This is a genomic window from Synechococcus sp. L2F (assembly GCF_024345695.1).
Taxonomy (GTDB): domain Bacteria; phylum Cyanobacteriota; class Cyanobacteriia; order PCC-6307; family Cyanobiaceae; genus MW101C3.
Genome location: NZ_JAGQBP010000001.1, coordinates 332,552 through 444,864, shown reverse-complemented (window position 1 = coordinate 444,864; position 112,313 = coordinate 332,552). Strand labels below are relative to the sequence as shown.

At 60.3% G+C, this 112,313-nt stretch carries 104 protein-coding genes, 1 tRNA gene, 3 pseudogenes and 1 riboswitch (2 of these 109 running past the window's edge); of the genes and pseudogenes, 53 read left to right on the top strand and 55 right to left on the bottom strand.

Features of this window, described 5'->3' with window-relative positions; all coding sequences use genetic code 11:
- The 3 genes from KBZ19_RS02200 to KBZ19_RS02190 form a co-directional block, all read right to left on the bottom strand.
- Window positions 1-339: the 5' portion of a pentapeptide repeat-containing protein gene (locus KBZ19_RS02200; protein ID WP_094511072.1), read on the bottom strand. Its footprint begins 366 nt before the window's first position; the window shows 339 of its 705 coding nt (coding positions 1-339); its start codon is at window positions 337-339; its stop codon lies beyond the left edge, outside the window.
- Window positions 340-419: 80 nt separating this feature from the next.
- The gene (locus tag KBZ19_RS02195) at window positions 420-1,343 is read right to left on the bottom strand and encodes a formylglycine-generating enzyme family protein (protein WP_255099597.1); all 924 of its coding nucleotides are present in this window, start codon (window positions 1,341-1,343) and stop codon (window positions 420-422) included.
- Between the two features lie 86 nt (window positions 1,344-1,429).
- Window positions 1,430-2,935, bottom strand: a complete 1,506-nt coding sequence (locus KBZ19_RS02190) for an arylsulfatase (RefSeq protein ID WP_255099596.1) — start codon at window positions 2,933-2,935, stop codon at window positions 1,430-1,432.
- Window positions 2,936-3,001: 66 nt separating this feature from the next.
- Here KBZ19_RS02190 and KBZ19_RS15075 point away from each other — a divergent pair.
- Window positions 3,002-3,946: pseudogene (locus KBZ19_RS15075) on the top strand (helix-turn-helix domain-containing protein); the annotation flags it as partial.
- On the opposite strand, the gene KBZ19_RS02180 reads toward KBZ19_RS15075, so the two are convergent.
- The 3 genes from KBZ19_RS02180 to KBZ19_RS02170 all read right to left on the bottom strand — a co-directional run bounded on the left by KBZ19_RS02180 (window position 3,914) and on the right by KBZ19_RS02170 (window position 6,050).
- Window positions 3,914-5,101, bottom strand: coding sequence for an HAD family phosphatase (locus KBZ19_RS02180; RefSeq protein ID WP_255099595.1), 1,188 nt, complete (start codon window positions 5,099-5,101; stop codon window positions 3,914-3,916). The pseudogene KBZ19_RS15075 and the gene KBZ19_RS02180 sit on opposite strands and share 33 nt — an antisense overlap.
- Window positions 5,101-5,238 carry a hypothetical protein gene (locus tag KBZ19_RS02175; protein WP_255099594.1) on the bottom strand — a complete coding sequence of 46 codons (138 nt, stop codon included), beginning with the start codon at window positions 5,236-5,238 and terminating at the stop codon, window positions 5,101-5,103. Before KBZ19_RS02175 ends, KBZ19_RS02180 begins: the two co-directional genes overlap by 1 nt.
- 200 nt (window positions 5,239-5,438) lie before the next feature.
- Window positions 5,439-6,050, bottom strand: a complete 612-nt coding sequence (locus KBZ19_RS02170) for a TetR/AcrR family transcriptional regulator (protein WP_255099593.1) — start codon at window positions 6,048-6,050, stop codon at window positions 5,439-5,441.
- Window positions 6,051-6,217: 167 nt separating this feature from the next.
- Between KBZ19_RS02170 and KBZ19_RS02165 the strand changes: the two genes are divergently transcribed.
- The gene (locus tag KBZ19_RS02165; protein ID WP_255099592.1) at window positions 6,218-6,835 is read left to right on the top strand and encodes a glutathione S-transferase family protein; all 618 of its coding nucleotides are present in this window, start codon (window positions 6,218-6,220) and stop codon (window positions 6,833-6,835) included.
- Window positions 6,836-6,837: 2 nt separating this feature from the next.
- Entirely contained in the window at window positions 6,838-7,491 is a 654-nt protein-coding gene (locus KBZ19_RS02160; protein WP_255099591.1) for a pyridoxamine 5'-phosphate oxidase family protein, read from the top strand.
- A gap of 267 nt (window positions 7,492-7,758) precedes the next feature.
- Here KBZ19_RS02160 and KBZ19_RS02155 read toward each other — a convergent pair whose 3' ends face one another.
- Window positions 7,759-8,529 (bottom strand): sulfite exporter TauE/SafE family protein, encoded by a 771-nt coding sequence (locus tag KBZ19_RS02155; protein ID WP_094510939.1) that lies wholly within the window; start codon window positions 8,527-8,529, stop codon window positions 7,759-7,761.
- Window positions 8,530-8,924: 395 nt separating this feature from the next.
- Here KBZ19_RS02155 and KBZ19_RS02150 point away from each other — a divergent pair, with 395 nt between their 5' ends.
- Window positions 8,925-10,244 carry a hypothetical protein gene (locus KBZ19_RS02150; protein WP_255099590.1) on the top strand — a complete coding sequence of 440 codons (1,320 nt, stop codon included), beginning with the start codon at window positions 8,925-8,927 and terminating at the stop codon, window positions 10,242-10,244.
- 967 nt (window positions 10,245-11,211) lie between these two features.
- Here KBZ19_RS02150 and KBZ19_RS02145 read toward each other — a convergent pair.
- The gene (locus tag KBZ19_RS02145; protein WP_255099589.1) at window positions 11,212-11,574 is read right to left on the bottom strand and encodes a hypothetical protein; all 363 of its coding nucleotides are present in this window, start codon (window positions 11,572-11,574) and stop codon (window positions 11,212-11,214) included.
- Between the two features lie 456 nt (window positions 11,575-12,030).
- Here KBZ19_RS02145 and KBZ19_RS02140 point away from each other — a divergent pair.
- Window positions 12,031-12,330, top strand: a pseudogene (locus KBZ19_RS02140) (DUF4079 domain-containing protein); the annotation flags it as partial.
- Window positions 12,331-12,477: 147 nt separating this feature from the next.
- Here KBZ19_RS02140 and KBZ19_RS02135 read toward each other — a convergent pair.
- Complete coding sequence (locus KBZ19_RS02135; RefSeq protein ID WP_255099588.1) at window positions 12,478-12,804, bottom strand: AbrB family transcriptional regulator; 327 nt, start codon at window positions 12,802-12,804, stop codon at window positions 12,478-12,480.
- A gap of 223 nt (window positions 12,805-13,027) precedes the next feature.
- On the opposite strand from KBZ19_RS02135, the gene KBZ19_RS02130 reads away from it, so the two are divergent.
- Window positions 13,028-13,357, top strand: a complete 330-nt coding sequence (locus KBZ19_RS02130) for a hypothetical protein (protein WP_255099587.1) — start codon at window positions 13,028-13,030, stop codon at window positions 13,355-13,357.
- On the opposite strand, the gene KBZ19_RS02125 is transcribed toward KBZ19_RS02130, so the two are convergent.
- Entirely contained in the window at window positions 13,290-14,942 is a 1,653-nt protein-coding gene (locus tag KBZ19_RS02125) for a mechanosensitive ion channel family protein (protein ID WP_255099586.1), read from the bottom strand. The two genes, KBZ19_RS02130 and KBZ19_RS02125, sit on opposite strands and share 68 nt — an antisense overlap.
- Window positions 14,943-15,212: 270 nt before the next feature.
- Between KBZ19_RS02125 and KBZ19_RS02120 the strand changes: the two are divergent.
- Window positions 15,213-15,452, top strand: a pseudogene (locus KBZ19_RS02120) (IS5/IS1182 family transposase); the annotation flags it as partial.
- A gap of 796 nt (window positions 15,453-16,248) precedes the next feature.
- Here the strand turns inward: KBZ19_RS02120 and KBZ19_RS02115 are convergent.
- A tRNA-Leu gene (locus KBZ19_RS02115) sits at window positions 16,249-16,332 on the bottom strand.
- Between the two features lie 41 nt (window positions 16,333-16,373).
- Here KBZ19_RS02115 and ndhL point away from each other — a divergent pair.
- The 4 genes from ndhL to KBZ19_RS02095 all read left to right on the top strand — a co-directional run bounded on the left by ndhL (window position 16,374) and on the right by KBZ19_RS02095 (window position 18,552).
- Entirely contained in the window at window positions 16,374-16,622 is a 249-nt protein-coding gene (gene ndhL / locus KBZ19_RS02110) for an NAD(P)H-quinone oxidoreductase subunit L (RefSeq protein ID WP_158217430.1), read from the top strand.
- Window positions 16,619-16,954: a DUF3007 family protein gene (locus KBZ19_RS02105; protein WP_094510934.1), complete on the top strand. Its 336-nt coding sequence runs from the start codon at window positions 16,619-16,621 to the stop codon at window positions 16,952-16,954. The genes ndhL and KBZ19_RS02105 overlap by 4 nt, the downstream gene beginning before the upstream one ends.
- Window positions 16,955-17,050: 96 nt before the next feature.
- The gene (trpA, locus tag KBZ19_RS02100) at window positions 17,051-17,893 is read left to right on the top strand and encodes a tryptophan synthase subunit alpha (protein WP_255099584.1); all 843 of its coding nucleotides are present in this window, start codon (window positions 17,051-17,053) and stop codon (window positions 17,891-17,893) included.
- Window positions 17,894-17,904: 11 nt separating this feature from the next.
- Window positions 17,905-18,552, top strand: a complete 648-nt coding sequence (locus KBZ19_RS02095; RefSeq protein ID WP_255099583.1) for a DUF938 domain-containing protein — start codon at window positions 17,905-17,907, stop codon at window positions 18,550-18,552.
- 16 nt (window positions 18,553-18,568) lie between these two features.
- Here the strand turns inward: KBZ19_RS02095 and KBZ19_RS02090 are convergent, their stop codons facing one another.
- Window positions 18,569-19,570: an NAD(P)-dependent alcohol dehydrogenase gene (locus tag KBZ19_RS02090; protein WP_255099582.1), complete on the bottom strand. Its 1,002-nt coding sequence runs from the start codon at window positions 19,568-19,570 to the stop codon at window positions 18,569-18,571.
- Window positions 19,571-19,816: 246 nt separating this feature from the next.
- On the opposite strand from KBZ19_RS02090, the gene feoB reads away from it, so the two are divergent.
- On the top strand, window positions 19,817-21,667 hold the full coding sequence (feoB, locus tag KBZ19_RS02085; RefSeq protein WP_255099581.1) for a ferrous iron transport protein B: 1,851 nt from the start codon (window positions 19,817-19,819) through the stop codon (window positions 21,665-21,667).
- A gap of 5 nt (window positions 21,668-21,672) precedes the next feature.
- Here feoB and KBZ19_RS02080 read toward each other — a convergent pair whose 3' ends face one another.
- Window positions 21,673-21,903, bottom strand: coding sequence for a FeoA family protein (locus tag KBZ19_RS02080; protein ID WP_094510929.1), 231 nt, complete (start codon window positions 21,901-21,903; stop codon window positions 21,673-21,675).
- A 39-nt stretch (window positions 21,904-21,942) separates the two neighbouring features.
- Here KBZ19_RS02080 and KBZ19_RS02075 point away from each other — a divergent pair, with 39 nt between their 5' ends.
- A complete protein-coding gene (locus tag KBZ19_RS02075; RefSeq protein WP_094510928.1) occupies window positions 21,943-22,128 on the top strand; it encodes a DUF2256 domain-containing protein in 186 nt (61 codons plus the stop codon).
- An 8-nt stretch (window positions 22,129-22,136) separates the two neighbouring features.
- Window positions 22,137-22,409, top strand: a complete 273-nt coding sequence (locus KBZ19_RS02070) for a YciI family protein (protein WP_094510927.1) — start codon at window positions 22,137-22,139, stop codon at window positions 22,407-22,409.
- A gap of 56 nt (window positions 22,410-22,465) precedes the next feature.
- Here KBZ19_RS02070 and KBZ19_RS02065 read toward each other — a convergent pair whose 3' ends face one another.
- Together KBZ19_RS02065 and KBZ19_RS02060 are read right to left on the bottom strand one after the other, a co-directional pair.
- Complete coding sequence (locus tag KBZ19_RS02065; RefSeq protein ID WP_255099580.1) at window positions 22,466-22,879, bottom strand: c-type cytochrome; 414 nt, start codon at window positions 22,877-22,879, stop codon at window positions 22,466-22,468.
- Between the two features lie 26 nt (window positions 22,880-22,905).
- On the bottom strand, window positions 22,906-23,274 hold the full coding sequence (locus KBZ19_RS02060) for an AbrB family transcriptional regulator (RefSeq protein WP_094510925.1): 369 nt from the start codon (window positions 23,272-23,274) through the stop codon (window positions 22,906-22,908).
- Window positions 23,275-23,664: 390 nt separating this feature from the next.
- On the opposite strand from KBZ19_RS02060, the gene KBZ19_RS02055 reads away from it, so the two are divergent.
- Together KBZ19_RS02055 and KBZ19_RS02050 are read left to right on the top strand one after the other, a co-directional pair.
- Entirely contained in the window at window positions 23,665-24,165 is a 501-nt protein-coding gene (locus tag KBZ19_RS02055) for a GNAT family N-acetyltransferase (RefSeq protein WP_255099579.1), read from the top strand.
- A gap of 24 nt (window positions 24,166-24,189) precedes the next feature.
- Window positions 24,190-24,717 carry a Nif11 domain/cupin domain-containing protein gene (locus tag KBZ19_RS02050; protein WP_255099578.1) on the top strand — a complete coding sequence of 176 codons (528 nt, stop codon included), beginning with the start codon at window positions 24,190-24,192 and terminating at the stop codon, window positions 24,715-24,717.
- On the opposite strand, the gene KBZ19_RS02045 is transcribed toward KBZ19_RS02050, so the two are convergent.
- The 5 genes from KBZ19_RS02045 to KBZ19_RS02025 all read right to left on the bottom strand — a co-directional run bounded on the left by KBZ19_RS02045 (window position 24,659) and on the right by KBZ19_RS02025 (window position 27,220).
- Window positions 24,659-25,150 (bottom strand): phosphate-starvation-inducible PsiE family protein, encoded by a 492-nt coding sequence (locus tag KBZ19_RS02045; protein WP_255099577.1) that lies wholly within the window; start codon window positions 25,148-25,150, stop codon window positions 24,659-24,661. The genes KBZ19_RS02050 and KBZ19_RS02045 overlap by 59 nt on opposite strands.
- Window positions 25,150-25,398, bottom strand: coding sequence for a hypothetical protein (locus KBZ19_RS02040; protein ID WP_315855829.1), 249 nt, complete (start codon window positions 25,396-25,398; stop codon window positions 25,150-25,152). Before KBZ19_RS02040 ends, KBZ19_RS02045 begins: the two co-directional genes overlap by 1 nt.
- 73 nt (window positions 25,399-25,471) lie before the next feature.
- The gene (locus tag KBZ19_RS02035) at window positions 25,472-25,777 is read right to left on the bottom strand and encodes a hypothetical protein (protein ID WP_094510920.1); all 306 of its coding nucleotides are present in this window, start codon (window positions 25,775-25,777) and stop codon (window positions 25,472-25,474) included.
- Window positions 25,777-26,202: a YkvA family protein gene (locus KBZ19_RS02030; protein ID WP_233132810.1), complete on the bottom strand. Its 426-nt coding sequence runs from the start codon at window positions 26,200-26,202 to the stop codon at window positions 25,777-25,779. Before KBZ19_RS02030 ends, KBZ19_RS02035 begins: the two co-directional genes overlap by 1 nt.
- 94 nt (window positions 26,203-26,296) lie before the next feature.
- A complete protein-coding gene (locus tag KBZ19_RS02025; protein WP_255099575.1) occupies window positions 26,297-27,220 on the bottom strand; it encodes an RNA polymerase sigma factor RpoD/SigA in 924 nt (307 codons plus the stop codon).
- A gap of 272 nt (window positions 27,221-27,492) precedes the next feature.
- Between KBZ19_RS02025 and KBZ19_RS02020 the strand changes: the two genes are divergently transcribed.
- The gene (locus KBZ19_RS02020; RefSeq protein ID WP_094511067.1) at window positions 27,493-28,020 is read left to right on the top strand and encodes a DUF2214 family protein; all 528 of its coding nucleotides are present in this window, start codon (window positions 27,493-27,495) and stop codon (window positions 28,018-28,020) included.
- Between the two features lie 352 nt (window positions 28,021-28,372).
- The gene (locus tag KBZ19_RS02015) at window positions 28,373-28,972 is read left to right on the top strand and encodes a peptidase (protein ID WP_255099574.1); all 600 of its coding nucleotides are present in this window, start codon (window positions 28,373-28,375) and stop codon (window positions 28,970-28,972) included.
- Here the strand turns inward: KBZ19_RS02015 and hisIE are convergent.
- Window positions 28,963-29,709: a bifunctional phosphoribosyl-AMP cyclohydrolase/phosphoribosyl-ATP diphosphatase HisIE gene (gene hisIE, locus KBZ19_RS02010; RefSeq protein ID WP_255099573.1), complete on the bottom strand. Its 747-nt coding sequence runs from the start codon at window positions 29,707-29,709 to the stop codon at window positions 28,963-28,965. The two genes, KBZ19_RS02015 and hisIE, sit on opposite strands and share 10 nt — an antisense overlap.
- An 89-nt stretch (window positions 29,710-29,798) precedes the next feature.
- On the opposite strand from hisIE, the gene KBZ19_RS02005 reads away from it, so the two are divergent.
- From KBZ19_RS02005 to KBZ19_RS01990, 4 genes are read left to right on the top strand one after another with little or no spacing between them, the layout of a single operon-like run.
- On the top strand, window positions 29,799-30,266 hold the full coding sequence (locus tag KBZ19_RS02005) for a 6-carboxytetrahydropterin synthase (RefSeq protein WP_094510917.1): 468 nt from the start codon (window positions 29,799-29,801) through the stop codon (window positions 30,264-30,266).
- Window positions 30,263-31,240: a permease gene (locus KBZ19_RS02000; protein WP_255099572.1), complete on the top strand. Its 978-nt coding sequence runs from the start codon at window positions 30,263-30,265 to the stop codon at window positions 31,238-31,240. Before KBZ19_RS02005 ends, KBZ19_RS02000 begins: the two co-directional genes overlap by 4 nt.
- Entirely contained in the window at window positions 31,237-31,932 is a 696-nt protein-coding gene (locus KBZ19_RS01995; protein ID WP_255099571.1) for a TIGR03943 family putative permease subunit, read from the top strand. Before KBZ19_RS02000 ends, KBZ19_RS01995 begins: the two co-directional genes overlap by 4 nt.
- Complete coding sequence (locus KBZ19_RS01990; RefSeq protein ID WP_255099570.1) at window positions 31,929-33,293, top strand: hypothetical protein; 1,365 nt, start codon at window positions 31,929-31,931, stop codon at window positions 33,291-33,293. The genes KBZ19_RS01995 and KBZ19_RS01990 overlap by 4 nt, the downstream gene beginning before the upstream one ends.
- A 17-nt stretch (window positions 33,294-33,310) precedes the next feature.
- Here the strand turns inward: KBZ19_RS01990 and KBZ19_RS01985 are convergent, their stop codons facing one another.
- From KBZ19_RS01985 to KBZ19_RS01975, 3 genes are all read right to left on the bottom strand, one after another.
- The gene (locus KBZ19_RS01985) at window positions 33,311-34,138 is read right to left on the bottom strand and encodes a metal ABC transporter permease (protein WP_255099569.1); all 828 of its coding nucleotides are present in this window, start codon (window positions 34,136-34,138) and stop codon (window positions 33,311-33,313) included.
- Window positions 34,135-34,902, bottom strand: a complete 768-nt coding sequence (locus KBZ19_RS01980) for a metal ABC transporter ATP-binding protein (RefSeq protein ID WP_255099568.1) — start codon at window positions 34,900-34,902, stop codon at window positions 34,135-34,137. Before KBZ19_RS01980 ends, KBZ19_RS01985 begins: the two co-directional genes overlap by 4 nt.
- A gap of 111 nt (window positions 34,903-35,013) precedes the next feature.
- Window positions 35,014-36,054 (bottom strand): metal ABC transporter solute-binding protein, Zn/Mn family, encoded by a 1,041-nt coding sequence (locus KBZ19_RS01975; RefSeq protein ID WP_255099567.1) that lies wholly within the window; start codon window positions 36,052-36,054, stop codon window positions 35,014-35,016.
- Between the two features lie 175 nt (window positions 36,055-36,229).
- Between KBZ19_RS01975 and KBZ19_RS01970 the strand changes: the two genes are divergently transcribed.
- A complete protein-coding gene (locus KBZ19_RS01970; protein WP_094510910.1) occupies window positions 36,230-36,673 on the top strand; it encodes a Fur family transcriptional regulator in 444 nt (147 codons plus the stop codon).
- A gap of 75 nt (window positions 36,674-36,748) precedes the next feature.
- Here KBZ19_RS01970 and KBZ19_RS01965 read toward each other — a convergent pair whose 3' ends face one another.
- Both KBZ19_RS01965 and KBZ19_RS01960 read right to left on the bottom strand, forming a co-directional pair.
- Window positions 36,749-38,047, bottom strand: coding sequence for a di-heme oxidoredictase family protein (locus tag KBZ19_RS01965; RefSeq protein ID WP_255099566.1), 1,299 nt, complete (start codon window positions 38,045-38,047; stop codon window positions 36,749-36,751).
- A gap of 53 nt (window positions 38,048-38,100) precedes the next feature.
- Window positions 38,101-39,153 (bottom strand): imelysin family protein, encoded by a 1,053-nt coding sequence (locus KBZ19_RS01960; protein WP_255099565.1) that lies wholly within the window; start codon window positions 39,151-39,153, stop codon window positions 38,101-38,103.
- A 247-nt stretch (window positions 39,154-39,400) separates the two neighbouring features.
- Here KBZ19_RS01960 and KBZ19_RS01955 point away from each other — a divergent pair, with 247 nt between their 5' ends.
- Together KBZ19_RS01955 and KBZ19_RS01950 are read left to right on the top strand one after the other, a co-directional pair.
- Window positions 39,401-39,610, top strand: a complete 210-nt coding sequence (locus tag KBZ19_RS01955) for a hypothetical protein (RefSeq protein WP_255099564.1) — start codon at window positions 39,401-39,403, stop codon at window positions 39,608-39,610.
- Between the two features lie 157 nt (window positions 39,611-39,767).
- Window positions 39,768-41,363: an iron uptake porin gene (locus KBZ19_RS01950; protein ID WP_255099563.1), complete on the top strand. Its 1,596-nt coding sequence runs from the start codon at window positions 39,768-39,770 to the stop codon at window positions 41,361-41,363.
- 105 nt (window positions 41,364-41,468) lie between these two features.
- Here the strand turns inward: KBZ19_RS01950 and KBZ19_RS01945 are convergent, their stop codons facing one another.
- Entirely contained in the window at window positions 41,469-41,777 is a 309-nt protein-coding gene (locus KBZ19_RS01945; RefSeq protein WP_094510905.1) for a chaperone modulator CbpM, read from the bottom strand.
- The gene (locus KBZ19_RS01940; protein ID WP_255099562.1) at window positions 41,770-42,768 is read right to left on the bottom strand and encodes a DnaJ C-terminal domain-containing protein; all 999 of its coding nucleotides are present in this window, start codon (window positions 42,766-42,768) and stop codon (window positions 41,770-41,772) included. Before KBZ19_RS01940 ends, KBZ19_RS01945 begins: the two co-directional genes overlap by 8 nt.
- 317 nt (window positions 42,769-43,085) lie before the next feature.
- Here KBZ19_RS01940 and KBZ19_RS01935 point away from each other — a divergent pair, with 317 nt between their 5' ends.
- From KBZ19_RS01935 to KBZ19_RS01915, 5 genes are all read left to right on the top strand, one after another.
- A complete protein-coding gene (locus tag KBZ19_RS01935; RefSeq protein WP_255100030.1) occupies window positions 43,086-44,315 on the top strand; it encodes a GTP-binding protein in 1,230 nt (409 codons plus the stop codon).
- Between the two features lie 80 nt (window positions 44,316-44,395).
- A riboswitch (cobalamin riboswitch) is annotated at window positions 44,396-44,578 on the top strand.
- A 26-nt stretch (window positions 44,579-44,604) separates the two neighbouring features.
- Window positions 44,605-45,228 carry a HupE/UreJ family protein gene (locus tag KBZ19_RS01930; RefSeq protein WP_255099561.1) on the top strand — a complete coding sequence of 208 codons (624 nt, stop codon included), beginning with the start codon at window positions 44,605-44,607 and terminating at the stop codon, window positions 45,226-45,228.
- A 77-nt stretch (window positions 45,229-45,305) separates the two neighbouring features.
- Window positions 45,306-45,449 (top strand): hypothetical protein, encoded by a 144-nt coding sequence (locus tag KBZ19_RS01925; protein ID WP_198948234.1) that lies wholly within the window; start codon window positions 45,306-45,308, stop codon window positions 45,447-45,449.
- A gap of 315 nt (window positions 45,450-45,764) precedes the next feature.
- Window positions 45,765-46,817 (top strand): extracellular solute-binding protein, encoded by a 1,053-nt coding sequence (locus KBZ19_RS01920; RefSeq protein ID WP_255099560.1) that lies wholly within the window; start codon window positions 45,765-45,767, stop codon window positions 46,815-46,817.
- Window positions 46,818-46,879: 62 nt separating this feature from the next.
- Window positions 46,880-48,397, top strand: coding sequence for an iron ABC transporter permease (locus KBZ19_RS01915; RefSeq protein ID WP_255099559.1), 1,518 nt, complete (start codon window positions 46,880-46,882; stop codon window positions 48,395-48,397).
- Window positions 48,398-48,437: 40 nt separating this feature from the next.
- On the opposite strand, the gene KBZ19_RS01910 is transcribed toward KBZ19_RS01915, so the two are convergent.
- A complete protein-coding gene (locus KBZ19_RS01910; RefSeq protein WP_255099558.1) occupies window positions 48,438-49,511 on the bottom strand; it encodes an esterase-like activity of phytase family protein in 1,074 nt (357 codons plus the stop codon).
- A 597-nt stretch (window positions 49,512-50,108) separates the two neighbouring features.
- Between KBZ19_RS01910 and KBZ19_RS01905 the strand changes: the two genes are divergently transcribed.
- Complete coding sequence (locus KBZ19_RS01905) at window positions 50,109-50,381, top strand: hypothetical protein (protein ID WP_255099557.1); 273 nt, start codon at window positions 50,109-50,111, stop codon at window positions 50,379-50,381.
- Window positions 50,382-50,415: 34 nt separating this feature from the next.
- Here the strand turns inward: KBZ19_RS01905 and fldA are convergent, their stop codons facing one another.
- The gene (fldA, locus tag KBZ19_RS01900; protein ID WP_255099556.1) at window positions 50,416-50,940 is read right to left on the bottom strand and encodes a flavodoxin FldA; all 525 of its coding nucleotides are present in this window, start codon (window positions 50,938-50,940) and stop codon (window positions 50,416-50,418) included.
- Window positions 50,941-51,097: 157 nt separating this feature from the next.
- Here fldA and KBZ19_RS01895 point away from each other — a divergent pair, with 157 nt between their 5' ends.
- Complete coding sequence (locus tag KBZ19_RS01895) at window positions 51,098-51,406, top strand: hypothetical protein (RefSeq protein ID WP_255099554.1); 309 nt, start codon at window positions 51,098-51,100, stop codon at window positions 51,404-51,406.
- 178 nt (window positions 51,407-51,584) lie between these two features.
- On the opposite strand, the gene KBZ19_RS01890 is transcribed toward KBZ19_RS01895, so the two are convergent.
- The 3 genes from KBZ19_RS01890 to KBZ19_RS01880 form a co-directional block, all read right to left on the bottom strand.
- Window positions 51,585-52,610 carry a chlorophyll a/b binding light-harvesting protein gene (locus KBZ19_RS01890; protein ID WP_255099553.1) on the bottom strand — a complete coding sequence of 342 codons (1,026 nt, stop codon included), beginning with the start codon at window positions 52,608-52,610 and terminating at the stop codon, window positions 51,585-51,587.
- Window positions 52,611-52,872: 262 nt separating this feature from the next.
- Window positions 52,873-53,157 carry a ferritin-like domain-containing protein gene (locus KBZ19_RS01885; RefSeq protein WP_255100028.1) on the bottom strand — a complete coding sequence of 95 codons (285 nt, stop codon included), beginning with the start codon at window positions 53,155-53,157 and terminating at the stop codon, window positions 52,873-52,875.
- A complete protein-coding gene (locus KBZ19_RS01880) occupies window positions 53,148-53,417 on the bottom strand; it encodes a ferritin-like domain-containing protein (RefSeq protein ID WP_255099551.1) in 270 nt (89 codons plus the stop codon). Before KBZ19_RS01880 ends, KBZ19_RS01885 begins: the two co-directional genes overlap by 10 nt.
- 437 nt (window positions 53,418-53,854) lie before the next feature.
- On the opposite strand from KBZ19_RS01880, the gene KBZ19_RS01875 reads away from it, so the two are divergent.
- The gene (locus KBZ19_RS01875; protein WP_255099550.1) at window positions 53,855-54,091 is read left to right on the top strand and encodes a hypothetical protein; all 237 of its coding nucleotides are present in this window, start codon (window positions 53,855-53,857) and stop codon (window positions 54,089-54,091) included.
- A 145-nt stretch (window positions 54,092-54,236) separates the two neighbouring features.
- On the opposite strand, the gene KBZ19_RS01870 is transcribed toward KBZ19_RS01875, so the two are convergent.
- Window positions 54,237-55,397, bottom strand: a complete 1,161-nt coding sequence (locus KBZ19_RS01870) for an ABC transporter ATP-binding protein (RefSeq protein WP_255099549.1) — start codon at window positions 55,395-55,397, stop codon at window positions 54,237-54,239.
- A 478-nt stretch (window positions 55,398-55,875) separates the two neighbouring features.
- On the opposite strand from KBZ19_RS01870, the gene KBZ19_RS01865 reads away from it, so the two are divergent.
- Entirely contained in the window at window positions 55,876-56,451 is a 576-nt protein-coding gene (locus KBZ19_RS01865) for a ferritin (RefSeq protein ID WP_255099547.1), read from the top strand.
- Window positions 56,452-56,611: 160 nt separating this feature from the next.
- On the opposite strand, the gene KBZ19_RS01860 is transcribed toward KBZ19_RS01865, so the two are convergent.
- Together KBZ19_RS01860 and KBZ19_RS01855 are read right to left on the bottom strand one after the other, a co-directional pair.
- Window positions 56,612-56,878: a hypothetical protein gene (locus KBZ19_RS01860; RefSeq protein ID WP_255099545.1), complete on the bottom strand. Its 267-nt coding sequence runs from the start codon at window positions 56,876-56,878 to the stop codon at window positions 56,612-56,614.
- A 73-nt stretch (window positions 56,879-56,951) separates the two neighbouring features.
- Window positions 56,952-57,548, bottom strand: coding sequence for a Crp/Fnr family transcriptional regulator (locus KBZ19_RS01855; RefSeq protein WP_094510892.1), 597 nt, complete (start codon window positions 57,546-57,548; stop codon window positions 56,952-56,954).
- 290 nt (window positions 57,549-57,838) lie between these two features.
- Here KBZ19_RS01855 and KBZ19_RS01850 point away from each other — a divergent pair, with 290 nt between their 5' ends.
- Complete coding sequence (locus tag KBZ19_RS01850; RefSeq protein WP_255099544.1) at window positions 57,839-58,051, top strand: hypothetical protein; 213 nt, start codon at window positions 57,839-57,841, stop codon at window positions 58,049-58,051.
- Here KBZ19_RS01850 and KBZ19_RS01845 read toward each other — a convergent pair.
- The 5 genes from KBZ19_RS01845 to KBZ19_RS01825 all read right to left on the bottom strand — a co-directional run bounded on the left by KBZ19_RS01845 (window position 58,002) and on the right by KBZ19_RS01825 (window position 62,313).
- On the bottom strand, window positions 58,002-58,484 hold the full coding sequence (locus tag KBZ19_RS01845; RefSeq protein WP_255099543.1) for a Fur family transcriptional regulator: 483 nt from the start codon (window positions 58,482-58,484) through the stop codon (window positions 58,002-58,004). The genes KBZ19_RS01850 and KBZ19_RS01845 overlap by 50 nt on opposite strands.
- A 101-nt stretch (window positions 58,485-58,585) precedes the next feature.
- Window positions 58,586-59,578 (bottom strand): lysylphosphatidylglycerol synthase domain-containing protein, encoded by a 993-nt coding sequence (locus tag KBZ19_RS01840; protein ID WP_255099541.1) that lies wholly within the window; start codon window positions 59,576-59,578, stop codon window positions 58,586-58,588.
- Entirely contained in the window at window positions 59,578-60,819 is a 1,242-nt protein-coding gene (gene larC / locus KBZ19_RS01835) for a nickel pincer cofactor biosynthesis protein LarC (RefSeq protein ID WP_255099539.1), read from the bottom strand. The genes KBZ19_RS01840 and larC overlap by 1 nt, the downstream gene beginning before the upstream one ends.
- A 5-nt stretch (window positions 60,820-60,824) precedes the next feature.
- Entirely contained in the window at window positions 60,825-61,523 is a 699-nt protein-coding gene (locus KBZ19_RS01830; RefSeq protein ID WP_094510889.1) for a hypothetical protein, read from the bottom strand.
- Window positions 61,524-61,527: 4 nt separating this feature from the next.
- Window positions 61,528-62,313 (bottom strand): hypothetical protein, encoded by a 786-nt coding sequence (locus KBZ19_RS01825; protein WP_255099537.1) that lies wholly within the window; start codon window positions 62,311-62,313, stop codon window positions 61,528-61,530.
- Between the two features lie 166 nt (window positions 62,314-62,479).
- Between KBZ19_RS01825 and KBZ19_RS01820 the strand changes: the two genes are divergently transcribed.
- Complete coding sequence (locus KBZ19_RS01820; RefSeq protein ID WP_255099536.1) at window positions 62,480-63,430, top strand: M48 family metallopeptidase; 951 nt, start codon at window positions 62,480-62,482, stop codon at window positions 63,428-63,430.
- On the opposite strand, the gene KBZ19_RS01815 is transcribed toward KBZ19_RS01820, so the two are convergent.
- Window positions 63,375-63,671 carry a hypothetical protein gene (locus KBZ19_RS01815; RefSeq protein WP_255099535.1) on the bottom strand — a complete coding sequence of 99 codons (297 nt, stop codon included), beginning with the start codon at window positions 63,669-63,671 and terminating at the stop codon, window positions 63,375-63,377. The genes KBZ19_RS01820 and KBZ19_RS01815 overlap by 56 nt on opposite strands.
- A 65-nt stretch (window positions 63,672-63,736) precedes the next feature.
- Between KBZ19_RS01815 and xth the strand changes: the two genes are divergently transcribed.
- Together xth and KBZ19_RS01805 are read left to right on the top strand one after the other, a co-directional pair.
- On the top strand, window positions 63,737-64,582 hold the full coding sequence (xth, locus tag KBZ19_RS01810) for an exodeoxyribonuclease III (protein ID WP_094510887.1): 846 nt from the start codon (window positions 63,737-63,739) through the stop codon (window positions 64,580-64,582).
- Window positions 64,583-64,749: 167 nt separating this feature from the next.
- Window positions 64,750-65,223 (top strand): hypothetical protein, encoded by a 474-nt coding sequence (locus KBZ19_RS01805; protein ID WP_094510886.1) that lies wholly within the window; start codon window positions 64,750-64,752, stop codon window positions 65,221-65,223.
- A 78-nt stretch (window positions 65,224-65,301) separates the two neighbouring features.
- Here the strand turns inward: KBZ19_RS01805 and KBZ19_RS01800 are convergent, their stop codons facing one another.
- The 3 genes from KBZ19_RS01800 to KBZ19_RS01790 form a co-directional block, all read right to left on the bottom strand.
- Entirely contained in the window at window positions 65,302-66,093 is a 792-nt protein-coding gene (locus KBZ19_RS01800) for a DUF305 domain-containing protein (RefSeq protein WP_255099534.1), read from the bottom strand.
- 121 nt (window positions 66,094-66,214) lie between these two features.
- On the bottom strand, window positions 66,215-66,934 hold the full coding sequence (locus KBZ19_RS01795) for a glutaredoxin (RefSeq protein ID WP_255099532.1): 720 nt from the start codon (window positions 66,932-66,934) through the stop codon (window positions 66,215-66,217).
- A 221-nt stretch (window positions 66,935-67,155) separates the two neighbouring features.
- On the bottom strand, window positions 67,156-67,809 hold the full coding sequence (locus tag KBZ19_RS01790; RefSeq protein WP_255099531.1) for a TMEM165/GDT1 family protein: 654 nt from the start codon (window positions 67,807-67,809) through the stop codon (window positions 67,156-67,158).
- A 1,064-nt stretch (window positions 67,810-68,873) separates the two neighbouring features.
- Between KBZ19_RS01790 and KBZ19_RS01785 the strand changes: the two genes are divergently transcribed.
- The 3 genes from KBZ19_RS01785 (at window position 68,874) to KBZ19_RS01775 (ending at window position 74,895) form a co-directional block, all read left to right on the top strand.
- Entirely contained in the window at window positions 68,874-70,010 is a 1,137-nt protein-coding gene (locus KBZ19_RS01785) for an alpha/beta hydrolase (RefSeq protein WP_255099530.1), read from the top strand.
- Between the two features lie 778 nt (window positions 70,011-70,788).
- Window positions 70,789-74,106: a beta-ketoacyl synthase N-terminal-like domain-containing protein gene (locus KBZ19_RS01780; protein WP_315856311.1), complete on the top strand. Its 3,318-nt coding sequence runs from the start codon at window positions 70,789-70,791 to the stop codon at window positions 74,104-74,106.
- A 177-nt stretch (window positions 74,107-74,283) separates the two neighbouring features.
- Window positions 74,284-74,895: a hypothetical protein gene (locus tag KBZ19_RS01775; RefSeq protein ID WP_255099528.1), complete on the top strand. Its 612-nt coding sequence runs from the start codon at window positions 74,284-74,286 to the stop codon at window positions 74,893-74,895.
- A gap of 2,061 nt (window positions 74,896-76,956) precedes the next feature.
- Here the strand turns inward: KBZ19_RS01775 and KBZ19_RS01770 are convergent.
- Genes KBZ19_RS01770 through KBZ19_RS01760 form a run of 3 tightly spaced genes read right to left on the bottom strand, consistent with a single transcriptional unit; the run spans window position 76,957 to window position 79,242 of the window.
- Complete coding sequence (locus tag KBZ19_RS01770; protein ID WP_255099527.1) at window positions 76,957-77,940, bottom strand: sulfotransferase; 984 nt, start codon at window positions 77,938-77,940, stop codon at window positions 76,957-76,959.
- The gene (locus tag KBZ19_RS01765) at window positions 77,927-78,454 is read right to left on the bottom strand and encodes a hypothetical protein (RefSeq protein ID WP_255099526.1); all 528 of its coding nucleotides are present in this window, start codon (window positions 78,452-78,454) and stop codon (window positions 77,927-77,929) included. Before KBZ19_RS01765 ends, KBZ19_RS01770 begins: the two co-directional genes overlap by 14 nt.
- Window positions 78,451-79,242, bottom strand: a complete 792-nt coding sequence (locus KBZ19_RS01760; RefSeq protein WP_255099525.1) for a hypothetical protein — start codon at window positions 79,240-79,242, stop codon at window positions 78,451-78,453. Before KBZ19_RS01760 ends, KBZ19_RS01765 begins: the two co-directional genes overlap by 4 nt.
- 1,119 nt (window positions 79,243-80,361) lie before the next feature.
- On the opposite strand from KBZ19_RS01760, the gene KBZ19_RS01755 reads away from it, so the two are divergent.
- Window positions 80,362-81,366, top strand: a complete 1,005-nt coding sequence (locus KBZ19_RS01755) for a lipopolysaccharide assembly protein LapB (RefSeq protein ID WP_255099523.1) — start codon at window positions 80,362-80,364, stop codon at window positions 81,364-81,366.
- A 92-nt stretch (window positions 81,367-81,458) separates the two neighbouring features.
- The gene (locus KBZ19_RS01750) at window positions 81,459-84,002 is read left to right on the top strand and encodes an HlyD family secretion protein (protein WP_255099522.1); all 2,544 of its coding nucleotides are present in this window, start codon (window positions 81,459-81,461) and stop codon (window positions 84,000-84,002) included.
- Window positions 84,003-86,142: 2,140 nt separating this feature from the next.
- On the opposite strand, the gene KBZ19_RS01745 is transcribed toward KBZ19_RS01750, so the two are convergent.
- Entirely contained in the window at window positions 86,143-86,964 is an 822-nt protein-coding gene (locus tag KBZ19_RS01745) for a hypothetical protein (RefSeq protein WP_255099521.1), read from the bottom strand.
- Window positions 86,965-87,770: 806 nt separating this feature from the next.
- Here KBZ19_RS01745 and KBZ19_RS01740 point away from each other — a divergent pair.
- On the top strand, window positions 87,771-88,040 hold the full coding sequence (locus KBZ19_RS01740; RefSeq protein WP_255099520.1) for a hypothetical protein: 270 nt from the start codon (window positions 87,771-87,773) through the stop codon (window positions 88,038-88,040).
- Between the two features lie 136 nt (window positions 88,041-88,176).
- Here the strand turns inward: KBZ19_RS01740 and KBZ19_RS01735 are convergent, their stop codons facing one another.
- Together KBZ19_RS01735 and KBZ19_RS01730 are read right to left on the bottom strand one after the other, a co-directional pair.
- The gene (locus KBZ19_RS01735; protein WP_255099519.1) at window positions 88,177-89,634 is read right to left on the bottom strand and encodes a hypothetical protein; all 1,458 of its coding nucleotides are present in this window, start codon (window positions 89,632-89,634) and stop codon (window positions 88,177-88,179) included.
- Window positions 89,631-90,998: a sulfotransferase gene (locus KBZ19_RS01730; protein WP_255100026.1), complete on the bottom strand. Its 1,368-nt coding sequence runs from the start codon at window positions 90,996-90,998 to the stop codon at window positions 89,631-89,633. Before KBZ19_RS01730 ends, KBZ19_RS01735 begins: the two co-directional genes overlap by 4 nt.
- A gap of 1,765 nt (window positions 90,999-92,763) precedes the next feature.
- Here KBZ19_RS01730 and KBZ19_RS01725 point away from each other — a divergent pair.
- From KBZ19_RS01725 to KBZ19_RS01715, 3 genes are all read left to right on the top strand, one after another.
- Entirely contained in the window at window positions 92,764-98,571 is a 5,808-nt protein-coding gene (locus tag KBZ19_RS01725; RefSeq protein WP_255099518.1) for a type I polyketide synthase, read from the top strand.
- Between the two features lie 299 nt (window positions 98,572-98,870).
- The gene (locus KBZ19_RS01720; RefSeq protein WP_255099517.1) at window positions 98,871-101,123 is read left to right on the top strand and encodes an SDR family NAD(P)-dependent oxidoreductase; all 2,253 of its coding nucleotides are present in this window, start codon (window positions 98,871-98,873) and stop codon (window positions 101,121-101,123) included.
- 2,034 nt (window positions 101,124-103,157) lie between these two features.
- Window positions 103,158-103,364, top strand: a complete 207-nt coding sequence (locus tag KBZ19_RS01715) for a hypothetical protein (protein WP_255099516.1) — start codon at window positions 103,158-103,160, stop codon at window positions 103,362-103,364.
- A gap of 127 nt (window positions 103,365-103,491) precedes the next feature.
- Here KBZ19_RS01715 and KBZ19_RS01710 read toward each other — a convergent pair whose 3' ends face one another.
- Window positions 103,492-104,172, bottom strand: a complete 681-nt coding sequence (locus KBZ19_RS01710) for a metallophosphoesterase family protein (protein WP_255099515.1) — start codon at window positions 104,170-104,172, stop codon at window positions 103,492-103,494.
- Window positions 104,159-104,395: a hypothetical protein gene (locus tag KBZ19_RS01705; RefSeq protein WP_255099514.1), complete on the bottom strand. Its 237-nt coding sequence runs from the start codon at window positions 104,393-104,395 to the stop codon at window positions 104,159-104,161. The genes KBZ19_RS01710 and KBZ19_RS01705 overlap by 14 nt, the downstream gene beginning before the upstream one ends.
- Window positions 104,396-104,713: 318 nt before the next feature.
- Here KBZ19_RS01705 and KBZ19_RS15175 point away from each other — a divergent pair, with 318 nt between their 5' ends.
- From KBZ19_RS15175 to KBZ19_RS01680, 6 genes are all read left to right on the top strand, one after another.
- Window positions 104,714-105,202, top strand: coding sequence for a hypothetical protein (locus tag KBZ19_RS15175; RefSeq protein WP_399220092.1), 489 nt, complete (start codon window positions 104,714-104,716; stop codon window positions 105,200-105,202).
- Window positions 105,203-105,784: 582 nt separating this feature from the next.
- Window positions 105,785-105,976: a Thivi_2564 family membrane protein gene (locus tag KBZ19_RS01700; protein WP_255099513.1), complete on the top strand. Its 192-nt coding sequence runs from the start codon at window positions 105,785-105,787 to the stop codon at window positions 105,974-105,976.
- Between the two features lie 90 nt (window positions 105,977-106,066).
- Window positions 106,067-106,774 carry a cupin domain-containing protein gene (locus KBZ19_RS01695; protein WP_255099512.1) on the top strand — a complete coding sequence of 236 codons (708 nt, stop codon included), beginning with the start codon at window positions 106,067-106,069 and terminating at the stop codon, window positions 106,772-106,774.
- Between the two features lie 82 nt (window positions 106,775-106,856).
- Window positions 106,857-107,246 carry a hypothetical protein gene (locus KBZ19_RS01690; RefSeq protein ID WP_094510868.1) on the top strand — a complete coding sequence of 130 codons (390 nt, stop codon included), beginning with the start codon at window positions 106,857-106,859 and terminating at the stop codon, window positions 107,244-107,246.
- A gap of 554 nt (window positions 107,247-107,800) precedes the next feature.
- Entirely contained in the window at window positions 107,801-109,132 is a 1,332-nt protein-coding gene (locus tag KBZ19_RS01685; RefSeq protein WP_255099511.1) for a hemolysin family protein, read from the top strand.
- A gap of 241 nt (window positions 109,133-109,373) precedes the next feature.
- Entirely contained in the window at window positions 109,374-109,496 is a 123-nt protein-coding gene (locus tag KBZ19_RS01680; protein ID WP_255099510.1) for a hypothetical protein, read from the top strand.
- Between the two features lie 334 nt (window positions 109,497-109,830).
- Here the strand turns inward: KBZ19_RS01680 and KBZ19_RS01675 are convergent, their stop codons facing one another.
- Both KBZ19_RS01675 and KBZ19_RS01670 read right to left on the bottom strand, forming a co-directional pair.
- A complete protein-coding gene (locus KBZ19_RS01675) occupies window positions 109,831-110,502 on the bottom strand; it encodes a DedA family protein (RefSeq protein WP_255099509.1) in 672 nt (223 codons plus the stop codon).
- 10 nt (window positions 110,503-110,512) lie between these two features.
- Window positions 110,513-112,313, bottom strand: partial view of a cation-translocating P-type ATPase gene (locus tag KBZ19_RS01670; protein WP_399220073.1) — the 3' portion only. It continues 1,001 nt past the right edge of the window; the window shows 1,801 of its 2,802 coding nt (coding positions 1,002-2,802); its start codon lies beyond the right edge, outside the window — the gene reads right to left on this strand; the stop codon is at window positions 110,513-110,515.

The following is a 112,313-nucleotide window of genomic DNA, read 5'->3' as shown; positions in this document are numbered from 1 at the left end:
AGCCTCTTGCTGCGCCAACAACAGCGAGAGTTGCTCGTGATGTTCTCTCTCCTTGCGACGACCCGCCTCCAGGATGTAAACAAGACCCGCTGTGACGATGCTGAACGACTCCACATTGTCAATGCTGATGACGTCCAGGAAATTGCTGGTCAGGCAGTTCTCGCTGGGTTCGGCTCCATGGCAGTTGTCGAAACGATTGACGACGGACAGCAACACAAAGGATAGGGTTGCTGCCATCAACAGCCTGAATCTGAAGGAGCGATCCAGCAGCAGGAAGAACGGTGACTCGCGGCGGAGCTGCTGACGGGTCAGCCAGGTGGATCGTTTGGGCAGTGTCATCGGAGGAGTGATCACCTTGCGGCAGGCGTCAGCCAAGGGGTGGAAATCAGCTGACAGAAAGGGATGGCGGCGCCATGGCTTCAGGGCCGCACGATGCAGCGAAAGCCCATGTGGCCGGTGGAGGTGTCGATGCCCTGGGCCATGCGCGCCGCCGGCCGGTAGCGACGGCAATAGCTGGGGGCGCACAGAAACGAGCCGCCCTTCACCACCTTGCGGGGCATCGTTCCGTGCTGGCTGGCGGGGTCGATGCTGGCCTCCCGGGCGGCAGCCGCTTCGGCGCAGCAGCCGCTGCTGGCCTCAGCCGGTAACGCCCCATCGGCTTGGTGCGGGTGGGGGCCGTACCAGCTATCGGTCCACTCCCACACGTTGCCGATGCAATCGAGCAGCCCGAAGCCGTTGGCAGGAAAGGCGCCCACCGGCGAGGTGCCGGCATAGCCGTCGAGCAGGCTGTTGTGGTGGGGGAAGTCGCCCTGGAAGGTGTTGGCCACCGGGCGGCCCTCCGGGTGCAGCGCATCCCCCCAGGCGAACTCGCAGCCTTCACGGCCGCCCCAGGCGGCCCGCTCCCATTCCGCTTCGCTCGGCAGCTGCTTGCCGCACCAGGCGGCATAGGCGGCCGCATCCTCATGGGCCACATGCACCACCGGATGCTGCGGGCGGTTCCTGATTGAGCTGCCGGGGCCCTCCGGGTGGCGCCAGTCGGCGCCGGGGATGTACTGCCACCAGCGGTAGGGATCGCCTGTTCCCACCGGGCCCGGCGGGGGCACGAACACGATCGAGGCGGGCGCCAGCCGCTCTGGTGGTGCCTCGGGGTAGAGGGCCGGATCGGCCGGCCGCTCGGCCAGGGTGCGGTGGCCCGTGGCCTTCACGAACTTGAGGAACTGGGCGTTGGTGACCGGGGCACGGTCGATCCAGAAGCCCTCCAGCGCCACCCGGTGGGCCGGAGCCTCCTCCGGGTAGTGGTGGTTGGAGCCCATCAGGAACGTGCCCGCGGGGATCCAGGCCATGTCTCGCGCCGGCGGTCGCCCCGGCCGGAGAGCCGGGGCAAGGGAACGGTTCGAGGCCATGGCGACTCCGCGGAACGCTGCGTTGGTCAGTGGCCGCCGCTCGCTGCGGAGGTCATCTTCGCGATCACCTCCTCCAGTGAGAAGCTCGCCGCCTTCTGGCGGGGCGGATAGGCCTGGAAGGTGGCCAGGAACCGCCCGACGATCACCTGGGCGGGCACCAGCGCAAAGGCATGGTCCAGCATCCAGTCCCAGTAGGTGTTGGAGGTGATGTCGGCCCGCTCATAGGGATCGGTGAGCAGGTTGAAGATCTTCGGCAGGCGCAGGACAACGAACGGCTCTGCCCAGATCTGGCAGGTGCCAGGCTGGCGTTGCTCCATGAACACAAACTTCCAGTTGTCGTAGCGCAAGCCTGTGAGGTCGCCGTCGTCGGAGAAGTAGAAGAACTCAACCCGGGGGCTCACGTCGGTCTGGCCCGTCCAGTAGTCGAGCATGTTGTAGCCGTCCAGGTGGATCTTGAAGGTTTTCGATCCCACCTGATGGCCTGCGAGCAGCTTCTGCTTGATCTCCGGTTCCCCTGCCGCTGCTACCAGAGTGGGTAGCCAGTCGAGGTGGCTGACGATGCCGGTGAACAGGGTGCCGGGGGCGATTTTGCCGGGCCAGCGCACCAAGGCGGGCACCCGGTACGCACCCTCCCAGTTGGAGTTCTTCTCGTTGCGGAACGGGGTCATGCCGGCGTCAGGCCAGCTGTTCATGTGCGGCCCGTTGTCGGTGCTGTACATCACGATCGTGTCATCGGCGATGCCCAGCTCATCGAGCAGGTCGAGCATCTCGCCGATGCAGTTGTCGTGATAGATCATCACGTCGTGGTATTCCGATTGCCATCGCCCCGACTGACCGATGTCCTGGGGACGGGCATGGGTGCGGAAGTGCATGTGGGTGGTGTTGAACCACACGAAGAAAGGCTCGCCGGAGGCCACTGCCTCACGGATGAAACGCTTGGCTTCGGCGAGGAACTCCTCATCGCAGTTCTCCATCCGCTTCTTGGTGAGCGGCCCGGTGTTCTCGATCCGCTGGGTGCCATCACCGTTGGCCCAGCAGTGCAGCACGCCGCGGGGTCCGAAGTTCTTCTGGAAATCGGGGAAGTCTTCCGGCTTGGGATAATCGCGCAGCTCCGGTTCCTCCTCAGCATTGAGGTGGTAAAGGTTGCCGAAGAACTCATCGAAGCCGTGCATGGTCGGCAGATGCTCATCCCGGTCGCCGAAGTGGTTCTTGCCGAACTGGCCGGTGCGGTAGCCCAGGGGCTGGAGCAGTTCGGCGATGGTGGGGTCCTCGGCGCGATAGCCCTGTTCGGCGCCCGGCAGGCCCACCTTGCTCAGGCCGGTGCGGAACACGCTCTGGCCGGAGATGAAGGCGGCCCGCCCTGCGGTGCAGCTCTGCTCGGCGTAGTAGTGGATGAAGCGCCCGCCCTCCTTGGCGACACGGTCGATGTTGGGGGTCTGATAACCCATCAGCCCATCGCTGTAGCAACTGAGGTTGCTCTGGCCGATGTCATCGCCCCAGAGGATCAGGATGTTGGGTTGTCCGTTGGGCATGGGAGGTGGAGGCTGGGGGTGAGGGGGCGGGCAGGGGCTGGAGAAGGATGCAGCCCCGGCACGCTGATGAACTCAGCTACAACCTGCTGCCCATGGCAGGGTGGGGCCACTCAAAAAGTGCAGGCTTCGATGGCTCCGCTCCACAGGTTCGAGGCTGTTGAAGAGCTCGAAACCCAGCTGCGAGCGGCGGGCCTGGATCTGCGCCTGCTTCAGCTCTCCAACGGCAACCTCAGCGGCCGCCTGGTCACCCGCCAGCTCGGGCCGCTGCGGTTGCTGCGGCTTCAGGTCAACCGTTGTCTGCACGTGGCTGGCGGCAAGCCACGCGACCAACGGCTGATGGCGCTGAACCTGGTGTCCGACCGCAACGCGCCACCCCTGCGGGCCCACGGCACCGCCGTCGGTGCCGATGCGTTGTTCGGACTTGATCCCCAGGCGGATGTCCATCTCTCCACGCCTGAGCGGATGGATCTGGCCGTGGTGATGGTCAACCCCGGCATGCTGACGCGCTGGAGCAGCGGCAAGGGGAGCCTCGATCTGGGATCGGCGCCCTTCCGCTTCAATGTGCTGCCCATTGACGCCGCCAGCCGCACGCCGCTCCAGCGCTGGTTGCTCAATCTGCTGCCCCTCCATTCGAAGACACCCTCTGTTCCAGCGCCGTCAGAACCTGAAGGAAGTGCAGAGGGTCTCCTCCCACTGCTCGTTGACGCTCTGGAGCAGGGCCTCCGGCAACAGGGCTGGCCCGACCGACCGCCGGCGCGGATCGAACTTGTCAAGCAGGTGCAGCGCTGGACGGAGGAGCATCCGCTCGAGCCGATCAGCCTGGAGGCGCTCTGCCGTGAGATGTATGTGGGGCGACGCACCCTGATCCAGGGGTTCCGGGAGCACCTGGGCATGGGCCCGATGGCTTACTTCAAGCTGCAGCGGCTGCATGGTGTGCGCCGCGGGCTGCTGGAGGCCCAGCCGGGCAGCGCAACGATCTCAGGGCTGGCGGCCTCCTGGGGCTTCCTCAATGCGGGGCATTTCGCCCGGGATTACCGCCGGCTGTTCGGAGAGCTTCCCAGTGCCACGCTCTCCAGCCGGCGCGGGTTGGCTCGCGGGGGGCACGGCACAGCGCTCGACCACTCCCCCTCCTGATCCGCTTGCCGCTGGTGGGGCCGCGAACACGCTGGCCCAGTCGTTGCGCATGCTCACCACCGTCCAGCCCCGCCGGGGCGCCTCGCTCAAGGCCCGATCGAGACGGCCGAAGGCCGACTCCCGGTCGTAGGCCACCTCCCGCTCGGCGTCGTCGTGGTGAACGATCACTCCCAGCCGTTGCCCCGGCTGGCTGGTGACCCACTCGAGCATCTCCAGATCGCCGTCGGAGTTGCCGAAAGCGGCGACCGGCCTGCGGCCAATCAGTTGCTCGATCAGGACCGGCTTCATGGCCCGATCAGCGATGGTCTGCATCTTGCTCTGGCGCTGGATCACCGGCAAACCGCCCTCGCGGGCATAGGTGGTGACGACGCTGGAGCCGATCACCTGCTCCGGAGGGATGCCGTAGACCTGCTCGGCGAACACCCGCATGAACTCCACGCCGCCGGCCGACACGATGTAGGTGCGGAATCCATTGGCACGCAGGTGCTGCAGCAGCTCCTGCATCGGCTGGTAGGTGAGGTCGGTGTAAGGCCGCTGCAGGGTCGGGTGGCAGGCGCTGTCCAGCCACGCGCGCACCTGATGGCGGAACGCCTCCGTGCTCATGCCGGCATGGGTGATCCCCACGAGTTCCAGCAGGCCCTTGATGCCCATGGGGAGCACGGCCTCCCCGTTGCCGGTAGCGGTTGCGGCGGCGATGACCGGGTTGGTGGCGAGCCCGGGCTGTTGGGCCACCAGGGCGCGGGCCCGCTCGATCGCGAAGGCCAGCTGCACGTACATCGGCTGCTCAGGCCAAAGCGTGCCGTCGTTGTCGAAGACGGCGATGCGCTCCTCGGGTGGCAGATAGCTCTCTCCCCCCGGCTGGCTGACGCTGGCGACGAAGGCCAGGATCCGCGATCGGGTGGCACCGTCCCGCCAGGACGGGAGCGGCTGCGTCGACCCCGCGGGGCTGGCCTGGTTCGCCATGGCGGGCGCCAAAGGGGCCATCATCGCCACAGCGAGCAGGCTTGCCGCTGCCGTGGTCAGGACGCTCATCAGCACACTGTTCCCTCCCCAGCCGAGCCAGCGAACAGCCGCTGCAGGGGCGGCAGCAGGGCCTCCAGGGCACGCCGCGATGGCCCAGGCGCCGCATGGGCCCGGGCCGACATCTGGGCGATGTTCAGCCCTGTCACCAGCACCAGGAACCCCGGGCTGTGGCCGAATCCCCTCTGCCCGGGCCACCGCCAAGCTCCGCAGGTTCAGGACTTCTTTTGCCACCAGCATCGCTCCCCGAAACTCCTTCCCTGCCAGCCACTCTGGGGTGTTGCTGGGGGCGTACGGGCTGGTCGGATCCACCACCCCGGTGTTCCAGGCTTGAAGGGCAGGCTTGCTCTCAGGCGGCGTTGAGGAGAACCGCGGCAGCTTCCCGGGCGTGGATGGCAGCTCTGGAATCGCGCTCCAGGAAGCACAGCACCAGGGCACCCTCCAGTAAGAGGTGAAGGTGTGAGGCGAGGCGCTCTGGATCAGCGACGCCCAGGTCGCGGCACTGCCCTGTCAGCAGCTCCCGGCAGCTGGCCTTGAAGGCTTCCGCGGCCTGGCGTGGACGATCACCTGCGTCGGGGTATTCGCTGGCCGCTTTGATGAACAGGCAGCCGTGGAAGGTGGGGGAACGCACCCAATCGGCCAGCCAGTCGAACACCGCCAGGACCCGGCCATGGCTTCCTCCCTTTGCCTGCGCGAGGCGGGTGGTGAGGCTGCTGGTGATCTGGCCGGCCAGGCGCTCGAGCACGGCGGCGATCAGCTCTTCCTTTGAGCCGAACTGCTTGTACAGGGTCATCTTGGCCACGCCAGCTTCAGCGAGCAGCGTGTCGATCCCCACGGCCCGGTAGCCCTGGCGGGCAAACAGCTCCTGTGCCGCGTTCAACAAGTCTTCGCGCTTGGCCGAGGCCCTGGCCGTACGGGTTCTGTCTGGTGCTGGCTTGGTGCTGGTGGCCTTCTCAGCCATGGCGGTAACGATCTGGACCAACCCTAGGCGATAGACAGAACAGTCTGCTAACTTTCTGGTGTTCAGACAGGTCGGTCTACTTCCGGCGGGCCGGGTTTCGGTTCTGTTTCGGGGCCTTGCCTCTCCCCTGCTTCTGCGCGCGCCTCCACCCCACTGCTCGCTTCACCATGCTTCGTCTCCACGGCCATGAACTCTCCGGCAACAGCGCCAAGGTGCGCCTCCTGCTCGACCTTCTTGGCGTGCCCTACGAGTGGGTGCGTGTCGATCTGATGAAGGGAGAACACAAGCAACCCCCCTTCCTGGCGCTCAACCCCTTCGGCCAGGTACCCGTTCTGGAAGAGGGGGCCAGCACCCTTTCCGACGCCCAGGCGATCCTTTACTACCTGGCAGCCCGACAAGGGGATGGTCAGTGGCTTCCCGTCGACCCTTACGAGCAGGCCAAGGTGGTGCGCTGGCTCTCCACGGCCGCCGGTGAGGTACGGCAAGGCCCCGAAAACGCCCGGCTGTTTCACCGCTTCGGGGTGAAAAGCCTTTCGATCGAGCACGCCCAGGAGAAGTCCAGCTTCATCCTCGGACAACTCGACCGGCACCTGAGCGATCGCCAGTGGCTGGAGCTGGAACGGCCGACGATCGCGGACATCGCCGTGTTCCCCTACATCGCTTTGGCAGGAGAGGGGGGGATCGATCTCACGCCCTATCCCAATGTCCTGGCCTGGATCCGGCGGATTCAGGCGCTGCCGGGCTATGCCCCGATCGCTGGCCTTGATGCGGAGCTGAGCCTGTAGCCATGACCGAGCACTACCTGCATCGCCATCTCACTCCAGCGGTGGCAGCGGCGCAGCTTCAGGCCTACGGGCAGAGCCAGGCTGGCCCGATGGCACCGCAACCAGATCGGCTGGGGGCACGGGAGGTCGCCTTCATCCGTGCCCGCGACAGTTTCTATCTCGCCAGCCTCACCGAATCGGGTGCTCCCTACATCCAGCACCGAGGTGGGCCGGTGGGCTTCCTGCGGGTGATTGATGAGCGCACCCTGGGATTTGCCGATTACGCCGGCAACAGGCAACTGCTCTCCACCGGTCATGTGCGAGCCGATCCGCGAGTGGCCCTGTTCCTGATGGATTACGGCGCCAGGCGACGGCTCAAAATCGATGCTGAGGCTGAAGTGGTTCCACTTCACGTGCATCCAGCGCCAAACCAGGCGACGTGGTTGCGGGCGCAGGATGCTGAGGCCGGTGCAGTGGAGCGCCTGTTTCGCCTCAAGGTGGTGGCCTTCGACTGGAACTGCCCCCAATTCATCACGCCCCGCTTCACGGCAACAGACGTGGAGGAGCGGGAACGGGCTCTGCGCGAGCACATCGCCACCCTTGAGCAGCAACTGCTTGAACGTCAACGCCCCGCAAGGGATCAAGGCCAACAAGGAGAGGAACTCCGGGATGGCTGATGGCGCCACGATGACTGCCGGCAACATGGCCGTCCAGCCACTGGCCCATCGGTGAGCGGTGCTTCTCGCTCACTCAACAACGTCACGGACAATGGCCTCTGCAGTGCCACTTCACCTCAATCGTCCTTGTGTTGTGCCGGTTGCTCAGAAGCCAAACACCCACCTGGACCAGCCCAGCATGGCTTGCCCCTTGAGCTGCTCGATACCAACCCGCGCCACGGGCGGGAGCATCAACCTGGGCGCGCTGCAGAGCTAGACGACCAGGCTTCAGGCAGGGCGGTGCAGGAAGTGCTGGCTGATCTGGATCAGTTCCCCTGCGATCACCACCACCAACAGGCGAAACACCCAGACCCGGGCGGCCGGCAACAGGGCGAGGCGAGCAGCCAGCATGCCGCCGCCGATGCTGCCGAATGCCATGGCGCCGCCGGGCAGCCAGGCCACATGGCCATCGCGGGCAAACACCAGCAGAGACACCAGGGTGGTTGGAATCAGTACCAGGTTCTTGACGGCGTTGGCCGCCGTGAGGGGGAGGCGCACCACAAGCACGAGAGCCAGGAGAAGGTAAGTGGCGCCGTCGAGCACGATGAACCCCACCCAGGTGCCGATGCCGAAGAAGATCAGCGCTTCCTTGAGACTGAACCGGGCCGATTCCTGGGGCGGCTGGTTCAGGGCGGCCTTCAGTTTGGTGAACAGGAGGATCAGGGCCACCAGTACGGCAGCCGTGATCGCCAGCCCCAGATTCCGCGCCGGTATCGCATCGGCCAGCAAGGCACCAGCCACACTGCCGAGCGTCGCCGGGCCGGCCACCCGCAGGGCCATCCGCCAGGGCAGGGCACCGGCTTGCGCGAAGGTGGCAACGGCCGTGGTGCAGCCCACGATCACCGGCAGGCGGTTGGTGGCGTTGGCCATCTCCGGATCCATGCCCAGGGAGATCAGCATCGGCAGGCTCACCGCAGACCCGCTGGAGGCCAGGGTGTTCAGAAAGGCACAGACGGCCCCGGCCAGGCTGACGAGGCTGTAGTCCATCCAACCAGTCATTCGCCGAGGTCAGCAATCGCTGCCTGGAGTCTGGCTCCTGTGGGCTGGGAGGCTTTCGCATCCCGTGGCCGGGTCCGTCAAGGGAGCCGCTTGTCCATGCAAAACCCTTGGCGGACCTGGCTGCAGATCCAGAGGTGCAGCCAACGAACACCCTGCCTACCGCGTGACGGCCTGCGATATCGGGCGCAGCGGCCATGGAACCGCAGCTGTAACCAACGCGTTGGCTTGATCCTCAGTTGAGCTCGTAGGAGTCAAAGCCCGGCAGTTCCTCGACTTGCTCCAGCAAGAATCAAGGGAACGTGTAGCTGAGAGTACAGAATCAATAATCTGCTAAAATGAGAAAGTATTAAAAAGGAGAAGATTTGGAACTGAGGAAGTCCGTTGTTCTCCTCGCCATGGCGCTCGGCCTGCTTCATGCAACCGCCAAGGCCGAACCGATCACCTTCTTCGTCGGTGCGGATCCACAGTACAGTTTTGGTGATGATGCCCTAGCCACTGAAACAGGCTTGCGCGCAGCCCGTATGTTGAATCATTGCACGGACTGTAGCAAGGTCCTCGTTGTTGCTGGTGATCTGTCCCACGACAAACCCGACAAAGCCCGAAAATACGGCGAAGTATTCCATCTCCCAATCGAGAAACTCGGCATCAAGGTATTTGATGGCCTTGGCAATCATGATAACGATAACTTCGCTGATGACTGGGTGAGTTTCGACAGTCCACGAGGTTTGTACCATATGGGCTCCCTTGCTTCCGACGACCGGGCCAAGCCAATGAGCTTGCCGGAGATTGAGGGGCATAACTTTGTTGCCCCTAGATTTTTAGGCTGGCGTGTCTACGATCTATTCCTTAGTCAGATTGACAATGAAGAAAAACCTTCTCAGGATGACATTATCTGGAGAGCCGCTACTTCCCTTAAGGATGGCAGGTATAACAATATGCTGACGAGTTGCGGCTCCTTCGGATACGGTGATGCTTGGTACTGCATGAATGAGGATGCCTATTACTACGCGATTGAGCTCAATAAGCCAACATATAACTTCTCATTCAACTTGAATTTCTGGAGTACACCAAATCCGAAACCGGGTGTTCTCTTGGTCCAGCTGCACAACGAGCTTTACTCGACGACCTCTACGAGGTACCTCAAAAGAATTCGAGATAAGCTATCCAGTGAAGGACGCCTAGACCTACCGGTAATCCTCTTTTCCCACAGGTTAGATGGCACAATGTCACCAGAGTTTGAGCAAGTTGCAGCAGACATGAACATCGCTGCTGTTATCCATGGACACTACGGATGTGACAACCGCAGCTCACCCGAGAAGCTCAACGGCCACTGTGACGCCAGTAACACATGGGATGACCTTAGAAACTGGAAACAGGAGATCTACAATCGCAACAGAGTTAATGTACCCATCATTGATGTCAATGCGCTGCTGTACGGCATCTTTTGGGCAGTCCAGATTGATCCCAGCAAGGGAACGATTGCCTTTGTCCGATTTAACTCGAAAGAAATGATGGGGAAAAGCAGACGTGGCGGGAAGAGCTTCATTTCGTTGAAAACTGGTGCGTTCGCGGATCTCATGACTCAGGTATTTCGAAACAATCCTAGTGCAATCAACATCCCGCGAAGGAAGAACGCCATCATGAAATGTGACTATGAAGCAGGTAGGGCGAATGCCAGCAATAATAAATATTCAGTTGCCAATTGCAGTTACTAATCATCTTTCCACGTTAATTCTGTCACCGTCTCTCTATTGGTCAGGCTCATTTTGGCAATGGGCATGTAAGCTCTCGAGAATTGTTATTGTCAAGCCAAGATTGGCGCTACAAGACTGGCGCTAGTGGGCCCCGCAGGCGCGGGTCTCCAGCAGGCCCCTCATCAAGGGGTTCCGCCAGAGGTCGCTAGGGCAGCTTCCAGTTGCCTTCGCAGCGGCGCAGTTCCAGCTCGATGGCGAGCCGGCGAGGAAAGGATTGCGGGTCCAGGTCAATGCCACCAACCAGCGCAGGTGACGCGTGTGGCGGTAGAGCCACCCCCAGCAGGTGATCTTGAACGAGCGGTTTTTCATGCCTGAGGCGCCAAAGAACACCGCTCCCGCCACCCTGGTCCGGGTTTGACAAAGGGGCGCAGACCCTCGCGTCAGCCCTTGAAAGACCCGGCCGCAGACCGAAAGGCGCAGCCAACGAACACCCTGCCCACCGCGTGACGGCCTGCGGTATCTGGCGCAGCGGGCATGAAACTGCCGCCTCAGGGCTCCTCAAAGGGATAGAAGCCCGGCTGCTCCTCCACCTGCTGGCGGACCAGATAGGGGTTGGAGGACCAGCTATCCCAGGCCGAACCCACCAGGCCCTGGTCGGTGGCAGGAAGCGGGGTTCAGCCTGGAGGCACTCCGGCTCAGGCTCTTACCAGCCTTGGGCACAGGCAACTTGCCAGGCCTCGATCGTGGCGGCCAGTTGAGCGTCGGTGGATGCAGGTTGGCGTGGAGACGTCGGCTCCATGGCAGCAACGACGTAGAACACCATCCCCACCCAGCGGCTGCTGCAAGTCAGGCAGGAGGACCCTCGGGTCCTCGCGTCAGCCCTTGCCGGTTGCTGCACCCATCCCCGAGCTCAGTGAAGGTTGATGGGGTGCCGGTGGATCATCGGGGTGGGGTTTGGCGGGCCTGTAGGAGCCAGATAATCGCGCCCTCAGGGCATAACAGCAGCGGCTACCCGAGGTTTCTTGAGGTAAAGGTAGAACCCGGGAATAACTTCCAAGTCGGGGCCAAAGGCCAACTTTTTCAGCGAACCTTTTGCGCTTTGTACAGGCACCCACTCCAATGCCTCACCCATCACATCAAGCAAAGCGATGTACTGCTTGACTCCAGATTGCTTCGTTCCAGCATTCAAGTGACAGAGTTCGCCTGACCGGGATACAACCCAGAGCCAAGCCGTACCTCCGTATTTGGTGTCACCGATTCGATCCTCTTTCTCTGTTAGCCAATGTCTAAGCTTTTCATCAAAGTGTAAGCGGTTCATTGGCGTTTTCGCTGACATCTTGGCTAGGCTCATTGCACTGGTTTTAAGTCTTTGCAATCCTAATATAGTTCGCAGTCTCCGATCGTGCGAACACGTCCAAGAGTGCCGGCATATTGATGCCCAGATTTGCAATGCCCTTGCAATCAGCGCGTTTTCATCAGTCATGCGTGCACCGAAGCAGCTCTGAAGGCGTCGCCAAAGTCCAAAGAAGTCTCTTGGCCAACGTGCTTCGCTTTTACGAAAGCCACACTATTCACGACTGGAATGGAATGCAAGAGTCCACAATCAAGAAAGGATTTCATTGGCCACTGTGGAAGCTGCTGGAACTGGATAGGAAGCGCGCTTCAGGCCAAGACGTTTCACTCGTAACGCTGGTCGTCATCAGCAGCCCCTAGCCATGCTGAAGTGGTCAGGGTCCTCACTGAGCACCCGGATCAGATCTTCGCGCTCCCTCAGCAGGCGGTGGGGTCGGGCAGTGGCAAACGCGGTCTCAGCGACAATCCGTTCGGCCTGGCCTTCTGGCAGTCGCACTTCTGGGGCGGCATCGGGCTCACGGGCCTGATGCTGGTCTCTGTGGCCTGCCGTCCTGAGATCCACAAGCACCTGCGTTGGCGCCGGTTGCATGTCAGTGCCAACGTGCTGGCCACGCTGATCTTTCTGGCCCAAGGGATCAGTGGACCCCGGGATCTGTTGGAGATCCCGCTCAGCTGGCAAAAGCCGACGATCTACGCCTGTGACTACCAGGCGAGAACCTGTTCGCCACCTGCTTCGGGGGTGTCACCTTCCTGAGGGATCGTTGCAGATTCCTTGTGGCCGGCATCCTCAGGAAGGGAAACCAGGAGAAGCATGAGCGCAAGGGGTCAGCAGAGCGATCGAGCTGAGAGACACGGCCAGGGGATGGACCCTGCATCCATGCAACCAACGGGTTCAACGCGTTCACTCCTCGTCGTCAGACCCACCGACAGGCACCAGGCGGATCTGCTTGCGACCCAGCTTGATCTCGAATTCATTGCCGGGCTGGAGTTCGAGCATGGCGGTGTAGGCCTTGCCGATCAGCAGGTTGCCGTTGCCCTGCACAGTGGCCACATAGCTCAAGGAGCGGCCGGCCTTGCCTTTGCTGGTGCCAGTCCCCTCCCCGAGACTGACCCCCTTTGCCTCCAGCAGCGCCGCATAAAAGGCCGTGAAGTTCAGCCGTTCATTGCCGTCCTTCTTGGTGCTCACATAACCGGCGGCTCGCACCAGATCCGACTTTGAGGTTCGCAAGCCTCGCCATCACCATCACCATCACCGTCGAGGTAGGTGTGGCCGTCCCGCAGAAGTTGCTGGCCGCGCTTCCACGAACCAACCTCCGCATACCTCAAACGACGTCCTGACCATGAGGGAGCTCCTGACCACGGGTCAGGGTTAATGATCGTCAGGCTCGCGGGTCGTCGCTGTGATGCTCCGGTGCTTTTGGTGCCTCCCCTCAGAGCAGCTCGCCAATCCCATGGTCGCTGAATTCCACCAGGTGCTTTCCAGTCTCCAAGGCGGGAAGGTCTGCTGGCTTCTCTCGATCCAGATAGGCCGCAGCATCACAGCCTTCGAGGTACTCGCGATACACAAAGGCCTGGCCCTGCTGTCCGCCTCCACCTACGGCGCCGGGATGGCCGGTCTGAAGCTCGGCGTTCTGGCCTACCTGCTGGTCGTCGTGCTGCTTTTGATTCCCTTCCTCCGCTGGCGCAGAGGCCAGCTGCAGCTGGCTCGAGCCGTCAACCGGCGGCAGGCGGAGTGCGGGTCGGTGTGCCGAAGCTCCCAGGCGGCCAGGGGGGCACAGTGAGGCCGTTGCCATCGCGCATGGCGTGGTACCCCGGCGAAAGGATCTCGACCCCGGCCTCGGCGAACTGATCCTGGACGGCCCCCAGCAGATCCGAAAGGGTGCTGCGGTACGTGTCCACATCTTCTACGTAGGCGTTGAGTTCATAGCTGATGTGGAAGTCGTTCAGTGAGGTCTGGAGCACGAATGGGGGCATCTCCCGGCTGATGCCTGAGGTGGCGCTGGCCGCCTCCAGCATCAGCCGGTGAACCTGGCGCCAGGGCACGTCGTAGCCAATGGTGACGGTGGTGGCGATCACCACCGGCTCAGCGATCTCCCGGCGGGCCAGGCTGTAATTGACGATCGAGGCCCCCAGCACAGTGGCGTTGGGGATGCTCACCACCTCATTGTGGGGCGTGCGCAGGCGGGTCACCAACAGGGCGGAGTCGTGAACGATGCCGACGGTGCCGTTGATGTTGACCCGGTCGCCTTCCTGGTAGGCCCGGGTGTAGGTGAGCATCAGCCCGCCGATCAGGTTGGCGGCCACGGCACTCGAGCCCAGGGCTGCCAGCACCCCCACGAACAGGCCAGCCCCCTGGAAGGCCTTGCTGTTGGCTCCTGGGATGTAGGGGTAGGCCAGCACCACACCGAGCAGCAGGATGCCGATCCCCACCAGCCGGGCTGTGGGCCGGGCCCATTCGGGATAGAACCAGCGCAGACGCAGCTTGCCCAGCTCCACCGCCCGGAACCAGGCATTGCTGGCCCGCATCAGCAGCACCGAGAGGCCGAGGATCACCATCACGGAGATCAGGTCGGGGATGGCCTTGGTCACGGCCTGTGCACCGCCCACCACCAGGCCAGTGATCTGGCCCCGCAGGGTTTCGGAGATGGCCTGGGTGGGGGGGAACAGCCCGAGAAACAGGGGGATGGAGAGATAACTGACCAGCAGCAGAACGGCCCCGTGCACGATCCGGCGCAAGGGATCGAGGAGGCTGCGCTCCTGATCAGCGGTGAGCCACTGGTTGCCGCCCACCTGCAGTCCCCGGATCCGGTGGTTGGCGGGGTCGTTGATCCAGCGCCCCAGGCGGCGGTTCAAGGCCATCTGGCCCCTCAGCCAGAGGATGTAAAGGCCAAGGGCGAGCAGGGCCAGAGCGGTGCCCCGCAGCCAGTCTGAGCGCCGGTGGGTTTGGCGGTAGCGCACGATCGCCGCGCGAATCTGCTCCAGGTAGCGCTGGGCCAGCTGCTGACGACTGAGCTGAAAGCGGGCCGCGTTGCGGTCATCCACCGAGATCCTGGGCTCAAACACGCCGCCCTTCATCAGACCGATGGTGGTGTAAGGCGGGTCCTCCTGTACGACGATCTGGGTGGGCTCGATCGAGTAGTTGGCGGCCAGCTCGGCCAGCCGTTGGCTGCCACGCCGCGCCATCTGCGCAGGGCTCTGGGCGCCGACACCGGCCCGGATCTCCAGCACCCGGCGGCCATCCAGTTCGATGTAGGCCGGTGGGGGAGTGGCCTTCTGGGCGGAAGCGGAGGCAGGAGTCGGGGCGTCACCCGCGCGGGCCAGGGGGGCCGCCACCAGCAGCTGCGTCGCCAGCAGAGCGGCCAGCAAATGCAGAAGACAACGGAACCAGCGGGAGCGAAGGACCCAGGGCTCTGACTGTCCCACGATGCTTCGTCCAGAACGTCAACGGACCTTATCAACCCCTTCCTGATTAGGTTCCCATCGCTTGAAGCCCCGCCCTGGCAAGTCTGGGCCGGTGTCCTGGTTTCGCAGCTGCGCAGCAGGCTCTCTCCCCGCAGGCCTATCCCCGCTGCCGCACGAGGAGGCTGCTGAAAATCCCATCCAGCCGCGGGAGAATGGCCCAACGGCACTGAGCGGATGCGCGGCCACCAGGAGAGAACCGGCCCTCTGTTCTCCTATGTCTCCACGGAGGAGCGGATCCCCAACGCCCATCATCTGCGGCAGGTGCGGCGACTGGGGGATCAGGCGCTGGATCGCCTCAATCCCACCTTCAGCAAGCTCTATCCCGAGGCAGGGCCCCCCTCAATTCCGCCGGAGCAACTCCTGCTGGCCTTGTTGCTGCAGGCCATCTATGTCCACTCGCGTCGAATCGTTCTAGCGGCGAGTGAAGTGATGTTTGGTCGCTCGAAATCACCAGATTGAGTAACTCTAGTGCGCATGTCCTCCATAATCGTTTTTGCGCTTCGCCTCTCTGGATCGAGACGAGCCAATTCTTCCTTGTAAAGTTGCTCAAGCTGGTAATAGGCTGAGACTTGGTCGCAGAGCTTGGCGATGTTGCGCTCTGCGCGTGCCCATCGCTGCTCAGCCCTGGTGGTTGCATAGCTGATTAATCCTCCGAGAAGAGCCCCAGCAAGAGCAAATCCACCGGCGACTACTTCTGAGCTGATCGGGTTTCCCATGACTGTCTGCATAAAAGCAGTGGGTTTCTGTGATTATGCCATACTGCGTGTGTGTTTCCCGGTTCAGTCCCAAAGCCTTCGGTTGGTTTATCGTGCTCAATCGGAATATGCCTTGATGTCGGTTCTCTACTCACGATTGTCTCTAGTGGTATGACTTGGCAAAAGCTTACTTGTCGCGAGGGCGTTCCATTGCATGCCGCAACCTTGTCACCTGATTTTGCTGCTTCAGGGCGAACTCAGCAGTTGCACGCGCTTCGAGATCCCAATCAAGTGGTTCTAGCGCCTATCGCATTCCATCCCCTAAAACAACCGGCTAATCTTTTGTATTGAGCCACTTGCTCCAGTTGTCAGAGCCGCTGGGAGTTTGCTCAACGCTGATTGAAGCCGTTTCAGCACATCTCAATGCCTAGCGAAGTGACACCCATGACAGCCCTTGCCAAAATCCAGAGGCCGGTGTTCCACCGGAAACCTTCCCTTCGGGCCTCTCTCACCGATGGGGGCAGGGGGACTTGAACCCCCACAGCCTTGCGGCCTGCGGATTTTAAGTCCGCTGCGTCTACCGGTTCCGCCATGCCCCCGCGGACTGATCCTAGATTTGCCGCACCCTGCTTCCTGTTCCGTGCCGTTGCCCGGGTTTCTCAGCACCCTGCCGCTTGACACCCTGCTGGTGCTCGGTGCCTACCTGCTGCTTGGCGGCGCCTACCTGGTGGTGGTGCCGCTGGTCCTCTTCTTCTGGATGAACAAGCGCTGGATGGTGATGGGCAAGATCGAGCGCACGGCCGTCTACGGCCTGGTGTTCCTGTTCTTCCCGGGCATGATCGTGTTTTCACCCTTCCTCAACTTCAGGCTTGCCGGCCAGGGCGAATGACGCGCGGCCAGGCACTGCTGCTGGGCCTTGGCGTGTTCGGGCTCGGTGGCCTCGGCTACTGGGGCTTCAAGGCGGCCGGCTTCGAGGGCTTTTCGGCCGGCATCGCCGCTGAGGCGGTCTTGATTCTGATCGTGCTCGGCTGGACGGGCAGCTACCTGCTGCGGGTGGTCACCGGCAAGATGACCTTCATGGAGCAGCGCCGCCAGTACCGCGCCGGTTACGACGCCATCACTGCTGAGCAGCTGCAGAAGGAGTTCGACGCGCTCAGCCCTGCCGAGCAGGAACGCCTGCTGCGTGAGATCGGCCAGCTCAAGGACGACGCCAGCCTTTGAGCCACCGCGGCTGAGGCATTGGGCCCAGGGCTTGCTGGGCCGTCCTGCCAGCGACCCCATAGGCTCACGGCCAGAGCGTGCAGGATTCGGCTCCGAATGAGCGCCACCCCGTCCAGCAATGTCGCCGCCAGCGGCACCACGGCCATCCAGGCACGGTTCAGCCAGCTGCAGGCGCAGGGCCGTTGCGCCTTGATGCCGTTCCTGATGGCTGGTGATCCGGATCTGGCCACCACCGCCGCCACTCTGCTCGCCCTGCAGAAGGCCGGCGCCGACCTGATCGAGCTGGGCATCCCCTACAGCGATCCGCTGGCCGATGGCCCGGTGATCCAGGCGGCCGCCAGCCGCGCCCTTTCCGCCGGCACCACGCCGGGCAAGGTGCTCGACATGCTCACCGGCCTGCGCGGTCAGCTCACCACCCCCCTGGTGCTGTTCACCTACAGCAACCCGCTGCTCAACCGCGGCATGGAAACCTTCTGCCGTGAGGCCGCCGCTGCCGGCGCCGCCGGCCTGGTGGTGCCGGATCTGCCGTTGGAGGAAGCGGAGCGGCTCTCGCCGATCGCCGCGGCGGAGGGGCTTGATCTGGTGCTGCTGGTGGCCCCCACCACCCCATCCGAGCGCATGGGGCGCATCGCCGCCGCCAGCCGGGGCTTCACCTATCTGGTCAGCGTCACCGGGGTCACCGGTGTGCGTGCGGCGATGGAAATGCGCGTGGGCGGCCTGGTGCAGCAACTCAAGGCCATGGGGCCCACGCCGGTGGCCGTGGGCTTCGGCATCTCCGGGCCGGAGCAGGCCCGCCAGGTGCGCGATTGGGGCGCCGATGGCGCGATCGTGGGCAGCGCGCTGGTGAAGGTGATGGCGGCGGCGGCGTCCGCTGCGGAGTCGGTGCCGGCGGCGGCAGGTGCCTATCTGACCGGCCTGCGTCAGGCCCTCGACAGCTGAGCGCCCTGCCCATGCCCCCCCAGCCGCTCGATCTGCCCTTCTCCGAAGCCTGCGAGCGCAACAAGCAGCCGTTGCTGGAGGCGCTGCGCACGTGGCTGCCCCAGCCCCCCGACCGGCGTGCACAGCTGCTGGAGGTGGGCTCGGGCACCGGCCAGCACGGCGTGCATTTCAGCCAGCACCTGCCCGTGCGCTGGCAACTCAGTGACCGGCCTGAGCACCTGCCGGGGCTGCGGCGGCGCCAGGCGCACGCCAGCGCCGACGGCGCGCCAGCCGTCGGCCAGCTGCTGCCGCCGCTGCAGCTGGATGTGACCCAGCCTGACTGGCCGGCCGGTCCGTTCGATGCGGTGTTCAGCGCCAACACCGCCCACATCATGCCGGCGACGGCCGTGCCCGCTCTGTTCGCCGGCAGTGCCCGGGTGCTAGCTGCGGGTGGGCTGTTTCTGCTTTACGGCCCCTTCAACGACGGCGGTGTGCACACCAGCGCCAGCAATGCCGCCTTTGACGCCCACCTGCGCGCGATCGATCCCGCCATGGGGGTGCGCGACAGCTTGGAGCTGCTCGCCTGCGCCAGGGCGGTGGGTCTGCTGGCGGCCGCAGATCTGCGGCTTCCTGCCAATAACCGCCTGCTGGTGTTCCGCCGTGCTCCCGACGGCGCCTGAGGCGCTGGCGTCCGGCTCAGGCCGGTCCGTCGAGCACGAAGCGGTAGCGCACGTCGCCGCTGCGCAGCCGGGCGATGGCGGTGTTGATCTCGTGCATGGGCAGGCTTTCCACCTGGGGTTGGATGCCGTGCCGCGCGCAGAACTCCATCATCTTCAGCAGGCTGGCGGGTGAGGAGGTGGGGCTGCCGGTGAACTGGCGCCGTCCGGCGATGAACGGGAACACATTGAAGGGGATGGGCTCCAGCGTCACACCGAGCTGGTGCAGCCGGCCCTTCGGTGCCAGGGCGTTCACCACCGCGTCCCAATCCAGCGGTTGGTTGGTGGTGTTGATGATCAGGTCGTAGCGGTTCGGCGTGGCGGCCAGATCGCCCAGCAGCTGGATCTCATGGGCCCCGAAGCCGCGCGCCTCCTCCGCCTTGGCGGGGTTGGTGGTGATGGCGGTCACCTGGCAGCCCCAGGCTCGGGCGAACTGCAGCGCCATGTGGCCCAACCCGCCGATGCCGATCACGCCCACATGGGCGGTGGGGGAGACGGCCTCGTCGATCAGGGGCGCGAACACGGTGATGCCGCCGCAGAACAGCGGGCCCGCCAGGGCTGGATCGAGGCTGTCGGGGATGGGGATCAGCCAGTCCTGCTGGGCCTTCACATGGCTGGCGAAGCCGCCGCTGCGGCCCACCACGCTCGCCTCCAGGTCGGCGCAGAGGTTCTGATCCCCCCCGAGGCACAGGGCGCAGTGGCTGCAGCTTCCGGCGATCCAGCCCAGGCCGCGCAGCTGGCCGATCAGCGTTTCCGGCACCCCTTCGCCCACCGCCACCACCCGGCCCACCGCCTCATGGCCGGCCACCAGCGGATAGCTGCTGATCCCCCAGTGGTTGTCGAGCATCGACAGATCGCTGTGGCACAGGCCGCAGTGCAGCACCTCCAGCAGCGCTTCGCCGGGGCCTGGAGGCAACAGCTCGGCGCTGCTGCGCTGCAGCGGGGCTCCGGCAGCTTCTGCCTGCCAGGTGGTGATCTGCATGGAGCGTCCGTTGGCGTTGTTGACCCCAGCATGGCGATCTGCGCGGGCCTGGGAGCGGCCGTGGCCGGATCGCCATCAGGTTCGCCTCTTGGCGTGCTGATCGCTGGCCGCCTGGATCGCTGGTGGATGGGCCGTGCGGGTCGTCCGGGTTGCTTTTGGATCGCCAGCTGAGGCGCGATGGTCTGGTTGGCGCCTACCTCCGCGCGCTGAGGGCTGCGCCTTGTTTTCTGCTCCTAACGTGAGGGGATGCCTGCGATCACCCAGGGTTGCCATACGCCCGGCTCGGCGGCGGCGCTGCCGGGCGGGGTGCGCCAGGTGGCCTTGATCGGCATGCCCAACACCGGCAAATCCACCCTCTACAACAAGCTCACCGGCGGCCGCGCCCATGTGGCCAACTGGCCGGGCCTCACCGTGGATCTGCTGCGCGGTGAACTGCCCAGCGATGCCTTCGGCAACGATTACCAACTGGTGGATCTGCCCGGCATCCATGACCTCAAGGGCAGCAGCGAAGACGAGGCGATCGTGCGCCGCTATCTGGCCACAGCCCCGCCGGATCTGATCGTGCTGGTGATCAACACCAGCCGCGCCGCCACCCAGCTGCGCCTCGCCCTGGAGCTGCGCGCCATCGGACTGCCGTTCATCGTGGCGCTCAACATGAGCGACGAAGCCGCGCGCTTCGGCGTGAAGGTGAACGCGGTCCGCCTCAGTGAAGACCTGCAGGTGCCGGTGGTGCCGATCAGTGCCCGCAGCGGTCGCGGGGTGCCGGATCTCCTTTATCAGATTCATCGCCTGGAGGCGACCACCTTCCCGCCCCCGGCCCGGCTCGAGCCCGATGCACTCGACGCGCGCCTGCAGGCGTTGTCAGCAGCCTGCGTGCAGGCACCGCATGGCCTGATCGACCGGCTCAGCCACCGGATCGACCGCTTCCTGCTGCATCCGGCGGTGGGGGTGCTGGCGTTCCTGGTCGTGATGCTGGCCATGTTCCAGGCGATCTACGCGATCGGCACGCCACTGCAGGAGCTGCTCGGCACTGCCGCCGATGCACTGGAAACCCGGCTGCTGCTGCCGCTGCTGCAGTCGCTGAGGCTCTCGACCTTCCTCGTGCACCTGGCCACCGATGGGCTCTGGCTCGGGCTCACCACGGTGGTGAGCTTCATGCCGATCATCTTCCTCTTCTATCTGATGATCTCCCTGATCGAAGACTCGGGCTATCTGGCCCGCTCCGCCTTCCTGATGGACGGCTTCATGCACTGGCTCGGCATGGATGGCCGCAGCTTCGTGCTGCAGATCATGGGCTTCGGCTGCAATGTGCCGGCGATCATGGGCACCCGGGTGATCCGCGACCGCCCCCGGCGGCTGCTGTCGATGCTGGTGATCCCGTTCTCGCTCTGCCAGGCGCGGCTGGCGGTGTTCGTGTTCATGGCCGGCGCCTTTTTTGTGCGCCCCTGGTGGGCGGCGGGGCTGGTGGTGTTCGGCTTCTACGTGATGAGCTTTGTGGCGGCGGTGCTCACGGCACTGCTGTTCAAGCACGTGTACCGCGGCCGCGAAGGGTTCGTGCTCGAGCTGCCCCCATACCGCACCCCCAGCCTCGACACCATGCTGCAGCGCGCCTGGCAGCAGATGGTGAATTTCTTCTTCACCACCCGCCAGTTCATCGTGATCGGCGTGATCGCCGTGTGGCTGCTCAACAACCTGCCGCCGGGCGTGGATCCGCTCTCCGGCCTGTCACTGTCGGGAATGATCGGACGCATCTTCCAGCCGCTGCTCGGGCCGATCGGCATGAACCCCGCCCTCACGGTGTCGCTGATCTTCGGTTTCGTGGCCAAGGAAATCCTGCTGGGGGCGATGGCGGTGATCTATGCCACCAGCCAGGCGGGCCTGGGCGGAGCGTTGGTGCAGGCGATCACGCCGCTGCAGGCCGTCAGTTTCATGATGTTCACGCTGCTCTACACCCCGTGCCTGTCCACGGTGGCGGTGCAGTGGCAGGAATCGCGCAGCCGCGTGTTCGTGTTGGTGTCGCTGGCCTGGTCGTTCACGCTGGCCTGGGTGATGGCCCTGCTCACCTATCAGGGCGGCCTGCTGCTTGGTCTGGGCTGAGCGGATCAAGCAGCCAGCGGTCGGATCGCCATCTCCGCAGCATCACTGCGCCGCAGCATGAATTCCACCTGCCCGCAACGCACATGCAGCAGACCGCCGGGGAAGCCACGGCGCAGCACCTGCACTTCGGAGCCCGGCCGCAATCCCATCGCCCGCAGGCGGTCGTGGAGGGAGGGGAGCTGGGGCAGCGTGACCAGCACGACGACCTGACCGATCGGCGCGGTTGCCAGCGTCATGGTGGTGGACTGGAAGCGTTGTTCAACGTAGGAGCTGGGATGGCAGCACAACAGCCTGCCAACCGGCCGTCGCGGCGTGGTGACCGCCCCACCAAGATCTGCCCGGTGTGCGGCAGGCCGTTCCAATGGCGCCGCCGCTGGAGCGCCGTGTGGGAGGAGGTGCGGTATTGCTCCGAGCGTTGCCGGCGGCGGCGGGGCGGCACAGTGGAGCCTGCAACCCGCTGACCACGGCGATGGCGAAATTCGTGCTCTGGGGCACCTACTGCGAGGACGCCCTCACGCGGCGCACCCCCTTTCGGCAGGAACACCTTGACGGCCTGCACCGCCAACATGCGGAGGGTGTGCTGCTCACGCTCGGACCCACCGAAGGCAGCACCCATGTGTTCGGCCTCTATGAGGCGGACGCCCTGGAGCAGGTGGAAGCGCTGGTGCACGCCGATGTGTATGCCCGCGAGGGCATCTGGACCGAGGTGCAGGTGTACCCGTGGATCCAGGCGATCGGATGACGTTGCGACCGTGAAGCGAGGAGGGGTTGCGTTCGCCGCTTGAGCGCGCTGTTCCTTCAGCCCACGGGAGGGGCCGGTTTCCAGTCGCGCAGGGCCTGCTCCCACACCCAGGCCGCCACCAGCTGGTCGCCGCCGTCGCCGAGCACCTTGGCGTAGCCGCTCATCTGGCCCTGGCCGGTGGCGGCGATCCTGGCGATGGCGTCGGGGCCGTCGATGCCCTGGCGCTGCAGCGCGGCCAGCTTCAGGGTTTTGCCGCGCCGCAGGATGTTGCCGCCGTTGATGTGACACCCCACGCAGTGGTTCTCGAACAGCTGGGCGCCGCTGGCCTGCAGGGTGGGGGTGTCTCCCCAGGCCGGACGGGGCCACCAGGCCAGCAGGATCACGGCGAAAACCACAAGCCAGGCCACCAGCCGGAGCCGCCTGAGGGCGGCGGGGCCGGGGTCAGAGGGGTGGGCGCAGGGAAGTGGCATGGGTGGCGGCGCCAGGGACGGATGGATCAGTCGTCGGCCTCGACATCTTCGCTGCCGGCGGGGATCAGCCGGATCTGCTTGCGGCCCAGCTTGATCTCGAATTCGTCGCCGGGTTTGAGATCCAGCATCGCGGTGTAGGCCTTGCCGATCAGCAGGTTCCCATTGCCTTGCACAGTGGCGATGTAGCTGAGCTTGCGGCCACCTTTGCCCATCTTGCTGGTGGCACCCAGATCCACACCCTTGGCCTCCAGCAGCGCCTCATAGAAGGCTGTGAAGTTGAGGCGGTCGGAGCCATCCTTCTTGGTGGAAACATAGCCACAGGCGCGAACGATTTCGGATTTCCCGACGTCGCCCATCTCCTTGACCTTGGCCAGCAAATCTGCTCCTTTGATCATGAGATCTTCTCCGTTGTACGTGCCTTGCGCTCTACAACTTACACGATGGATCGATCGCATGCGATCACCATCGCCTCACTCTGCGATTTCACGCTGGCCAGATCGTGCTTAAAGATCAGCGCCTCGAAACGCCTCGGGAGTACGCCCCGGTCCGTCAACAGTGGCCATGTGATGCCGATGGAGGCCCGCCACTTTGTGCTGAGGTGTCCATCGGCCGGCTGCGGATCCGGCACCAACCCACAGCTTCAGCATGGCAGCTTCGTCCTCTTCTCCTCGTCAACACTCAGGCATGGGTGAATAACTGGGAAGATAACGAAACCCATGGCTGCAGCGAATGTACACTTCGTTCCCCCTCGCTTTAAGGCACGGCGCTTTTGCCAGGCTGCAGCCGTGCTGATCCGTCGTCTCACTCCCGACGATCACACCGCCGCCATCGAGGTGTATCGCGATGCCGTGCACACCCAGGCCCCTGCGCTTTACAGCCCGCAACAAGTGGCGGCCTGGGCAGGTCTGCCGCTCAACCGCCCGGACTTCAGGCTCACTCTGGAGCGGGGATTCGGCTTGGTGAGTGAGGGTGAACCCTCCGGCACCGATCCCGTGCCGCCCATCGAGGCGTTCGCCGTGCTGGAGCCGCTGGATCGCGTTTCGCTGTTGTACTGCCGCGGCCGTTCCTGCCGCCAGGGCCGGGCCGGCGCCCTGCTGCAGGCCCTCGAAGCCCTGGCCCGCACCGCTGGGGTGGCCTCCCTGCGCACGGAGGCCAGCTTCATCTCCCGTCCGCTGTTTGAGCGCCAGGGCTGGCAGGTGATGGCGATGGAGGATCTGGAACTGGGAGGGGTGTCGTTCCGGCGCTCGCTGATGCACAAAACCCTCGATTCCGCCCCGCCGGGATGATGGACAGGTTCAGCATCAGGGTCCATGGCCGAAAGCGATCTGCAGCAGTTCCGCGCCAAGGTGAGCCAATTGGTGGCCTTCGTGGCCCTCAGCGACGCCGACCCCGACGTGGAGCAGGCCCTGCGCGATTGCAGCAGCCATCACGAGGTGGTGGCACTGGCCCGCCGCCGCGGCTTTGAGATCGGCCGCCGCTGGGGCGAACACCTGGCGCCTGCCGCTCCGGGTGCCGACAATCTGCTGGTCAGCACCTGTCCGCTTCTGGGTGAAGAGCGGCTGGATCTGCTGATAGACACCCCCGATCTACGGCTGGAGCGGATCCATTCCTGCGCCTGGTCCACCCCTGCCGGGCAATGGCAGAGCCAGGCGCTGGAGGAGTGGGTGCTGGTGTTGCGCGGTGGTGCCCGCCTGGCCTTCGCCGATGAACCCACCTGCCGGGAGCTGGTGGCTGGCGACACGCTGCGGATCGCCCCCGGACGGCTGCACCGGGTGGAGGCTACGGATCCTGCTCCGGGAACGCTCTGGCTGGCGTTGCACTGGCGTTCAGGGTTGTGATATCTGCGCGGCGCACCAGCCAGTAACCCCCCGACAGCGACAGCACGGCCAGGCCGAGACCCACCAGCAGCATCGGCTTGTCTTCCGAGCCCGGAGGCAGCACGATCACCTTTCGCGCCACGGCCGTGAGCGCCGTGATCAGCACCAGCTCGATCTGCACCACGTGATGGCGCAGGTAGGCGGTGACGTTCTGCAGCACCTCGAGGGCGATCAGCAGCGTGAGCAGATCGCCGAGCAGACGGATCAGGTCGTCGCCCAGCCAGCCTGTGTTGGGATCAATGAATTGTTGGATCACCGCACCGACGAACTGGACGGCGGCCGCCAGCAGCACGATGCAGAGAATCAACGAGAGCACCTTGGCAAGTTGGCGCTCGAATCGGTCAACGAGATGGAGGAAGGCCTCGTCTCCCGCTTTGCCACGGCTCCAGCGCATCAGTTACCGAAGGGGGTGAACTGGGGTTTGGCGCGCGTGTCGCCAGGAGGGTTCTCGATCTTGGTGTCACAGGTGACCGAGCCATCGGCCGCCGTGACGCAGTTGGTGGGCACGATGCGGGTGGCGGGACCCACGTTGCTGCCCGGACCCAGCAGGTAGCCCTCGCGCTGGGCGAAGGCCGGGACAGCGCCAAGGCTGCCGAAGCTGATCAGGGAGCCGCTGACGAGCAACATCAGCGATCGGCCCATGGCTGGGCCGGTTGGTGGACGACGGGGGGGCAGCATCGGAGGGAGGTGAATGCTCCCACTCTGCCTGCGGGGATCAGTTCTCGCCGTCCTGCAGGATTTCCTGCAGCAACAGATCCAGCTGTCCATCGAGCTGCTCATCCGGACGGCCCTCCAGCTGCTCACCCAGCCACTGCTCCTCAATGGCGCAGAGCTGGGCGGCGAGCCGGGCCAAGCCCTCCTCCTGCTCCAGCCGCTGCAGTTCTTCGAGCAGCACGGGCATGCGGATGGAACCGGCCCGCAACGCCCGGCGCAGATCCGACTGGGTGCGGCCATGGTGACGCATCCATTCCTTCAGGAAGGTCTGCAGATCCTCCAGTTGCGGGGAGGTGAAGGAGGCCATCAACGGGTGGGCGGGAACCAGCGATCCAGTTTGCGGCGTGCCCGTGACCGGATATCCGGGGTGAGGTGGCTACCGGTGAGCCCCAGCAGGGCGGTGAGCGCCACCAGATCATCGCTGAAGCCGGCCACTGGCACGAAGTCAGGGATGAGATCGAGGGGCAGCAGCAGGTAGGTGAGTGCCGCCAGCATCGTGAGGCGCACCTGCGGCGGGGTCTGGCCATCGAGCAGCAATTCCAGACATTCCAGTGCGGGCAGAGCGATCGCTCGGCCGGCGCGCCGCAGAAGCCGCTGCAGCAGCCCCTCATCCACCACGCTGCTTTCCAGCACCTGTGCATCCACGGTGCGGTCGGCATCGCCGGAACCATCGGCATTGAAGCCGGAAGATTCAAAACCAGCGTCGCCTGGGGTGGCTTCTCCTGGCGTCATCACTCACTCCCAAGCACCGAATCTGTTCATCATCGCGGCCACGCTTCCAGAGTTCCAGGGCGGACTTCTTGCTGGAGAGGACGGTGATCACGGCCTAGGCCACGCCCGCCAAGCCTGCTTGTGTGCCGGCCTTGCGCAGTTTGCGCAGGGCGCGTTGCACCACCTGGCGGCAGTATTCGCGGCTGCAGCCCAGTTGGCGTGCCACTTCGGCAAGGGTGCGCCACTCGTGCTGTGCGTCCAGGCCGAAGCGCAGGATCACCACCGTGCGCTCCCGTTCTGTCAGCTGGGCCACTTCGAGCAGGTTCCAGGCGATGGCGGCCCGCTCCTCCTGCTCGGCCCGCTCCATCGGTGGCACTTCATTGCTGGGCAGCACATCCACCAGCTCGGAGGGATCCGCCTTTGATTTCACAATGCCCTGCAGGCTCACGGTGACACTGCGCAGTTCGCAGCCCAGCAGCTCTTCCACATCGGCAACGGGAATGTCCATGCAGGCGGCCAGCTCGCGCGATGTGGGCGTCAGGCCATTGAGCTGCAGCAGCTGCGCCTTGGCGGCCCGCAGCCGTGTGAGTTTCTCGTTGACATTCACCGGAATCCGGATCATGCGGCTCTGGGTGGAGAGGGCCCGGTTCAGGCCCTGACGAATCCACCAATAGGCATAAGTGCTGAAGCGGTGGCCGCGGGTGGGGTCGTACTTCTCCACCGCCCGCGCCAGGCCGATCGTGCCCTCCTGGATCAGGTCGAGCAGGTCAAGGCCCTTGCCCTGGTAGCGCTTGGCCAGGTTCACCACCAGGCGCAGGTTGGCGACGATCATCTGCTCCTTGGCGCGCATTCCATAGCGGACCGTGCGTGTTTCGATGCTCGTGAGCGGGGTGGGTTCGCCGTTGCGTCGGCTTGCGCCGCAACGTTCTTCGATCTCCACCATGGCCTGAACCTTGCGGCCCAGCATGAGTTCCTGCGCGGGGCTGAGCAGTTGATGTCTGCCGATCTCGCCAAGAAAGGCACTGAGTGAGCTAGCCATATGTTCCTGATATCTGTTTCGACCCTACGGTGCTTTTGAAGATAAAAGAGGAGCTATAGAAAGACTTCCAGTTTCTCAGGTTCCAGTGGCAATTATGGGGCTGTTCCGTTCCGTTATCCCTACCTGAATCTGCCTCTAAATGATGGCGAAGTACAGCAAGGTGCGGCGGATCTGCTGCGTCTTGAGTTGTCGTTGCGTCCGCTTGCCCTGGCGTTGCGGGCGATCGGCGGCGTCAGGCCGCTACCGTCCCCGCAGATTTGAACCCACTGGCGATGCTCGCCTTCGCACCGCTCCTCTCTGCGCACCTCGCCCCGCTGCCCGCCTTCGTGTTTCCCACCGGCGTGCTGCCCAGTGCCGGTGTGGCCTATCTGCACTACATCAGCGTGATGCTGTGCTTCGGCGCACTGGTGCTGGAGCGGCGCCTGATCCGGGCGAACCCCAGCAAGGAGGTGGCCACCACCCTGGTGATCACCGACATCGTGTACGGCATTGCGGCGCTCACCCTGCTGCTCAGCGGCATCCTGCGGGTGCTGCATTACGGCCAGGGGGCCGATTTCTACACCGAAAACCCGGTGTTCTGGTGGAAGGTGGGTCTTTACCTCGCGGTGGGTGGCCTTTCCCTGTACCCCACCATCACCTACATCCTCTGGGCCCTGCCGCTGCGCAAGGGGGAGTTGCCCGAGGTGAGTGAGGCCCTGGCAGGCCGTCTGCGTTGGATCCTCAATATCGAGCTGGTGGGCTTCGCGCTGATTCCACTGCTGGCCACCCTCATGGCCCGCGGCGTGGGCCTGGCGGCCTGAGCCGGGGCGTCCCGTGCGGCTTCGGCCCTGCCGGCTGCGGCGCTTCCTGGTCCAGGCGCTCGCTGCTTGCCTGGTCTGGCCAGCCGGCCAGGTCACCGCTCTTCCCCTCCCGGATTCGGGGTCGTGGCGGGCAGCCCGGGTGGATCTCCCTCCAGTTCAAGTGGGCGAGGTTTCAGGCCGGGGCCCGGCGCCTGCTGCCCTGGATCCCAGCACCGATTGCCCACCGGCGCTAGCCGCACGGCCATGGCGGACTGGCCCAGCCGCCACTGGCGGTACGGACACAGCCGCCGGCCTGCAGGCCGTTCCGCCCCCACCTGATCCAGCAGCTTCCTCCCTCTCCGCGCAGCCCCCAGTGGGCTACAGCCACCGGCTGACGCCCACGCCCGCCGGTTGGGCGCGCCTGGCGCGCTGGTGCGTCTGGGTGGAGCCTGCCGCTGCCTCTGGAGCCATTGCCCCCGCTGCGGCGGCGTCCCTGGAGAGTCGCTGGCAGCAGGCGGTGAACGCGGCGCTGGCCAGCTGGGCGGAGGAGCTGGTGATTGTGCGGGTGACGGATCCGGCGCAGGCGCAGGTGCTGGTGAGGCGTCAGCGGCCGCCGCTGCGGGAGCTGGGCGGGCGCCTGCGTGCCAGCCACGGGCGCGCCTCGCTGCAGGTGCTGGAGGTGCAGCGGGCCGGTCGCTGGCGGCTGGAGCCGCGGGTGGAGGTGCTGATCAGCCCGGGGCAGCGTCAGCTGGCCATTCAGGCCACCGCCCTGCACGAGCTGGGCCATGCCTTCGGCCTCTGGGGTCACAGCGACGATCCGGCCGATGCCCTGGCGGCGGTGCCCGGCCGCCAGCCAGTGGTGGCGCTCACGGCCCGGGATCGGGCCACCCTGCGCTGGCTGCAGGCCCAGCCCAGCCGTTTCGGCCAGCCGCTGCCTGCACCGGCTGCCGCGCCGGTCCCCGTTCAGCCGTGACGCCGGGGCGCCCCCCGGCGTTCGGCCAGCACCTCCAGCACCCGGCGCCATTCGACCCTGTGATGGGCCAGCGCCACCTGCAGGTGAAAGATCAGGTCGGCGGCCTCGCCGGCGATGCCGGCGGCATCGTCGTCCTTGCAGGCCATCACGAATTCAGCGCTTTCCTCGCCGATCTTCTTGAGGATGCGGTTATCGCCCCCCTCCAGCAGCTTGTTGGTGTAGCTGCCCGCTTCCGGCTGCTCGCGCCGCGCCACGATCACCCGTGCCAGCTCGGTGCAGGCATCGGCCGGCGGCGGCAGCGCCACAGCCGGCGCCGCCGCCTGCGCGTGCGGCTCGCCGTCGGCAAAGAAGCAGCTGCGCGCCCCGGTGTGGCACGCCAGCCCGCCCTTCTGCTCGATCGTCAGCAGCAGCACGTCGGCGTCGCAGTCGTAGCGGAGGCCGCGCAGCGTCTGGAAGTGGCCGCTGGTGGCTCCCTTGTGCCACAGCTCCTGGCGGGAACGGCTCCAGTAGTGCACCTCGCCGCTGGCCAGGCTGCGCGTGATCGCTTCCCGGTTCATCCAGGCCACCATCAGCACCGCCCCATCCAGCCAGTCCTGGGCCACGGCCGGAATCAGGCCGGCGGCATCGAAACGAAGCTGATCGATCCAGGCCGGCTCCACCAGGGGCGCTTCGATCTGAGTGGCTGGCCCGCCACCGGCCGCTGTGGGCGGCGCAGCGGCAGCATGGCGTTCCTCCATGGTGGTGTCCGCGCTAGACCTCGCGGCGGGGCGAAAGGATCCCCCAAGACTGACACCCCCCGAGAGGCGGCGATCCACGCTCCCCTGCCATGACCGCGGCCCACACCTGCTCCAAACGGTTCAGCGGCTACCCCTGCTGCCATCGCCAGTGGCGCCATCCCGGCCACTGCCGTTTCGTGCACGGCTACAGCCGCAGCTTCACCGTGTGGTTCCGGGCCACCCAGCTGGATGCCAACGGTTTCGTGGTGGATTTCTCCTCCCTGCAGCCGCTTGAGGCGAGGCTGGCCGTTCAGTTCGATCACACCTTCCTGGTGAATGCCGACGACCCGCTGCTGCCCCAGTGGCAGGCGCTGCACAGCCAGGGCGCCCTCGACCTGCGTGTGATGGACAACGTGGGCATGGAAAGCAGCGCCGAGCTGGTGTGGGGGTGGGCGAACGAGCTGCTGCTGGCGCGCGATGGCGGCCGCGCCTGTTGCTGGAAGGTGGAGGCCCGGGAGAACGAAAAGAACGCCGCCTGCTATGAGGCCGTTCCCACCTGGTTTCAGCCGGTCCTGTGAGCCCCGAACGTCTGGCCACGGCCTGGGCCCTGTTTCAGGCCCTGCTGATCGAGGCGATGCCGTTTCTGTTGATCGGGGTCACCATCTCCACCCTGGCCCGCTGGCTCAGCCCGGGCGGGCAGTGGGTGCGGCGCCTGCCAGCCCATCCATTGCTGGGGCCGCTCACCGGTGCCGCGCTCGGCTTTGCCCTGCCTGCCTGTGAATGCGGCAATGTGCCGGTGGCGCGTCAGCTGCTGGCCACCGGGGCGCCGCTGGCCACGGCGCTCGGTTTCCTGTTCGCGGCACCGGTGCTCAACCCGATCGTGGTGGCCAGCACCTGGGCCGCCTTCCCCAACCAGCCCTGGCTGCTGGTGGCCCGGCCCGTGGGGGCGGTGCTGATCGCGCTCGTGCTCGCCACCCTGCTGGCCCGCCTGCCGGAGGCGGCGCTGCTGCAGCCGGCGCTGCTGGAGGAACGGCGGCTGGTCCTGCCGCTCAGCCAGGTCAGCCTGCTGGAGCGCCGCAGCGGGGTGATCGGTGCTGACCCGCTGGCGGCCCAGGCCCTGGCGGCTGCTCCACGCCGCACGCCCCGCGCTCCGCTGGCGGAAATCCTGGGCCATGGCAGCCGGGAGTTCATCGAGCTGGCGGCCCTGCTGGTGTTCGGCTGCGTGATCGCCGCCCTCGTGCAGACGCTGGTGCCGCGGCCCTGGCTGCTCGCGGTGGGTGGGGCCCCCACCCTCTCGATCCTGGCCCTGATGCTGCTGAGCCTGGTGGTGTCGGTGTGCTCCAGCGTGGATGCCTTCCTGGCCCTGGGCTTCGCGGCCCAGGTCACCCCGGGTGCCCTGCTGGCCTTCCTGTTGCTTGGGCCCGTGATCGATATCAAGCTGGTGGGGCTGTTCGGCGTGTTGCTGCGTCCGCGCGCCATCCTGCTCACGGCCGTCAGCGCCGTGCTGGTCGTGCTGCTGATCGGTCAGTGGGTGAACCTGTGGCTGCTGTGACACTCCCCCGACGTCTGCGCGGCGGCCGCTGGTTGCGGCCCCTCGGCCTGGGGCTGTGGGGGGCCGTGCTGCTCCAGAGCGACATCAGCGGCCGGCTGGATCTGCTGCTGAGGGCCGTGTTCCATCCGTTGGTGTGGATCAGCGGCGTGGTGCTGGTGGTCGTGGCGCTGCTGGAGCTGGTGGGAGGGGGTGGCGCAGCCCCCACGCCGCGGCAACGCACCGTGCTGCTGGTGGGCGTGGTGGTGGCGATTGCGGTCCTGCTGGTGCCACCGCGGCCCTCGTTCGCCGATCTCGCCGCCAACCGCGACCGCGAACTGCTCGATGAGCCGGGCCTGAATTTCGTGGTGCCGCCGGGCCAGCGCAGCCTCACCGAGTGGGTGCGCCTGCTGCGCAGCCAGCCCGACCCGAAGCTGCATGCGGGCGATCCGGTGCGCATCAGCGGCTTCGTGCTGCCCGTGCCCGGGGACCGTCCCCAGCTGGCTCGCCTGCTGGTGCGCTGCTGCCTGGTGGATGCCACGCCGGTGGGGCTGCCGGTGCTGTGGCCCCCGGGCCGGCCGCTGCCAAAGGCCGATCAGTGGCTGGAGCTGCGCGGCGTGATGGACACCGAACGCTTTGACGGCCAGACCCGCAGCGTGATCCGCGCGGAGTCGGTGCGACCGATCCCCCGGCCGGCGCGGCCGCTCGAACCATGAGGGCCCTGCGCCTGGCCCTGCTGGCTGGTGTGCTGCTGGCCGTCGCCCAGCAGCAGGTGCTGCTCCATCGGCCGCCGCGGCTGCTGGCGCTGGAGCAGGCGGCGGCCAGCTCCGGCCCGGCGGCCCTGAACCTGCGCTTCAGCCGGCCGATGAATCCCGGCAGCGTGGCGGCCCGCACCCGCCTGGAGCCGCCGCTGCGCTTCGATCTGCAGGGCGGCGGCAACCCGTTGCTGCTGCTGCCGGGCCAGGGGCAGCGGCTGGTCACCCCGTTGCGGCTGCAGCTGCAGGGCGACGACCGTCGTGGCCTGCCGATGCGTCCGGCCCTCTGGCAATGGGATCCGCGCGCCCATCTGCTGGCGGTGGTGCCGGTGGGCAGCGGTGAGCAGGTGCAGGTGCGGCAGCACGATGGTGGTTGGACGGCACTGTCTCCGGTGTGGAGCTCGATTACCGAGATCGAGCCGCTGGGCGATGGCTCCGGCTTGGGGATCGTGAGCCGGGACGACCAGGGGCGTCACCAGGTGTGGCGCCTCAACCTGCAGGAGCGCAACCTGGCGCGGGTGGCCGCCATGGACGCACCGCTGCGGCCCGATCTGGGCCGGGTGCGACAGACGGGCATCGATCGCTTCACGCGCGAGGCGCTGCAGTACGCCCAGCTGAGCAGCAACCGGCAGGGCGATCTGCTGGTGCAATCCACGGCCATGACCCAGGGGCCGGAAGATCTGGTGCAGTGGTTCCGCGGCGGCGGCAGGCGACGTCTCGAGATCGAGGCCAGTGGACCGGTGGCGCTGCTGCCCGGCGGCGGTGAGCTGATCGTGCCGGAGCGGGAGGGGCTGTCGCTGCGCACCCTGCCGCCGCGGGAACCACGCCGCCAGATCCTGCCCGGCAGCCGCGACCTCAGCAGCTTCTGCCCGGTGGCGGGGCGGGCGCTGCTGGTGCGGCACTGGCCCGATTTCCGGCGCTCGCTGGAGCTGGTGGAGCCGGGGCAGGCACCGCGGCCGCTCTGGATCGGCAGCGCCGGGCTCGTGGCCAGCGCCTGCTCCCGTGGCGGCGAACGGGTGTGGGCGCTGCTGATCGAGGGCATCGCTGAGCCGCGGCTCATCCTGCTGGCCCTCGATCGCAACGGCGCGGTGCTGCAACGCCGAGAGCTGAGCGGCTGGGAGCTGGAGCCGGGCACCGGCCTCCACTACGACCCCACCGGCGAACGGTTGCTGCTCACCCTGCGCCGCCTGGAGCTCGACACCCCTGCCGGCGGCCCGCTCCAGCGCCGTGAGGCCCAGCCCGCCCTGATCGATCCGTTCAGCCTCGAGCTCACCTTGATGGACAAGCCGGTGCGCCAGGCCCAGTGGCTGCCAGCCGGCTGAGGGGCGCCCGCTCCCGCTCAGGCCAGCCGTTGCCGTGGGGCCAGCGCCAGGGCCAGCAGGAAGCCCACCAGCTGCATCAGCACCACGCAGGGACCTGACGGCAGGTTCAGGCTGCCGGAGAGCAGCAGGCCGAGCACGGCGCAGATGGCGCCAAGGCCAGCGGCCAGCGCCACGTAGACATTGAACTGAACACTCACCAGCCGGGAGGCACAGGCGGGGATCACCACGAAGGCGCTGATCAGCAGCACCCCCACCGCCTTGATCGAGATCGCCACCACCACCGCCAGCAGCACAATGAAAAGGAGCCGGTGCAGCGGTACTGCCACCCCACGCGAGAGCGCCAGTGGCTCATCGAGCGTGAGCAGGATCTGGTCGCGGCGGGTGAGGCCCAGGTAGCCCACGGCAGTCAGCAGCAGGGCCACGATCAGCCCCAGGTCGAGCCAGGAGATGCCGAGAATATCGCCGAAGAGCAGCTGATGGATGCCGCCCTTGTAGCTGCGCACGAAGCTGAGCGCCACCACGGCGATCGCCAGCGACGAGGAATAAACGATGTTGAGCAGGGCATCGGTGGGCAGCTGGCTGCGTTCCACCAGGCGGCTCACCACCAGGGCGAACAGCACCGCGAAGGGAATCAGCACCAAGGTGGGGTTGAGGCCCAGCAGGATGCCGAGGGTGATGCCGAGCAGGGCCGAATGGCCGAGCGCATCACTGAAGAAGGAGAGCTGACGCAGCACCGCGAAACTGCCCAGCAGGCCGCCCAAGGCGCCGGTGAGCAGGCCGCCGATCAGGGCACGCTGCATGAAGGGCAGGGCCAGCAGCTCGGCCAGGGCCACGCCGTCGTTCATCGGTGGTGATGGTGGTAGGGCACATAGCCCCGGCCGTAGACCCGCTCCAGCTGGGCGGGACTGAGGGCGTGATCGGGGGGGCCGGAGCAGCGCAGGCTGCGGTTCAGGCACAGCACGCCATCGCAGGTGCGCCGCACCATCTCAAGGTCGTGCGACACCTGCAGGATCGTCCAGCCTTCGCTGCGGCGCAGGTCGAACAGCAGGCCGTAGAACTGCTCCGCCGCCTGGCTGTCGAGGCCGGCCTGGGCCTCATCAAGCACCAGCAGGCGCCGGGGCCGCACCACGCAGAAGGCCAGCAGCACGCGCTTGGTCTGGCCGCCGGAGAGCTCGCTGATCAGCCGGTCGGCCAGGTCGCCGCAGCCGGTTTTGGCCAGGGCCTGGCGCACCGCCTGCCGCCGCCGCTCACTGCCGCGCCAGGGCAACTGCAGCCCGGGCGGATCCCAGCCGAGGCCCACGAAGTCGGCCACGCTGAGGGGGCAGCGGTAGCGGACGGTGAAGGACTGGGGCAGATAAGCCACCTGGGCCCGCACCGAAGCGGGCAGCTGGCCCTGGGGGCCCATCGGCCGACCCAATAGCCGCACCTGGCCGCTCTGGCGCGGCAGGATGCCCAGCAGAGCCTGCACCAGGGTGCTCTTGCCGGCCCCGTTGGGGCCCACCAGCGCCGTGTCGGTTTCCGCCGCCAGGGTGAAGCTCACCCCCTCCACGGCTGTCGTGCCCTCGCGCCGCACCGTGAGGTCGCTGACTTCGAGAACCATTTCCGCCATGGCTTCAGCCTACCGGCCGTGCGGGGGGATCCACCGCCCGGGAGATCGCTGCAGGTGGAAGCGCCGCCAGGTGGTGGGCTGCTGCCACCAGTGCAGCTGGTCCGGGCCGGCTCACTTGCCGAAGGCCTTGACCAGATCCGACACGTTGCGGCGCATCTGCACGGTGTAGTAGCCGGGGTTTTCGCCCTCGGCCGGACCGGTTTCGAGCGGATCGAACACGCTCACCCGCACACCGAGGTCGCCGGCGAGGGCGTTGAACGAGCGGCTGCCTTCCTGCGGCTCGGAGAGCAGGGCCTTGAGATCGGACTGCTTCACCTGCTCGGCCACCCGTTGCAGATCGGCCGGGGTGGGGTTCTGCTCGGGCGCCTCTACCACGAAGGCGGTCTTGAGCTCGTAGCGCTCGGCGAAGTAGGGGGCGAAGTCGTGGAAGGCCACGAAGGTCTTGCCGGCGAAGGGCTTGAGCTGGGCGGCGAGCTCGGCATTCAGTGCCTGCAGCTCGGCGGTGAAGCTGGCGGCGTTGGCGCTGAACTGCTCCTTGCAGGCGGGCTTGGCGGCGATCAGGCCATCCCGGATCGTTTCCACCTGCTGGACGGCCCGCAGCGGATCGAGCCAGATGTGGGGGTTGATCGGGCCGTGCTCGTGGCCGTGATCATGCCCCTGGTCGTGCTCTTTGGCCGCCTCCTGGCTTTCCGCCTCCTCGCCAGCGGGATCACTTCCATGGTCGTGGCCATGGTCATGCCCGTGCTCACCACCGCCTTTCTCCGCGGCCTTCTCGTCCGCATTGGCCAGGGTCGCCACGCCGCTGCTGGTGTCGATCACGCGCAGCGTGGGGTTGTCGGCGCTGGCGATCAGCTTGTCGAGGAACGACTCCAGACCCAGGCCGTTCTTCACCAGCACGTCGGCCTTCTGCAGTTTCACCAGATCCGATGGGGTGGCCTGGAAGTCGTGGGGTCCAACATTGGTGGGAACCAGTGCCTGCACCGTGGCGCAGTCGCCCGCCACCGCCTTGGTGAATCCGGTGATCGGCAGGAAGGTGGTGACCACCTGCAGGTCGGTGCCGTTGCTGGCCGCCGGATTCTGGGCGGTCTGGCCGCAGGCGACCAGCAGGGCCGCAGAAGCCAGTACCGCCGCACGGCGCAGAAGGAGACGCATGGCAGGCAGAGGAGAGCGGGGATCCCGGCACCGAAACGGCGAGGGGTCGAATTGAGAATCATACTCATTTAGGCATGGCCTGCGCCCGTGCCTCGGCCTCTGCATCGCCGCCGCGCAGGCGCCGCCCTCTCACGGCGCTCCATAGGATCGGCGTTGACCCGCTGTCGTCCTGGCCATGGCTTCCGAGGCAGCCGTTCCTGTTTCGCAGAACGAGAGCCCGCTGAAGCAGAGCCCGCTCAACGCCAAACAGAGCCATCTGCTCGATCAGCTGCAGGCCGCCGGCCACGAGCTTTCCGGCCAGGACCTGCATGCCCGGCTGCGCGGCACGCCCCATGGCATGGGCCTGGCCACGGTGTACCGGCACCTGCGCCAGCTGCAGCAGCGCGGGCTGGTTCGTTGCCGCCATCTGCCCAGTGGCGAAGCCCTCTACGCCCCCACCGAACGGGACGAGCACCATCTCACCTGCGTCGATTGCGGCCGCACCCTGCCGCTGCGGGCCTGCCCCATGCACGACGTCCACCTGCAACCCCAGCAGCTGGACGGCTTCCGGCTGCTGTTCCACACCCTGGAGTTCTTCGGCATCTGCCCCAGCTGCCAGGCCCGCCACGACGCTTCCTGATCACCGCGCGGAAGGCCCCGGCATGAAAGGCGGCTCTGCCACACCGTCACAGCGCCGCCTTGCCAAACCCAGGGTTCACAACTGCGCCAACCAGGCCAGCAGTTCTCGGCGACCCTGCACGGACAGCTGTTCGTAGCGCAACCGCGACGTTTCTGCTTCCCCTCCATGCCACAGGATCGCTTCTTCAAGCGTGCGGGCGCGACCGTCGTGAAGGAAACCGGCTGAGGCGTTCACCCGCTGGGTCAGGCCTACGCCCCAGAGCGGCGCGGTGCGCCATTCGCTCCCTGCCGCCCCCTGCTCCGCGACCCCGTCATCGAGGCCGGGACCCAGGTCGTGGAGCAGTAGATCGGTGTAGGGCCAGATCGTCTGGCCTTGCAGCGCCTGCGCCACCGCCTGCGGCGAGCGGCCGGTGATCAGCTGGGGCACATGGCAGCTGGCGCACTGGAGCGAGTCGAACAGCTCCTGGCCCCGTCTCACCGCTCGGCTGGAGGCCGGCAGGGCGGTGCGCGGCGCTCCCAGGGTCTGGCTGTAGAAGGTCACCAGAGCCAGCTCTTCGTCGCTGATATCAGCCGCTTGCCCACCGGCAGCAAGGCCGGAACCGGGCACTGCCTCTGTGGTCAGGGCCTCTGTGGTCAGGCCCATGTCATTGAGAAAGGCGGCGGTGGTCTGCTCGCGCACGGAAGCTGCCAGGGCCTTCCAGCCGAAGCGTCCCAGCCGCCGCTGACCGGAGTCAGCCACCAACCAGTGGGGACGGCCGGAAATGCCGTCGCCATCGTGGTCGTCGGCATCGGCGCGGCCCAGGATCACCGTCTCCGGCACTGCCTCCAGCAGACCCATGCCGATCAGCGGCGGCGCCACACGTAAGGAGCGGGCCACGCTGGCGGCCGCCAGATCAACGCCTTCCGGCCCTTTGAGGTGCACCAACGGCCGCCGCAGGCCCCCCTGCGCTTGCCATTCCACCTGTACAGCCGCATCGGGCCGCCAGCCCAACACCGCCCGGTCCCTCACCTGATGACCGAGGCCCGGCACGGGCCGGCCATCCGGAAGGGCCACCCGCACCAACGCTTCTCCCATCAGCGGTCGGCCGCGGCCGTTGCGCACATGGCAGGCGATGCAGGAGGCGGCATTGAACCGGGGGCCCAGGCCAGCACCGGGGGATCCGGCCAGAGGCACATGGGTGCGATCGAACAGCACATCGGAGATCAGATGGCGGTCGAGTTCGGCGGGGCTGAGGCCGGCGGCCGGTTGCTCAAAGGAAGCCGATGTGCGGTTGGCCACCGTCATCACTCCGGCGGCCCGCTGCGGATCAGTCGCCGCCACCTTGGGTTGCAGCCGGATGGCCAGCACCACCAGCAAGGCCAGCAGGCCCAGCATCATTGGCAGCACCAACCGCCACATCGGCGGCCTCTTGCAACAGTGGCGAGCCATCAGGACAGTAGGTGTGCCGACCGTTCCAGCAGTTTTGCGGTGCTGTGCAGCTGGGTGATCAGCTGCTGCATCGCCTGACGGGAGGAGGGATCAGCGAGGGCGTCGTTGAGCGGCTGGGGCAGGGCCTTGGCCATCGCCACCGCGGCGGCGCTCTGGGCGTCGATCTGGCTGGCCAGCTCCAGATCGCGGCCGCGGATCAGGCCAAGCAGCCCTGTAGCCAGTAGCACCCGCCGGGCTCCTTCCACGTTGGCCACCAGATCCGCTCGGGTGTTGCCACTGGCGGCACTTTCCAGGGTGTGGGGATCGCGTGTGTTGAGTGGTTGGCCAAGCTTTTCATCGCCCTCCTCCTGGAGCAGGCCGATCACTCCCTGCAGCATCTCCTGCACCGCTGCGCCGGCTTCGCCAGGACTGCTGATCCGTGCCCCGAAGCCCTGCGGCCCCGACCAGCTGGCCAGCAGTCCTTCCGCCTGGTTGTGAAGATCAGCGGCCGCCAGACCCAGGTAGACGAGTTCGTTGGCGCTCAGTTGCTCTGCACTGGGAGGGCTGCCGGTTCGCCCGCCGTAGATCACCCATTCGATGCCGTGGAACCCCTTGGCGGTTTCACTGAGCGTGGCGAAGGTTTCGGGGCTGAAGCGTCCACTGCTCAGAGCAGTCGCGAGGTCCTTGCGGTTCACCGGCCAGTCGTCCATGGCCCCGTCGAAACCCTCCGTGGCGGCGGGGCCGAATGCCCAGCTCTCGCTGGTTTCCCAGGTCTGGCGGGCCGCCAGCCAGGCCTGGCGGGTCGACTGGAGATGGGCCTCGGTGGGTTTGTCCGTGAGGAGCCGGATGGCGTCCTGCAGAGCAGCTGTCTGCTTCACGAGCTGCGCATAGTTGGGCGTGACCACCGTCTCCACGAAGGACGTCACCACTGCCTGTTCTGTCGGAACCGCCTGATCCGTCGGCACAGCTGTGACGGAGTTGGTGCTGGGAATGCTGCAGGCACTCAGGGTGAGGCCCAGCCAAAGCGGCAGGCTCAGAGCGAGGCGGCGACACCGGAGCTGGATGTGCGTCATGGTCTGCGGCTGACAGCTGTCGGCACTGTCCCCCGGCTGCCTTGCAGCGCAGGGCCCATTGGCCACCCACCGGTGTGATGGTTGGCACCGGGTTCCGCATCCAGCACAAAGGGCCAGTGGCCGCAGGCCTGCCGGTCTTGGCACTGACGCCAGCGGAGCCTGTCACCAAAGACACCCGGCTCTGTGCCCGGGGGATGCCATCCGCTCCTCAGCCCGCACAATCTGTCTCCATTGGCCCTGATGCCCCATGCCCGGATCCCGCCTCAGCCTTTCATTCATCGCCGGGGTGCTAATCGCTGCGACCACGGGTTGTGGATTCATCCCTGGCTTTCTGGTGCCTCAGAACCCGGGCCGCGACGACGCCAGCGAAGAGCGAGACAGCCGCGATGACAGCGACGACGACCGTGATGGGGGCGAGAAACGCAAAGGAAACGATGACGACGATGGCGATGACTGAGACAGCAGTCGCTGATTCGCACAGTGGTTGCCGGGACGGAATCAGCAGCGGATACCCCAAGGCTGGACTGGTCGGCAGGGCAACCGGCCACGATCAGTCCTAAGAGCTTTGATAACGATTATCTTTTTCGCATCATTCACCTTGCCCCCAGCCCTCCATGACCCAGCCTCTGCTTCGCCTGATCGTTCCTGCCGCCCTCGGTCTGCTGGCGCCGCTGGCACCCGTTGGCGCCAGCGCGGCGGAGCTCAACCTGGAGGGCATCCAGCGCTATGCCGCTGGCCAGGCCGCCGATGGCCTCAGCGCCGATCAGGTCACCAGCATCAATCAGTTTTCTGATGTTCAGCCCACCGAGTGGGCCTATCAGGCGCTCTCCAACCTGATCGAGCGCTACGGCTGCGTCGCCGGCTACCCCGACGGCACCTTTCGCGGCAAGCAGGCCCTCAGCCGCTGGGAAGCCGCTGCTCTGCTCAACGCCTGCCTCGACCGCATCACCGAGGTCACCGACGAGCTGCGCCGCCTGCTCAAGGAATTCGAAGCTGAACTGGCCGTGCTCAAGGGCCGGGTGGATGGCCTCGAAGCCAAAGTCGGCGAGCTGGAAGCCAGCCAGTTCTCCACCACCACCAAGCTGAGCGGCCAGGCCACCTTCGTGCTCGGGGCGAATGCCTTCGGCGGCAGTGCTCCAACAGGGGCGGTCCGCCAGGAGGTGGGCGCCACCACCTTCAGCTACGACCTCCAGCTCAGCTTCGACACCAGCTTCAGCGGCAAGGATCTGCTGCGCACGATCCTGCGGGCCGGCAATTTCGCCGACAGCGCCTTCGGCGGCGCCGGCCCCACCGGCGGCCTCTCCACCCTGGAAGTGGCGTTCCAGGAGGATTGCGGCGACAACGCCGACTGCGGCGATGTGGTGGCGATCGACAAGCTCTTCTATCAATTCCCGCTCGGCAGCGGCTTCACCGCCACCCTCGGTGGCCGCGTCGGTCAGGAAGACATGCTCGCCCTGTGGCCGAGCGTGTACCCCAGCGACACGATCCTGAACGCGCTCACCCTCAACGGTGCACCGGCGGCTTACAACAAGAACCTCGGCCCCGGCGCCGGCCTCTGGTGGCAGAACGGTGGCTTCAGTGTGAGCGCCAACTACGTGGCCGCCAACGGCAACGGCGGCAATCCGAGCGAGGGCGGCATCGGTACCAGCGCCAGCGCCGGTACCGGCACCGTGCAGATCGGTTATGCGCAGGAGCAATGGGCCGTGGCTGCGATCTACAGCTACATCCAGTCAGGGGTGGGGGTGCCCGGCACCACGCCCATCACCGCCCTCGCCTTCGAGAACCCCAGCAGCAGCACCAATGCCATCGGCCTCAGTGGCTACTGGCAGCCGTCCAGCTCCGGCTGGGCGCCATCGATCAGTGCCGGCTGGGGCATCAACTCCACGTCGTACGACGGCCAGGAGGTGGATGGCGATGTGCGCACCAGTCAGTCGTGGATGGTGGGGCTGGAGTGGAGCGATGTGTTCGTGAAGGGGAATGCCCTCGGCATGGCCGTGGGCCAGCCGGTCTTCGCCACGGCCCTTGAAGGCAGCGACTCCCCCAACGACGGCAATGTCGTGTGGGAGTGGTGGTACAAGTTCCAGGTGAGCGACAACATCTCCGTGACGCCCGCCCTCTTCTATCTCAGCCGGCCCCTGGGCCAGGACACTCCCTCCGGCGAGACCTTCAACCAACTGGGTGGCCTGGTGAAAACCACCTTCCGGTTCTGATCCGGGGGTTTGGAGGCTGTGGGCTGACTCTGTGTTCAGGATGGCCGTCCTGGTCTGATGCACTGGCTAGCGAGGGGGCCATGGAGTGGCTGCAGCGGCCCCATCTCAGCGCGGCAGCTGGCACTCCAGTTCCCGCAGCCGCGCTTCCAGTGCCTCGATGCGTTCGAGGTAGGTGAGGGCCAGGGCCATGCCGGGCACGTTGAGGCCGAAGTCGTCGCGCAGGCGGGCGGCGCGGCGGGCCAGCGTGAGGGTGCGGGCATGGAAGCACCAGGAGGTGCCCGTGCCGGTGAGCTGGAACACACCGAACTGGACCAGTTCGCTCACCTCTTCATGGGCCAGGCCGGAGGCCGCCAGCAACTCCTCGAGTGCCACCGGGCTGTCGTCGTCGGCGGGAATCAGCGGATCGTCAGCCATGGGTGGCGGCTCCTTCGAACGATGGACGGGGGTTGAATGCGGAGGCTTCGGCCAGCTCGCGGTAGAGCTCCCGTTCGCGATCGCCGATCTGCTCCGGCATCACGATCTGGATCACACCGTAAAGATCGCCGGCGCCCTCCTTGCGCCGTGGCAGACCCTTGCCCGCCAGCCGCAGCTTCTGGCCGTTGCGCATGCCCGGCCGCACGGTCACCCGCGCTGTGCCAGCGAGCGTGGGCAGCTCGATCTCAGCGCCCAGTGCTGCCTCCCAGGGGGCGATCGGCAGCTCCAGGTAGAGGTCGTGGCCCACGGGGCGAAACCGGGGGTGTGGCTTGAGCCGGATCTCCAGGAACAGATCACCGGCCGGGCCGCCGCCGAGGCCGGGGCCCCCACGGCCCGGCACCCGCAGCCGCTCGCCATCGGCCACACCGCGCGGCACCCGGATCGCGCCGGAGCGGGGTTCCCGCGCCATGCCGCCGTCGGCGCGGCGGCTGGGAACGCTGAGCGTGAACGCCACCTCGGTGCCCTGGGCCGCCTGCTCCAGCGTCAGTTCCGTGGTCACCTCCAGGTCCTGGCCGCGGACCGGGAAGCCGCCAGCCTGTTGGCCGAAACCGCCGGAGCTACCGAAACCGCCACCAAACCCACCGGCGCCGCCAGAAACGCCAAAGCCCATCTGCTCGAACAGATCGGCCAGATCCACGTCCTGACCGGCCGGCTGGCCGCCCTCCCGCCGGAAGCGGCTCTCCCAGTCGGGCGGTGGGCTGAAGTCTTCCCCGCTGCCATGGCGGCCCAGGTCGTCGTAGGCCTGGCGCTTCTCGGGATCGGAAAGTGTCTGGTAGGCCTCGCTGATCTCCTTGAAGCGCTCCTCGGCACCGGGCTCCTTGGCCACGTCCGGGTGGGTGCGGCGGGCCAGCCTCCGGTAGGCCTTCTTGATCGCGTCGCCATCGGCGTCGCGCTCCAGCTCCAGGGCGGCGTAGTAGTCCTTGAACTTCATCGTCGCCGGGCCTCCGAACAGAGCTGCGCCTGGAGGGTGGCCGCCTGTGGGGGCGGCCCGCACGGGGCTCCTCCCAACCCTGCCACGCCCAGTCGTGATCGCGCCGCGTCAGGCGTAGAAGCGGCAGCTTCCTGGCCGCGCCCTGGCCGCTTGCCAGCCTGCAACCGGCCGCATCAGCGAGCCAGCTCGCAGAGGCCAGGCGCCAGACTGGTGGGATCAGCTCCGCCCTGGCCGCCATCGCCATGACCAGCACCGCCAGTGATCTCCACGCCACCAATCTCCGCGCCGACGGCCCTGCGACGGTGCCCATCCCCGCCATGGCGGAGGCCGGCATCACCAGCCTGCCGGTGACGATCCTCACCGGCTTTCTCGGCGCCGGCAAAACCACCCTGCTGAATCACATCCTCAGCAACCAGGACGGCATCAAGACCGCCGTCCTGGTGAATGAGTTCGGTGAGATCGGCATCGACAACGACCTGATCATCGCCACCGGCGACGACATGGTGGAGCTGAGCAACGGTTGCATCTGCTGCTCGATCAACGGCGAACTGCTGGAGGCGGTGGAGCGCATCCTCGATCGCCCCGATCCGGTCGACTACCTGGTGGTGGAAACCACCGGCCTCGCCGATCCGCTGCCGGTGGCGATGACCTTCCTCGGCAGCGAGCTGCGCGACACCACCCGGCTCGATTCGATCATCACCTTGATCGATGCGGAGAACTTTGACGACTCCACCATGGCGAGCGAGGTGGGGCGCGCCCAGGTGATTTATGGCGACATCCTGCTGCTCAACAAGACCGATCTGGTGGCGGAGGAGCGGCTGGTGGAGGTGGAATCACGCCTGCGCGAGCTGAAGAAGGACGCGCGCATCCTGCGCTCGGTCAGCGGGCAGGTGCCGCTGCCGTTGCTGCTGAGCGTGGGGCTGTTCGAGTCCGATCGGGTGGTGGCGGACCAGGCCGGCGAGGCCAAGGCGCACAGCCACGACCACGGCCATGACCACGATCACGATCACGAACACGGCCACAGCCATGCCCACAGCGCCGGCGCGGCCGAGGGTGCCGCCGCAACCCACGCCACTGCCGCTGACCACACCGCTGACCACAGCGCCTGCGACCACGACCATGGCCAGTGCGTCCACGACCACGACCACGTCCACGACCACAGCAGCCATGGCCATGACCACAGCCACGATCACGATCACGCCCATGGCGACGGTGTCCATGCCGCCGACCATCTGGCGATCGAAGGCTTCACCTCGCTCTCCTTCGCTGCCGAGGGGCCTTTCTCGTTGCGCAAGTTCCAGAACTTCCTCGACAACCAGATGCCGGCCGGGGTGTTTCGGGCCAAGGGAATCCTCTGGTTCAGCGAAAGCGAGCGGCGCCATGTGTTCCACCTGGCGGGCAAGCGCTTCTCGATCGACGACACCGACTGGAAAGGACCGCGCAAGAACCAGCTGGTGCTGATCGGCAAGGAGCTCGATCACGACAAGCTGCGCCGTCAGCTGCGGGCCTGCGTCGCCAGCGGTGCGGCCGGCAAGGGCTTTTCCTGACGCTCTTCGCCAGACAGCCCTTCAACCTGAGGCCCCGCATCCAAAGGTTGCCGTTGAACTCCCGGGCGGCGGGACTGGCTTCATACTGACCCCGCAGTGGTTTGCCGGTGCGCACCCCGGTGAGGCAACGAGGAAAGTCCGGTGCCAGCATCACCCTTGTCCGAAGGCGTGGTGGTCACTCCGGCGCTGTCCCGCAGCTGTGATGGGCCCCATCAACAGGTGGGCCCTCAGCCAGAACGCTCGCCCCTGCTCCTCCCCCTTCAATCCCCGGCGCGGACCGGAGTTCACCATGCCCTTCGCTTCCCTCAAGTCCTCGTCAGGCCGAGATCTGGTGCTGGCCGGCTGCGCCGGTCTTGGCCTCAGCCTGCTGGGCACCCTGCCCGCCTCCGCCCACGGCCTGGCCGGAGCCGGCCTGGCGGGTGGCTTCAGCCATCCCCTCACCGGCCTCGACCACCTCTTCCTGCTGGTGGGCGTGGGTGCGGCCTCGTCGTTCGTGAGTGCCCAGCTCCTGCTGTTCGCCCTGGCCGGTGCCGTGATCGGGGCGTTCTTCGGTGTCAGCGGCGGCGGCCTGCCCGTGGCTGAGCTGCTGGCGGCACTGGCGGTTTCGGGTCTGGGTGTGCTGATCCTGATGAGCCGCCGCTCTGGCCACCCTCCTTCCATTCCTGCGGCCGGCACCGTGGTGATGGTGGCGGTGGCGATCCACGCCATGCTGCACGGCCATGAAGCCAGCGGTGCCAGCAGCTGGTGGGCTGGAGCCCTGCTGGCCTCCGGCCTCACCGTGGGGGTCACGTTCCTGTTGCTGCGCCGGCTTGGCACCGCCTGGACCGTGCGTCTTGCCGTTCTGCTCACCGTGGTGGGTGCGCTGCTGGCCCTGGGGCCGATCGGTCTGCTCGCCGGCGCCGGCGCCCCCTGAGCTGAGCACCAATCGCAGTCATCGACACAGTCAGCCCTCAGGTTCTGGCTAACGTTGCTGGATACCGGTTGGGTGCCATGGTCGAACTTCTGCTTTTCACCGGCGTCATCGCCCTGTTCGGCCTGGCCTTCTGGCTCACCACCGACTCCGATGACGACAATTCCGGCGGCGGTCTGATGCAGCCGGCTCTCGTTCCAGTCCGGGTCCGCCCCAGCCGCTGAACGCTTCCCTCTATCTCGCCATCAGCGATCGTCAGCCCTGCTGATGGTCGCTTTTTCTTTGGGTTGCCTTGCCTGCGGGGAATCTTTCTGGCTTGCCATTCCACAGGGCAGAGCCCGCTTCTCATGCCCCAGCCACGACAGACAAGCGGCCTGAGCGGTTCTCGTTCCTGGTTGTTTCCCCCATCCACTGATCCAACCGTCTTTCTTCGGGTCACATTTGTTACTTCCGGTCGCACCCTTTCGACGTGGGTAGCTAAACCCTGATTCCTACGCTCCAGATGTTGCATTCGCGCCATCGGGCGCTCCATCTCCTGGATGAAACGGATCTCTTCCGCCACCGTGAGGCTGGCTGCTGCCGGTCTCACGGTTGTTTCGATCGCCACCGCCGTTGGTGCCGGCCTGGCGCAACAGGCGCCCAACCGCAAACCCGTTGAAATCGGGGTGTACTCGGGCCGCCACTACAACACGGACAAAGAGCTCTACCGCCAGTTCACCGCCCGCACAGGCATCAAGGTGAACGTGCTGGAAGCCAAGGACGACGCCATCATCGAGCGCCTCAAGAGTGAAGGTCGCAACAGCCCGGCCGATGTGCTCGTGCTGGTGGATGCCGCCCGCCTCGACACCGCCACCGACCAGGGCCTGTTCCAGCCCAGCCGCTCCGCAGCCCTGCAGCGCGATGTGCCCGCCAACCTGCGCGACTCCCAGGGGCGCTGGTACGGCCTCACCCGCCGGGTGCGCGCGGTGGTGGTCAACCCGAAGCTGGTGAATCCCAACACGATTCGCACCTACGCCGATCTGGCCAAGCCGGCCCTCAAGGGCAAGCTCTGCCTGCGCGACCGCAAGAGCCCCTACAACCAGTCGTTGGTGGCCAGCCAGATGATCCTGCGCGGCGACGCGACCGCAGGCAACTGGGTGCGCGGCATGGTGGCCAACGTGAAGCAGCCGTTTTTCACCTCGGACACCCCCCTGGCCCGTGCCGTCGCCCGGGGTGAGTGCGCGGTTGGCGTCGTCAACTCGTACTACGTGGCCCGCATGCTTTCGGGCGAAGGTGGCGCCGAGGATAAGCGCCTGGCTGAGCAGCTCCGGGTGGTCTACGTGAATCCCTCCCACGTCAACATCAGTGGTGCCGGCGTCACGCGCCATGCCAAGAATCCCCAGGCTGCGCTCAGGCTGATCGAGTTTCTGGCCTCCCCCACCGGTGGCCGCGGCTACGCCGAAGCCAACAACGAGTACCCGCTCAAGGGCGTGGGTGACAATCCCATCCTCAAGCGCTTCGGTACCTTCAGGGCGGATGGCGTCTCGGTCGAGCAGATCGGAGCACGGAGCAGGGCCGCTACCCGGATGATGGAAACCAACGGCTGGAAGTAGGACACCGAATGGCGGCACTGGCAACAGCCGAACGCGCACCAGCTGTCAAGGGCGCACCGCCGATGCGGCGCGCCTCCCTCACGGCAGCGGTTGTGCTGGTCTCAGCCCTGGCCCTGTTGCCGGTGCTGGTGCTGGTGGGCTATGCCCTGCTGGCCCCCGGCTCCAGCACCCTCCAGCTGGGTGCCGAGGGCGTTGAGCAGGTGGTCAACACTGTGGGGCTTGTGATCGGTGTCGGCATGATCGGCGCCCTGGTGGGCACGGCCAACGGCTGGCTCACGGCCTGTTGCCTCTTCCCCGGCCGGCGCTGGCTGCGCCTGGCGCAGGTGCTTCCTCTGGCGGCCCCTGCGTTTGTGCTGGCTGCCGTGCTCGTCGATCTCGGCAGCCGCTGGGGCTTCCGCTTTCACGGCATCGGCTGGGCGGTGCTGCTGCTCAGCCTCACCACTTACACCTATGTGTTCCTGCTCTCCACCGAGAGCTTCTCGATGAGCGGCCACCGCCAGCTGGAGGCCTGCCGCAGCCTGGGAGTTGGTCCGTGGGGCAGCTTTCGGCGGGTGGCGCTGCCACTGGCCCTGCCCTCGATCGGTGCCGGCGTTGCCCTCAGCGGCATGGAGGTGGTGAATGAACTGGGCGCGGTCGAACTGCTCGGCGTGCCCACCCTGTCGCGCGGGATCCTGCAGCGCTGGCAGGGTGAAGGGGATCTGCAGGGAGCCGTGGGGCTGGCCCTGATCGCCCTGGTGATGGTGAGTCTGCTGGTGGGAGCCGAACGCTGGTTACGCCAGCGCAGCCGCCGCTGGAACATGGGCCATGACGGCACCAGCTCACTGCAGTGGCACCTGAGCGGTTGGCGGTCCTGTGCGGCCCAGTTGCTCACCCTGGTCCCGCCGCTGATCAGCCTGGCGATTCCGCTCACCTGGCTGGTGATGAGCCGCGACCACCTGCAGAGCGATTCACCCGAGGAGCTGGTGGCGCTCACATTGCGCAGCCTTGGCCTGGCCCTTGCCGCTGCCCTGGTGACGGTGGTGGCGGCGGTGGTGCTGGCGATCGCCCGCCGCTGGATCCCCCAGCCCTTCCTGCGTCAGCTCACCTTCACGGCGGGCATGGGCTACGCGATCCCCGGCACGGTGCTGGCCCTGGCCCTGATGCTGATCGGCGGCCCGCTCGGCCTCAGCCCGCTGCTTCTGTTGCTCTGGGGCTACAGCGATCGTTTTCTGGCCGTCTCCAAGGGGGGCCTTGATGCCGCTCTGGAGCGGATTCCGCCCAGCGTGGATGAGGCGGCCACCGGCCTCGGCTGCAGCTGGACCCAGGTGCTGCGGCGTGTGCATCTGCCCCTGCTGAAGGGGCCGCTGCTGGTTGGTGCGCTGCTGGTTTTCGTCGATACGGTCAAGGAGCTGCCGCTCACCTTCTCCCTGCGCCCCTTCGATTTCGACACCCTGGCAGTGCGCGTTTATCAGTACGCCGGTGATGAACGGGTGTCGTCCGCGCTGGTGCCGGCGCTGCTGATCGTGGCTCTGGGCCTGGTGGCGGCGGTGGCGCTCATGCCCAGCCTCGAACGGCTCGGTTCCGGGCAGGACCGGAGCTGAAACGCCACGCCAGAGCTGGGCTCGCGCTGCGGGCCCTGGTTCAGGGACGCGCCGGACAGCGGGGGGCGATCCGGGCGATCCGGTTCGCCTGCAGCACGTTGAAGTTGTCGTCGCTGGCCAGCAGCAGCGTGGGGCGTCCATCGGCCAGGGCCGGGCCCACGGCGAGGGCCTCCCAGTTGTCGGGGCTGAGCCCGGCCGCCAGCAGATCCCACTGCCGCACCGGTGCAAGTGGTGGGGCGTGCTCACCTGCGGGCCGGCTTGCCGGCAGGGGGAACTCCACCAGCCGCGCCCACCAGCGGTTCGGCGCGGCATAGCCCCGCACCAGCCCCAGCAGCAGCCCGGAGCTCGGCGGGGCCAGCAGCTCGGTGAGGCCCCACTGGGGACCCTCCAGCGCCACCGCCAGACGCCCAGCCGGCAGAAAGGCAGGCTGCGGGGCTGCGGTCTCAGGGGTGGTTGGGGAGGCGTTGCCGGCCAGGCTCCTGGCCAGCGGGCCGAAACGCAGCAGGCGCAGCGAACCCTCCGGGTCCTGCAGCAGGGGCCGCTCGGCCGCCAGCAGTAGAGAAGGGGGCAGGCCTGAACCGCCCGGCGCCGCTGGCGACACCGGCAGCAAGGTCAGCGCTTCTGGCCCTTGGTTCGACCCCAGGCCCCGCCCCGGCGCCGCCTGCCAGTCCGCCGGCAGGTCAAACGCCTCCTGCAGGCGCCCCGTGGCCCGCTGAAAGCGCAGCAACCGCGGCGGCTGCTCCAGCGTGCGGCGCCCCTCGCTCACGATCCAGAACGATCCGCCCTTGATCACCAGCCCTTCACCGTCGAGGGTGTGGGCAAACGGCTGGCCGTTGGCATCGGTGAGCCTCAGCCGCCGGCCGACCACCGGCGGTATGCCCCCGCTCTCCCCGAGACGCGCGACGCCATGCAGCGGCACCAGGAAGGGTGCGGGGGCGTCGCTGAGCAGCCACAGGCTGCGGCCCTCCGGGTCCATGGCAGTGGCTGAGAAGCCACCGAGCGGTTGGCCGTCGGTGCCCTCCCGGGGCAGCTTCACCTCGGCCAGCAGCTGCCAGCTCACCTCTCCCGGACAGGGCAGCACCCAGGCTGGCTCCGCGGGAGGCTGCAGCGTCACGGTCAGGGGTGCTACGGGAATCACAGCGATCAGAGACGGCTCCAAGGCCCACGATGGCGCTGCTCCAGCTGCAGTGGTGCCTCACGAAGGCCTGGTCGTCCGCAACTGGCTCCGTGGTCAATCTGCGGAAGAGGAATGACAGTGCAGATCAGGACTTGTGGCCCAACGAAGACGTGCCCTAGATGCGTCGACGATGGATCAGGCAAGGATCCTGTGACAACGACTGTTGATCGCCCTTGATGCGCGGCATGCCGCTGGAGCGCACGGGTTGGGGGGACCTTGAATCCTGAACGCACCGCGCTTGATGAACATCCTGCAGAGGCAGTCAAGCCACAGGCCTTGGATCAAGGACTGATTGCACAGTTGATCCAGGCTGTGTGCTGATCCAGGATCAGCCTGAGCATGATCAGCCAAACCTGGATCAACTAAGCCCGGATCAGTCAAGTCCGGATCAGTCTGCTCAAGATCGACGAGTCATGATCCCCTTCGTCATGATCAACCTTCTCGGGAGGACATGGAGAATGATGAGCCAGTACGTCGTTGGTTTATTTGCTACGCCCGTGCGTCGCATTTTCAAGGCAAGGCACAGCACACCCCATGAAGATGATCTCATCGCACTGCCATGGCGTGATCGTGATGGACGAGTCTCAGATGCACTCAAGCGAAGAGAACGAGATCCTCAATCGCATCCTGCAGCTCACCAGCCTCAGGGATTGGTGCATGGAACGCCTTTCACTGCTGTCGTTGCGATCCGATCTGGAAGATGCCCGCTGCCTGACCAGTGAGCATCTTGAGATGCTGGTGGAAACCAATGCCTGGAACATCCTCTGGCTTCCCTCCTGTTGGAGAGCCCGTAATGACGAAGGCTGACGCAATCGCTACCCAGAGGATTGGCTTCAGAGTGTCAGAACATCCCGGGAGCTTCTGATTGCAGCTGCTTTACCCACAGCGCAAGTCGTTCATCAGTGACATCGGGTTCACTGTCTTCATCGAGAGGCAGGCCGCAGAACAGCCCATTCACCACACTCTTTGATTCTGAAAAGTCGTAGCTAGCGGGTGATACCCTGCCGACCATTCTGGCCCCAGACTGGATGAATGCCGTGTAGAGCTCTTCCATGGCATCGCAGAAGTAATCGGAGTAGGAGGAAGAATCTCCCAGGCCCACAATCGCCACCGTTCGACCGCTCATCTGCAGGTCAGGGATGCTTTCCACGTGGCTGTCCCAGGCGGTTCCGGAGCGCATCGAATCTGCTCCGGTGTTCCAGGTGGGCACGCAACAGATCAGGTCGCCCGAAGCTTCCAACTCCTCGGTGGCGTCGAGATCACCCACATCCTGCACGCTGGCAGAGGGTCCGATCAGCTCAGCGAGGCGGGTGGCAACGTCCTCCGTTTTTCCGGTGGTGGTGGCAAACAAGATGCGAACGGGCATTGTGCTGAATCAGAACGTTGATGTTCTAATCACCAGCAGTCCTTGTGGAGCTGTGTGGAACGACATCGACAGGTGACATTGCCGACATAAGCTCAGCATCAATGGATTCAGGCGATCAAGTCATCAACGTTACGTTGATCCTGTTGCCTTGTATTCCATGCCCAACACGCTCAGTTTCACAGCCATCTCCTCCTGGCCCTCCTGTGCCTTTACACCCCACCACAGCAACACGCCAGCCGTCCATGGGCCGGCTTTGCTGGGCAAGATCCGCCAGCATCAGCCCATCCAGAAGCTCAGCCTGGAGTATCCGCGTCTCACCCAGGAGCAGCTTGCCCTGGTGCAGGGCATCCAGGTGCAGGAACAGACATTGGCTCAGCTTTATCAGGAGTTGCAGGCGGTTGAGGTGATCAAGGCTGAGCTTGAACGGGAGCTGATTGATTCTCTCAGTCCTGTGTCGCTACTCTGACTTTCAGCGTGCAGCCGCCCGCAGCAGAAAGCCCTGGCCGGAAGGCCAGGGCAAGTTGTGAATCTCACAGTCGCGGTTCTGACAGCTGGGCTTCCCCTGGTTGCGGTAAACGCGGACGAGTTTCCACAGTGTTTCACCTGTGGAGGTTCAACAGCGGTGTTCACTCAACGTTGGAGTTTCAGGCAGTCTCCATCATTTCAAGTGCCTTGCCTACCCGGCGGAAATCAAAGCCGAGAGCCCGCAGAGCGTGCCAGAGATGGCCCTGCAGGAAGAAGAAGGCCAGAAAGAAGTGGGCATTCGCCAGCCAGGCACGAGCGGTGTGAACCCCCAACGGCAGATCCACGCTGTCGGCGAAGTAGGGAGAGAAGGAAAATTTCAGCGTGAGCGCAGGCCCAAAGAATTCCACCGGATACACGGTGGTGTTCGAGGCACACCAGAGGCTGGCCACAAATCCCATCAAGGCCATCGATCCAATGGAGTAAGACAGAATCGATTCGGCCGATTGAAGAACCAGCTTGCGTGCGAAGGGCAACGGTGGCACCAGGATGTGCCATACCCCTCCCACGGTGAGCATGAAGGCGATCACCACATGGCCACCGATCACATCTTCCAGGCTGGAGATCGAGAGGAAGCTGGTCTGATAGCCCCAGATTGTGGCCAGATCCACGTGCGGTTGCACGGTTCGAACCGCTTGAAGGGCAGGGTCGTAGATGCCCACCCGTTTGGCCAGTTCAACAAACGCAATGGCTCCCAGGCCCAGGAAGATCAGGTGATGGCCCAGGATCACCCCCAGCTTGGCAGGGTCTTCCCAGTCGAAGTTGAAGCGCTTGGCGCCGCCCTGCGTGGTGCCAAGGTCGGTGGGGGCACGGAAGAGGTGCCACATCCCTCCGGCGGCCAGTACGGCGGCGCTCACCAGGTGGAAGGCGGCGATGGCGATGATCGGCTCCGCATGGGCGATCACACCACCTTCCCCAACGCCAAGACCAAGGCGCGCCAGGTTTGGCAGAAGAATCAGGCCTTGCTCACCCATCGGCTGAGCAGGGTCGTAACGGCTGAGCTCGTAGATGGTGAACGAGCCCGCCCAGAACATGATCAAGCCGGCATGAGCAGCATGCGCTGAAATGAATGTGCCGGCTTCATTGGTCACCAGTGAATTGCCTGCCCACCAGTCAAAATTGACCTTTGGGTTTCCGTACGATTGCATCAAGCTTGCGCGAGGCAGCGTCAATGTAAGTTGAAGCTCAAGCGACTGATGCGTATGAAATGACTATCTGGCAGCTGATTGCGTACGGGATTGTGTATCAATGAAGCGTTCGTGTCGTGCCTTTGCGGACAATCACCGAGGCCATGCGCTTGGTTTGGAGTTGGCGGGGCAGTGGCTGAAACCTCACCAGAACGGCTTCCTTCAGGAACAGGCCACTCGTCACAACGCCCCAGAAGCCCCTCACCACGGGCAATGGCGACTCTCAGGCGGCGCCACCACCACCGCCACCCCGATAGCGGCTGGCCGCACGCTTCACGCTGGCGAGAGCGGTGCCATCAAGGAACTGCTGATCCAGGAGCAACAAGGCGGCGGAGTTGTCCCCTGCCAAGCGCAGACGCTGCAGCACAAAGCGGGCTTCCGCCTCTTCCTGGATCTGTTCTTCGACAAACCAATCCAACATGGCGGAAGCGCTTCGCTCCCCATCTGCTTCCGCCAAGGTGTACAGACGGTTGATGGAGGCTGTGACGGCTTTCTCCATCACCAGCACCTGATCGAACAACGCCTGGGTGGAGTCCCAGGAGCGTTGCGGCGACTGAATGGTGGGCAGAACACCTGTTCGTCACAGTCGAGCAGATAATCGATCATGCGGGAGGCATGACCTCGCTCCTCATTGCTTTTGTTGAGCATGTATTCGGCGAAGCCGGCAAGATCCTTCTCCCGCAGCCAGATCGACATCGACAGGTAGCTATGGCTGGCGTGAAACTCAGCCTCCAGGTGGGTGTTGATCGCTTGCGTCAACTCTTTCATGTGGTTCGTTCAGTGATGTCTCTCTTGATCTAGCAACCTGAGTGCTCCCCGTGAGCCAGAGTTCACAGGTTGTCGTGTCTGCCCGGAGAGGGTATGAGCGATTGCACACGACTGCCCTTCGAACCATCGATCACCACCGCTCGTGACTTTCATCGCGTTGATCGGCTGCTGCTTCAGAGAGAATCTGCCGACAACAACCTGCAATCTCTGAACCTCCTGATGCCATCAGCTGTGGTTGCGACTTGCGCCATGCGTTGTGGTTGCGATCTGTAGTCCACGATTTGTATCACGATCACCAAGCCTTTCCGTCCATGTGTGACAGAACCAGGCTCTTCCATCCATGACCGACCCGGAGACGTTCTGAAACCCATGATCTGCTGGTTGTCATCCCTTCCCGACTCCACTGAGTTCTCCCTGACCCCCAAACGGATCCGCCCATGCCCAATGATTTTCCCGGTGAACTTCCCAGCCTGCCCGTGGAGCAGCGCACCAGGAAGCGCACCGATGAGCTCTGTGCCATTCAGCAATGGTGCCTGGAGCGTATGGCCCAGCTGGAGAGGCAAGGCAACAGTGCCGCTGCTCGCTGCCTTAAGTCTGAGCATCTCGAAGTGCTCAGGCAACCAGACAGCCATCGCACGTTATGGATGCGCATTGAATATGACCCTGAGGGCTGATCCGGCGCTGAGTGGCATTCCTGTTCGCTGGAGGTGCCATTGGCCACAGAATGAGGCGCTGAAGATGACAGCACCTCTGACTGATTGCACCCACACTGATGGCGGAGACGGACTCCCTCACCAGGTGGGCTGAGGGAGTCTTTCCTCAGCTCGGAACAAATGTGGGTTGAGGGCTGGACGTGGCTGGAAAGGTTTTCACCACGGCAGCAGGCCGCAGACGCAAGGCGCAGTGCTGGCCGATCTGCAGCGGCATGTCCATGGGTCTGCGTACACGCAGGCGCACATCCCCCTGCTCCACCTGATAGAGCCAGCTGCGGCCCAGAAACTCGCGGCCCATCACTTTGCCGGCGCCGGAATCGTCCGCCTCCAGCTCAATGTCGTCGGGGCTCACCAGCACCTCCACGGCTGCTTCCTGAACACTCAGGCGCGGGAGGGAGGGACCGCTGAGCGGCTGCACCGGCCCCAGCAGTGTGTGCAGATCCGAGCCCTGCCACCAGGCCGGCAGCACATTGCCTTGCAGCACGAAACGCCCCACGAAGGAGGTGGCGGGTTGGTGGACCAGTTGCTGAGGGCTGGCGCATTGGTGCAGACGACCGTCATGAAGCACCGCCACCCGATCACAGATCGCAAGCGCCTCTTCGGGGTCGTGGGTGACGATCAGTCCGCTCGTGCCGCACTGCGCCAGCACGGTGGGCAATTCGCTGCGCAGCCGCAGCCGCACTTCCACATCCAGGTTGGAAAAGGGCTCATCGAGAAGCACCACCGCCGGTTCCGGCGCCAGAGCGCGCGCCAGGGCGAGCCGCTGACGCTGGCCACCGGAGAGCTCGTGCGGGTAGCGCTCCGCCAGTTCACTCAGACCCAGCAGGTTGAGCAGCCAGGCGGCACGGCCCTTGTTCTGCCGTTGTCTGAGACCGAAACAGACATTGCCCCAGGCCGTGAGGTGGGGGAACAGGGCGTAATCCTGAAAGACCATGCCCACGCCCCGGCGCTCGGGAGCAAGGCAGCAGTTCGGACCGGACACCTCACGGCCCGCCAGGCGGATCACGCCCCGCTGCGGCCATTCGAAGCCGGCGATCAGGCGCAGCAAGGTGGTTTTGCCACAGCCGGATGGGCCCAGCAAGCCCACCAGTTCGCCCCGCTCAAGACGCAGATCAATGCCTTGCAGGGTCCATTCCGAACCGCCGCAGCCACCGGGAAACCGGTGCCACAGACCTTGCAGTTCGATCGCGTGGAGAGAAGCAGGATAGGGCGCGTGGAGAACAGTGGAATCGGGAGATGGGCGGTCAGATTGATGCGACTGCAGCATGAATCAGGCCTCCCCTGTGCTGACGACGGCCTGAAGGGTGATCCCCATCAGATGCTGGCGGCACCGGAAACGAGGTCTCCAAGGTGCCGGCAGCTGGCGGCCCAGAGTGGCGACTACGAACCGCAAATCGGATTGCCATTGATGCTGCTGCGTGATCAACGTCCGCAGCGGCAGCAGCCGCCTTTCCAGTTCGAACACTTTGAACGCTTGCACCCTTTCTTCTTGGCGATTCGGATGCGATCGCGACGTTGCCGTGTGGCTGTGGGTTGGGTGGCAGTGAGTTGTTCAGAGTGAGAGGCCGCTCCGGCCATGGCATTCAGACAGACTCCATTAACTCTAGGTGGTTGAGCTGGCGACTTTCCCATTGTGATCACCTCAGGGTGTGACAAATCGAACATGCCGCTGTGCTGGATCGAGCCGCTGAACTGTTCGCCCTTCCGCCTCTCTAAGCTGAGTCGGCATCAAGCGGATTGCACCCATGGTTCTTGGCACTCAGCACGCCACTGGCACCCTCCTGAGCGGCGGGCGGCCGGTGGCCCAGCCCATGCAGGAGGTGCTGCTTGAGGCGCTTCAGCAGCATCTGGCGATGGAATTGAACGCCAGCTCCGCCTATTGGGCCCTGGCCGTCTGGTTCGCCGAGCGCGATCTGCGTGGCTTCTCCCGCACGTTCAAGGCGGAATCGGATCAGGAACGCAATCACGCCGGCCTGTTCGCCGATTACCTGATCGCCCGGGGCCAGCCTGTGGTTCTGGGCGGTATCCATGCGCCCAAGCAGGTGTGGAACGACATCGAGGACGTGCTTCTGTCTGTTTTTCAGATGGAAGTGGATGTCACCACCTCTTTGCATCAGTTGTATGCATTGGCAGAGCAATCCGGCGATGTGCGCACCACTGTGTTTCTGGATCCCTTGATTGATCAGCAGACGGCCTCTGAAGATGAGGCGGCCCACCGGCTCGGTCGTTGGCGCCTGGCTGGTGGCGAATCTGCGGCGCTGCTGATCCTTGATGCCGAGCTCGAGGGTGGCAAAGCAACACCGTCCAAACTGGCGGCATGATTCCGGCCTGAAGGTGCCTGGAGATCGGCGGTGTCTGTTTGGTCTTGAGCATCATTTCCACCGCTTGTTCAGCCTGAGGCCTATCCGCTGTGACCAGGCCATGGCTCTGGTTGTTTGCTTCAGGCCCGCTTGCTCTTTGAACGGCTTCGTACACGGTTCATCAGGCCAGGCTGTGGCGGCGGCTGAGTTCCACCAGAAAGGCCACACTGAAGGGATCCAGTCCTGGGGCACGGCGTAGTGCCAGACCGACAGCGTGCACCTCGGCCTGTCGCAGCGCCATGCGCTGCAATTCACCCTGCAGTCTGCGGATCAGGCCGGCATCACGGCAGCGCGTCAATTGCGTGGCGATCTGGCGCCGCCGGCTGAGCAGCTTGCCCATTTCACGGCACAGGCTGCCCAGCAGGCTGTCGGCGGGGCCGTCGTTCAACGGGGATAAGGGCGATGGGGCCTCTCTGCAGGGGGGCAGGAGTGAGGAAGAGCACACCACGATCTGCGCTCCCTCAAGCCGCTGCCAGCGGGGCGGACTCCACCAGGGAAGGGGCCACGCGCATGCCCGTCTGGCCGCTGGGCGCTTCCATCAGTTCTGCCTGCCGGATCCGCGAGATCAGCCGGGTGGTGGTGACGCGGGTGGTGCCGATCAGTTCACCGATGCGTTCGTGGGTGAGGCGGAAGGGAAGGTCGCACCAGGGACCGCAGCGGCGCCCCAGACGGCGCACCAGCAGACCGAACAGGGCATGGAGCCGTTGCTCGGCACTGCCGAGGTGGCGGATGCGCAGCAGTTGCAGCGTCCATTCATTGACGGGGTCAAAGCCATCACCCGTGCCCGCTTCGCCGTCACTGCGGAAACACAGGGGCGTGAGCGCCTCCACGCAGACCCCTTCACTGCAGAGACGGTCGGTGCGCAGTTGATCGCCGGGTTGGAGAAAGGCGAGGGTCATGCCCTCGGTTTCCTCGCAGGGGCAGTACACCCGGGCGATGCCTTCCAGCACCTCGATGCAACTGCCACTGGGACGGTGCAGGGGATCGAGGAGCACCGTCTGGCCGGTGGGCATGCGTACAGCAGCCGCGGGCTGATCGGGCAGAAAGCGGAAACTCACGGATGGGGCTTATTGAGAATGACTCGCACTCTAAACAGCTGTGCCGCCTTTTTGCAAGTGGTTCTCAATAGCAACTGGTAGTTGCAAGCCCTGGACGCCGGCGGGGGGTTCCTGGCGTCGGATCGCCTGTGGACGATCGGCCACCTGGTACTTGCAGGTAAGGACTGGGGCTCTGGTGGCCTGGGCTTTGGCAACGGCGTCTGGTGCTATTTGGGCGCTTCGCATGTGGTGACGGTGCTGGCCTTTGTGCGGCGTCGACGCAACCTGATCCCATTCCCACTTCCTTCCCCATGCTTCGCATCCGCGGTGATCGTGCTTCCCTGCTGGCCGCGCTGGCCACCAACTGGGCCCATCAACAGCTCGGCCTCACGGCTCCGGAGCTGGGCTTCCCTGGAGCCGCCCTGGTCACGGCTGTGGACCAGGGCCAGAGGGGGGCGGCTGCAGTGGCGCCGCTCAGCGTGGGGCCGCAGCGGCACAGCGGGGACACAGCGCCCGCACGGTGAGCACACACTCCAGCAGGCGGAAGCCGTGGGTCTGGGCGGCCGTTTCTCCTGCTGCCATCACCTGCGCGCTGTCGAACTCCTCGGTGCGGCCGCAGCTCACGCATACGAGGTGGTGGTGATCGCGGTGGCTGTCGCTGGCCAGCTCAAAGCGCCGTCCGCCTTCCGGCAGCTCCAGTTCCCGCAGCAGCTCCAGGGCACTGAGCAGGCGCAACGTGCGGTACACAGTGGCCAGTGACACGCGCGTCTGCTCCCCCAGCAGCCGTTGGTGCACTTCTTCGGCACTCAGGTGGCTGCCTTCACCGATGCGGCGGAACAGATCGAGCACCCGCTGGCGCTGGGGCGTCAGCCGCTGCCCGCGGCCGTGGAGGCTGTTGCGCAGGCCTTCAGGAATCGCGGGAACCTGGCCCCTACCAATGGCTGAACGGGTGGGCACCAGGTGGGCGGCTGTGCTTCTCAACAATAGATGCTGTTGCGAATCCTGGACAGACCATGGCGTTGTCGTGATTGTTCCGTTCTCGACAGCCTGTGCACCGATCAGGCGCGTTCACTGGCCAGATGTTCGTCCAGGCGGGCCGTGAGTGCCCCGAACAGGTCGGCCACGGTGACAACCACGCGGTAGCTGAGGGCCACCGCCAGCAACGGCGCCTCCGGCACCTGGCCGCCGAGCCGGAGCACCAGCACAGCTTCGAACACCCCGAGGCCCCCGGGAGCACCCGGCACCACCAGCCCGGCCGTCCAGGCCAGGGCGAAGCCCGCCAGCCAGACCGGCCAGCTGAGTGACAGCTGCTGATCGAAGGCGATCACGGCGCAGGCAAAGCCGGCGAAGCGCAAAAGCACGAACGGGACCTGGGCCAGCAGGGGCAGCAGCGGGTAGCCGGGCAGAGACACCGGCGGCAGTTTGTCAGTGGCGTCATCGAGCGAGAGCTGGCGCGCCCGCTGCCGCTGCAGCCGGTTCAGAACACGGTTCGACCAACCCGGCATCAGGCCGATCAACGGCAGCGGCGCCACCAGTGCCAGCCCGTCTTGCCAGCCGCCGATCGGCACCATTGCCAGGGCGGCACTCGCCGCCAGCAGGGGATCGAGCAGCACGGCCACCAGAGCCAGTGCCGTGCCCACGGGCTCGCGGCTGGCCAGCGGATGGGGCGCCTGAGGCGTGGGGCAATCGGCGGCTGGCGCTTCCGGCCCCGTCCGCAGCGACTGCACGCGTGAGGCCAGGTGCCAGAACCCGCCGGGCAGGTACTTGAGCAGGTTGCTGCGCAGGTAGAGCCGCACGCAGGTGTCCCAGCGGGGTCGTGCCCCCAGCCACTGCAGCCCCACGCTCCAGGCCAGCCCGTTGACCACCAGGCTCAGCAGGCTTACCCCCGTGCCGACCACCAGCCACAGCCATCCCTGTGGATCCAGTCGCAGTGCCAGCAGTTGCGGCGCATTGGCCAGCAGGGCGGCGAACAGAAAGCCGAAGCTGAGCAGGCTCGCCCAGAGCCGCACGCCGCCGGGCAGGGAGGTCACCAGGTGGCGCAGGTTGGGCATCAGTCCTGGTCCGGCATCGCCGCCGCATTGTGCTCGGCCAGGGCGGCCGGGTCGGCGAGCGCCTGCTGCACCGCCGCGCGCACCTGCCGCAGGCTGAGCTGCTCGCGCCTGGCCAAGGCGATCAGGTCGTCGTGCTCGGCCTTGAGCTGGCGCTGGCCATCGGGCAGCAGCGACACCTTCACCCGCACCGGCCCCCAGGGGGTGGCCAGCTGGGCCTGGTGGCGCGGCAGGCACCAGCGCTGCTGCAGCTGCTCCCGCACCCCGAGGCTGGTGCCATGCCGCCACCAGATCGCCCGCAGCGCTGGCGCCGCCTGGGGGTGTGCCACCACGCTGAGCAGCACGCCGCTGCGTCCCTTCTTCATCAATGCCGGCTGGCTGAACACCTCCAGGGCACCGGCCCGGCGCAGTTCGTCGGCCAGGAAGGCCAGATCTTCGGCGCTGGCGTCATCGATCTGCGCCTGCTGGAGCAGCACCGTTTCCAGCAGCATGTGCCCGGCCATCGGGGGGGCGCTGGCCTCGCCCAGCCAGAGCCGCAGCAGGTTGGGTCGATCGAGCACGCGGTGACCCAGGCCGATGCCCACGGCGCTGGGCACCATCGAGGGCTGGGCGCCGAAGGCCGTGGCCCATTCACTCAGCAGCGCCATGCCGGTGGGGGTGGTGAGCTCCCCGGCCGGCAGCTCAGCGGCGCCGGCCAGGGGCACCTGCCGCGCGCGCGCGAGCTCCAGCACCGCCGGGGCCGGCAGCGGCAGCAGGCCATGGGCGGAGCGCACCGTACCGTGACCGGCCGGCGGCGGCGCACAGATCAGCGGCTCCACCTGGAAGTGCAGCAGCCCGGCGCACACGCCCACCATGTCGACGAGGGCATCGACGGCCCCCACCTCATGGAAGTGCACCTGCTCAGGGGCATGGCCGTGCACCCGGCCCTCGGCTTCGGCCAGGCGGGTGAACACCGCCAGCACCCGCTGCTTCAGGGCCGGCTCCAGCGGCGCCACGCCGATCTGCTCGCGCAGCTCCAGCCAGTGGCGGTGCGGCGGATGCGGCTCCAGGCCCTCCACCGAGACGCGGGCGCCGCGCTGGCCACCGCTGCGGGCCTCGGTGACGGTGAGGCGGTAGGCGCCGGCCAGACCGAGTTGCGCCAGGGGGACCTCCACCACGGAGCGCGGCAGGCCCAGATCGAAGAGGGCGGCCAGCAGCATGTCGCCCGCCACCCCGGTCGGACAATCCAGATAGGCCAGCGCCATGGCGGTCAGCCGGGGGTGGGTGCCGCCTGGGGCTCCGTGCTGCGCAGCAGACGCGGGGCGGCGGCCACCAGGGCCTCGGCGCGCCCTTCCAGCTCGTTCTGCCGTGCCCGCAGCAGCTGCTCTACCTCGCGGCGGGCGCGGCGTTGCTCCAGCTGGGCGGTGGCCACATCAAAGCCGGAGAGACCCCAGAGACGCCCGAGCAGGGCCTTGTCGTCGGAGCCGCCGCGCGAGTTGCCGTAGAGAAGCTGTTCGGCCACCATGCCCGCCTGCAGCACCCGGCTCCAGCGGCGCAGCTCTTCGGCCGGCAACTTGGCGTGGGCCGGCAGCTCGAATTCGGTGCTGCCGTTGGCGCTCAGTCCTTCGCGCAGGCAGGCCAGGCTGCCCACCAGCACCCGCCGCACCGGCAGCTGGTCGTGGTCGGCGACGAGGGCATGGCCGGCCTCGTGCACCGCGATCCGGTGCAGCCGCCCCGCACCACCCGGCAGTGCTTCAGCCAGCAGGTGGCCGCCGCGTCCCCCGAAACGCAACGCATCGAGGCTGAGCGCGGTGAGGGCGCTGCCTGCGGCCAGGGCGATGATCCAGGGCGAGAGACCCAGCACCGGGCCGAGCACCGCCAGCAGCGTGATCGTCGCCACGGCGATGCCGGCGTTGAGCGCGGCGGTGGACCCATCCCCCACCGGCTTTGCGGGACCAGGCGTGGCCATGGCCTCAGCTCCCCGGGCGCCGGATGGCGGTGCGTTGAGGGTCGCGGACAGGGCTGCCCGCTGCTGCTCCGCTGGCCGGCGCCCCGCTGGCGCCCGATCCCACCGGAGCACCGGCGCGGCGGTCACCGCCGCGGGGGGCGCCACGGCCGACACCATCCCGCCCGTTGCCACGCCCTTTGCCACCGCGATTGCCCCGTTGGGCCACCGGACCGATCACCTCATACGACTCCACCCGCAGCGCCTGGCCATCGCGGCGCAGGTGCAGGGCCACGAAGTGACGCAGATGCTCCAGCGGGATCTCGCCGCGCAGCTGCAACTTGAACGGCTGCGGGCGGGTTTCCTCGCCCCGGGCCTGCTGGCGCACCTTCACCACCAGCTCACCGCTCTCCGGCCGGGTGAACACCAGCTCACCCCGCACGGAAAAGTAGCCATCGCCTTCCGGCAGCTGGTCCACCGTGGGATCGGCAGCAGCATCCGCATCGGGAGCATCTGCTTCGGCGGCCAGCAGGGTGCTCGGTTCCCACACGCCCACGATCTGCAGGTGCAGGGTGCCGGTATCGCGGCAGCGGGGGTACACCACCCACAGGTGGGGCCTGTCCGGATCGAGGCGACGTCGCACCAGGCTCAGCACCCGGCCCAGCAGCACCGCTTCCAGCTCGGTGCCGTCTGCCGTGCGGATCAAGCCGCGGGTGTCGTGCTCCGGATCGGTGGCCACGTACTGACCCTGCACCACGCCGATGGCCCGGTACTGCATCGGCTCGGTGACCGGGGAAATCGGATGGAGGCGCATTGGAGCGGGCGCTGGCAGAGAGGGCTGGCGGGGGATCCTGCGGGAGCGAACTCCTGACGGGATCAGGGTGTTGGGGGCGTGATCAGGGGTGATCCGCCGTTCCGCGGCCCGGAGCGGAATCTAGCTGTGCCTTCAGGCGTCAGACTTGCCGCAGCCACCCCTGCACATGTCGCCCCGTTCGTCCGTCGGCTCAGCCCTCTCCAGGCGCTCCGGGCTGCTGGCGGGCTTCGGCGTGGCCCTGCTGGTGCTGGCCTCGCTCATCGGCGGCTGGTGGCTTGGCCGGCAAGGCCCCAGCACCAGTGCCGAACTCCGTTCCCGCCAGGTGTTGCAGCAGGAGATGCTGCGGTTGCGGCAGCAACAGGCCGATGGCCAGGCCAGTGATGTGGAGCAGCGGCGCCTGCTGCAGTTGTTGCTGGCGCTGGAGCAACCGGCGGAGGCCACCCAGCTGCTGGAGGCGATGGCGGATCAACAGCCCGATCGCTGGTCGTTGCGGTTGCTGCTGGCGGAGCTACGCCGCGACCAGAACGATCGGGCCGGCGCCGAACGGGAAGTGCGTCAGCTGCTCAACCTCAAGTCCGACCGCATCGAGGCCCTGCAGCTGATGGCGCTGCTGCAGCTGGAACAGGGGCGCGGCGCCCAGGCCCAGACGCACCTCACCAGCGCCTATGTGGCGGCCACCAAGCCGCAGCTCCAGCCCCAGGCCCTGCCGATCGGCCTGATCCTCGCCGACCTGATGCTGCAGCGCGGCCAGCTGGAGCAGGCGGATGGCCTCTACCGCAGCCTTGCCGCCAGCTTCCCCGGCGATGTGCGGCCTGTGCTGGCCCGTGCCCTGCTCAAACAACAGCAGGGGAACAGCAAGCTGGCGCTGGAATTGATCGCCAAGGCCCGGGCGATGAAACCCGAGCAATGGGATGCACGGGTGGATCAGGTGGCCGCCAGCTGGGGCCTGAAACCCCTGCAGCGGCCAACGAAGGGAACAGCCACCAAGAACCCGGCCCCCACCAGCGATCCGCCGGCGCCGTCCATCAGCAGCCCGGATGGGGCCACAGGCGCTGGGGCTCCTACGGCCCCTTCACTCCCGCAGAACCCGGCGTGGGCTGCGCCTCCATCTCTCTGAGCGCCCGGTCGATGGCGTCGCCCGGCGGTGTGGCGTTGTCCATGGCACTGCTGCGGCGCAGCTGGTTCATCAGCTCCAGCGGGTTGGTGGCATCGAGCACGCTCTTGGGCCGCTCGCCCGGGCCGTCGAACACGTTCTGCTGCTTGGTGGGCGGCGCGTAGGGGTTGTCAGCGCGTGCCTCAGGCATCGTCAGCGGCACGGCGAGCACGGCAAGGGCCGCAAGAGCCACGGGACGGACCATGACGGGTGACCTGAGGTGACGGAACGTGAGTCAATGCTAGGGGTCTTCGACTGACGCCTCCGCCCATGCGCATCGCCACCTGGAATGTGAACTCCATCAGGATGCGACTGGAACAGGTGACCGCCTGGCTGCAGCGGGAGCGGCCCGATGTGCTGTGCCTGCAGGAAACCAAGGTGGAGGATGGCAAGTTCCCCGCCGAAGCCTTCACCGCCCTGGGCTACGCAGTGGTGATCAGCGGCCAGAAGGCCTACAACGGGGTGGCGATTCTCAGCCTGTTGCCGCTCGAGCAGGTGTGCGTCGGTTTTGAGGCCCTGCTGCCCGGCGACCCCGAAGCCGTGGCGCTGGGGGAACAGAAGCGGGTGATCAGCGCCCTGGTGGACGGCGTGCGGATCCTCAACCTGTACGTGCCGAACGGCTCGGCGCTGACGTCGGAGAAGTATGCGTACAAGTTGGCCTGGCTCAGCTGCCTGCGCCGTTATCTGGCGGCCCAGGAGCAGGAAGGCGATCCGCTCTGCATGGTGGGTGACTTCAACATCGCCCTTGACGACCGCGACATCCACGATCCTGAGCGCCTCAGCGGCGGCATCATGGCCAGCGCGGCGGAGCGCGAGGCGCTCACGGCGGCGCTGGGGGAGCGGCTGGTGGATGTGTTCCGCGTGTTCGAGCCCGACAGCGGCCACTGGAGCTGGTGGGATTACCGCACCGGTGCCTGGGACCGCGACCGGGGCTGGCGGATCGATCACATCTATCTCAGTGCGGAGCTGCTCGCCTGCTCCACCGGCTGCGTGATCGACAAGGGGGAGCGGGGCCACGACCAGCCCAGCGACCATGCGCCGGTGGTGGTCAATCTGGAGCTGCAGCAGGACGGTGACGCTGACGAGGACGGGGAAGCTGACGACGCTGCGAGCTGAGTCACTGGTGATCACCTAGCCCCTGAGCCCGACAGCCGCCTTGCTCTGCTGGGCCGCCGCCGTGGATGGGGCCGACGGCCGAGGGGGGATTTGTGAGCGTGTTCTCAGGCCATGGAGGTAAAACGTTCTCAACGTTTCAGCAGCGCCTTACGATCGCCGCCACTCGCATGCCACTCATGCTCTCCCGCCTGCTTCCTCTGCTGGCTGTGCCGCTGCTGATCGGTTCGACTGGCGTCGCCTCCACAGCGCAGACGTGCCGGTTTCTGCAGCCGATTGGTGGCACGGGCAGTCCGATCGTGGCCAAGTCGGTGGGTGCGGGCAGGATCTTCGGCAAAACCAACTGGAACACCGATTTCATCGTTGATCAGCCCTACAGCAGCTTCAAGTTCTTTTTCACCGCCAATTCTTCCGACGCCAATGCCACCTATCCGGTGGAGGCCTTCATGAAGTTCACCGATGGCTCCAACCTTCAGGTGGTGAATGAATCGATGAACCCGCCGATCGGCCGAGGCCGCATGTTCGGTCCGTTCCCTGCCATTCCGGGCAAACAGGCCAGCCAGATGAATTTCAAGGTGGGAGCCAGCAACGACCCGGGCGCCCTGGGCTTCAGCTATCGCATCTCCGTGCAGGGCTGCAACTGATCACGGCGGGGCCCCAGGCTGATCCGATCTCTCTCCTTTTCTGCTGGGGGCTTCAGCCTGCGGTACAGCGGGACTTGATCAGAGCCGGAACAGGGGGTCGTAGCGGTAGTACTCAGGCTTGCGCAGGCCCTCCACAGCCAGCATCCGGCGCAGCTCCATGATTTCGGCGCGCTGCGCCACGATCACCCCGCGGGCAAACCGACGGATCGTGGGGTTGGTGCTCTTGGCCAGAGCATCGTGCGCCATCACCAGTGCGCCGCCGTGGTGGTCGAGCATGCCTTCGAGGAACCACACCACCCGGTTCTGCGGTGTAGGGAGCGCGCCCATCATGCGCATGCCGTCGATCTGGGCCTGGCTCATACGGGTGAGGCCGCTGAGGCTGTTGGGATCCCCACCGCTGGCCAGCGCCACGGGATAGACGGGCGCCTGGGGGTACCAGGCCCGGCGCCAGAGGCCCATCGCCCGGATCTCATTGGCCTGATCGCGCCAGATCGCCTTGCCCAGCGCCCCCACGCCCGGCTGGCCGATGCCGAAGACGATTTCACTCATCCGCAGCGCCCCGGTGTGGTGCTGAACCATGCCGTCGATGAAGCGCAGGTCGTAGGTGGCGCCTGCAGGGCCCACGTCATGGGCGTGGCTGCTGTGGTCGTGGTGGCTATGGTCATGGCCGGCATCGCCTGGGGCTGGCCTGGCCGCGGGAGTGTTGCCCGGTGTGCCGGTCATTCCGGGTACGGCGTGATGGTCGCCGTGCTGCCCGTGGTGGTCTGCGTGGCGCTGCAGGTCCGGGGGAGTTTGGGCCAGGCCGGGGGCTGCCAGCACGAGGGCGGTGGCCAGGCCCATCAATGCGGCGGGAGCAGGGAAGGTGCGCATGGGGTCGGGCTGGATTGGCCCCACCGTATGGTCTCCCCCCTACTGGAGAGTCAAGTGGGCTGCGGGCTGCCGTGTGGCTCCAGGTTTGCGGAACCTGCCGGGCACGCCGTGGCGTTGCCCTTCAACCCCTCAGCAGCATCCACAGCCCCATGGCCACCATCGCCCCGTTTTCCAGCACGCTCACCAGGCCCAGTGGGGTGCGGCTGTTGCCGCCCACGCAGGCGCAATCAAGGTCGAGCTTGTCGACATAGACCGCCTTGATCACCGACACCCCACCTTCCAGGCCCATGGCAAGCGCCAGCAGGGCGATCGGCGCGGCCTCGAGGCGAGCCAGCAGCGCCAGACCCAGCAGCAGTTCGAGGTAGGGGAACACGCTGGCGTAACCCCCCAGCCACCGGGTCAGCACGTTGTACTTGCGGAAGGAACGGCTGAACGCCGGTGGATCCATCAGTTTCAGGCAGGCCAGCAGCGCCAGCGCCATCCCCATGAAGCCCCCCGCGCCGTTGCCGAGCGCCAGCGCGATCAGCGCCGCGATGGCAAACACGGTGATGACTGGCCTGTAGCTACGACCCCCCGGCTGGCGTGGTTTGACCCCGAGCCGCCGGGCCAGCTCTGAGTAGCCGCCGATGCGTTCGCCCGCGGCGAACACCTGCGGGGTGGTGCTCACCCCATGGGCCACCTTGAATCGCTCCACCTCCTCCTGGCTGAGCAGCAGATGGTCGTCGTAGGGAATGCCCAGCTCCTGCAGCAGGCCTACCGCCAGCTCGCCATAGGGGCAGACGTGGCCGGAGATGGCGATGCGATGCAGCCGCACAGGTGGTGGTAGGCGGGCGGGCGTCATGGCTGATCAGGCAGTGAGCCTCACCGTATGGTCTCCTCTCAGCTGGAGAGTCAAGAGGTCGTCTGGAGAGTTTGCCGCGTGGTGAGCCGGCGCAGGCCGCCTCTGCCAGGGGGCGCCGACACCTTGCGCAACAGACACGACCGGGGCAATGCGTCGGGCCCCTCGATCCACAGCCCCTTGACCCGCCTGGCGCGGTGATCCGTAGCGCAAGCCGGCGGGATTCAGCGCATGGCCTGCTGCAGGGCGAACAGGCCGAAGGCCAGGAACAGACCGCCACTGAGCCGGTAGAGCATCTGCTCGCTGATCTTCTGGCCGATCCACTTGCCGGCTCCCACCGCCAGCCCGGTGACCAGGGCATGGCCGCCCAGGGTGCCCGCCAGCAGCGCGCCGAAGGGGAAAGAGGGCGCCGTGGCAAGAAAGATGGTGGCGAACTGGGTGCGATCTCCCAGCTCGGCGATGAACACCAGCGCGAAGGATTCCCAGATCACTGCCAGCGGCGTGGTGATCCGGTAGCGGCGCTCGGCCGCCTCAACGGCCTCTTCCGCATCTCCGGCCTCAGCCGCGGCAGCCCCCGGTGCCATGGCCTGGGCGTCGATCAGCAGCTTGATGCCGAAGCCGAGAAACAACGCAGCTGCCAGCCACGGCACCACGCTGGCTGGCAGCAGTTCCCGCAGGCCATAGCCCATGCCCAGCGAGATGAGCGTGACGGCCGTGAGGGCCGCAAAGGAACCGATGAACACCCAGCGGGCCCGATGGCGGGTCGCCAAGATCAGGGCCATGAAGAAGGTCTTGTCGCCCAGCTCGGCCAGGGTGATGGCCGTGAAGCTGGAGCCGAAGGCAGCGGCCCCATGGCCGGTGAGGAAGGGAAACGCCATGCGCTCAACGACACCCTGAACGGATCAGAACCAAGGCGTCGGGGGCGGTCACTGTCAAGTCAGGTCCATGCATGGCTACTATGCATGAACATTCCCGCATGAACCATCCCCGCTACTGCCACAGATCCGATGGTGTGGCGACCCCTAGGTTTACCGACGGGCAGGCTTGAGCGACCCAAGTCCCAGAATACAATAAGAACACAGTAAAAAAGAACACAGTAAAACACATCACCGTCCCTGATCATTCTTTTGGGATCTCATCACTTGGCTGTGGTTTCGGCCGACAAGCTGCCGAGAGGCGGCAATGACGAGGAATCCATGGCCAAGTCACGCAATCCGTGAGAAGTTTCTCGCTGAGATGAACAAGCCGGGGCTCTGAGATGCACTGGTCGACTTAGCGAGTCTTTCAACTCCTAAAGCAGCTCCAATGCAGGACGACTGTCCAATGCGCTGGGTACCGTGCTGCTGATCCACCTGTTGCAGCAGCGGAAATCACTGAGCGATCCTGCGATGGAGGAGCCGCTGCCTTGATTGAACTGCTCACCATGCGGCGCCTTCCCGTCATCGCCAGCTGATTCTGCCTGCAATGGCGCCGATCCAGCCTCTGCTGGCGCGAGCCAGAAGTGGTGTGGATCAAGAAGCCGCCAGAAGAGCCGATACGGATTCTGGCAGCACCCTTGCCCTGGGAAGCTTGGAGAGCAGCCCAGGAGTGACAGTTGTCACGACGTTATCGTCAAGGCTGGCGGCACATTGTTCAGTTTCTAACCACGCCCCACAAAGAAAGTCAATACTGGTAGTGAATGTGGATTGAGGAGGAGTTGTTCGTGGTGAAAGTGACCGCAATGTGTCTGTCGTGGCGGAGCTGTGACCAAGACCAACCGAAAACCAGAACCGTGTCAGCCATTGTGGATCCTTCTGCAGCTGTCGTTGCCTGAAAGTGACTGCGAGAGAAGGTGTCAGGGTTGAAGATCAAGGGTTGAGGCAGATGTCCACACGCATCGATCGGATGACTCATCGAAGCCACTTCTATGGTGCATTTCGCCAAGCCCTGTAGGATGCTCAGGATGTCCGAGTTCGCATTGAACACCGTAATGGCGCACATCAAGGGTGATCACATGGAAGATTTAGTTATGACAAGTTCTGACCATTCACGTATTGAGGCACACCCATACATGGCCCCACAGTCGAGCTCTTTCAATGCCGCTGCTGCCAATCAACCTTCTGTATTGCCCGCAGTTTCTTCTGGTAAGTCACCAAGAAAGCTGAGGTTCCATCTTTTGATGCTGACAGCGTTTCTTCTGATGGATACGATGCTCTCAAGTTGTGCCATGGCACGGCCATTCAAGCGTCGCGTTGAGGGACAAAGGCAATCAGCAGCATCCAAACCAGTCAATGTGTCGACGAGTGGAACTGCTTACTCTCCATTGATCTCGGGCGCTCCAATTGGCAGTAACAAGCTTGATATCTATCCATGCAAGCAAACTTCCGGACGTCCATGCCCGACACTAGTCTATGTTCACGGAGGTTCTCTGATGAGAGGAGATAAGAGGAGCGTCGGCTCTATGCCGGAACTCTTTAATCGTAATGGCTTTTGCCTTGTCTCACTCAATTATCCAGTCTACGGGCGTCCCATCCCAGGTCTGATCGAGCAGCAAATGTCTGCACTGTCTTCTGCCACTGCATGGCTCAAGGGCAATCTTGGAAGGGTCAACCCATCATGCTCGATGAATGATGCTGCCATCATGGGACATTCAGCAGGTGCATACCTGGCATCGCTTCTTGCCACTAGTCCACAGTATGGAACGTCAGCAGATGCATATCAGAAGTTTATTCTGAATGACTCGAACTGGTACACGGGTAAAGTTGGAAGATACAAGGACAGTCTGGCGATTATCTTTGGTAAGAAAGCCGTAAGTGGCTCAGGTAAGAACTCTACTATCGCCAAATGGGTTCCCGCTCAGCTTGTTAAATCATCATGCCCGAAAGAGTCATCAGCCACCGATGTGATGATCATGTATTCAACGCAACGTCCCAAGAGTCAGCAAGCCGAAATCAGGTCATTCGCCAATACGCTGAATGGATGTTCCGCTTTCAATGCATCCCTTTCGGCTCATGGGTATGATCATAAGGCAATGCATACCAGCATCGGAAAGCCTGGCAGTACGACGGGAGCGGCCATCCTTGCATTTCTCAAGCGATGAGATAACGCCGATAACTGATAGGTAAAGGCCAGCCGCTGGAAAGGGCCTTTCTTATCAGTCTACATCGAAGCAACATCATTCTCGGTGTTGTCTCCCTACTCGACTTGATGAGTCCTTCACGGGCTTGTGATTACAATGACTAAAGGTCAATCGAACGGTCTGGTGGAGTCACTGGTTATCTGCACCACCCTTCATCTTCTCCTATGTACTTCCTGCACCGCAGTATCTGTGGCAAGGTCACAGATCATCTGGTCCATGGGCTCAACCAACCCAGGCTGAACTGACCCAGATACCATAGAGATGGCCTGGGTTGAGGCGATGGCTTTGACCACTTGTCAGATCAAGTTGGCCAGCGAAGGCATCAGCATGCTCCTGTGATTGTTGAGGTTTACCGGCATGGGCCCTGTCATTTTGCTTGGCCTAGCACGGTTGAATCGATGCCAGTCAACAGCATGATTTCAATGATTGGTAACCAAGATGACTTTCACATTTTAGTGATTCTGCTAGGAATAGCTGTTGGCTTGCTGTATCGCGATGAATTGACTACCGAGAGCCTTAACCAGGTCACTCCTCGTGTAAACGCATCGCTGGGCCTGGCCATCCCCTCCTGCCACGAATGGAGACGGAGAAGTCATGGTTACGTCAGGGTTCCTGCTCTCATTCGGACCATTCAGTACGTCTTGCGGTAAGACCTACGCTATCTGCCCCCCGCCATGTTGTCTCCGTGTTTTGGCGGTGTTCCCACAGTCCCGTCTGGACATACTCATGCTAGCCTGATATGAGTCACAAGGTTTCTATGCAGGGCTACGCAATTGTAGGCATGGCTTGCAGATATCCGGGAATCAAAGATACTTCATCATACTGGGATGCACTCGTCAGGGGTGAATCACTTCTGACAGAAATGAGCGATTCTTGGTCTAGGGCTTACTATAATCAATTCCAAGATAGATCAAATCCGCGCGAATCATACTCTACGATCTATACAAAGAAGTATGGATCTATCGCTAATAACAGCTGGATTGATTCCATTCGGTTTGCGTTCCCTCCTAACCTAGTTGAAGGAGACCCATCTCAGTATCTCTGCCTGCAAGTGGCCGCCGAGGCCATGGCTGATGGGTTGCGCGGACGTGCGCCGGATTGGATTCCTCATGAGCGTACAGGTGTGGTGGTTGGGATGGGTGACCATCCTCATCGAGGCATCGTAGGGGCGTTGATGAACGGCATGATCATGGAGCATTTTATTGATGTTCTTGCTGATTCTGTCGGTGCTGTTCTTAAAGGTGAGCGCAGAAAGCAGCTACGCTCACTCCTTTCATCGACCTATGAGTTGGTTGCTGATCCGGCTATAACACCAAACCTGATATCCAACGTAGTCTCTGGAACAATCGCCAACAGGCTTGGCCTCCTTGGCCCGAATTACCTTGTGGATGGCGCATGTACGTCTGGCATGATTGCAATTGATCATGCAATCAAGCAATTGGACGCTGGCGATGCCGACTTGATGTTGGTCGGTGGTGTCCAGGCAACAATGAACTTTCCTATCTACCAGTTATTTTGCACGATTAATGCTTTGTCTGAAGAGGGTATTTTCCCGATGTCAAAATCCGCATCCGGAACGCTTCTTTCCGAAGGTGTGGGCTTTGTCGCAGTAAAACGCCTTGAGGATGCGGTGCAGTCTGGAGATACGATTTATTCCATCATTCGGTCAGTTGCACTGGCCAGTGATGGAAAGGGCGAAGGGCTGTTGGCTCCAAACCGCCAAGGACAAGTCGTCGCGATGAAACGGACCTACGAAAAATGTAGCCTTGAGCCGTCGGATGTTTCCTTGGTGGAGGTTCATGCAACAGGAATCCCCCATGGCGACAACACAGAACTATCCTCAATGCTTGAGGTCTTTGGTGATTGTCATCGTGGTCTTTCAACCATTGCCATTGGATCAATCAAGTCATTGATCGGCCATACGATACCCGCATCGGGGGTGGCTAGCATTATCAAAATCTCTCTTGCTTTGCAGAACAGGCTAATTCCTCCTTCGATCTGCCCGGATCCGTTAGAGGCTGTTGCTGACCATTCAACTCCATTCTATATCAATCGCACATTGCGGCGTTGGGTGCATTCACCATCCAAGCCACGTGTGGCTGCCATCAATTCGTTTGGCTTTGGTGGGATTAACGGCCACTTACTTCTTCAGGAGTTTACCGCCCCTGATCAACGAAATTCGTCCCCAGTAGTTCTGTTCCCATACCAAGTCTCAAACACTCCCGATACCGCTGAGAATTCAGGGGCCCCCCTTGCAACTGATCTGTCTGGAAGAACGTACCGTGGGTTGCTTCAGTACAAGCAGCATGGTTATACCACGATTGGTCGAGCAGCCTTTCTGGAGGCAAGCTCCCGTGCCGAGTTGCAGTCATTGATCGCTGACATTGATGTTGATGAGATCCAGCAGGCGGTTCTCATCCGCAGATCGCCTGCCAAGGAGCAGACCGCAGAGGCTTCGCTCAGGCTCGTTGTCTTTGCGCCGTCACTCATGAAACTCAGTGAAGGGTTGCAGGATGCATCTGCTTGGCTAGGTGGCAACCCATCTTCTCAGGGACATCGTGGACGTAACTTTATCTATTCGGAGTCGACAAGCTCAAAGGGTAAGGTTGCATTTCTGGTTCCTGGAGAAGGTGTTCAGTCTCCAGAAATGCTTAGTGATCTCACAAAGAGTATTGATCTCTTTTCCTATTGGTACAGCTTCATGGACGGAGCCTTGGATCGGGATATTTCACTAGGCTTGGTTACCAGTATGCCGAACGCAGATCTTGATTGTGCTAAATCGGCCAATGCAAAGCGAATGGAACTTCTTTTTGCCCAAGACTCGGCCACGCAAATCATAGCTGCTTGCCTGATGTCTTTCTACGAGATTGCCTCTCGGATTGGACTTAGGCCTGACCAGCTTATTGGTCATAGCCAAGGAGAATCGAATGCAGTAATGCTTTCAGGCAGTCTTACCACAATGAAGAACGAAGACGACCTTCGGACGAGAGTAAGGCAGATTCATGATTTCTTTTCTCAGGCAGATTCAATCGATGAGTTTCCCGAAGGATCTACGTTTGCCATTTCCGGTCTTGAATCTACCCAGCTAAAGGAGATCCTTGAACGTCGTAGAGAATGGTCACTCATTTCAGATAATTGTCGCTCGCAGCGTATTGTCTTTTCTGAGGCTGCCTTCAGCAAGGAGCTTGAGGAGAATGTGCTCGCCGCAGGTGGATCTCTGTTGCCAACTCCTCTAACACGGCCTTATCATACTCGCTATTTTCAGCAAGGAGCTGAAACACACAGAAAGCTCTACCGCCAATTCCCTCATTCGATAAGGATTGAGCCTCAGCATGCAACTGTGTACAGCTGCCTGACCACTCAGCCTTATCCCAATGACTATGAAGAGGGCACACGCATCTTCATTGACCAGTGGGTTAATCCTGTTAGATACGAGGAGACAATTCGGAATATGTATGCCGATGGAGCTAGGTACTTTGTTGAGTTGGGTCCTAATACAACGTTGACTAGTTACACTAAAGAAGCTCTTTCTGAATGCTCTGATATCGTCGCCGTCTCGCTCGGCACCTCTCGTAAAGACAGCACCACTGCCTTCCTGCAATCGATAGCAACCTTATGGACGTCTGGTCTAGACCTAGACCTTGATGCTCTCGATGGCCTCTTTATTGAGCGCTATAGGACTGGCTTGACGATGGTGACGAGGCCTGCCGCTGCTGTTTCAGTTCTCTCCGAGATCCCTCAGTACAACTCCACAGGTCTCAAGGAGTTTCTTGCTTCCCTGTCTACGGATTCCCCGACTGCTGCCAACACAGATCGGCAGGCGTCAACAGCCCAATTGATACCTATCGAGGAGGAGAAGTCCATTCCTTCTCCTGTTGAATCAAATTCACCTGGCATCCGGGCTTCTGCCCTTCATTCCCACTCTTCCGAATTGGTTGGCTCACAGGAGGATCCAGCTTTGCAGCAGCAGCTGCTGCTGGAGCACAGCCGAACCATCATGGCGATTCTGGCTAGCGCTGATGCCACCTCAAAGCAAATCTTCAGTCAGGTTGATTGATCAGTGCAACTAATGCTTGTACGGGCAGTTGACCCATTCTTGAGCAAACAACTCTCTCACAAGTATCTATCTTCTTGCGAGCAGAGATATCTGTCGGCATGTAATCACCCTTCAAGAGTTTCTGATTATGTTACTAGCCGGCTTGCCGCTAAGTTATTGCTATGGAGATGGCTTCAGTTGTCCCCTGTTGCCGCTAAAGAGCTTTCCCTCTATGGTCTCCCAGCTCGTCCACCAAAACTCTATCTGCATCAGGCGATTCTCAACGAGTTACATGTTTCTGTTTCCCATTCCAAAGGCCTGGTTCTCGTTGGCATTACTGATAGTCAGCCATTTGGTGTCGATATTGAACACATCTCTGGGCATGATTGGACAGCCATCTTTGCCTTTATGCGCTGGCCGCTCCCCATCCCGCCACATCATTGGCAGATGGATCAGTATTGTTGTTGTGTCTGGGCAATATACGAAGCCGGATTCAAGCTTTTTGGTGGAGCAGTTGTACAGGCGGATTTCCGCTTGCTTTCCATCGATATTCCTGCGGACTGCACCGTGATTAGCGGTCTTCCATATTCTTTTACTGCCTCCTTCTCAACGCTGAGCTTCGCCGGAGAGGGACTTGTCTCCAGCGATTGGGTGATCGCTGTGGCTATGGAGCCTTTGCGTTCCACTGATGATTCTTGGTTTGATGGAATCACGGATGCTGATGTTAGCTGCGCGACAGTTCACCCACATGAACTATCCATTTCCCCTAAACCCAAAAGATCCATGCCATCCGAATCTCTCATGCATTGAATCGCATCCCATCGATTGAGTGCATCATTGACACCCAGCTTTTAGCATCAATGACAAGATTGGCAGATTTGCTGGTTCACAGGATGGAACACGTTTCTGCCGCGGACGTGGTAGCTGCAATCAGTGCCTGGTCGCTATGCCACTGATGGGGTGGTACGAACTTGAGCGTGTTGTGGTGCCGCCCATCTTCGCGAGAAGTCTGCGGCAAGGCGTTGCTGTGGTCAGCGTGCAGAACCAGCGGCTCCAGACGTCGATCACCAGGTAGAGAAACAGCCACACCCCGCACCGTGGTGGGCAGACAGGTGATGTCTTACGACCACACAGCAATGGATCGATACGCTCGCAGCCGCGGCACCGGGCCGTGGCTCCTATGACTGTTGTGTACGGCTCAGCGATGGGCCCGACCATGCGCGCGCAGCACCCAGTAACGGCTGGACTCGGAGCCGAAGACGAAGTGTTCTCCGGAGGAGTTGAATAGGTCCTGATCCGCGCCATTGCGGGCATGATTTGTCCTGGTGGCAGCGAGTCGTATTCGGGCTGATGGGAAGTGAGCAGGTTCTGCCGGTGTTCCTCCTTGCTCAGGCGGTGAGCGTTATTGCGGGGGCTGCTTTTGCGGTGGTCCTGACCGTCCCCACCACCCAGGACGGCACGCCGCCAGCGCTTGAGAGTGCGCAGGGAAATGCCGACCTCCCGGCCGTAGGCGCCGGGCTCGATGTCGTTGAGACCAGCGGTTTCGAGCACAACGTGAACTGTCGACAGCGCCCTAGCCTTCTGCCTCCTTCTCGGAGGCGGGCACCATCTCCTCCTGACATCAGCACCCTGCTGCGCAGAAGACTGCAGCTAGACGGCCTCGCTGTAAGGACACATTGGTCTTGTCCCTCACCCCCGGGAGTGAGATTGTGGGGGGCGCCATCATTCCTGAAAGTGGGGGCTTCAGGAATAGATGCGGGAGTATCCTAACGCGACTAGCTCTTTGATATCCAAGGTAAATGAGCCGCAGCTGATCAGAAGTCTATGAAATAGACTTCTGATCTGTCAAGACGAGAAGAAAAGATGAGAGTTTGCGAATCATCCAAGTGATGAGTTAACGTTGGAACAAGGTCGCTATTGTGATGGACCATGCTGCCGCTAAGGGTGAATGTAGATCCAGAGTCGTCGGAGAAGTATAGTGATGAAGTCGTATAATTGATTGAGTAGACATTGAAAGAGGGCGCAGCCTCCTTTGGTGGCGTGGTTGAGACGCTGGAGGGTGATGCCAGCACCAGGCCCAATGAAGGGTAAATCAGATTTGACGATTCAGGAGATATTGATAGTCTGTTGTCGATTGAGAAGATAGGGCGTCCAAGTACAAGACTGGGAGTGGGTGAGCCATTGCATATGAATAGCCGGGACTCAACGCCACAACTGAGTGTTCTGATCGAAGAGTCGTTTGCAACAACTGCAACAACGTCACTTCCAATCTCGACAGCATCCACAACTGTGAGATTGGGATACATGGCCCTCACTGTTTTAATGGCAGTCAATAGTGCCGTTTTGGACGTGAGTTCAAATGCTCCCTGCTGAAGGACGGCTTTTACGAGGAGAACATCACGTAGGCTATGGTAGGGTACAAATAGGCTTGGATAGGTTGACTCGTTTAGGACGTTGTCATGCAGCAACGGAGAGTCATGAAGCGTCGAATCGGTAGATCCTGGTTTATGCGATTGGCAGATCTCAAATAGTCTGGCCCATTGGTCACGATCAAGATGCAGATCCGTCTTGGTTACGGCGATACCAGAATTAGGTTGGTAACTGATAACATACAGGATTGGAGCGGCAGATTCAGTACCATCAGCAAGAAAAAAGAGCTGACCATTTGAGGATGAACCTAAGTATAGGAAGTTATAGGGGAGAACAAAGTAGGAATCTGAATGTGAAGGTGTACAGTAGACAAGCTTGCGAGAAGAGTCTGAGGAAAGGATAATCCAAAGTCCCACCCCATTGGGGGAATGATGGCCAGCCAGAATTTGGCACGTCTCATGACTTCCAATAGGAAGCGAAACGGAAAGAAGTCTTAACTGTTTAAGCGTATCCAAGCTGTGCCTCCATGTCCATAACCAGTTCAAGCATGGAGAAGTCCCATGACTTTAAGCGAGCAATAGCATCTTGATCGTCAAGCTTGTTCAAATAGTAGCTAGTAAAGGCAGGCTTACCATTTGACGCGAGAAACTCTCGAACAACCTCACGAGAATATTTCTTGCGTTTCATTTGCCTAAATTCCGGATTAGTAATGAACTTAGGATCATTGCCACAAGGTGCCATGCGTGGACCATAAAAGGCATAGGGTGATTCTTCAGGCTTGAGCATCGCATCAATACATGAGCTATCGCTTGAAACACCAAGCCAGCGACAGATCTGAGGAAGAACTACTCTTGGATCAGACAGAATTGCTTCACCACTAACTGTAAGGAAGTTTGACGGTGGAACAATGGAGCGAAACTTCAGGATGTTTCGATGCATTGCATACCACATTAATGCATAGTTCTCCTTGACCATTGGATGTCCTGCGGCAGGACTATGAACTGTGCGTCGAAATTCGAAGAACTCCTTCAAGGACTTTGAAGCTCCAACAACACTTCGTGTCAAGTGAATGAATCTGGCATTTGGATAAAACTTGAATAACCTGACCATGCGATCAATTGTCTTGGTATTCGGCGGAGACTTTTCGATGCAAGCCTTAGGATAAAATGGTTGGCAGAGATACTCAAAAAGTTCCTTGCTAGTCATTGACTGATTGTTAACAAGCCACATCCAAGCGCGGCTGCAGGCAGCACTATCTTGCTTGCCTTCATGAACTTGAGCGATGGCTCTCAAAAGTCCACTTGGTGCAAATCTTGCATACTTAATATTTGACTTATTGGATAGTAGATGCCCGATGTCATCTCGATAAAGCAGGTGTAGCTCGGGGAAGCAATAGAGTTCTGGATGCTGTCCGAGAATAGATGAAACGACCGAAGAGAAAGACCGAGGAGGACTCAGCAAAAAAATAGGTTCAACCATGACCATTTACACTGCTAAAGAGATTACGCCGAATCACATTGTAGCGATGCTGCATCCTATCTTTTAAATTCTGGAGATCCTCTACTAGGTCATCAGAAAGGACCAATTCTGTTGATTCACAGTCCTGTGAAGATTCACTGGGTTCAAATAGAAAGCTGAACAATGCCTTGTGAGCATTTTCAGATTCCATTTCGGTAAACGGTTCTGTTACGAGTTCAGAGCTTGCTGGCTGTGGCGCGACGTCGTGCTCACCGTCATCGCCTTCCGATACATCAATAATAGGTTCTGCCGTGTCCTTGTGCGTGAGTGAAACAATCTGAGTAAATGTATTGTATTCGAGACTGTTTTCACGGCCTGCAACTGTGCTATCAAGATTGACAAGCTCCATGAGGGCCTCCAGTTGGGAAGTGACCTCGTCGCCATCCAAGCCAGGCAAAAGAGTTAGTTCTTGATTAACGTTAGAATCGCGTTGGATAGACGACATAGAGGAGGCTGAACTGGTTGGAATCAGATCAATCATAACGAAGCAGCCGGTAAGGAGTCAACACGAGAGAGCTCAAGCCTGGAACTTACTGAACGAAGATGCGCCTGATAATGCCTAATAACGCCTGTGAGGTAGAGGCTGTTGAGGTCATCTCTCATTTCCGTATCTAATGTAAGACAGTCATGGGACTTTAACGGGGGGAGTGGCCTTGTGTCAATTACAACCTGACTAAGCAGGATGTCCTCTAGTGAGGTCGACGAAGTAAGCACATCAATTCTCTTCAAACCCAACATCGTCGCATGATGCAAGCACATCCTTGCATGCCTGTCTTCAGCATGAAGAAACATTCGGAGTCGACTGCTAGGAGTGGTTACCTTCATCCCCGTCCATTCAGATGGAAACTGCTGATAGGAATCAGCAGGCCCGGCGATAAGCAGAACACCGCAGAGTTCGAAGTCAATAGCCATCACTGCTGCATGACCGGCTCCCTGGCTATGGCCTACGACCAGTGTTTGAAGAAGGATGTCTCGCTCGGATAGATGGAAGCCGTGATGCTGCCTTACTTGAGTAAGAAACGTTCCCATGATCGACTCTTCATAGGCGATGCCAAGCTTTGAGTTCGGCTGGGAAGCGCTGCCATAGATGAATTCACGCCGTACCTGAAGAAGCGAGTCAGAATCAAAGAACTCGGAATTCAGCTTTGCTACAGTGGAAGATAATGGATAGTCAACAAAGTAGTAGTCACCACTATCAGCTAAGCACGTACTCAACCAGAGGTAGTCTGAGCTGCGGCGGAAGCTACCTGGCAGGAAAAGGATGAACATGAAGCTGATGTTGAATGGCTTAGGACTTTTGAGTGCCTTCTGAATCCTAGTATGGAATACTGGCAGGTTATGATCAAGATCTTGAACATCAGACAAGCAACCTGGCTTCAAGGGATACACATCCAATGATTCTAAATTTGCTTAACCTTCCCAAGAGCACATTGCTGTAGTTCAAGAATTTGTACAGTGCCAAGCATTCATTGATTGAGTTCCAACTCTGGGCTGATTGTTGTCAGAAATCATGCACCCATTCCCCAGGCGATTTGGCAACCACTCAGGAAAGCTTGTGTACCGAACATCTGTGTTTGAAGGAGAAGAGGACCGCGCGAAAGAAGATCATCAACTCGTAGACATTCAGGACATTACTGACCCCCATCAGTTCCCCATGTGCTGTCGGATACTCTTTTCGATAGCATTTGGCCTAAAATGGTGGAGCTTGTAAGTCATACCAAAGAGTCCAGGATGTTTAAGGTAGAACTCTTGATATTTTGCATCGTTTAAAGATCTTGCAATGGTTTGGATCTTTGCTGAATGAACGTCCCTGTTGTTGGCGCCTTGCTTGATCAGATTCACCTGTTAATGCATAACGTTGGGACCACTGCATAGAAGCTTCGAAGAGATCCATCAGCATCAAGAGTAGGTCACCTGCGTTTGGCTTGTATTTAGTCACGTCAATGCGATTACCAAGTGGCAACCTAATGCTGAGAACTTCAGATGTTAGGTTATACTATACAGTGTTGGGATCTCGCGGAAAACCTATAGTTCCTTTCTACGCTCAAAATCATATCATGCATTGATTGTCGTCGTACAGATCCATCGGAAACTCCGTCGTGCGCATGTGTGCGTTACACTGGGATGGGCCTGATTCTATGGCCAAGGCGCTATCACAAGTGGATGGATATGGCATTCCGTTCGCAACAATGCAGGTGACTCGTCAGCCTATGCATGCACATCCATGATGCTAACCATTTCAGCTAGGTGTATGGAAACTGCGAATCACGTCACTGCTGTAGCTTCATAGGTGAGGGCGCGCTCATACGCAGTTGACCTCAGCATGAAAATCATGCTACTGTGCAATTGCTCATGGTTTTTATTATGGCTCTTGTGCTTCCAGGTCACTTGAAGTCCACCTTCAAGCAAGTTCGTTCTTTGATCCTCAAAGAAAAGAACTTCCCTGAAGCCAGGCGGATCTTGGCCGGCGTACCTGATGGTGAGCTCTATTCGCCTTACCACGTTGCCATGGCCGCAATTGCACGGTCAGAAAGTGATACAGCCGTAGCAATGGCTCACCTTGAGAAGGCTCTTTCACTTGCACCTGATGATATTCGGTTGATTTCTCGGATTGGTAAGCTTAGGCTTCAAGAAGGCAATACAACTCTTGCTCAAGAATATGCGAACAGAGCTCTTCAGCAGAAGTCTTCCAAAAAGTCGGACGTTACTGCACTAGCATCTTTTCTCCAGCAGCTTGGCGATTATACTAATGCTGCCAGTATCTTGCGTCACGCAGTTCTTGAGAATCCAAACGATACCAAGCTTCGTAGAATGCTTGCCTTGGCTCAGCTTCAACTAGGACAACTCGATGACTGTGAGCGTAATCTTAACAACTGCTTGAGGCTTGATCCAAAGAACCATTATTCACAGATTTTGTTGGGAGAAATCCTTATTGCTCAAGGAAATAAAGTCCGTGGTCTCGCGGTTCTTCGTACAGCTGATAATGATGAATGCCCATCGAAGCTGAAGGAGCGTCTATCTATTGATGCAGCAGAATGCTACATTGATCTTGCCGAGTATAGTGCGGCTAAGGATGAGCTTACAAGGGTACAGAACAGCAACAGTCCCCGATTCAATTACTGTTGGGGCAAAGTTCAGTACCAAGAGGGTGATTATGAATTCGCTCTTACTAGTTTGATGGCAGCATCAAAGTCAGTTGCTCATGAGGATGCTCCTTCAGTACCACCTATTGATCCATCAAGTCTGACAGTAGAAGATCAGAAGACTCGTTGTCAGAAACTGATTCAAGATCTGTCAAGCAAACTTGAAAAGCTTAGGGTTTCAGGTATCCAAGCAGTTGATACCACCTTCAATCAATCTACTGTCCTCGATTCAGTTGATGAGGATTTCTAGATCCTCCATTCATACCTCCCCATCTTCCCACTCCAATGATCGTTGTTGATAATAACTGTTATCGTGTTAATCCTTCGATACGAACTTCTCCATTGGTTGAAGGCCAGTATCGATTGTATTTCGGGGACCGAACAACCTCGCTAAAGTTATCAGCCTCTGAGTGGGAAGCTATTTCTGATTTTAATTCAAGAGATGGCTTGTTTGACGATCTATATGAGAAGTGTTCAGAGTTCTTTGGAGCAACTCGTGCTGGAATTACTAGAGATGACTATCTCAACTGGTTGTGCACGCACGGAATCTTGCTTTCCGTTGAAGCTCCAACCCTTTCAGCACAAGCCTCCACGAATATTCTGCAGGCCAATGAACTTAATGGTCATTCAAATCAGCTGAATGGGGCAGCGAATGATCACCATCAGCCACCATCCCAACTCCAGGATCGAAAGATCTTGCTTGTTAGCTTTGGCTGGATTACGTCTCGAGGGCTGTTAAGGCCCCCGCGGGTTCTGATCCGGCTTCAAGCTTGGCTTTTCCCCCTGGTTGCTCTTCTCTTTATAGGCACAATCCATAGTTTTTATTTTGGGGTCAAGCCTTTAGGTGTATTGATCGCCGAAAGATCAGACCCGTTAACTGGGCTATCACGGCTATTTATCATGTTAATTGTTATTAACCTGATAAGCGTTATGGTGTCGATTCTGTCGACATACTCAATGAATATAGATGATCAAAAGTTGTATCTTAGGCTTAAGTGGGGATTCTTGCCAAGGCTCGCGAAGGAGCAAAGCGCCAAAGCTATTAAGCAGTCAGCAAGCAAACTTGAAGAACTCATTTTACTCGCCCAGCCACTTCTGATTAGATCATATCTTGTTATTCTCTCTATACTCTTCCTTTATGTTTATACGCCAATACCTGATTCCTCTCCGTTTTCTCGTCTAAATATACTGGTTGCAATCATACAAGGTTCTCTTGCTAGCATGATAATCCTTTTGATTCCTGTACGCAATACTCCAGGCAGAAGGCTCTTGGAATTCTTTGGACTCATGCCAAAGAATTATCTGAAGATATCGGCCAAAAGAACGCTAACTATCTTTTCTCATCTTTTTCATGGGCGGTTTAAGAGTATTTCTATCTCTCGTTCAGATGTCAACAGTATTCTGTTCCTCTGCACGCTTTTACTGGCTTTTATTATCAAGCTTTGCATTCTCTACTTTATACTAATTCCAAACATTGCTGCCGAAATCCCAACGTTTGCAGGCCACTGGACTTCCCTGATCGTCAGGCTAGCTCTAACGCTTCTTCTTATTCGCTTTCTTTACCTTACTGTTATTACCAAGTTAATCAACAAGAGGGTCGAGGGAAGGCCGGACAGATCAATCAATCGAGCAACCAATGGTCCAGCATTGCTGCCAAGTTCCAGTGGGCCGCAAACTACAGAATCTATTGTTGTTTCCAGCTCAACTCTTTCATCTGTTTCAGTTCATAATAGAATTACCAATACTTTTAAAAGTAGGTATTTCCTTCCGTTCGTTTTGGTTGTTATATTTCTGTTCCCATTCAGTGCATCTGTGACGGGATCAGCAAACGTAACTGAAGGTGAGGCACTTGACATTCGTGCAACTGAGGCTGCGACAGTAAGGTCTATCTTCCAGGTTGGCCCATCTTCTGCCATTTTGGACAAGGGATCTAAGATTCTAGAACTCTTTTCTCCAACCCTGAGCACACAGCGTAGCCAACAACTTCAGCTTATCTCAAAGCTAGAATCCGATATACGTACTAAGAAGTCTCTTATCCGTTCCATTAAAACAGGAAGCATCAAACTTGAAGGTGATAATCGTAACGAAGAGCTCTTAAGTGCAAGAGCTATGGTACAAAAGTCTCAATCTCGGGTGCGTGCCCTTGAGAATCAGATCAGAATACAGGATGATCAAATAGAAAAGCTTAGATCATTGACGAAGTCTGGCGCGATAAGTGAGTTTCAGCTCCAAAATCTTCTATCCACGCAAGCTGCTCTAACAGGCGAACTTGAGGGTGCAAGGAGTGAGCTAAAATCAGCAAATGCAGATGTTATTGTTGCACGACGCAAGCAGAAGATTGATCAAGATATAAATTCTGAGGAACAGCTTTCCAATGCAATGGATGAATTGAGCGCTGCCGAGAGCAGCCTCAAAGTCGGTAAAATTGCCTTAGAAGCTATTGACTCACGATTAGCAAAGCTAGTGGTCACAATGCCGTTTGATGGCGTAATTAGTTCTAACACCAGGGCACTGCTTGGTAGAACTGTAACTACTGGTGAAACCATCGTGACAGTAAAGGCGCAGCCATTGACTCAGACTATAGTATTGATTCCTGAGTATGACCGTGCACGAGTACGCACTACACTTCCATGCATACTAAGATTATACTCGGTTTCCAATGAAGAGTTCAAGGGTAGAGTTTCGTCGATCAGTCCTACTACAGTTGAAATTGATGGTCTTCAATATGTTGAACTTCAAATTCAGCTTGAGGAAAGCCTACCTACTAACTTCATTGGTTCGAAAGGGTATGCCAAGATCGACGTAGGATTTACCTGCATTCTATTCAATCTCTTGGCCCCAGTTACCAGATTTGTCAATGTAGACCTTTGGTCCCTTCTTCCTTAGAGTCAATGTCACCCATCATCAACGTGGTGAAAGATGCATCTCATTCCATTGCTGCATCCTCGGACTATCAGCGATTAACCTTCGTAATCAGTGCCCCTAGAGGTGGTGCTCTAACCTTCTGCAGGAAAACTGAAAGACTGGGGCACATTGGTCTTCCACATACGCATCTCCCATTAAGGGGAATGCCTCAACTGTTAAAGTCCCTTCAGTCTCCACTTGATCTTTATAGCATTGATGATGGTCTGCTTCGGGCCCTGTCATGTGTTGTTTATGGTGGGTTGGAACCTTATCAGCTTGAAGCGGCGTACCACGACATTGGTACTATGTATGCTAGGGACACATTCTCCGACACCTACGGACGGTTCCTAGCTAAGACCACAAGTCGCATCTTCGATCCTTCATTCAGTCTGTCCCTGTACCCTGATGCAGTGTTGCAGCTTCAGAATAGTTTCCCACGTTCACAGTTTATCTACATCTTCAGGGATCCATTCTTCTATGCTTCTTCCATCCTGAGTACGATTCATGGTTTAGACTCACTTCTAGTTTGGTGGTCAATCGCTAGACAGTCAGATCCTGACATTCCTATGGATCCACTTGTGATGTGGTGTTGGATCAATGAGAAGCTACTCGAATGCAAGGCTAAACTTAACAAGGAAACCATCGTCAGTGTCCTGAATCACCCTGAATCCGTTGGCCGTTATTCTTTCGAGCGTTTCTCGCATTTCATGCGATCTGACTACTCATCGCTTGTGCCCACACTTGCAGGGCCATCCTCTTCTAGGTTCTATAAAGACCATGCTAAATGGAGGTTGTCAATGAGTCGAACCCTTTCGAGCCTGCTTCCAGTTAACTCTCTTGACTATAGTTCACCAATTCAGGGCAGGTCGTCGTGGTGGTTGGATATCACCTTGGGGGGCGATCCTTCTGCTAGTATCTCACACTGTTCTAATCCAGGCAGCCTTGTCCCAGAGTATTGGGAGCAATTAGTGGAAAATAGTGAGCTCATCGATCGTTGTGATCACTTGTGTCATGCTTTATCTTTTGCTCCTATCTCCTCCCGGCTAGCTACAAACTGATACACGTAACTACTGGCTGCCTCTTTCCTGCTGACAGCATCCATGCCTTGCCTGCACTGCTTCCATTCAGGCAGCCATCGTAAAAGTAGCTGGTTTGGCGGTTATGTTCAACGGCAGCGCGCGATCCACACCATTCCTGATAGAAGTAAGCCACGCGTTGAGTGTGACCCTGGCGTGGAACCCTTTAGTGCGCCTGAAGGGAGACAGCAACCCGGTGGAGTTTTCTATTGCATCACCGCACCTGTGCTGGCGTGGCATCCCGATCTTGTTTCCGCTGTTGCGATGCCGCTGCTTGTACAAGTCCTGACACCACATCACCTTCTGGTCGGCCTCTTTCGCACTGGCGAATAGGCAACTTGGGCCATCAGATCAACTAAATTGCCTGTTGCTCTCCTTCGAGGGAGCGATGGTTCAGATGGCGTTAGCGGCCTCTTTGGTGATCAAGATCATCACATGCCCTGAATCTTGAGTGAGGTGCGGAGCAGCGCTGCCGCTTCAGCCAGAGCCTTCTGCTTCCACCTGAGATCCTGCTACGCCCTGCCTTGAGCCGCTGGTTTTCCTACTGGTTCCTAGGCACGGAGCCCAGCGGCGTACGTCTACCCCCAGAAGCTTTGCGGGTGCACCCCAGCGGTTTCCAGCACCACAGTGAGTTTGTCAGTGGTTGTGCAGCCCTCAAGCACCTGCTGGGCTGCCATGGCCACCTCTCCTTGCAGGCGCCAGGCCTTCCTCCACTTTGTCGAAGCTGACCACGGAAGGCCCAGTTCTGCGGTGATCTGGTCCACGTTCTGGGGATTCGGTAGCTCATCAGCCTCCTGACCTCAGCCTGTTGCTACGCAGAGCCTGCGGCGAGACGCGCTCGCTTCAACGACGGAACCTCTGCTCCATCAAGCCCCATGGTGGACAAAGTGGCCGGGATGGAGCGGCGTTAACGTCGCTGGACGTTGGCCCATCACCACCTCCAGGAAGGTTGAGATGTGCGGTTGCTGTAACTCATATAGAGGGATTACTTAACGTAGCCCATGTGTGAAGACAGGTGGAGTCCTTTCCATCAACATGACACATTGTCAGTGAATCTTATCGACTGCTGATGGTGCATCAGCATCAAGTGCTTTGCTCAATAGAATGGTGAGATCCCTCCCAATCTGGCTGTTGGGATCTGCAATTTCTCGTGATATATCTGTATGTCCAAATGGGTATGACTTTACCGTAGCTTCCATCTTCAGCTTTTGCCTAAGCAGGGAGGCCAGAACCAGTGAATTCTCACGGCTAAAACGCTTCATCGTCGTGGCCAAATACGCCCATCCACCATTGATTCTTGTCAAGTCAACCGGCATACTCGCCATGTTATCCACGGGTGAATAGGTTCTGATCAGACCTTCAAGGTTATTTCTGTCGTTCATTCGATAGCCAACTAAGCGTTCGATCTCCTGCTTTACATTTGGCCTCGCAGCACTATAGCGCTTTGACAAGTCATAAGCTGCAGAGTCTATAAGAATAAAGGATGAGTGTTGATTGAGAAAGAGCCCCTTGGATAGGCCTAGTGCAATCAAATAGGAGCCAGCTGAATGCCCAAAGTAGACAATAGGTGCATTGTCATTGACCGGACATAGGAGCTGTAGCTCAGTCTTCACCCATTGGTCCAACGACTTCAGAGCAAGCAACTGCTCATCAATGACAGAGTCGGTACATTGTGCAACTAAGGGGTAGTTGCAGGAAAGGAAGTTAAAGCCCAAGCTATTGAAGAATAGATCCTTTCCCGCAATATGACGCTTTGATCCTTTTCTAAGGCCTCCTCCATGCAGAAATATAACCGTGCCCTTGGCAGGGCTTGATACAAGTTGATACGCATCAAGCGTTACCCTTGCATCATGAACTGCGCTTAGCATCGGAGCATAGCATATGTCGCTATGTGACCGAACTGACACGTCAGAAAGGCGTTTTATATCTGAACTCGAACCAGGGCTAGCCAAGAGTAGTTCTTTAATGCGGACCAAGCATTTCCAAGGTCTTAATCTCATGCAGTTACTTCGCCTGTAGGGATGTCATTGGGGCCAGATCAAGTCACAGATGATATCCAAGCTACCCTACCCCTGCCTAGGCGGCTTCATGGGCAGAATCCGAGGTGTCTACGTGATCATTCCGATGGCTGAACTGGGCTGCAACCGAATCGTGATCCTAGCTTCAATCCGTCTCAGCCTACACACATACGAGCACTATGCCGGCCGATGTGTCGAGGTCAATGAATGCCCAAGAAGCGCTCACTCTGCTATCGCTCATATCCAGTTCAGACCACAGACTTCCGAAGTGCGGAGGTGGAGGTGCCACGCAGACTCTCACCGGTCATGCTGCTAAGCCCAGCCAGAAAGTCTGGTACTATTGCCACTCTTGTTTTCCCAAAACAAGTGGTTGTCTATTCGTATGAACCTGTGCAAGCACATGTCCAGTTATCTGCCCGCACGAACCACCTTGTGGTGGCATCGATTGTTAGTCTCCAACTCTGACCTTCTCATTGAGCCATGCAACTAGCTCCCTCTGCACAGTCACCCCATTTCTATTCGGCTGAATTGTCAATCTAAGCCTCATCTTCTGATGGCTTCAGTTTAATGGAGCCATTTATTGAAGTGCATTCGGCCAGTTTGCCGTGTGAGCTGGAAAGTGCAGTAGGATCACAGTTGAAGTCTGACTACTCTGCATGGAGACGCACGAAGGGGCTGAGGACCAATCATTCCACATCGAAATGGTTCGGCAACTCAACCTTTTGCCAAACAAGTTCCATCAAATATCCGATGAAGATATTGACCACCTAAATGAAATCTCCATTAAAGAAGCCGAGAGGCAGTTGTCTCTTACGTCGGCGGCGATGAAGTTGTTTTCAAACTTTGAGAAGCTGCTTCCAAGTGGACCTATTGCAGCGAAGAAACTCGGCGGTTTTGCTAGCACACCGAATCCCCAGTCGAAGTAACTTCTAGCGTCATTCATTACAACCGACTACGTCTACTTCTTCTTCCGTATTGTAGGCCACTTGCTGATTGACGTGGCCTCACAATGCCAATGACTCCATTCCAGATATTGACCCCACTGCCAGTAACTCTACAGATCTATAGTGCAATGATCTGACAGCCACCCTTTGGATTGTGCTCGTATTGACCTGGATCTGTATCCGATGTTCGTGTTAGAACCTTTGGCCCAAATGGATTTGCAGTGCATACATATGTTTGTCCATTCCATTTTACGATGTTTCTGATTCCAAAGTTGTAGATATTGTTGAACCCATTGTGAGTTATGCAGTTCCAGTCCACTCCATCTTCAGAAGACCAAAGCTCTGCCCCTCCGTATGACGAAAGAAACACCTGCATAGATTCCCAATCAAGAAGTCTGCCAAATCTAGTCTTGCGTTCTTCCCTTATTGCCCATAGACCAAATACCGACCAATCCATGGTTCCCAGAAGCAGTCGATCATCTATGCTCACAATCTTCCAGATGTAGGCGTTAAAATAGTTGCCGAAGCCTGGCCCTCTTCCACTGAGTGGCAACAAGCCATCACGTGGATTGGCACAAACTAGCTCTAGCTCATCGTTGGGAGCAAGTCGCAATACCTCTGCTGCGGCTGGCCCGACATTGTTGGTTCGATCGTGTCCACCATTCTGAATCCCAGTTCCAATGTATAAGTAGTCGCGATGACTGCATAATGAGATAATCCCCTGATTCAACGCGCCTCTTCCACCGCCATCCTTAACCACTAACTCCCAAGTGAATTCATATTTACCTGAACGCCTGCCTCTCCATAGTTGAAAACCATTGATTCCTCCTGTTCCAGCATAGAGTAATCCCTGATGGATGCAGAGTTCGTATACCACGACAACCTCTGGAAAGGTACCTAGACCCTTGCCATTGATTGAATGCCATTGTCCAGAAGTTGGGTCATCTGTAGCGAAGATCGTAGTGATCCCAGCCCCGTTCACATTACCGTTGGATGCCCCTGTAATGGTTGTGACCAAGAGCTCTTCATACTGAAGCAATGATCTAATCGATGTGAGCGTGATCTCGTTTGAAGAAAATTCTGAAATAATGCTTGGCTTTGGTAGTCTTGAAAAGCTTTCTCCGTCGTAGCTCACCATGAGATCAGGACCATCCCCTCTCGACCGGGATGTGGATGCGACATACAGAGCTATATCTCTAGATCCATCTCTATAGGTACACATGCTGCGATAACCGTAGTGGCGTCTGAATGAGACTCCATTTTCAAGTTGATACCAATCAGCTTGATGGACACGTTTCGGGGTCGATGAATTCGGGCTAAAACGCCAAATCTCTGCTGCAGAAACATCGTTCTCAAATGCTTGCTCGTAATTCTTGTATTCAATTGGAACCGGCCACATATCTATGTGGACATTTGGCATCCCAAAACGAAGAAAGACAAGATTGGCACGTCCTGTGCCAATGTACATTGAACCCTTGAAGACCGCCGCCGAATACGCATAGGCATTGTATTGATCCCCAAAGCCATTGGCGCATACAGGAACTGGATTGATCCGATTGTGTAAGGCTACTGTCACTGTTGCACCTCATAGCCTGGGATATTACCCATGAGACCTACACTAATCTCTGACAACGAATGTAGAGCTGGAAACGACCTCCAGATATCCGCACGATTATCTACGATTCTGTTTTCCAGGAAAAACTTGAGGTCACCTGCGAATTCATTTGTTTCAATCTGCATACTCTGTTCTGCGCTATACGGATTAGCGCAACTGGCGTAGAATGGTAGGCCTAAAAATGAAAGCAATTCGTCCATAGACTTATCAGGACTCGTGACAAGGTCTTCATAGTTGAGGTAATGGATGCGACTATTGTCAATGTCCTTCAAGACTGATTGAATATTTTCATGGCACAGAGCCCAAATCATCTCTGGAATCGCTGATGTATCGCCGGTGTAGCGGCGTGCAAATGGAATGATTTCCTGGAGCTGTGAGTCGACAAGTGACTTCACCACTGCCGATGGGTGACGAACAAGATAGATGAACTTAGCATCAGGAAACTGTGCTGTAATACGTTCTAACGTATGTCTGCTGTATGCATAAGAAGGGGTCTTGTCTACAAGGTACTCTTTTGAAAAACTGTCTTCTATTTCCTTGAAAAAGCTGATAACAGGCGTTTCACTCTCAACTAGTTCGCCCTCAAGACGAGCTGAATCTTCCAAGCTGATTCCATTGACCTTGGCACGAAGGCGGACAGTTCCTCCCAGCAAATGCTTCGTCTCTGCATGGCTTAGAGCTGTCTGGCGCTGTGCGTATGTATCATAATGCAGCAGATGCAATTCTTCTGGAGATTCGATTTCTGGATGCTGATCTAGCATCCTTTGCAGCAGAGTCGACCCTGATCGTGGAGAAGATAGAATAAACACAAGTTTGTACCTCGTGTCGATGGTATTGTCGGCTGAAAATGTTGGCGTCTGGATTAAGGACTTGAACTGCTCAAATTGTATGGAGCTGAATGGGGAGCGTTTGTATTTGCTGTCTTCAACATCCTTCGGTTGCTGACCTTGACTACCAGCGGAGCCTTTGGTACTTGTTGGGCCAATCGAAGCAGACTGCTTGATTATATACTCGCTAAGTTCTCCGATGCTCAAGTCTGAAACATATTGCCCTTCTACGGGCATGACTAATTCAATGAATGATAGCCTGTCCGGACTAAGTGACTGACACTTCTGAAAGATCGATACAAAGTCGACTGAAGTTAGCCCAAGATCGGCTATGAGCTGGGTATCTGCGGAGAGAGGATCATCATAGAAGATGTCGTTGTTCTCTGAATAATCACCAATGACCTTTATAACTTCTTGTAGCATTGTCTGGAAAACGCTGCTTGAGCTTAACATGGAATCCACGGAACGCGCCACAGGCTTTCTGTCCAGGCGGATCATCTGCTCCAAGGAATCTACTGCCATTCTACCCATTAGGAGAATGATGGCTGAACACTAGCCTTCAGTCAAACCCAATACAATCTTCCACGCCAAGCGTGCCAGTATTCAAGAAATGAACTTAGTATGATTGACGATTTGCCCATAGACCACGCTTTTCCTGTCAACTCACCACCACTTCAACACTGAGCTGACTATTTGAAATGCCAGTTGTCAAGCTAAGCCTCTTTCCCGACGACCGATATACTGATCTTCTGTACATGCCATCCATATGAGTTAGTGGATTAAGCATCTGTTCGTGGGCGCCAGTGATCTGTGCTTGGGGCCGAAACAGACAGAGCCCAAGGATAGCACTACCGACTTTGCAATGAATTTGACGAACATCACTGCTTCTCATCTGCCTGACGGCTACGGCCTGCTCCAGACTGAGTGCAAGCGCTCACAGAACTGACCAAAGTCGCCGTGCTGACAACGAACTTCGGCAGCCATCATTCACGACCACACGCGGCTCAGCGTCACCCACCAGAGTGAGACGCCCTTCAAGAGTTGATCCACGAGTTGCTCTTGCCGACACCTGGGTGCAACGCAACGCTGTGGTTGCATGGCCAAGATCGATACGAATGAGCTAGAGCATGCCTACAGTCGAACTGTCTGGATGATGGATTATCTGGCCAACGCCGCCTTGCCCATTTGGTGTGATCCGGTGAGTCTCAGGCGCGTCTCATGTGATGGCGCGTAAGTCACCGGAAGCGCGGAATTAGTAGCCTTTGGGATCCACTTTAGGGTATACCTAGCCTTGTGGCGATACAAAAAGGCACACCAGGTAACCACCATCAGGATGCTTTTCAGAGGCTCTGATGTGGAGTTCTCTCTGGATGTGCTGAAGATCGCTCTGTAGCATAGAGGCAATGCATCGATCAACGCCTCCGATGGTTTCCGTTTATTCCATACAATAGAGATTACTGCCAGCAGTCTGAATCGCCAAGAGTAAGCCAGTAAGGCATACGCGTTTGCTATGCCAACATCTTTCCAGATCACAATGGCGAGAGCTTAAGCACGATCTGTTGGTGTGCCTGCGAGGACAAGAAACTGTTCTTCTGCAGTTTGACACTGTTGGTTGACATGAAGTCACTATTCGATCTCGCCGTGTGTAGAGTGAGCTCTACGTAATAGCTACCCCACCTAGGATTAAAGAGTCTCCATCCCGTCCCTAGGGAAAATGAATGCAGTTCCACTACTTTTCATAACGGTTGACACAGTCCAGGATGTTTTATACACCAATACATCTTTTTAGCAGCCTTCCATCTAGCTGAAAAGATGTATGTGTTGACAGAATTGTTCCCGTATGAACTGTCAGCTATACATATTCTGCGCTGATATGGATCCAACTACATTCCTGGTCTTTGCGGATTAATATTGTTGACGTCTTGATCATCACAGGATTATACGTAATTCTCGGCACGTATTAGGCTGTGTTCGAGCGACTGCCTCAAGAACACTCACCTAACCTGCTTTGTCTGCATAACTGTGGCGCAAACTCTTCTCTTTCGATGACTTACTGCCCAGCACTTATACTCTTTATCATGTCATCACTATTGCCTTAGTGCCCTGTGATACATTATGTCAACTTCACCGGCTAAGCACAAAGGGGCCTCCAGCCTTGACTCGGCGGGCCTATGTGTGCAACTCCGCATGGTGGCCTACCCGATCGAAAAACGTCGCACACTTTGACTTATGGGTTAATATGTGATCAGGTGTGCTCAAGGTAATGAATACCACCAATCAGGTTTTGGTGACGGTTCGCCCCTTTGGAGACTGGGTTAGGTCATCGGAGCGTGTATTGGCTTCTGGTGCAACACTCTGTTTGGAAACCTTTGGATTTGAAGATCATATAGAAGAGCTTTGGAATCAAGGACTTTCACTGCTGATATCCCGCATTTCATTCGTCTCTTGCAGAGACTTTTCCGTTGCACAGTCCATACTTTCTCTAGTAGAAAGCCAACAATCGAACGCCGCTCAATCGCCGCGTGTCATCATTCCTTGGAGCAAAGTCACTCATGACCAGCTTGATTCGCTAAAGAGCTTGCAACCCGTCGCAAGACTCGGTTCCATCTTGGAAGTCGAGCAGTTTTCGGCGTCACCTTGGGGTGAGGCTGAAAACAGACTTGTGCTGATTGAAGGCTATGAATCCGGAGGTCTATGCGGGCGCGACTCGCAGTATATTCTATTCCAAAAGGCTATCAGTTCACTTGACAATTGCAGGATCATCGTATCAGGCCCCATTGGCCTTCTTTCTTTTTCTGCCCTGAATAGTCAGGGGATATTCTCTATATTACTAGATGAGCAAACTCTGCTTCTTCAGGATTCGTATCTTCCACCTCGCAACAGACAGCTTCTTAACCGAGTCAACGGAAGGCAATCCATCGTCCTACGTTCAGGGACAGATCCATCCTTCGATGTGAGGTGCATTTGTCTTCCAGGTAAAGATTCTCCTGGCTACCTCTTCGGCAGCACAATTGAAGTCCCTCAGCTTAATGAACTAGCCACATGGAGTTCCGACTGGATCTTTCCTGTCGGTGAGGGTATTGATCTTGCCAAGGACTTCTCGCAACAGTACCGAACTCTCGGCAGACTCATTTCAGCATACCGTTCTATCAAGGTTAATTCTACTTCGGCTACAACCCACCCCAACACAATTGCAACGCAGTTTGGTGTTAAGTATCCAATCATTCAAGGCCCAATGTCACGGGTTAGTGACACGGCTGAGTTTGCGGCAAGCGTTGCGCGAGGAGGTGCCTTGCCTACCATCGCTGCGGCGATGCTTACTGCAGAAGCACTTGAGAAGATCCTTATACAGACGGCAGACCTGATACCGGATCTTCCTTGGGGTGTTGGGTTACTTGGGTTCATTGACTCAACCCATTTAAAGTCACAGATTTCAGTTCTGAAGCGTTCAAAGGCAAGCTTCTGTATACTTGCCGGTGGAACTCCTGCTCAGGCCAAGGAAATTGCATCCGAGCACCTAAGGGTGTTTATTCATGCACCAACTCCAGAACTGCTTGACCTATTTATCAAGGAAGGTTGGAGAGACTTCATCCTTGAAGGACGCGAATGCGGAGGACATATCGGTCCACTCAGTTCTCTGAATCTGTGGGAGAGGTCAATCAGAGTTGTTCTAGGCCAAAGCAAAGCTGTGAGCCGAGATGTATGCCTGGTTCTAGCTGGAGGTATCCATGATGAGGCTTCGGCTGCTTTTGCTGCCTACATGGTTGAGGATCTAGTCAAGGCAGGTGCAACATGTGGCTTACTCGTTGGTTCGGCCTATCTTGCTACGCGAGAAATTGTTGAAGATCGGGCCATTACCCGTACATACCAAGAGGTTTCACTCCAATGCTCCAACACTGTCTTTCTTGAGACTTCTCCCGGTCATCAAAGTAGATGTGCCGACACAGCATTTTCCCGCGAGTTCAATTCTATGCGAGATGAGCTCGTCAAAGCTCAGGTCCCTGTTCGTGAAATATCCAGCAAGTTAGATCAACTCATTCTCGGACGTCTGAGATTGGCGTCCAAGGGGCTTCAACGAGGAGAGGGGGGGTTGGTTGCCGTTACCGAAGATGACCAACTTCAACTGGGAATGTACATGTTGGGAGAAGCCGTATGCCTGATCAATGATCAGACAACGATTCATCAGCTACATGAAGCTATTCGTAATGGTTTGGAGACTCCTGCCAGACGAGCTCAGCAAGATATCTCTGAGAGGGCGCAGCCAGCTGGTGTTGTCAGTGAATACAGAGGACAGCACGACATTGCAATCATTGGGATGTCTTGCAAGCTACCAGGTGCCAATGACCCTGAACAATTCTGGAACTTAGTTCTACAAGCCCGGAACCAGATCAAAGAGATCCCTGAGGACCGCTGGTCTATCACTGACTTCTATTCAGCTGATCCGAAGGAGACTAATAAAATCCATTCCAAGTGGGGTGCTTTTCTTGATGCTGTCCAATTTAATCCGATTGAGTTTGGACTTCCTCCACAGTCTCTCTCTTCAATTGACCCAGCCCAGCTCTTAGCCCTTGTATGTGTCAAAGAGGCACTTCAGAATGCAGGCTATCCAGAGGACTGTCTGTATGATCGTGAATCTACATGCGTTGTCCTTGGCTTCAGCGGTGGTTTAGGAGAACTTGGTCAAGCTTATGTCATGCAAGCTGAGTTGGCTCCTCTCTTGAGCCGTCAGCACAATGTCGAGGATATGTTACCAACCTGGACGAGTGATAGTTTTGCTGGAATTCTTCCTAATGTATCCGCTGGAAGAGTTGCCAACAGATTCAATCTCGGTGGAACCAACTGCACCATTGATGCAGCCTGTGCATCCTCACTTGCCGCTTTGGACCTTGCTGTTCATAAGCTTAGACAGGGTGACGCCAATATGGCTGTAGTTGGCGCTATCGATACACTACAGTCACCTTTTGCGTTTTTCTGCTTTTCAGAAACTCAAGCGCTTTCTCCTACTGGTGAAGCCAAGTCGTTTACCAAAAGTGCTGACGGAATTGTGCTTGGCGAAGGTGCAGGCATCCTTGTACTCAAACGGCTTGAAGATGCTGAAGCCTCTGGAGATTCAATCCTGGCTGTGATCAAAGGAATTGGTAGCTCGAGTGATGGTCGAGGCCGAACCATGACGGCACCGTCACATCACGGACAGGTTCAGGCGTTTGCTCGAGCCTATACAGATGCTGGCGTGAATCCAGCCATGCTTGGGTATTATGAGGCTCATGGAACTGGCACACCTGTTGGTGACCGATCTGAGATCCGGGCTTTGACCACATTCCTGGAAACCCAGAACAATCCAACCACCCATTGTGCGGTTGGATCAGTGAAAACACTGATTGGTCATACGAAGAGTACGGCTGGTTTGGCTGGACTTCTGAAGGCTACGCTAGCCCTGAAGCATCAGTCTATTCCATTGCACAGTAGAAAGGAAGAGCCTATTGATGAAGTTAGTTCTTCTAATACTGTCTACCTTCCAGCCGGCACCTTTCCCTGGCTGCAGTCAGATTGCCTTGGCCCTCGGACTGCTGGTGTCAGCGCATTCGGATTTGGTGGTACTAACTTCCATGTTGTTCTGCAAGAGTATATTCCTAAGCGTTTGGCGGACAGACCTTGCACGGACCTAGCACCCAGACTCGCGACCAGTTTTAGACTGCTGTACTTCACTCCTGAGCGTGGAAGCCTTTCGGAATGTATCCGAACGGCCTTGAAGCACGCACGTCTGATTGAACACGAATGCGATCTTAATGGCTACACCACATCAGTCAATCATCTGGTAGCTGACACAATTAAAAGCCAGGATGTATCTGCTCACCCACGTGATGCTACTGGAGACTTCCTTATTCTTCTTGTTGATCAGTCTCGCTCTGATATTGGTGACAAGCTTGAAGATGCTCTATCCGTCCTTGAAGGACGGCTTGACTACGCCAGCACGATGCGCGACTGGCTTGTACTTCAATCTTCATCAGCAGGGTTGCAGATTGACTATAAGACTGCTGAGCAGACTGCGCTACTTTTCCCTGGGCAAGGATCTGATTACCCCGGAATGGGGGCAACATGCCTGTCTGCATCGTCTCTCCAAACTCACGAGCTACTGCTAACCTTATTTCCACAATCCCGTTCAAGACACGACGTTCTTGCGAAGTACCTTTTCGGTAACTCTGAGCCCGGCACTGGTCTTACTGCTGATATCAAGCAGTCCCTGCTTGCGATCACCGAGGTTGCTTATCTAGAGATTCTTTCATTCCTCGAGGTACCTTGGTCCCTTGGCCTTGGCCATAGCCTTGGTGACTTTGTCAGTCTGTACGCGACAGGCTGGCTAAGTGCGAGTGATTTAGTAACCCTTCTACAAAGTCGCGGGAATGCCATCAACGGATTTGCTGATTCTGGATATGGCATGTTGATACTCTTCTGCTCTCCTCAACAGGCTAGCGATTTACTTCTTAAGGCGGCCAAGTCATCATTGACACTGGCAAATATAAATTCACCAACGCAAGTTGTTTTGTCTGGTCAGTTGGCTGATTTGGACATCATCGAACAGGTGTGCCTACAGGATGGCATATCTACACAGAGAATGCAGACATTGTATCCGTTCCATTCAATGTTTATGCAGGATTGCAATGAATCCTTTAAGACTGCTCTCAACTCATTCAACTTCTCAGCAGGGAACTCGAATTCCAGTCAGACAATTCTGAGCACGTCACCACAATCTGGTCCTGTTTCTGAGCAGACTATCAGCCACTTGCTCGCCTCCCATATGGTTTCAGGAGTCGACTTCATAGAGTCTGTTAGGCAGGCTGAAGCCCTTGGATCAACCTTCTTCATTGAAGTTGGGCCCAAGAAAGTCCTATCCAAGCTTGTACGATCATCTCTCGGCTCTTCAGATTCTATCGCCGTCTCCCTTGATGGACCTCGTGGAACGGAGGACTTTCTGGCCTCCATTATGCGGATAGCAAGCCACGGGGTAACCCTTAATTGGCTCAAACTAAGCGAAATGCTACAGGTTCCTGCTGTACCACTGACAAGCCAAGCTTCTGGAAGTGCTGCCACGAAGCCAGGATTTAGCTATTTTATTAATGGTGCCCATGCTTGGAAATCCCAGCATAAGATACAACAGAATATCCAGCACAAGGTTCATCAAGCTCTGTCAGGGAACGTCAGCCGCAGCGATGAAGCCATATTGCATGCAGATTTAGCAGAGCCAGTCCTGCTAACATCTATTCAACCGTCTCCTTCTCAACCGCAGTTAACCCCAATGAACCAACCCAACCAGTCGAGCCAGATCAGCAATCTTCGCTTAGAAGCGTTTCGGACTTATCACGAAACTCTGCGTATGATGATCAATTCCCAGACCCAAGTCTTTTCTGCATTCCTTTCTAATTCTTCCCATGGTGTAGCTTCGTTGGATAGTACAGAGACGATTTATACACAGCAGCAAGTGGTTGGATTGGCAGCTCCTCCCGAAACCATCACATCAGCATTTGCACCACCTGTTCAAAGCATCTCTCAACCCTCTTCTTCCACGATTCTTCAGCAGCCAGTTCAGGCGCTTGCCACCGTTTCACCTCCTAGTGGCAACGGAGATACTGGCCACGCTCACGCAGCTACCCCCACCAAGGCTGTACAAGCCCCACTCAATGGTTTGCATGTCGATACCCCACCGGTACCGCCTTCGAATGGCCATGGAGCGACCACCACTGAGCCCAAGCAGGTACCAGGCGCCACTGATGCATCCTCCATTTTGCTTCAACTAACCTCCCTGCTATCAGAGAAGAGCGGCTACCCCGTAGAGTTGCTTGATCCTGATCAGGATCTAGAGTCAGATCTTGGCATCGACTCCATCAAGAGAATTGAGGTGATGGGAGGTCTGTTGGCTACCTTGCCAAACGTATCTCCTGAGGCTCTTCAGAGTATTCAAACCGGGACTAGAGATCTGAGAACACTCCGGGAGGTGGCTGGCCACATTGCAGCAATCCTTGACGGAAGCATTAACACTGTTGCCGAAGCAGAGGCTACCCAGCCGGGAAAGTAGTTGGCGGGAAGGACGAACCCTCACAGCTTCGTCTTTCCCATTTTGAAAGCATTTCCTTCCGACTAGCTTGCTCTAGATCTGGACAGTGTCTTGAGAGGGCTGACCGACAGTTCATTGTCTTAGTTCCTGACTCAAAGCGTGACTTCTATTCAAATCTATTCGCCAACTCAAGACACTTTTCAGCATTCAACTATTCAGTTACATCTCCAGATCAGACACTTCCTGTTTCCTTTGGAGGCGATCAGAAGATTCCCGAACGTGCCACGAATGCGGACTCTTCTACTGACTTTACTATCATATTGCACCTTGATCACTTTGGACAGAAGCTGACCAGTCTTGCTGACTTTGAGCCATCCAATGCTGTGTCTTCTTTGTGGACAGCATTTGACAATATCCGGAATCTTCTCTCCTCCTTCCCCATTCCTGGCAATGATTATCGCCTTGTATTGCTCCATCATGGCCAAGGTGATTTTGGCAGGCGATCTGCGAGCAACGCTCCATCTGGCTTCCCAACGTTCTTCCTAACCTATGTTTCGGCTCTGTCCGGAATGCTTAAGTCAATTACGTCCGAATATCCATCCGTTAAAACATCCGTAGTTGATATCTCTGATTCAGTCCTTCTCTCTGATAGCACACAATCCTATCTCGACTTCATCCTGTCACTTGATGAGCCTGAGAAGGAGTACTCAATCAACGAAGAAGGGCTGCATGTCCATACGATGATTCCTTGCCAACCTTCCAGCACTACTTCGGAAGGTACTTTACCCCCCGTATCTTTACCTTCTTGCATCTTGGCGATTGGTGGTGCTCGTGGTATCGCAGTTCCTGTCTTAGAGCAGCTTGGATCAAGGAATGCTTCCCTTGTAGTAACTGGTAGATCTGATATTAATCTTCCCCAATGGTATTCTCCCGGTAGTTCCGTGCCTCAGATCAGGTCTGAACTGATCAAGCTGCATAGAGACTCAGGTGAGGCCTTTACTCCAGCCTCCATTGAAAAGGAAGTGAGGAGGATTCTTTCTTCTGTTGAAGCTATTGCAACCCTTGATAGACTGTCCGATCTCTATGCATCAGTTGTCTATATCAAAGTAGACCTGCTTGACTCCAATTCTCATGCGTCGGTTATTTCTGAACTTAACGCCAAGGGCTTGCGAGTCGATACTATCATTAATGTAGCCGGTATTATTGAAGACTCATTGGTTGGCAAGAAGAAGCCTGATAGTTTTAACCGTGTCCTGTCAACAAAGATGAATTCGCTGAAGCTTGCTTTCCAAGTGTTAGAAGAGCATCCAGTCGCTAACGTAGTGAACTATGCATCGATTGCTGGCAAGACTGGCAACTATGGTCAAGCTGACTATTCTGCTGCCAATGAACTTCTAAACGCAGGTAGCTGGCTCTCTGCTCTCCTTCACCCTGGGCTCAAGGTTACTTCATTCAATTGGGGACCATGGGCTTCATCGGGCATGGCGACTCAAGAAGTTAATGATGCTTTTGCCGAACGCGGCATCATTCCCATTCCTCTTGACGTTGGCGCACAAAGTGTTGTATCAATCTTAACCAATCAATCTGAGCTTCCCCTTGAGGTTACATCAGGCCTGTATGACTCTACTAAGTTTACCCAATCCAACTTTGACATACAGCGCCTTTCTGAGTCTTACCCATTCTTGGGACAGCATTCAGTTTCGACCACGTCATCTACAGAGCATGGACAGCTCAAGGAGACTTATAAGTTCTATCTTGATCCTCACAGCCTTCCTTATATTTCCTCCCATCGAAAGTTCGGGCAACCTGTTCTGCCAGCTGCATCTTCCTGTACATTTGCCCTTGAAGCTTATCAACGCCACCTTGGGTCGAGTGCTCTCTCATTAGGTCGTACTGCCTTGCGTGTCACCACTGACGTTCTCTCAGGAATCGTCTTCAGTGACTTTACTCCTCGCCAGCTTCTCTTTGAAGCCAATGTCGCAGATAATCAACCTTTCACCTGCAGCTTAAGGGATCATCGTTCAAAGCGCTATTCTTACCGAACTCAAGTAGAACAAGTACCTCATCCAAACATTAGTAGCAAGCTTTTATCCTCTCTATCCAGGTCCAGCAATGATGGCCAACCTCCTCTTAGTGTCAGTCAGAGTGATGCCTATGATAGGTATCTGTTCCATGACGGTGTGATGACTGTCATTAGTGGTACCTCCTTGATCTTCCAAGATACTGAGGTGATTGTCTCTGCTTTGAAGTCTCATGGTACCCGTGGGCTACTAGGCGTAGATTCCGCTGCCGAAGGTTTTCTTGATCCATCTCTGCTTGATGGACTTCTTCAGATGGGTCTCATCATCCTCCGTGATCTCTACCAAACTAGTGCTCTGCCTAATCGCCTTGTTGTCGATGTTTATGCTGCTCCAGTCCACGGCAAGCAGTATTTAGCTACCGGACGCATCGTGGAGGTCAACGCTGTTACTAGCAAAGCCTATTATGAAGGACTTATTACTTCGGAGGATGGTACTCCTCTTCTTTGCCTTTCCCATGCAGAAATGACCCATTCTCCAAGCATGATTGATTAGGCTTTCTGTCTACCCCCCTCCCCTTCCTTTCGCTCTATTGTGGCGACTCTCCTTCTGTCTTTATCCTCAGGCTCATAGGCTGCCTGAATAGCGGTTCTATCTTCTTTGTCGTAGTCTTCAGTCTTCAGCACCTTTCGCATTGAACTTCGAATGTTGCTCTCCCTGTAGTCTTTTGATTTCTCCGAGTCGTTGCCCAAGTCCTTGTGTCCCTTCTTTCCGTACCCAATCACGTCAGAAGCCCTTTTGTTTCTATAGCTTCGCATCACCTCTGGTCTTTCTGATTGCTTTCTCTTCAGTCGACTAAGACCTATGTCTCAGCAGTCATTCTCTTATTGACGCACTGTTCTTGAGCCGTGAGTCTGTCTCGATTGACCTCTGATCATCTCTTGTCGTGTCTGGTCAGTGTCGATTCTTTGGCTCCCTAAGCCAGGCTGGCCTTATGGAACAACTTCCGATTCTTTTCTATTGTTATTCTTGTCATTATCTTTTTCCAAGTCACTGTCGCTTCTGCTGACATCAGGTGGTTGCTCAACCTTTTGTTTGATCCCATCGATGAGTGTATCCACCAGGCTCGCTTGCGGGTTTGTGAGGTTTTGTTTGTTTACTGCATCTCCCCATTTGTTAGTCGGACAGGGAGTACTGTCTCTTTCGGCTTATGACTAACCGGCAGTGCTTAGACTTAGTGACTACCTCTAAGCATCTTCGGTGATCTCACCTCTTGCTTTTCCTTTGTACTTCTAGACAACAGTACACAGGTCATTAGGGTATTGGCTTGGTGCGTTTTTCCCTCCATCTTGATGTCCGGACTCAACGCGTGTAGCCAAAGCTACCAGACAGTTCATTGATGACGAAACCCACCAGACCCGTTCGCCAGGTTCAGCGCACAGTTGATACCAAAGGCCGTGGATCTCTGCCTCCACCTGTGGATTCCTTTCCAGCAACACCACTGCTCAGCGCCTTGGCCTCACCCCAGCAGCCTGCACCGCCGGATACGGCAGGGCCGCATCGCTTGCAGCCACCTGGGCTTTTAACACCACGTTTTGCGTATCAGCGAAGAGCTCGTTGAGTTCACACGGCTACACCTGCCAGACCGCGAGCTCAGGAGGGAGACGGACTGCTCAGGTTGGCTGAATCGCCATTCGTCCTACCCCCCAGGGCTTCCGCTTGCGGCCGGTGCAGCTGCTGCCAAGAGGTTTTGCCTGATCGATGAGCTCACTTGGTTTTCTTCAGAGGCAAGGCTCTGCCGGCAGCAAGGGAGGCCCGGCGGACCATCCGACGCGAGGCCGCGACGCTAACCCCTGACATTGATCAAGCGTCTTTCTACGTCGCGTCTGTCTGTTCGCATCCCATAGCCGCACAACCCAGTGGCACCCTGTCTCGCTGGCAGCCTTCGCGCAGCAGATCTTCAGGCGCTGATCTGTGAGCCGCTGCTCCCCCGGCGCCATCTGCTCTGGATCCTCCGTCTAGTCTACCGGCGGCTGAGCCTTGATGGCTGGCACTTCAATCCCAGAGGAGAGCCATGCAAACGGTTTGACTATGGCTGCAGCGACCCCTTTCGCGTTGTCGAGACTGCCTAAGGTCAGAGGACAGATCAAGGCACGAATGCTGCTGTGTTCCAATCTCCCGCAGTACGTCTGAGAGACTGACTTTCACTGCGGCCAGAGGCTGGCTTGCCGACTGTTGATTCTTCTGTGCTTGCTGGATGACCAGAGCCTTGTCTGTCTGTCCGTTTATGGCAGCCGACGCTGCAAGTCTGTTGATGTGATTCCTACGATTGGGAATGGACGACCCCACTTCCTCCTGTCCGGGGTTAACGATAGAGGGCCCGGCACTGACCACTCGAAGGCACCCACTCCAGTCCGGGACGATGTCGTTGGCTGAAGTCAGGCTTCCATCCCGCCATCAGGCCACTGGTGGTACTACCTTTGCAACGCCCCACAGCTGTCTATGACCAGGCTTCTCCCCGTCAGTCTCTGTGTGACTTTCACCTTGCTTGCAGGCTGCGGTCGTCCAGATGGTCAGGCTCTCCAGAAGTTGGCCTGCGAGCAGGTCGCCAGCTCAATCGACCTGCAATCCGTCGGACAACTCGACGCGCTGCGCAAGGCACTCGGGTTGGCACCCGGCGTTGATCCCCTGCAAACCTGCCGTGACCTTGGGGTGAAGATGGAGCCCACACCCCAGCCTGACAACAGCTCCTCCGAGCAGGGCAACGCCGAAGTAGGCGGCGGCAACGAGAACTGAACTGCGGCCGGCTTTCCTTACCGATCAGTTGTTGGCTGTTGGACGCGTTGTTGACTTGGCGGCAGCTGTTTGGTGCCCTCTCTCTGGTGTGAGATCAGTGGTTTCAGTGCAGATCTGATCCACGTCTTTATTGACGCCTGCTCCCCCTTCGTCTGGGTTGATCCATGGGGCTGCCCGGCTTCGTGGCGGGCTCAATCCTTAGCGCCGTCAATCTGCCACTCAGATAGGCCCCCGTATCAATCCCGATGCGGTGCGGCAGGTGGGTGATCTGGAAATCGTTGCGGAATGTGTGGCCGTGCACCACGGTGTACGGAAGCCCATGGGGCTTGGAGAGAAAGGGCTTGCGGATCCAGATCAGATCCTCGAAGGCCTGGCGCTCCAGCGGCACCCCTGGCCGCACGCCGGCATGCACAAACAGATAGCCGCCGCGAATCGCCGTGACCGGCAACTGTTCGAACCACTCCCGGTGTTCGCTCGCCAGTGGCAGGAGCGCGGGTTCGCCGCCGTTGTAACGCCATCGATCGTAAGCCGGCCCTGCTTTCGATTCCGCTAATGACTCGAGCAGCATCTGCTCATGGTTGCCCCGCAGCACGGTCACACCCGCCAGGCCGTAGGCCGCCGGGTTGTCCTGCAGCTGCCAGACCCGCTCCAGCACCTTGCGATCGCCGTCCGGTTCAGGCGCTCGATCGATCAGATCCCCCAGGAAGATCAGCTCCACGCCGGAGTTCAGGTGTGGGGTGAGTTCCTGCTCGAGCAGGGAGGCGCAGCCATGCACATCTCCGATCGCCACCACATCAGGACTGCTCATCGTCCCCCTCATCGAGGTTGGTTCTGGAGCACAGCGACTCTCGGCTTAGGCGCTTGCGGCTGAGCTTGGGATCGTTCAGCATCAGTGACAGCTTTTCGTGAACCATCTCCAGTTCCTTGTTGATTTCGTATGAGGCGGGCATCTTCAACAGGCTTGCGCGCAGATTACTCAGACTGAGGGTTGCGGTGCCGTGATCGCCTCGATCGAGTTCCTCGCTTGTCACTCACGGCAGGTGCAGGTGCTCGACAAGGCTCTGGCGCTCGCCGCTGCCGGACGCCTCCCAGGCCAGCCGCATGCTGAGGATCTCCTGGTTGGGAACCAGCCGGGCAGATTGAGCTGCAGGCCCAGGTTGAGCTCCTCCCCGGCGCGAAGGTTGGGGAGCTGGTGATTACCGACACCGTTGGTTTTGAGGTCGTTGAGCAGATCCACCACCTCAGCACTGATCAGCCACCACTGTCACCTCGTCGTCGAAACTGACGTTGGCGAGACGCTCACGGTTGCTATTCTCCCCGGCCAGCGCCCGCAGCTCGACCCGCTGCTGGTGGCGTCCCACTACGCCGGGCCCCTGCACTCGATCGGCGTCGACGTGACCGCCTCTGGGCTGGCGGCCCTGATCGAGCTTGCCATGCACTGGGCCGCTGCGCCGCGCCGGCGAACCGTGTGGGTCGTGACCTTCGATCAGGAGGAATGGGGGAGGCTCGCCACCAGCGTGCTGGAGCTTGAACTCAAGGCCAGAGGCCAGAAACTGCCGCTGATGGTGAGACTGGAGATGATCGCTTACACCAGCGCCACTCTGAGCTGGGCTGGGTGGGCCTGCTTCCGGTGCCGGGGTTCACCTCAGCGTTGGGTTCGGGGCGCCGGCCGCTGGGGTGTACTGGCGCTGAGGGGCGCTTTCTGTGGTGCCGTGAGGTGCTTCGGGAGGCTTCGCAGGCCCCGACGATCTGGCGGACACTTCAAGCTGCAGCGAGCGCTGCAGGCGACAAGGAGCCGTCATGTCAGCATGATCGGGGGTAGAGGTGGGCAGCGATGACAGACCCCGGCTGAGGCAGGTTCTGAACAGAGAATGATCGGCGGCCATGCCATCAGTGCTTCTGTGTTGTTCTTGGATTCAGCTGCGAAGGCATCCACTTGGTTGATCAGCCTCTGCCGTTATCAGACTGCTGCTGTTGTGAGACTGATGCTGTGATCAGATCCGTGCGGCGAATTGGATTCATGGTGTGATCGGATCTTTCCGTCCCTTGTGAGGGATGGGGAGTGTGAAGCCTGTGGGTGGAGCACGCAGCCTCGGGTCACCCTGATGAGTCCTTGCTTCTGTTCATGAATCAAGGAAAGGTGCTGTGCCTTGCTTACGTCTTTGCGAGCGTGGCTTCCTCGTCTAATTGTGGCCTGCTGCACATCTGCCGCCTGTCTGCCTCCTATCTGCAGCATCCTCTTAGAGTTGATCCCCTGGCTTCTCGCTTCTTCACTGGCTTCGTTGACTGAACGGGCAAAGGTATGGCTAGAGATGGAATGGGCATGGTGATGGAGCTGCCAAGAGAGCCACCTCTGGTTCTTGCAATGCAAGCTCCTTATCGGCTCTGTTCATGACGCTCGTACTCTGGAAAGTGATCCAATGACGCTGATTGCGCTTCTCGTTACACTCATCGTTGTGGGGGTGTTGTTGTGGCTGGTTAACAACTACATTCCGATGGATAGCAAGATCAAGAACATTCTCAACATTGTTGTTGTCATTGCTGTCGTCATCTGGCTGCTCAATCTGCTGGGCCTGACGGACAACCTGCGTGGCATCCGCGTGGGGAGTTAGGCGCTGGCCGGGGTGGGCTTGGTGACGCACGGGGGTTGCGGTGAGCGTGTTGGCACCCAGGCGTCTGCCGGGATCCAGCAGAATCAGGCCATGGATCTCCATGCTGATCTGAGCCGGCCCGTGGTGCTCGACACCCACGCCCTCCCCTGGATTCCCTCGCCGATGCCGGGTGTGGAGCGGCGCCTGCTCGACCGGCAGGGTGAGGAAGTGGCGCGGGCCACCTCCTTGGTGCGTTATGCACCAGGCAGCCACTTTCCCCCCCATCGCCATGGCGGCGGCGAGGAGTTCCTGGTGCTTGAGGGCACCTTTTCAGATGAGCTGGGCGATTACGCCGCCGGCAGCTACCTGCGCAATCCGGTGGGCTCCAGCCATGCACCGTTCAGCGTGGCGGGTTGCACGATCCTGGTGAAGCTGCAGCAGATGCATCCGGCCGATCAGCAGCGCGTCTGCATCGACACCCGCAGCACCTGTTGGCTGCCTGGCCTTGTGGAAGGGCTTGAGGTGCTGCCACTGCATGCGTACGGCTCCGAACATGTGGCCCTGGTGCGTTGGGCACCCGGCACGGTGTTCCAGCTGCACGGTCATCCCGGTGGCGAGGAGATCTTCGTGCTGGAGGGGGTGTTCCAGGACGAGCACGGCACATACCCGGCTGGTAGCTGGTTGCGCCACCCCCCAGGCAGTGTGCACAGGCCCTGGAGTGAGACTGGCTGCACGATCTGGGTGAAGACCGGCCATCTGCCAGTCACCTGCGGACCGGATGGTGCGCTGAGCTCAGCCCCCACGACACCCGTGGCATGAGCCACAGGTTGGCTGCAGCACACCCGTGACCGTGCCCGCCTAGCGCGCTGTGCCTAGCCTGAGGCAATTCCGCCAGGTGGCCATGGCTGTGGTGAACCGCTGCGCGGTGGGGGTCTACCCCAGTGAGCAATTGCTGGATTGGGCCCGGAGGCTGGAGCTGGAGGTGGATGCGGCAGGAGCCCGGGAGCCCTGCTTGTACCTGATCCCCGATTACGACACACAGGAGGAGGCTGAGGAAATCCTCGCGGAGGTGTACGAGGCGATCTTTGAAGCGGAGCTGGATTACTGGCACCGCGACATCGGGGCCTGGCCGGCTGAGCGCACCTACCCGGTGTTCCGCAAGTGGTTTGATGTGCGCTTCTACCCCCTGATCCAGGATCTGGTGGCCGATGAACTCACGGCCACCGAACTGGACGACGAGTTGGTGGGCACCATCACCACAGCATTGGAAGGAATGGCGAAGGCGCCTTGAGGGACTGGGCAAGCGTGTGGTTGCCGATGACCTGAAGCGAGCGCTTTGCTGTGAGCATTGCCCTGATGGGAGCACTGCGATCTAAAGCATGGGCTGTGTGAAGTTTGCCAGGGGGAAACTTGCTACTGGAAATGTGCTTTAGCTGTCGGTCTGCTGTTGCTTCCAAGGTGGTGCCGATGGCCTGGTAACTTCAACGTGCTGTTGCTGTCTCTCGCTTTACTCGGTCCTCGGCACTGTTGATCATGGGCACTGTTGATCATGGGCAGTGTTGATCATCATCGGGTGGCTGTCATCGAGTTCGCCTGGATGTCGGGTTCCAGTACGAGACATGCATCCGATTGGTGGTAGAAGCTGCGCAGATCAGCTGGGTTGTTCAGGTGCGGCATCCCTGTGGAATGATCGAACCTGCTCTTCTGCTGCAACCTTCAGTTTCTCTGATCGCGTTGATGATGCGTGATTCTGGTCATACTGGAGGCGCCAGGAAGCCATGGCCATCCGGGCAAAGCCATGCACCTATCTGTAGAATCGATCCATCGTGAGCTTTTCCCCCCTGCTTGGCGCTGGAGATTCTGTTCATCCTGTTGCTGATCGTGGCCAACGGGATCTTTTCTGGCTCTGAGATCGCGATTGTTTCGGCGCGCAAGGTGCGGCTGCAGCAACTGGCCGATAAGGGGAGCAGGCCGGCGCGTATCGCCCTGCGCCTGGCGGAAACGCCGAACGATTTTCTTTCCACGGTGCAGATCGGCATCACCCTGATCGGCGTGCTCAGTGGTGCTGTGGCTGGCGCCACGGTGGCGCAGAAGCTCAAACCCTTCGTTGATCAGCTTCCGGCTCTGCGGCCCTACAGCGAAGGGCTGAGCGTCACGCTGGTGGTGGCTTTGATCACCTACCTCTCTCTGGTGATCGGCGAGCTGCTGCCCAAGCGCATCGCCCTCACCCATCCGGAGAGGATCGCCTGCACCATCGCGCCGGCCATGCGAACCCTTTCGCGGTTGAGCGCGCCCGCCGTGCATCTGCTTGGTGCCTCCACCGATGGCCTGCTCAGGGCTCTGCATGTGTCCGCCAGCACCGAGCCCGACATCACCGAGGAGGAGATCAAGGCATTGATTCGCCAGGGGGCAGATTCCGGTGTGTTCGAGCCCACGGAGCACGACATGGTGCAGCGGGTGTTGCGGTTGGGTGATCGCACCATCAAGACGATGATGACCCCACGCACTGACATCCAGTGGCTTGATCTGGAAGCAACGGAGGAGGAGATTCTCGCTGACGTACAGGATTCGAACCACTCCCGCTTTCCGGTGGGCCGTGGCAGCCTTGACGACTGCGCCGGCATTGTGCGCGTGCGCAGTTTGCTCAACGCCCAGCTGGGGCGTGAGCCGCTGGATCTCGAGGCCTTGTGCCAGCCACCGCTCTACATCGCCGAATCGAGCCGTGCTCTGAGTGTGCTGGAGCAGTTCAAGCGCGCGGGCATCCATATCGCCCTGGTTACCGATGAATATGGCGGCGTGGAAGGGCTGGTGACCCTCAACGATCTGATGGAAGGCATCGTGGGCGATCTGCCCGACCTCGACGATAACGAAGATCCTTCCTTTGTGACGCGAGAGGATGGCTCCTGGCTGGTGGATGGCAGCCTGGATATCAACGCCTTTGATGACCGCATCGGCACGGAATTGCTCAGCTCCGATGAGCAGCCCACTTATCACACCCTCGCTGGATTTGTGATTCATGCCCTGGAGAGGATTCCCAGATCCTCGGATCACTTCCTCTGGCTGGGCTACCGCTTTGAAGTGGTGGACATGGACGGCAACCGCGTGGACAAGGTGCTCGTGACGCCACCGGTGAAGCCCCCTGCCAGCAGTGATCCATCCGGTGATCTTGACGGCTAAACGTGGCCATTGCCTCGGATCTGGTGCTGCGGCGCCCCTGGGCTGCGTGGTGATGGTTGCTGCTGCGATGGCTGCCATTGGGCTGCCAAACTGAATCAGCGATTGACCTATCAACGTGGCCTGTGAACGCTGCGGTTGCCGCATGATCACCAAAGCGAACCACGCGAAGGGATTGTTGATCTGTGCGGACTGTGGCCACCGTGTGGCTCAGGTCCAGCAACGGCAGACGCTGGGCAGTTGGTTGGCCGCCAGCTTTTTGTTGCTCTTCCTGATGGCGCTGGTGGTGATCACCGCCAGGCTTGAACCCAGCGTCTCCAGCGATCTGGAATTGGAACCCGTCAAGGGGCGCTCAAGGGGAGAGTGATTCAGGCTGTGGCCCCCCGGAACACTCACGCCACTCACTGCGTGATCACTCGCTTCTTGAGTAAAGCCCCTTTGCCTTCCTGCACTGTTCGCAGCGACAGGCTGAGCCGTGCCAGGTTCCCCTGCTATACAACAGCGCGCCAACTCCGTCTATCCGCCTGCTGGCTGCTCTCCCTGAATCAGCCAGCATTCCCTTTAAGAGTTCCGTTGGCAGCTTCGTGATCGGTTGTCTGTGCTCTTTGCTCGTTGGCCTGTGATCGGTGACCCGTGATCAGTGACCCGTGATCAGTGGTTCGCGATCGATGATCTGTGAATGATTACGAGTTGGTGAGTGATCACCTGGAGTTTTTTCGCAGCAGTCGGGCCAGCGCCCACACCCCCATGGAGGCAATCAGCACGAGCAGTAGCTGGACCACGAAGCTGCCCATGGGTGCGATCCATAGCAGGATCTGGCGGTAGTTCGCTCCCAGCACCATTCCTGACGTCACCAGAACCAGGATCCAGATCAGGCTGCCCGCACTGGTCCAGAACAGAAACGAACCCTGTGGCATCAGTTCAATGCCGGCCGGTATGGAGACAAAGGGCCGGATTCCAGGGATCATCCGGCCCCAGAACACCACCGCTGGCCCATGGATGGAAAACCAGCGGCGGCTGGCGGCCAGATCGGCTGCCCTGAGCCCGAACCAGCGGCCGTGCCGGCCAATCAGATGTTCCAGCCTCTGCTCGTTCACCAGGCGACCGATCCCGTACCAGAAGCAGGCCCCGAGCAACGTGCCGATCAAGGCGGCAACCACAACGGGAACGAACTCAAGCTTGCCCTGCTGAATCAAAAACCCGCTGAGTGGCATCACCAACTCGGAGGGGATCGGCGGGATCACGTTCTCCAGCAGCAAGACAAGAGCGATGAGCACATACCCCTGCAGCGGGTTGGTTTCGGCTGTGTCTGCGATCAGTGCGAGAAAGGATTCGGCCCAGCGGTGCAACCCACTGGCGGCAGGTTGCACCATTCCATGAATCTCAGGCATCGGCATGGGCACGGCGGCGCCAGAGCCGCCACAGCTTTTCAATCTCCAGATAGGAGAAGAAGATCAGGCTGAAGCCAACGCAGATGGCCAGATCCTGCAGGCTGAGCGGAGTGGTTTCGAAGAACTTCGACAGGAACGGCACATACAGCAGGGCCATCTGCAGGCCGGTGGTGAGTACCACAGCCCAGATCAGCCAGGGATTGGAGAATGGGTTGATCTGCACCAGCGGCAGATCGCTGCGGGCGGCCAGGGCATGGCCCATCTGGGCCAGGCAGAGGGTGGTGAACACCATCGTCTTCCACGGGGCTCCCGACCCAGCGGCGTAAACCATCAGCACGATGGTGATCACAGCGAAGACCACGCCGATCCGCAGGATATAACTGCCGATGCCGCGGGCAAAGATCGACTCGCCAGGTTCTGCCGGTGGCCGTTGCATCAGCCCTTCCTCGCCGGGCTCCAAAGCCAGTGCCAGGGCAGGAACGCCATCGGTCACCAGGTTCATCCAGAGGATCTGCAGCGGCGAGAGTGGAACGCCCACCATGCCCAGCAGTGGGGCGGAGGCAATCGTGATCAGCTCGCCGACGTTGCTGCCGAGGATGTATTTCACGAAGCGGCGGATGTTGGCGTAGACCAGCCTTCCCTCTTCCACCGCATTCACGATGGTGGCGAAGTTGTCGTCGAGCAGCACCATGTCGGAGGCTTCCTTGCTGACCTCCGTGCCGGTGATGCCCATCGCCACGCCGATATGGGCCTGCTTCAGGGCCGGAGCGTCGTTGACGCCGTCGCCTGTCATGGCCACCACCTGGCCATTGGCCTGCAGGGCTTTCACGATCCTCAGCTTCTGCTCGGGAGGAACACGGGCATAAACACTGCAGCGGCTCACCACCTCCTGGAGCCTCGCATCGTTGAACTGCTCCAGCTCCCGGCCCAGCACCACCTCGGCGTTCGCATCCACGAGGCCGATTCCTTGCCCGATGGCCCGGGCGGTGAGCGGGTGATCCCCCGTGATCATCACGGGCCGGATGCCGGCTTCCCGGCAGCGGGCCACAGCCTCAGCCACTTCCGGTCGGGCTGGATCGAGCTGGGCCATCAACCCCAGCAACACCTGGTGATCCAGCGACTGCTCCGGGCTGGTGTGATGGGGAGCGCAGGCGAAGGCCAGCACCCGCAGGCCTGAAGCCGCCAGCTGACGTGCCTGCTCCACCCACCACTGCCGCTGCGGATCGCTCAACACCGCCACGCCATGGTTGCCGATCCAGCGGTCGCAGGAGCCAAGAATCACCTCAGGCGCGCCCTTGGTGATCAACAACGTGCTGGAGCCTTTGCTCACATCTCCCAGGGGCTGTTGCAGGGTGCCAGTGGTGTCGTCCACCCACACCGCCATCAGCTGACGTTCCGAGCTGAAGGGAATCTCGGCCTTGCGTTTGTAGTGGCTGCGCAAGGCGAAGCCATCGAGGCTGGCCTTGCTGGCCGCCACCACCAGCGCCCCCTCGGTGGGATCCCCGAGTACGTCCCAGCTGCCGTCCTCTTCCTTCTTCAGTTCGGCGTCGCTGCAGAGCACGCCGGCTGCCAGCAGCAGGTCCCGGGCGCCAGCGGTGATGCCAGGCACGGCTCCTTCAGGCGGCGCGAGTTCGGACACCGTGAAGGAGCCGTGGGGGTCATAGCCTCTGCCGCTGACCGCAATCGACTGACTGCCGCAACGCAGCTCCTCCACAACCTGGCGGTTCAAGGTGAGGGTGCCGGTCTTGTCGGTGCAGATCACCGTGACCGAGCCCAGTGCCTCCACCGCGGGC

Excerpts from the sequence above, each read along its gene's own strand:
- KBZ19_RS02195 (WP_255099597.1), bottom strand. The coding sequence starts at position 1,343 with ATGGCCTGGATCCCCGCGGGCACGTTCCTGATGGGCTCCAACCACCAC.
- KBZ19_RS02190 (WP_255099596.1), bottom strand. The coding sequence starts at position 2,935 with ATGCCCAACGGACAACCCAACATCCTGATCCTCTGGGGCGATGACATC.
- KBZ19_RS02180 (WP_255099595.1), bottom strand. The coding sequence starts at position 5,101 with ATGAGCGTCCTGACCACGGCAGCGGCAAGCCTGCTCGCTGTGGCGATG.
- KBZ19_RS02170 (WP_255099593.1), bottom strand. The coding sequence starts at position 6,050 with ATGGCTGAGAAGGCCACCAGCACCAAGCCAGCACCAGACAGAACCCGT.
- KBZ19_RS02165 (WP_255099592.1), top strand. The coding sequence starts at position 6,218 with ATGCTTCGTCTCCACGGCCATGAACTCTCCGGCAACAGCGCCAAGGTG.
- KBZ19_RS02160 (WP_255099591.1), top strand. The coding sequence starts at position 6,838 with ATGACCGAGCACTACCTGCATCGCCATCTCACTCCAGCGGTGGCAGCG.
- KBZ19_RS02155 (WP_094510939.1), bottom strand. The coding sequence starts at position 8,529 with ATGACTGGTTGGATGGACTACAGCCTCGTCAGCCTGGCCGGGGCCGTC.
- KBZ19_RS02150 (WP_255099590.1), top strand. The coding sequence starts at position 8,925 with ATGGCGCTCGGCCTGCTTCATGCAACCGCCAAGGCCGAACCGATCACC.
- KBZ19_RS02145 (WP_255099589.1), bottom strand. The coding sequence starts at position 11,574 with ATGAGCCTAGCCAAGATGTCAGCGAAAACGCCAATGAACCGCTTACAC.
- KBZ19_RS02130 (WP_255099587.1), top strand. The coding sequence starts at position 13,028 with ATGGTCGCTGAATTCCACCAGGTGCTTTCCAGTCTCCAAGGCGGGAAG.
- KBZ19_RS02105 (WP_094510934.1), top strand. The coding sequence starts at position 16,619 with ATGACGCGCGGCCAGGCACTGCTGCTGGGCCTTGGCGTGTTCGGGCTC.
- trpA (WP_255099584.1), top strand. The coding sequence starts at position 17,051 with ATGAGCGCCACCCCGTCCAGCAATGTCGCCGCCAGCGGCACCACGGCC.
- KBZ19_RS02095 (WP_255099583.1), top strand. The coding sequence starts at position 17,905 with ATGCCCCCCCAGCCGCTCGATCTGCCCTTCTCCGAAGCCTGCGAGCGC.
- KBZ19_RS02090 (WP_255099582.1), bottom strand. The coding sequence starts at position 19,570 with ATGCAGATCACCACCTGGCAGGCAGAAGCTGCCGGAGCCCCGCTGCAG.
- feoB (WP_255099581.1), top strand. The coding sequence starts at position 19,817 with ATGCCTGCGATCACCCAGGGTTGCCATACGCCCGGCTCGGCGGCGGCG.
- KBZ19_RS02080 (WP_094510929.1), bottom strand. The coding sequence starts at position 21,903 with ATGACGCTGGCAACCGCGCCGATCGGTCAGGTCGTCGTGCTGGTCACG.
- KBZ19_RS02075 (WP_094510928.1), top strand. The coding sequence starts at position 21,943 with ATGGCAGCACAACAGCCTGCCAACCGGCCGTCGCGGCGTGGTGACCGC.
- KBZ19_RS02070 (WP_094510927.1), top strand. The coding sequence starts at position 22,137 with ATGGCGAAATTCGTGCTCTGGGGCACCTACTGCGAGGACGCCCTCACG.
- KBZ19_RS02065 (WP_255099580.1), bottom strand. The coding sequence starts at position 22,879 with ATGCCACTTCCCTGCGCCCACCCCTCTGACCCCGGCCCCGCCGCCCTC.
- KBZ19_RS02060 (WP_094510925.1), bottom strand. The coding sequence starts at position 23,274 with ATGATCAAAGGAGCAGATTTGCTGGCCAAGGTCAAGGAGATGGGCGAC.
- KBZ19_RS02050 (WP_255099578.1), top strand. The coding sequence starts at position 24,190 with ATGGCCGAAAGCGATCTGCAGCAGTTCCGCGCCAAGGTGAGCCAATTG.
- KBZ19_RS02045 (WP_255099577.1), bottom strand. The coding sequence starts at position 25,150 with ATGCGCTGGAGCCGTGGCAAAGCGGGAGACGAGGCCTTCCTCCATCTC.
- KBZ19_RS02040 (WP_315855829.1), bottom strand. The coding sequence starts at position 25,398 with ATGGGCCGATCGCTGATGTTGCTCGTCAGCGGCTCCCTGATCAGCTTC.
- KBZ19_RS02035 (WP_094510920.1), bottom strand. The coding sequence starts at position 25,777 with ATGGCCTCCTTCACCTCCCCGCAACTGGAGGATCTGCAGACCTTCCTG.
- KBZ19_RS02030 (WP_233132810.1), bottom strand. The coding sequence starts at position 26,202 with ATGACGCCAGGAGAAGCCACCCCAGGCGACGCTGGTTTTGAATCTTCC.
- KBZ19_RS02025 (WP_255099575.1), bottom strand. The coding sequence starts at position 27,220 with ATGGCTAGCTCACTCAGTGCCTTTCTTGGCGAGATCGGCAGACATCAA.
- KBZ19_RS02020 (WP_094511067.1), top strand. The coding sequence starts at position 27,493 with ATGCTCGCCTTCGCACCGCTCCTCTCTGCGCACCTCGCCCCGCTGCCC.
- hisIE (WP_255099573.1), bottom strand. The coding sequence starts at position 29,709 with ATGGAGGAACGCCATGCTGCCGCTGCGCCGCCCACAGCGGCCGGTGGC.
- KBZ19_RS02005 (WP_094510917.1), top strand. The coding sequence starts at position 29,799 with ATGACCGCGGCCCACACCTGCTCCAAACGGTTCAGCGGCTACCCCTGC.
- KBZ19_RS01990 (WP_255099570.1), top strand. The coding sequence starts at position 31,929 with ATGAGGGCCCTGCGCCTGGCCCTGCTGGCTGGTGTGCTGCTGGCCGTC.
- KBZ19_RS01985 (WP_255099569.1), bottom strand. The coding sequence starts at position 34,138 with ATGAACGACGGCGTGGCCCTGGCCGAGCTGCTGGCCCTGCCCTTCATG.
- KBZ19_RS01980 (WP_255099568.1), bottom strand. The coding sequence starts at position 34,902 with ATGGCGGAAATGGTTCTCGAAGTCAGCGACCTCACGGTGCGGCGCGAG.
- KBZ19_RS01975 (WP_255099567.1), bottom strand. The coding sequence starts at position 36,054 with ATGCGTCTCCTTCTGCGCCGTGCGGCGGTACTGGCTTCTGCGGCCCTG.
- KBZ19_RS01970 (WP_094510910.1), top strand. The coding sequence starts at position 36,230 with ATGGCTTCCGAGGCAGCCGTTCCTGTTTCGCAGAACGAGAGCCCGCTG.
- KBZ19_RS01965 (WP_255099566.1), bottom strand. The coding sequence starts at position 38,047 with ATGCTGGGCCTGCTGGCCTTGCTGGTGGTGCTGGCCATCCGGCTGCAA.
- KBZ19_RS01960 (WP_255099565.1), bottom strand. The coding sequence starts at position 39,153 with ATGACGCACATCCAGCTCCGGTGTCGCCGCCTCGCTCTGAGCCTGCCG.
- KBZ19_RS01955 (WP_255099564.1), top strand. The coding sequence starts at position 39,401 with ATGCCCGGATCCCGCCTCAGCCTTTCATTCATCGCCGGGGTGCTAATC.
- KBZ19_RS01950 (WP_255099563.1), top strand. The coding sequence starts at position 39,768 with ATGACCCAGCCTCTGCTTCGCCTGATCGTTCCTGCCGCCCTCGGTCTG.
- KBZ19_RS01945 (WP_094510905.1), bottom strand. The coding sequence starts at position 41,777 with ATGGCTGACGATCCGCTGATTCCCGCCGACGACGACAGCCCGGTGGCA.
- KBZ19_RS01940 (WP_255099562.1), bottom strand. The coding sequence starts at position 42,768 with ATGAAGTTCAAGGACTACTACGCCGCCCTGGAGCTGGAGCGCGACGCC.
- KBZ19_RS01935 (WP_255100030.1), top strand. The coding sequence starts at position 43,086 with ATGGCGGAGGCCGGCATCACCAGCCTGCCGGTGACGATCCTCACCGGC.
- KBZ19_RS01930 (WP_255099561.1), top strand. The coding sequence starts at position 44,605 with ATGCCCTTCGCTTCCCTCAAGTCCTCGTCAGGCCGAGATCTGGTGCTG.
- KBZ19_RS01925 (WP_198948234.1), top strand. The coding sequence starts at position 45,306 with ATGGTCGAACTTCTGCTTTTCACCGGCGTCATCGCCCTGTTCGGCCTG.
- KBZ19_RS01920 (WP_255099560.1), top strand. The coding sequence starts at position 45,765 with ATGAAACGGATCTCTTCCGCCACCGTGAGGCTGGCTGCTGCCGGTCTC.
- KBZ19_RS01915 (WP_255099559.1), top strand. The coding sequence starts at position 46,880 with ATGCGGCGCGCCTCCCTCACGGCAGCGGTTGTGCTGGTCTCAGCCCTG.
- KBZ19_RS01905 (WP_255099557.1), top strand. The coding sequence starts at position 50,109 with ATGAAGATGATCTCATCGCACTGCCATGGCGTGATCGTGATGGACGAG.
- fldA (WP_255099556.1), bottom strand. The coding sequence starts at position 50,940 with ATGCCCGTTCGCATCTTGTTTGCCACCACCACCGGAAAAACGGAGGAC.
- KBZ19_RS01895 (WP_255099554.1), top strand. The coding sequence starts at position 51,098 with ATGCCCAACACGCTCAGTTTCACAGCCATCTCCTCCTGGCCCTCCTGT.
- KBZ19_RS01890 (WP_255099553.1), bottom strand. The coding sequence starts at position 52,610 with ATGCAATCGTACGGAAACCCAAAGGTCAATTTTGACTGGTGGGCAGGC.
- KBZ19_RS01880 (WP_255099551.1), bottom strand. The coding sequence starts at position 53,417 with ATGAAAGAGTTGACGCAAGCGATCAACACCCACCTGGAGGCTGAGTTT.
- KBZ19_RS01875 (WP_255099550.1), top strand. The coding sequence starts at position 53,855 with ATGCCCAATGATTTTCCCGGTGAACTTCCCAGCCTGCCCGTGGAGCAG.
- KBZ19_RS01870 (WP_255099549.1), bottom strand. The coding sequence starts at position 55,397 with ATGCTGCAGTCGCATCAATCTGACCGCCCATCTCCCGATTCCACTGTT.
- KBZ19_RS01865 (WP_255099547.1), top strand. The coding sequence starts at position 55,876 with ATGGTTCTTGGCACTCAGCACGCCACTGGCACCCTCCTGAGCGGCGGG.
- KBZ19_RS01850 (WP_255099544.1), top strand. The coding sequence starts at position 57,839 with ATGCTTCGCATCCGCGGTGATCGTGCTTCCCTGCTGGCCGCGCTGGCC.
- KBZ19_RS01840 (WP_255099541.1), bottom strand. The coding sequence starts at position 59,578 with ATGCCCAACCTGCGCCACCTGGTGACCTCCCTGCCCGGCGGCGTGCGG.
- larC (WP_255099539.1), bottom strand. The coding sequence starts at position 60,819 with ATGGCGCTGGCCTATCTGGATTGTCCGACCGGGGTGGCGGGCGACATG.
- KBZ19_RS01830 (WP_094510889.1), bottom strand. The coding sequence starts at position 61,523 with ATGGCCACGCCTGGTCCCGCAAAGCCGGTGGGGGATGGGTCCACCGCC.
- KBZ19_RS01825 (WP_255099537.1), bottom strand. The coding sequence starts at position 62,313 with ATGCGCCTCCATCCGATTTCCCCGGTCACCGAGCCGATGCAGTACCGG.
- KBZ19_RS01820 (WP_255099536.1), top strand. The coding sequence starts at position 62,480 with ATGTCGCCCCGTTCGTCCGTCGGCTCAGCCCTCTCCAGGCGCTCCGGG.
- KBZ19_RS01815 (WP_255099535.1), bottom strand. The coding sequence starts at position 63,671 with ATGGTCCGTCCCGTGGCTCTTGCGGCCCTTGCCGTGCTCGCCGTGCCG.
- xth (WP_094510887.1), top strand. The coding sequence starts at position 63,737 with ATGCGCATCGCCACCTGGAATGTGAACTCCATCAGGATGCGACTGGAA.
- KBZ19_RS01805 (WP_094510886.1), top strand. The coding sequence starts at position 64,750 with ATGCCACTCATGCTCTCCCGCCTGCTTCCTCTGCTGGCTGTGCCGCTG.
- KBZ19_RS01800 (WP_255099534.1), bottom strand. The coding sequence starts at position 66,093 with ATGCGCACCTTCCCTGCTCCCGCCGCATTGATGGGCCTGGCCACCGCC.
- KBZ19_RS01795 (WP_255099532.1), bottom strand. The coding sequence starts at position 66,934 with ATGACGCCCGCCCGCCTACCACCACCTGTGCGGCTGCATCGCATCGCC.
- KBZ19_RS01790 (WP_255099531.1), bottom strand. The coding sequence starts at position 67,809 with ATGGCGTTTCCCTTCCTCACCGGCCATGGGGCCGCTGCCTTCGGCTCC.
- KBZ19_RS01785 (WP_255099530.1), top strand. The coding sequence starts at position 68,874 with ATGTCCGAGTTCGCATTGAACACCGTAATGGCGCACATCAAGGGTGAT.
- KBZ19_RS01780 (WP_315856311.1), top strand. The coding sequence starts at position 70,789 with ATGAGTCACAAGGTTTCTATGCAGGGCTACGCAATTGTAGGCATGGCT.
- KBZ19_RS01770 (WP_255099527.1), bottom strand. The coding sequence starts at position 77,940 with ATGGTCATGGTTGAACCTATTTTTTTGCTGAGTCCTCCTCGGTCTTTC.
- KBZ19_RS01765 (WP_255099526.1), bottom strand. The coding sequence starts at position 78,454 with ATGATTGATCTGATTCCAACCAGTTCAGCCTCCTCTATGTCGTCTATC.
- KBZ19_RS01760 (WP_255099525.1), bottom strand. The coding sequence starts at position 79,242 with ATGTTCATCCTTTTCCTGCCAGGTAGCTTCCGCCGCAGCTCAGACTAC.
- KBZ19_RS01745 (WP_255099521.1), bottom strand. The coding sequence starts at position 86,964 with ATGCTAAGCGCAGTTCATGATGCAAGGGTAACGCTTGATGCGTATCAA.
- KBZ19_RS01740 (WP_255099520.1), top strand. The coding sequence starts at position 87,771 with ATGGAGACGCACGAAGGGGCTGAGGACCAATCATTCCACATCGAAATG.
- KBZ19_RS01730 (WP_255100026.1), bottom strand. The coding sequence starts at position 90,998 with ATGATCCGCCTGGACAGAAAGCCTGTGGCGCGTTCCGTGGATTCCATG.
- KBZ19_RS01725 (WP_255099518.1), top strand. The coding sequence starts at position 92,764 with ATGAATACCACCAATCAGGTTTTGGTGACGGTTCGCCCCTTTGGAGAC.
- KBZ19_RS01710 (WP_255099515.1), bottom strand. The coding sequence starts at position 104,172 with ATGAGCAGTCCTGATGTGGTGGCGATCGGAGATGTGCATGGCTGCGCC.
- KBZ19_RS01700 (WP_255099513.1), top strand. The coding sequence starts at position 105,785 with ATGACGCTGATTGCGCTTCTCGTTACACTCATCGTTGTGGGGGTGTTG.
- KBZ19_RS01695 (WP_255099512.1), top strand. The coding sequence starts at position 106,067 with ATGGATCTCCATGCTGATCTGAGCCGGCCCGTGGTGCTCGACACCCAC.
- KBZ19_RS01690 (WP_094510868.1), top strand. The coding sequence starts at position 106,857 with ATGGCTGTGGTGAACCGCTGCGCGGTGGGGGTCTACCCCAGTGAGCAA.
- KBZ19_RS01675 (WP_255099509.1), bottom strand. The coding sequence starts at position 110,502 with ATGGTGCAACCTGCCGCCAGTGGGTTGCACCGCTGGGCCGAATCCTTT.